89 protein-coding genes and 1 tRNA gene (1 of these 90 cut by a window edge) are annotated in these 94988 nt (G+C 63.6%); 49 read left to right on the forward strand and 41 right to left on the reverse strand.

What is annotated here, in order from left to right:
- Positions 1–102: 102 nt before the first annotated feature.
- A complete protein-coding gene (locus A3AI_RS0125960; RefSeq protein WP_024518392.1) occupies positions 103–1101 on the reverse strand; it encodes an SPFH domain-containing protein in 999 nt (332 codons plus the stop codon).
- 574 nt (positions 1102–1675) lie between these two features.
- Between A3AI_RS0125960 and A3AI_RS0125970 the strand changes: the two genes are divergently transcribed.
- The 5 genes from A3AI_RS0125970 (at position 1676) to A3AI_RS0125985 (ending at position 5353) form a co-directional block, all read left to right on the forward strand.
- Positions 1676–2647, forward strand: coding sequence for a CobW family GTP-binding protein (locus tag A3AI_RS0125970; protein WP_024518394.1), 972 nt, complete (start codon positions 1676–1678; stop codon positions 2645–2647).
- A 10-nt stretch (positions 2648–2657) separates the two neighbouring features.
- Positions 2658–2864, forward strand: a complete 207-nt coding sequence (locus A3AI_RS49405; protein ID WP_084801023.1) for a hypothetical protein — start codon at positions 2658–2660, stop codon at positions 2862–2864.
- 123 nt (positions 2865–2987) lie between these two features.
- Entirely contained in the window at positions 2988–3392 is a 405-nt protein-coding gene (locus A3AI_RS0125975; RefSeq protein ID WP_156927948.1) for a hypothetical protein, read from the forward strand.
- 192 nt (positions 3393–3584) lie between these two features.
- Complete coding sequence (locus A3AI_RS0125980; RefSeq protein ID WP_024518396.1) at positions 3585–4223, forward strand: DUF1007 family protein; 639 nt, start codon at positions 3585–3587, stop codon at positions 4221–4223.
- Positions 4220–5353: a nickel/cobalt transporter gene (locus A3AI_RS0125985; RefSeq protein WP_036049575.1), complete on the forward strand. Its 1134-nt coding sequence runs from the start codon at positions 4220–4222 to the stop codon at positions 5351–5353. The genes A3AI_RS0125980 and A3AI_RS0125985 overlap by 4 nt, the downstream gene beginning before the upstream one ends.
- Positions 5354–5510: 157 nt before the next feature.
- Here the strand turns inward: A3AI_RS0125985 and hemH are convergent, their stop codons facing one another.
- Positions 5511–6548, reverse strand: coding sequence for a ferrochelatase (gene hemH / locus A3AI_RS0125990; RefSeq protein ID WP_024518398.1), 1038 nt, complete (start codon positions 6546–6548; stop codon positions 5511–5513).
- Between the two features lie 91 nt (positions 6549–6639).
- Between hemH and A3AI_RS0125995 the strand changes: the two genes are divergently transcribed.
- Complete coding sequence (locus A3AI_RS0125995; protein WP_024518399.1) at positions 6640–7038, forward strand: MAPEG family protein; 399 nt, start codon at positions 6640–6642, stop codon at positions 7036–7038.
- Positions 7039–7103: 65 nt separating this feature from the next.
- On the opposite strand, the gene A3AI_RS0126000 is transcribed toward A3AI_RS0125995, so the two are convergent.
- A complete protein-coding gene (locus A3AI_RS0126000) occupies positions 7104–9194 on the reverse strand; it encodes a M3 family metallopeptidase (protein WP_024518400.1) in 2091 nt (696 codons plus the stop codon).
- A gap of 129 nt (positions 9195–9323) precedes the next feature.
- On the opposite strand from A3AI_RS0126000, the gene A3AI_RS0126005 reads away from it, so the two are divergent.
- The 6 genes from A3AI_RS0126005 to A3AI_RS0126030 all read left to right on the forward strand — a co-directional run bounded on the left by A3AI_RS0126005 (position 9324) and on the right by A3AI_RS0126030 (position 14273).
- Positions 9324–9584 carry a hypothetical protein gene (locus A3AI_RS0126005; RefSeq protein WP_024518401.1) on the forward strand — a complete coding sequence of 87 codons (261 nt, stop codon included), beginning with the start codon at positions 9324–9326 and terminating at the stop codon, positions 9582–9584.
- Positions 9585–10290: 706 nt separating this feature from the next.
- The gene (locus A3AI_RS0126015; protein ID WP_024518402.1) at positions 10291–11433 is read left to right on the forward strand and encodes a type III PLP-dependent enzyme; all 1143 of its coding nucleotides are present in this window, start codon (positions 10291–10293) and stop codon (positions 11431–11433) included.
- A 126-nt stretch (positions 11434–11559) separates the two neighbouring features.
- Positions 11560–12162 carry a GNAT family N-acetyltransferase gene (locus A3AI_RS0126020; RefSeq protein ID WP_024518403.1) on the forward strand — a complete coding sequence of 201 codons (603 nt, stop codon included), beginning with the start codon at positions 11560–11562 and terminating at the stop codon, positions 12160–12162.
- 10 nt (positions 12163–12172) lie between these two features.
- Entirely contained in the window at positions 12173–12349 is a 177-nt protein-coding gene (locus A3AI_RS47930; RefSeq protein WP_156927950.1) for a hypothetical protein, read from the forward strand.
- A gap of 73 nt (positions 12350–12422) precedes the next feature.
- A complete protein-coding gene (locus A3AI_RS0126025; protein ID WP_024518404.1) occupies positions 12423–12812 on the forward strand; it encodes a RidA family protein in 390 nt (129 codons plus the stop codon).
- Positions 12813–12842: 30 nt separating this feature from the next.
- On the forward strand, positions 12843–14273 hold the full coding sequence (locus tag A3AI_RS0126030) for a homospermidine synthase (protein ID WP_024518405.1): 1431 nt from the start codon (positions 12843–12845) through the stop codon (positions 14271–14273).
- A gap of 178 nt (positions 14274–14451) precedes the next feature.
- On the opposite strand, the gene A3AI_RS0126035 is transcribed toward A3AI_RS0126030, so the two are convergent.
- From A3AI_RS0126035 to A3AI_RS0126075, 9 genes are all read right to left on the reverse strand, one after another.
- Positions 14452–15192, reverse strand: a complete 741-nt coding sequence (locus tag A3AI_RS0126035) for an acetoacetate decarboxylase (protein ID WP_024518406.1) — start codon at positions 15190–15192, stop codon at positions 14452–14454.
- Between the two features lie 191 nt (positions 15193–15383).
- On the reverse strand, positions 15384–15740 hold the full coding sequence (locus A3AI_RS48855; protein ID WP_024518407.1) for a hypothetical protein: 357 nt from the start codon (positions 15738–15740) through the stop codon (positions 15384–15386).
- A 71-nt stretch (positions 15741–15811) separates the two neighbouring features.
- Complete coding sequence (locus tag A3AI_RS0126045) at positions 15812–16816, reverse strand: WD40 repeat domain-containing protein (RefSeq protein WP_024518408.1); 1005 nt, start codon at positions 16814–16816, stop codon at positions 15812–15814.
- Positions 16813–17865, reverse strand: coding sequence for a CobW family GTP-binding protein (locus A3AI_RS0126050; RefSeq protein WP_024518409.1), 1053 nt, complete (start codon positions 17863–17865; stop codon positions 16813–16815). Before A3AI_RS0126050 ends, A3AI_RS0126045 begins: the two co-directional genes overlap by 4 nt.
- Positions 17866–17937: 72 nt before the next feature.
- The gene (locus tag A3AI_RS0126055) at positions 17938–18813 is read right to left on the reverse strand and encodes a metal ABC transporter substrate-binding protein (RefSeq protein WP_024518410.1); all 876 of its coding nucleotides are present in this window, start codon (positions 18811–18813) and stop codon (positions 17938–17940) included.
- Between the two features lie 8 nt (positions 18814–18821).
- Positions 18822–19691, reverse strand: a complete 870-nt coding sequence (locus A3AI_RS0126060; RefSeq protein ID WP_024518411.1) for a metal ABC transporter permease — start codon at positions 19689–19691, stop codon at positions 18822–18824.
- A gap of 6 nt (positions 19692–19697) precedes the next feature.
- Positions 19698–20456 (reverse strand): metal ABC transporter ATP-binding protein, encoded by a 759-nt coding sequence (locus A3AI_RS0126065; protein ID WP_024518412.1) that lies wholly within the window; start codon positions 20454–20456, stop codon positions 19698–19700.
- Between the two features lie 2 nt (positions 20457–20458).
- Positions 20459–20668 (reverse strand): hypothetical protein, encoded by a 210-nt coding sequence (locus tag A3AI_RS0126070; RefSeq protein ID WP_024518413.1) that lies wholly within the window; start codon positions 20666–20668, stop codon positions 20459–20461.
- Positions 20669–20892: 224 nt separating this feature from the next.
- Entirely contained in the window at positions 20893–21489 is a 597-nt protein-coding gene (locus A3AI_RS0126075) for a superoxide dismutase (protein ID WP_024518414.1), read from the reverse strand.
- A 134-nt stretch (positions 21490–21623) separates the two neighbouring features.
- On the opposite strand from A3AI_RS0126075, the gene A3AI_RS0126080 reads away from it, so the two are divergent.
- Both A3AI_RS0126080 and A3AI_RS0126085 read left to right on the forward strand, forming a co-directional pair.
- Entirely contained in the window at positions 21624–22151 is a 528-nt protein-coding gene (locus A3AI_RS0126080) for a GNAT family N-acetyltransferase (RefSeq protein WP_024518415.1), read from the forward strand.
- A gap of 159 nt (positions 22152–22310) precedes the next feature.
- Positions 22311–22751 (forward strand): DUF2147 domain-containing protein, encoded by a 441-nt coding sequence (locus A3AI_RS0126085; RefSeq protein WP_024518416.1) that lies wholly within the window; start codon positions 22311–22313, stop codon positions 22749–22751.
- A 43-nt stretch (positions 22752–22794) separates the two neighbouring features.
- On the opposite strand, the gene A3AI_RS0126090 is transcribed toward A3AI_RS0126085, so the two are convergent.
- Positions 22795–23946, reverse strand: coding sequence for a DUF3095 domain-containing protein (locus A3AI_RS0126090; protein WP_036049579.1), 1152 nt, complete (start codon positions 23944–23946; stop codon positions 22795–22797).
- A gap of 195 nt (positions 23947–24141) precedes the next feature.
- On the opposite strand from A3AI_RS0126090, the gene A3AI_RS0126095 reads away from it, so the two are divergent.
- On the forward strand, positions 24142–24951 hold the full coding sequence (locus tag A3AI_RS0126095; protein ID WP_036049581.1) for an RMD1 family protein: 810 nt from the start codon (positions 24142–24144) through the stop codon (positions 24949–24951).
- Positions 24952–24976: 25 nt separating this feature from the next.
- Here A3AI_RS0126095 and A3AI_RS0126100 read toward each other — a convergent pair whose 3' ends face one another.
- Positions 24977–25693: an MgtC/SapB family protein gene (locus tag A3AI_RS0126100; RefSeq protein ID WP_024518419.1), complete on the reverse strand. Its 717-nt coding sequence runs from the start codon at positions 25691–25693 to the stop codon at positions 24977–24979.
- A gap of 178 nt (positions 25694–25871) precedes the next feature.
- On the opposite strand from A3AI_RS0126100, the gene A3AI_RS0126105 reads away from it, so the two are divergent.
- Positions 25872–26231: a ribbon-helix-helix domain-containing protein gene (locus A3AI_RS0126105; RefSeq protein ID WP_024518420.1), complete on the forward strand. Its 360-nt coding sequence runs from the start codon at positions 25872–25874 to the stop codon at positions 26229–26231.
- A gap of 12 nt (positions 26232–26243) precedes the next feature.
- Here A3AI_RS0126105 and A3AI_RS0126110 read toward each other — a convergent pair whose 3' ends face one another.
- Both A3AI_RS0126110 and A3AI_RS0126115 read right to left on the reverse strand, forming a co-directional pair.
- Positions 26244–26486, reverse strand: coding sequence for a hypothetical protein (locus tag A3AI_RS0126110; RefSeq protein WP_024518421.1), 243 nt, complete (start codon positions 26484–26486; stop codon positions 26244–26246).
- A gap of 161 nt (positions 26487–26647) precedes the next feature.
- Positions 26648–27307: a GntR family transcriptional regulator gene (locus A3AI_RS0126115; protein WP_024518422.1), complete on the reverse strand. Its 660-nt coding sequence runs from the start codon at positions 27305–27307 to the stop codon at positions 26648–26650.
- 125 nt (positions 27308–27432) lie between these two features.
- Between A3AI_RS0126115 and A3AI_RS0126120 the strand changes: the two genes are divergently transcribed.
- Genes A3AI_RS0126120 through A3AI_RS0126135 form a run of 4 tightly spaced genes read left to right on the forward strand, consistent with a single transcriptional unit; the run spans position 27433 to position 31803 of the window.
- Complete coding sequence (locus A3AI_RS0126120) at positions 27433–28704, forward strand: CaiB/BaiF CoA transferase family protein (protein WP_024518423.1); 1272 nt, start codon at positions 27433–27435, stop codon at positions 28702–28704.
- Positions 28705–28753: 49 nt separating this feature from the next.
- Positions 28754–29746 carry a Bug family tripartite tricarboxylate transporter substrate binding protein gene (locus tag A3AI_RS0126125; protein WP_024518424.1) on the forward strand — a complete coding sequence of 331 codons (993 nt, stop codon included), beginning with the start codon at positions 28754–28756 and terminating at the stop codon, positions 29744–29746.
- 54 nt (positions 29747–29800) lie between these two features.
- Positions 29801–30265 (forward strand): tripartite tricarboxylate transporter TctB family protein, encoded by a 465-nt coding sequence (locus tag A3AI_RS0126130; RefSeq protein ID WP_024518425.1) that lies wholly within the window; start codon positions 29801–29803, stop codon positions 30263–30265.
- An 11-nt stretch (positions 30266–30276) separates the two neighbouring features.
- Entirely contained in the window at positions 30277–31803 is a 1527-nt protein-coding gene (locus tag A3AI_RS0126135) for a tripartite tricarboxylate transporter permease (RefSeq protein WP_024518426.1), read from the forward strand.
- An 88-nt stretch (positions 31804–31891) separates the two neighbouring features.
- Here A3AI_RS0126135 and A3AI_RS0126145 read toward each other — a convergent pair whose 3' ends face one another.
- The 6 genes from A3AI_RS0126145 to A3AI_RS43440 all read right to left on the reverse strand — a co-directional run bounded on the left by A3AI_RS0126145 (position 31892) and on the right by A3AI_RS43440 (position 37390).
- Entirely contained in the window at positions 31892–32617 is a 726-nt protein-coding gene (locus A3AI_RS0126145) for an SDR family NAD(P)-dependent oxidoreductase (RefSeq protein ID WP_024518427.1), read from the reverse strand.
- Positions 32610–33995: a class I adenylate-forming enzyme family protein gene (locus tag A3AI_RS0126150; protein ID WP_024518428.1), complete on the reverse strand. Its 1386-nt coding sequence runs from the start codon at positions 33993–33995 to the stop codon at positions 32610–32612. Before A3AI_RS0126150 ends, A3AI_RS0126145 begins: the two co-directional genes overlap by 8 nt.
- Positions 33982–34227: an acyl carrier protein gene (locus A3AI_RS0126155; RefSeq protein ID WP_024518429.1), complete on the reverse strand. Its 246-nt coding sequence runs from the start codon at positions 34225–34227 to the stop codon at positions 33982–33984. Before A3AI_RS0126155 ends, A3AI_RS0126150 begins: the two co-directional genes overlap by 14 nt.
- Positions 34228–34373: 146 nt before the next feature.
- Complete coding sequence (locus tag A3AI_RS0126160; protein WP_024518430.1) at positions 34374–36188, reverse strand: long-chain-acyl-CoA synthetase; 1815 nt, start codon at positions 36186–36188, stop codon at positions 34374–34376.
- A 69-nt stretch (positions 36189–36257) separates the two neighbouring features.
- Positions 36258–36677: a MarR family winged helix-turn-helix transcriptional regulator gene (locus A3AI_RS0126165; RefSeq protein WP_245286955.1), complete on the reverse strand. Its 420-nt coding sequence runs from the start codon at positions 36675–36677 to the stop codon at positions 36258–36260.
- 152 nt (positions 36678–36829) lie between these two features.
- Complete coding sequence (locus tag A3AI_RS43440; RefSeq protein ID WP_024518432.1) at positions 36830–37390, reverse strand: hypothetical protein; 561 nt, start codon at positions 37388–37390, stop codon at positions 36830–36832.
- A 299-nt stretch (positions 37391–37689) separates the two neighbouring features.
- On the opposite strand from A3AI_RS43440, the gene A3AI_RS0126175 reads away from it, so the two are divergent.
- The 6 genes from A3AI_RS0126175 (at position 37690) to A3AI_RS0126200 (ending at position 47251) form a co-directional block, all read left to right on the forward strand.
- Positions 37690–39048, forward strand: a complete 1359-nt coding sequence (locus A3AI_RS0126175; protein ID WP_024518433.1) for a substrate-binding protein — start codon at positions 37690–37692, stop codon at positions 39046–39048.
- A gap of 99 nt (positions 39049–39147) precedes the next feature.
- Entirely contained in the window at positions 39148–40023 is an 876-nt protein-coding gene (locus A3AI_RS0126180; RefSeq protein ID WP_024518434.1) for a branched-chain amino acid ABC transporter permease, read from the forward strand.
- A 13-nt stretch (positions 40024–40036) separates the two neighbouring features.
- A complete protein-coding gene (locus A3AI_RS0126185) occupies positions 40037–41908 on the forward strand; it encodes a branched-chain amino acid ABC transporter ATP-binding protein/permease (RefSeq protein ID WP_024518435.1) in 1872 nt (623 codons plus the stop codon).
- Positions 41905–42603 (forward strand): ABC transporter ATP-binding protein, encoded by a 699-nt coding sequence (locus tag A3AI_RS0126190; RefSeq protein WP_024518436.1) that lies wholly within the window; start codon positions 41905–41907, stop codon positions 42601–42603. Before A3AI_RS0126185 ends, A3AI_RS0126190 begins: the two co-directional genes overlap by 4 nt.
- 216 nt (positions 42604–42819) lie before the next feature.
- Positions 42820–45960 carry a multidrug efflux RND transporter permease subunit gene (locus A3AI_RS0126195; protein WP_024518437.1) on the forward strand — a complete coding sequence of 1047 codons (3141 nt, stop codon included), beginning with the start codon at positions 42820–42822 and terminating at the stop codon, positions 45958–45960.
- 310 nt (positions 45961–46270) lie between these two features.
- The gene (locus tag A3AI_RS0126200) at positions 46271–47251 is read left to right on the forward strand and encodes a Bug family tripartite tricarboxylate transporter substrate binding protein (protein WP_024518438.1); all 981 of its coding nucleotides are present in this window, start codon (positions 46271–46273) and stop codon (positions 47249–47251) included.
- A 152-nt stretch (positions 47252–47403) separates the two neighbouring features.
- On the opposite strand, the gene htpG is transcribed toward A3AI_RS0126200, so the two are convergent.
- The 3 genes from htpG to A3AI_RS0126215 form a co-directional block, all read right to left on the reverse strand.
- The gene (htpG, locus tag A3AI_RS0126205) at positions 47404–49281 is read right to left on the reverse strand and encodes a molecular chaperone HtpG (protein ID WP_024518439.1); all 1878 of its coding nucleotides are present in this window, start codon (positions 49279–49281) and stop codon (positions 47404–47406) included.
- A 234-nt stretch (positions 49282–49515) separates the two neighbouring features.
- On the reverse strand, positions 49516–50229 hold the full coding sequence (locus tag A3AI_RS0126210) for an SGNH/GDSL hydrolase family protein (protein ID WP_024518440.1): 714 nt from the start codon (positions 50227–50229) through the stop codon (positions 49516–49518).
- Between the two features lie 127 nt (positions 50230–50356).
- On the reverse strand, positions 50357–50758 hold the full coding sequence (locus tag A3AI_RS0126215) for a carboxymuconolactone decarboxylase family protein (RefSeq protein WP_036049588.1): 402 nt from the start codon (positions 50756–50758) through the stop codon (positions 50357–50359).
- Between the two features lie 149 nt (positions 50759–50907).
- On the opposite strand from A3AI_RS0126215, the gene A3AI_RS0126220 reads away from it, so the two are divergent.
- The 5 genes from A3AI_RS0126220 (at position 50908) to A3AI_RS0126240 (ending at position 55336) form a co-directional block, all read left to right on the forward strand.
- A complete protein-coding gene (locus A3AI_RS0126220) occupies positions 50908–51231 on the forward strand; it encodes a Bug family tripartite tricarboxylate transporter substrate binding protein (RefSeq protein ID WP_024518442.1) in 324 nt (107 codons plus the stop codon).
- Positions 51232–51242: 11 nt separating this feature from the next.
- Positions 51243–52160 carry an NAD(P)-dependent oxidoreductase gene (locus A3AI_RS0126225; RefSeq protein WP_024518443.1) on the forward strand — a complete coding sequence of 306 codons (918 nt, stop codon included), beginning with the start codon at positions 51243–51245 and terminating at the stop codon, positions 52158–52160.
- The gene (locus A3AI_RS0126230; protein WP_024518444.1) at positions 52157–53128 is read left to right on the forward strand and encodes a Gfo/Idh/MocA family protein; all 972 of its coding nucleotides are present in this window, start codon (positions 52157–52159) and stop codon (positions 53126–53128) included. Before A3AI_RS0126225 ends, A3AI_RS0126230 begins: the two co-directional genes overlap by 4 nt.
- Positions 53121–53876, forward strand: a complete 756-nt coding sequence (locus A3AI_RS0126235) for a GntR family transcriptional regulator (RefSeq protein ID WP_024518445.1) — start codon at positions 53121–53123, stop codon at positions 53874–53876. The genes A3AI_RS0126230 and A3AI_RS0126235 overlap by 8 nt, the downstream gene beginning before the upstream one ends.
- A gap of 209 nt (positions 53877–54085) precedes the next feature.
- Positions 54086–55336: an OpgC domain-containing protein gene (locus A3AI_RS0126240; protein ID WP_024518446.1), complete on the forward strand. Its 1251-nt coding sequence runs from the start codon at positions 54086–54088 to the stop codon at positions 55334–55336.
- Here A3AI_RS0126240 and A3AI_RS0126245 read toward each other — a convergent pair.
- On the reverse strand, positions 55246–56049 hold the full coding sequence (locus A3AI_RS0126245) for an MBL fold metallo-hydrolase (protein WP_024518447.1): 804 nt from the start codon (positions 56047–56049) through the stop codon (positions 55246–55248). The genes A3AI_RS0126240 and A3AI_RS0126245 overlap by 91 nt on opposite strands.
- A 138-nt stretch (positions 56050–56187) precedes the next feature.
- Between A3AI_RS0126245 and A3AI_RS0126250 the strand changes: the two genes are divergently transcribed.
- Positions 56188–56574, forward strand: a complete 387-nt coding sequence (locus A3AI_RS0126250; RefSeq protein ID WP_024518448.1) for an MAPEG family protein — start codon at positions 56188–56190, stop codon at positions 56572–56574.
- 81 nt (positions 56575–56655) lie between these two features.
- Here the strand turns inward: A3AI_RS0126250 and pdxR are convergent, their stop codons facing one another.
- A complete protein-coding gene (gene pdxR / locus A3AI_RS0126255; protein ID WP_024518449.1) occupies positions 56656–58110 on the reverse strand; it encodes a MocR-like pyridoxine biosynthesis transcription factor PdxR in 1455 nt (484 codons plus the stop codon).
- A 74-nt stretch (positions 58111–58184) separates the two neighbouring features.
- Between pdxR and A3AI_RS0126260 the strand changes: the two genes are divergently transcribed.
- Positions 58185–58916, forward strand: coding sequence for a pyridoxamine 5'-phosphate oxidase family protein (locus A3AI_RS0126260; protein ID WP_024518450.1), 732 nt, complete (start codon positions 58185–58187; stop codon positions 58914–58916).
- Between the two features lie 12 nt (positions 58917–58928).
- Here A3AI_RS0126260 and A3AI_RS0126265 read toward each other — a convergent pair whose 3' ends face one another.
- The 4 genes from A3AI_RS0126265 to A3AI_RS0126280 are packed head-to-tail and all read right to left on the reverse strand — an operon-like array spanning position 58929 to position 64062.
- Positions 58929–60128, reverse strand: a complete 1200-nt coding sequence (locus tag A3AI_RS0126265; RefSeq protein WP_024518451.1) for a M24 family metallopeptidase — start codon at positions 60126–60128, stop codon at positions 58929–58931.
- Positions 60129–60168: 40 nt separating this feature from the next.
- Positions 60169–61629 (reverse strand): MFS transporter, encoded by a 1461-nt coding sequence (locus A3AI_RS0126270; RefSeq protein ID WP_024518452.1) that lies wholly within the window; start codon positions 61627–61629, stop codon positions 60169–60171.
- Positions 61630–61657: 28 nt separating this feature from the next.
- Entirely contained in the window at positions 61658–62437 is a 780-nt protein-coding gene (locus A3AI_RS43445) for an alpha/beta fold hydrolase (RefSeq protein WP_024518453.1), read from the reverse strand.
- Positions 62438–62439: 2 nt separating this feature from the next.
- Entirely contained in the window at positions 62440–64062 is a 1623-nt protein-coding gene (locus A3AI_RS0126280; protein ID WP_024518454.1) for an FAD-dependent monooxygenase, read from the reverse strand.
- 112 nt (positions 64063–64174) lie between these two features.
- Between A3AI_RS0126280 and A3AI_RS45445 the strand changes: the two genes are divergently transcribed.
- Positions 64175–65086 (forward strand): LysR family transcriptional regulator, encoded by a 912-nt coding sequence (locus A3AI_RS45445; protein WP_051382495.1) that lies wholly within the window; start codon positions 64175–64177, stop codon positions 65084–65086.
- A gap of 32 nt (positions 65087–65118) precedes the next feature.
- Here the strand turns inward: A3AI_RS45445 and A3AI_RS0126290 are convergent, their stop codons facing one another.
- The 3 genes from A3AI_RS0126290 to A3AI_RS0126300 all read right to left on the reverse strand — a co-directional run bounded on the left by A3AI_RS0126290 (position 65119) and on the right by A3AI_RS0126300 (position 72822).
- Positions 65119–65844: a 4'-phosphopantetheinyl transferase family protein gene (locus tag A3AI_RS0126290; RefSeq protein ID WP_024518456.1), complete on the reverse strand. Its 726-nt coding sequence runs from the start codon at positions 65842–65844 to the stop codon at positions 65119–65121.
- 216 nt (positions 65845–66060) lie between these two features.
- Positions 66061–66249: a hypothetical protein gene (locus A3AI_RS47945; RefSeq protein ID WP_198030210.1), complete on the reverse strand. Its 189-nt coding sequence runs from the start codon at positions 66247–66249 to the stop codon at positions 66061–66063.
- A gap of 114 nt (positions 66250–66363) precedes the next feature.
- A complete protein-coding gene (locus tag A3AI_RS0126300) occupies positions 66364–72822 on the reverse strand; it encodes a non-ribosomal peptide synthetase (protein WP_024518457.1) in 6459 nt (2152 codons plus the stop codon).
- Between the two features lie 161 nt (positions 72823–72983).
- Here A3AI_RS0126300 and A3AI_RS0126310 point away from each other — a divergent pair, with 161 nt between their 5' ends.
- Together A3AI_RS0126310 and A3AI_RS0126315 are read left to right on the forward strand one after the other, a co-directional pair.
- On the forward strand, positions 72984–76436 hold the full coding sequence (locus A3AI_RS0126310; protein ID WP_024518458.1) for an ATP-binding protein: 3453 nt from the start codon (positions 72984–72986) through the stop codon (positions 76434–76436).
- A complete protein-coding gene (locus tag A3AI_RS0126315) occupies positions 76429–77244 on the forward strand; it encodes a protein-L-isoaspartate O-methyltransferase family protein (protein ID WP_024518459.1) in 816 nt (271 codons plus the stop codon). Before A3AI_RS0126310 ends, A3AI_RS0126315 begins: the two co-directional genes overlap by 8 nt.
- A 6-nt stretch (positions 77245–77250) precedes the next feature.
- On the opposite strand, the gene A3AI_RS0126320 is transcribed toward A3AI_RS0126315, so the two are convergent.
- Positions 77251–78282: an alpha/beta fold hydrolase gene (locus A3AI_RS0126320; RefSeq protein WP_502685767.1), complete on the reverse strand. Its 1032-nt coding sequence runs from the start codon at positions 78280–78282 to the stop codon at positions 77251–77253.
- A gap of 392 nt (positions 78283–78674) precedes the next feature.
- Positions 78675–78971, reverse strand: a complete 297-nt coding sequence (locus tag A3AI_RS0126325) for a hypothetical protein (RefSeq protein ID WP_349509698.1) — start codon at positions 78969–78971, stop codon at positions 78675–78677.
- 62 nt (positions 78972–79033) lie between these two features.
- On the opposite strand from A3AI_RS0126325, the gene A3AI_RS50295 reads away from it, so the two are divergent.
- Positions 79034–79459 carry a hypothetical protein gene (locus tag A3AI_RS50295; protein WP_156927954.1) on the forward strand — a complete coding sequence of 142 codons (426 nt, stop codon included), beginning with the start codon at positions 79034–79036 and terminating at the stop codon, positions 79457–79459.
- A gap of 79 nt (positions 79460–79538) precedes the next feature.
- Here the strand turns inward: A3AI_RS50295 and A3AI_RS0126335 are convergent, their stop codons facing one another.
- Both A3AI_RS0126335 and A3AI_RS0126340 read right to left on the reverse strand, forming a co-directional pair.
- The gene (locus A3AI_RS0126335) at positions 79539–79748 is read right to left on the reverse strand and encodes a cold-shock protein (protein WP_024518463.1); all 210 of its coding nucleotides are present in this window, start codon (positions 79746–79748) and stop codon (positions 79539–79541) included.
- A 257-nt stretch (positions 79749–80005) separates the two neighbouring features.
- A tRNA-Met gene (locus A3AI_RS0126340) sits at positions 80006–80082 on the reverse strand.
- A 306-nt stretch (positions 80083–80388) separates the two neighbouring features.
- Here A3AI_RS0126340 and A3AI_RS0126345 point away from each other — a divergent pair.
- Positions 80389–81822: a coniferyl aldehyde dehydrogenase gene (locus A3AI_RS0126345; RefSeq protein ID WP_024518464.1), complete on the forward strand. Its 1434-nt coding sequence runs from the start codon at positions 80389–80391 to the stop codon at positions 81820–81822.
- Positions 81823–81953: 131 nt separating this feature from the next.
- Positions 81954–83558: a GMC family oxidoreductase gene (locus A3AI_RS0126350; RefSeq protein ID WP_024518465.1), complete on the forward strand. Its 1605-nt coding sequence runs from the start codon at positions 81954–81956 to the stop codon at positions 83556–83558.
- Positions 83559–83565: 7 nt separating this feature from the next.
- Here the strand turns inward: A3AI_RS0126350 and A3AI_RS0126355 are convergent, their stop codons facing one another.
- Positions 83566–84327, reverse strand: a complete 762-nt coding sequence (locus A3AI_RS0126355) for an SDR family NAD(P)-dependent oxidoreductase (RefSeq protein ID WP_024518466.1) — start codon at positions 84325–84327, stop codon at positions 83566–83568.
- Between the two features lie 146 nt (positions 84328–84473).
- Here A3AI_RS0126355 and A3AI_RS0126360 point away from each other — a divergent pair, with 146 nt between their 5' ends.
- Positions 84474–85256 (forward strand): SDR family oxidoreductase, encoded by a 783-nt coding sequence (locus tag A3AI_RS0126360; protein ID WP_024518467.1) that lies wholly within the window; start codon positions 84474–84476, stop codon positions 85254–85256.
- 87 nt (positions 85257–85343) lie between these two features.
- Here the strand turns inward: A3AI_RS0126360 and A3AI_RS0126365 are convergent, their stop codons facing one another.
- Positions 85344–85811, reverse strand: coding sequence for a DUF3775 domain-containing protein (locus A3AI_RS0126365; RefSeq protein ID WP_024518468.1), 468 nt, complete (start codon positions 85809–85811; stop codon positions 85344–85346).
- Between the two features lie 122 nt (positions 85812–85933).
- Between A3AI_RS0126365 and A3AI_RS0126370 the strand changes: the two genes are divergently transcribed.
- The 4 genes from A3AI_RS0126370 (at position 85934) to A3AI_RS0126385 (ending at position 89638) form a co-directional block, all read left to right on the forward strand.
- Positions 85934–86782 (forward strand): MBL fold metallo-hydrolase, encoded by an 849-nt coding sequence (locus tag A3AI_RS0126370; RefSeq protein ID WP_024518469.1) that lies wholly within the window; start codon positions 85934–85936, stop codon positions 86780–86782.
- 223 nt (positions 86783–87005) lie between these two features.
- Complete coding sequence (locus A3AI_RS0126375) at positions 87006–87848, forward strand: fumarylacetoacetate hydrolase family protein (RefSeq protein ID WP_024518470.1); 843 nt, start codon at positions 87006–87008, stop codon at positions 87846–87848.
- 281 nt (positions 87849–88129) lie between these two features.
- Positions 88130–88747 carry a glutathione S-transferase family protein gene (locus A3AI_RS0126380; RefSeq protein WP_024518471.1) on the forward strand — a complete coding sequence of 206 codons (618 nt, stop codon included), beginning with the start codon at positions 88130–88132 and terminating at the stop codon, positions 88745–88747.
- Between the two features lie 21 nt (positions 88748–88768).
- Positions 88769–89638, forward strand: a complete 870-nt coding sequence (locus A3AI_RS0126385) for an MBL fold metallo-hydrolase (RefSeq protein WP_024518472.1) — start codon at positions 88769–88771, stop codon at positions 89636–89638.
- Positions 89639–89808: 170 nt separating this feature from the next.
- Here the strand turns inward: A3AI_RS0126385 and A3AI_RS0126390 are convergent, their stop codons facing one another.
- Positions 89809–90351 (reverse strand): methylated-DNA--[protein]-cysteine S-methyltransferase, encoded by a 543-nt coding sequence (locus A3AI_RS0126390; protein WP_024518473.1) that lies wholly within the window; start codon positions 90349–90351, stop codon positions 89809–89811.
- Positions 90352–90536: 185 nt separating this feature from the next.
- On the opposite strand from A3AI_RS0126390, the gene A3AI_RS0126395 reads away from it, so the two are divergent.
- From A3AI_RS0126395 to A3AI_RS0126415, 5 genes are all read left to right on the forward strand, one after another.
- Positions 90537–91340: an alpha/beta fold hydrolase gene (locus A3AI_RS0126395; RefSeq protein ID WP_024518474.1), complete on the forward strand. Its 804-nt coding sequence runs from the start codon at positions 90537–90539 to the stop codon at positions 91338–91340.
- A gap of 29 nt (positions 91341–91369) precedes the next feature.
- Positions 91370–92617, forward strand: coding sequence for a M20/M25/M40 family metallo-hydrolase (locus A3AI_RS0126400; protein ID WP_024518475.1), 1248 nt, complete (start codon positions 91370–91372; stop codon positions 92615–92617).
- Between the two features lie 170 nt (positions 92618–92787).
- Positions 92788–93462 carry a GntR family transcriptional regulator gene (locus tag A3AI_RS0126405; protein ID WP_024518476.1) on the forward strand — a complete coding sequence of 225 codons (675 nt, stop codon included), beginning with the start codon at positions 92788–92790 and terminating at the stop codon, positions 93460–93462.
- A gap of 157 nt (positions 93463–93619) precedes the next feature.
- Entirely contained in the window at positions 93620–94420 is an 801-nt protein-coding gene (locus A3AI_RS0126410; RefSeq protein ID WP_024518477.1) for a phytanoyl-CoA dioxygenase family protein, read from the forward strand.
- Positions 94421–94529: 109 nt separating this feature from the next.
- Positions 94530–94988: the start of an NAD(P)H-dependent oxidoreductase gene (locus A3AI_RS0126415; RefSeq protein WP_024518478.1), read on the forward strand. It continues 852 nt past the right edge of the window; the window shows 459 of its 1311 coding nt (coding positions 1–459); its start codon is at positions 94530–94532; its stop codon lies beyond the right edge, outside the window.

Raw genomic sequence — 94988 nt, forward strand, 5'->3', positions numbered from 1 at the left:
CGAAAAGATCATGCTCAATCAAAGACCTAAAGCGCGATGACGATTCAACCAAATCTCATCGCGCTTTAGCCTCTCCCCGACGGGAGAGGTGACAAAACTCTGTTATGCCCGCGGCGGTACCGCCGGCGGCGTCGTGCCGGCCGATGGCACCGACCCTCGGCGGGCCGCCGCCGCAGCGGAAGCCGCGCTTTCGCCGAACGTTGCCTTCGCGATCTCGCCGATCCCGGCAAGCGAGGACAGCAGGCTCATCGCCTCCACAGGCAGCATGATCACCTTCTGGTTCGGCGCGTCGGCAAGCTGGCCGAACGCCTTGATGTATTTGTCGGCGATGAAATAGTTCAGCGCCGCGACATCGCCCTTGGCGATGGCCTCGCTGACCATCTGTGTCGCCTTGGCTTCGGCCTCTGCCGCGCGCTCGCGCGCCTCGGCGTCGCGAAAGGCGGCCTCGCGACGGCCCTCGGCCTGCAGGATCTGGCTTTGCTTGGCCCCCTCGGCGCGCAGGATTTCCGACTGCCGCTGACCTTCGGCCTGCAGAATGTCGGCGCGCTTGACGCGCTCGGCCTTCATCTGCCGCCCCATCGCTTCCACAAGGTCCGCCGGCGGCACGATGTCCTTGATCTCGATGCGGTTGACCTTGACGCCCCAGGGCGAGACCGCAGCATCGACTACGCGCAACAAGCGCTCGTTGATCTCGTCGCGATGCGACAGCACCTGGTCGAGATCCATCGAGCCCATCACCGAGCGGATGTTGGTCATGGTCAGCACCGTGATCGCGTTCTCCAGATTGGCGACCTCGTAGCTCGCGCGCGCCGCCTCGAACACCTGGAAAAAGGCGACGCCGTCGGCCGTCACGGTGGCATTGTCCTTGGTGATCACCTCCTGCTCGGGAATGGAGATCACCTGCTCCATCATGTTCATCTTGCGGCCGACGCGGTCGAAATAGGGCACGATCAGATTGAGCCCGGGCTTGAGCGTACGGGTGTATTTGCCGAAACGCTCGATGGTCCAGCCATAGCCCTGCGGCACCGTCTTGATGCCGGCAAACAGCGTGACGATGACGAGCAGCACAAGGACGATCGCGAAAACATCGAAACCGGACAGCATAAAACCTCCAAGGCGGGCGACGACTTGACCCGCGCAGATTCACTGACCGGACGTATATAGCTCACGGCCATGCCGTTTGTCTGACAACCATCAGCGCCGGTTCACAGGCTATTCTTGTCGCGGACCAGGCCGTGTATTGATAAATCCGCTGCCGTAACGGCCGAAATTCATATCCGCCTATGTCCACCTCGGTTCTGAACGCGACCGAATCGCTGCGCAGCGAAGTGCCGACGGCGTTAGCGCCTTCGTCTCGAAGCTCACACGGGCCGCGCCGGCCGTCAGTCGCGAAACCATCGGATTGCCGAGGTTCTTCACGCACCGTCTTTCGTTTGCGAAATCCACGATGCCTTTCACGTCGCGACCGCCGCCGTGGGCCGCCGAAATCGCGAGACGATCGGTCGGCTTCGCAGATGACGTTGAACCGACGCCCCAATTTGCCATCGCTTAGATCGTCGGGTCGCGCAGCATCCATTGCGAAGTAGCACGCATCTGCTTCTTCCCTTGCATCCCTTCTTATTTTATGTAATGTTATAACATTACATATGGCGTGCAAAAAAAGGGGAATAACGCCATGCCCGATGCTGCACTCCAGATTCCGGTCACGGTTCTGACCGGCTATCTCGGCTCCGGGAAGACAACGCTGCTAAACCGCATTCTCTCCGAGACGCATGGCAAGCGGTTTGCCGTGATCGTGAACGAATTCGGAGAGGTCGGTATCGACAGCGATCTCATCGTCGATGCGGACGAAGAGATTTTCGAGATGAACAACGGTTGCATCTGCTGCACGGTTCGGGGCGACCTTCTTCGTATCATCGGAGGCCTGATGCGGCGCAGCGGAGCCTTCGACGGCATCGTCGTCGAGACGACAGGGCTCGCGGATCCTGCGCCGGTGGCGCAGACGTTCTTTGTCGATGAGGACGTCCGCCGCAAGACGAAGCTCGACGCCATCATCACCGTCGCGGATGCCAAGCATCTCCTCGAACAGATCGAACGGACGCACGAAGCACAGGAACAACTCGCATTCGCCGACGTCGTTCTCGTCAACAAGGTCGATCTCGTCGATGCGGGCAGCCTCGCAACAATCGAACGTCGTGTCCGAAACATCAACCCATATGCGAAGATTCACAGAACGGAGCGCTGTGACATCGATCTCGCCCAGGTATTGGGGCGAGACGCCTTCAGTCTCGAGCGCATCCTCGAGGTCGAGCCGGGCTTCCTCACGGAAGAACACGAGCACGAACACGACGACAGGATCGGCAGCCTGTCCTTGGTCGCGGATCGACCGCTGAAGCCCAACAGGTTCGTGTCATGGATTCAGGATGTCACCCAACGCTACGGGACGGACATCCTGCGCATGAAGGGTATCGCGTCCATAGAGGATGACGATCGGCAGTTCGTCGTCCAGAGCGTACACATGCTCATTGAAGGTGGAAGTCGACGTCCCTGGAAGGAGCGGGAGCCGCGCCAGACACGGCTCGTCTTCATAGGGCGTGACCTGCCAAGGGACCTGCTAAGGCGAGGGTTTGAGGCTTGCTGCGCCTGAGGGAGTTCAGATGGGCGAGATCGTAGGATTCGTTTCAAAATCGGAGCTCGAACGGACTCGCTTAATTCGCGAGGCTCGCGCGATATATGACAGCATCTTTCCATCGGCCGATGCGGTCGGCGCACGACCCGATGACCGAACCGACAGGGGCGCCGCAACCGGATTGAAAGGGTCCGCTCCCTCGAAAGGAAACGTCCCGATGGCGGGGCATTTATAGCCCCTCGATCGCCATATTTTCTTCGTCCATTGCGGGTGATCGCCAACGCGAGGCGGCCATTGCGCGCCTTCGCGCAGGTGACGGAAGTTTCGAGGGTTCCGACGTCAGAAGGGGAATGGCTCCTTGGCAGGGGCGAAAATGATGTTGGCACGGGCGTTCGCCCGGCGATGCGGCGCCTATCTTGCGCTGGCGGCGCTGACGCTGCAGCTCGCGCTGTCGTTCGCGCATGTCCACAGGCATGACCTCGCCTTCGCAAGCTTCGACCGCACCGACATTGTGAGCGTCGGGCATGTCCGGTCGGGACTACAAGTCGCCGAGCGACTGCCGGCACGGCTGGCTGACGACGACGAAAATTGCCCGATCTGCTTCTCGGGCTTCCTGCTGTCGAACTCGTCGTTGCCGGATGCGTCGGCAAAGCTGCATTCGCTGGAATTTGCCGCGGCTGATCGTCCGCTCAGTCCGGTTTCCGATCGGGTACTTCTGTCGCGTCACATGGCATTCTTGTCGCGTGGGCCTCCTGCCGCCTGACGCCTTGCTGGCGCTTCTTGCTCGCCGGAGACAACTTACCCGCGGCGCGCGATCCCGATGAGATCGTCCTCTCATTGCTGATCCAAGGCTAAACGCCGTGGCGGCGAGGAAATTGCCGGGCGCTCCGAGCCATCCGAGATCGCAGCTCCCGCCGTTTGCGGGCGCTCATCTTCCTCAATTGGCAGATACACCATGATCAAACGCACCCGTTGCTGTTGCGCGATCCTTCTCCTGTTGTTGTGCGTCAACCGCGCACAGGCGCATCCCCATGTGTGGGTAACCTTCCACAGCGAAGTGCTCTACGCCGCCGACGGCACCATGACGGGTGTCCGTCACGCCTGGACCTTCGATGACATGTTTTCAGCCTATGCGCTTCAGGGCATCTCCCATGCAAAAAAGGGCCAGTACACGCGCGAAGAATTGGCCTCGCTCGCCCTGACCAACGTGGATTCGCTCAAGGAATATGACTACTTCACCTACGCGCGTGCCGACGGCAAGAAGCTGAAGTTTGCGGACCCGGTCGATTATTGGCTCGAATACAAGAACGCCGCCCTCACCCTGCATTTCACCTTGCCATTGAAAGCGGCCACCCCCGCCAAGGCCATGCAGATCGAGATCTACGACCCATCGATCTTCGTGGATTTCGAATTCGCAAAGGACAAGCCGGTTTCCCTGAGCGGCGCGCCGCAATGCCTCGCGAGCTACGATCTGCCCCACCAGCCGACGCCGGCCGAGCAAGCGCGGCTCAGCCAGCTTGACGCCGTGCCGCTGGATCCCTCCAGCACCTACGGGGAAATCTTCGCCAACAAGATTCTGGTGAAGTGCCCATGAGCAGATCGCGTAAAGTCACGTTGACTGCACTAGCGGCGATCCTGATTGCCTGTGCGACAGGTATCGCGTCGGCGTGGAGCGCGCCGTTCGGCGTACCGCACCCTGCAACTGCCACGTCAGCATCCAGCCTAACGGGCTGGATTTTTGCCGAGCAAGCCGCTTTCTACCGTTCGCTGTCGGGCTTCATCCGCGCTAGCAAGCAGGATGGCGCCGCGATGCGGGAATTGTTCGGCATCTCCTTTGTCTACGGCGTCTTTCATGCCGTAGGCCCGGGGCATGGCAAGGCCGTGATCTCGTCCTATCTCGTCGCCAATGAAGAGACCTGGCGCCGCGGCATTGTGCTGTCATTCGTGTCCGCAGCGATCCAATCGGTCGTTGCCATTGTCGTCGTGGCCATTGCTGCCGTCCTGCTTGGCGCGACCGCGAAGGCGATCGGACTGACCGTCCATCTGGTCGAGGTCGCAAGCTATGCTCTCGTCATCCTGATCGGCCTCAGGCTTCTCCATGTCAAAGGCCGCGGCTTCCTGATCACCTGCCGCGAACTGACCGGGCGTCAGGCGGCCGACCTCGTTTTCGCGTCAGCTTCAGTTGCGAAAGGCCTGAATGCCACGACCTTCCGGTTGTCGGAGGGGAGGCCAGCCGCGATGGCCATGCGTGGTGCGCAATGCCAGATTGACGGATGCGCCGCTCACGCGCACGGCTTCCAGTGCCACCACGATCATGAGCACCATGAATCGGCCTGGGGCCACGCCCATGGGCCGGAGCCGGCGGTGCTCGCCGGCCCAGGCGGCTGGCGGCGAGGGCTCGCCGCAGTCGTCGCGGTCGGGTTGCGGCCCTGCTCCGGTGCGATCATCGTCCTCATCTTCGCGCTGGCCCAGGACCTGTTCTGGACCGGTGTCGGGGCGACTTTGATCATGGGACTGGGCACGGCTGCGACGGTAGCGGCAATTGCAACGGTCGCGGTCAGCGCACGCGGGCTCGCAAGTCGCATCGCCCGGACCCGGGCCGGGCTAGGCATGCTCACGATGCGAGCGATCGAGGTCGGCGCCGCAGCGCTTATCGTTGCGTTCGGCACTCTGCTGCTGGCGGGCTACATGGCGAGCGAGCAACTCTGGATGTTCACCGGATAGGTGTGATGCCATCGACCGGCGCGCGCGGCTGCGGCCAAGGATGCACACGATCTGGCTCGGCTCGATGCTCGCCTTGTGCCCGCACCGCTAACGGAGCGGCAGCGGTGGCGCCGAGATAAAACAGCAACGCCCGCGTCGCATGCTCCCGCTCCGCCCCTTAAATCCAGCCCTGCAGCTCGCGCAGCACCAATTGGCGGATGACGTCCATGCCGGGCTCGCTGTCGTTGAGACAGGGGATCGCGGAAAACGCCTCGCCGCCATTGTGCTTGAAGATCTCGGCGTTCTCGCCGGCGATCTCCTCCAGCGTCTCCAGACAATCGGCGGCAAAGCCCGGCATCACCACGGCCAGGCGCTTGACGCCCTCCTTCGCCAGCCGCTCCACCGTCTTGTCGGTGTAAGGCTGCAGCCACTCTTCATTGCCGAAGCGCGACTGAAAGGTCATCAGGAGTTTGTCCGGCGCCAGCCCAAGTTGCTTGCGCAAGGCCTCCGTCGTCGCCGCGCATTGCACGGGATAGGGATCGCCGGCATCGACATAGGACTTCGGCATGCCGTGATAGGAGGCCAGCATCAAGTCCGGCTTGAACGGCAGCGTCGACAGATGCGCGTTGATCGAGACGGCGAGGGCCTCGATATAATCGGGATCGTCGTAATATGGCGGCGTCACCCGCAGCGTCGGCTGCGCGCGCAAGCTCGTCAGCACGCGGAACGCCTCGTCGCAGACGGTGGCGGACGTCGCAGCCGAATATTGCGGATAGAGCGGCACCACCAGCAGGCGGTCGCAGCCTTGCTCAGTGAGCGCCTCGATGCGGCTGCGCATGGACGGATTGCCGTAGCGCATCGCCCAATCGACCACGACATGGCCGTGGTCGGCGATCCCTGCAGCAAGCTTCTCGGCTTGCGCGCGGGTGATCGTCTTCAGCGGAGATTCGTTCTTTGCGGTGTTCCAGATCTTCTGGTAGTCGAGCGCCTTGGTCTTGGGCCGCCTGCGCAGGATGATGCCGTTGAGGATGAACTTCCAGACCAGGCCCTGGTTCTCGATCACGCGCGGATCGGACAGAAACTCCTTCAGATAGACCCGCACACCCGGCGCATCCGCCGTATCCGGCGTGCCGAGATTGACCAGCAGCACGCCGACGCGCGGCACGCCTGGCTCGGCCGCAGGTCTTGCGCTATCGGTTGGGAGCACGGCTGTCATGGCAATTCCACCCCGGATTCGCGCGTTGCACCGTCCTTGTCAAGCCGACGCCCGGTTCGATAGTCTCCGCGCGACCTTAAAGGGATGGCAAATGACGATCGCGGAATTCTGCGTTTTCGGGGCCGTGGCGCTTTATCTGCTGACGATCGTTCCGATCAAATGGCTGGCCTTTCGCGAGTATGACAACGCCAAGCCGCGCGATCCGGCCTTTTACGAGGATGCAATCCGCGCCCGGGCGCTCGGCGCGCACCAGAACGGCATCGAGACGTTCCCGTTCTTTGCGGTTGCCGTGCTGCTTGCTGAATTCCGCGAAGCGCCGCAGAATTTGATCAACGAGCTCGCCATCCTGTTTTTGATCGTGCGGGTCGCCTACGTCCTGACCTATATCGGCAACCGCCCGCGGCTGCGCTCGATCCTCTGGAACGTCGGCTTTGCCATCAACATCGCGATCTTCTTCCTGCCGCTGATCAGGAAGCTGTGGATGGCGTGAGGCGGCTGCATGAGCGCAACCGCGCAGGGTGGGTTGCGCAACAAATCCACCCTGCGGCCGCATCGTCACGCCGCCTTCGCATCATCCAACAGCCCGCGGCGGCGGAGCAGGGCATCGGGCTCGGGCTCGCGGCCACGGAAGGCGATGTAGGCGGCTTCGGGATCGACCGAGCCGCCCGTCGAATAGATGTCGTCGTGCAGGCGCTTGGCGACATCTGGATCGAAGATGTCGCCGGCCTCCTCGAAGGCGCCGAACGCGTCCGCATCCATCACTTCCGACCACATGTAGCTGTAATAGCCGGCCGCATAATAGCCGCCGGAGAAAACATGACCGAACTGCTGCGGCCGGTGCCGCATGGCGATCTCCTCGGGCATGCCGATCTTTTCCAGCTCCTGGCGCTCGAATGCCCGCACATCCCTGATGCCGGCGGCCGGCTGGGTGTGGAATTCGAGATCGACCAGCGCCGAGGAAACGAACTCCACGGTGGCAAAACCCTGGTTGAATTTTCGCGCGGCGAGGAAGCGCTTGAGGAGGTCCTCGGGCAGCGGCTCGCCGGTCTGATAGTGCCGGGCGAACTTCTGCAGCACCTCCGGGCGCTCCTGCCAGTGCTCGTAGAGCTGGGACGGCAGCTCGACAAAGTCGGTGAAGACGCTGGTGCCCGACAACGAGGGATAGACCACGTTCGACAGCATGCCGTGCAGGCCGTGGCCGAACTCGTGGAACAGGGTCCGCGCTTCATCCGGCGAGAGCAGCGAGGGCTGACCTTCGGCGCCCTTGGCGAAATTGCAGACATTGATGATCAAGGGCGCCACCTCGCCGTCCAGCCGCTGCTGGTCGCGCAGCGAGGTCATCCAGGCGCCGGAGCGCTTGGAGGAGCGGGCAAAGTAGTCGCCGTAGAACAGCGCCTTGTGGGCGCCCGAGGCGTCGCGGACCTCCCAGACCCGGACATCAGGATGCCAGACCGGGATATCCTTGCGCTCGGTGAAGGTGATGCCGAACAGGCGGGTGGCGCAGTCGAAGGCCGCTTCGATCATGTTGTCGAGCGGCAGATAGGGCTTGATCGCCGCATCGTCGAAATTGGCTTTGGCCTGCCGCATCTTCTCGGCGTAGTAGCGCCAGTCCCAGGCGGCGAGCTTGAAATTGGTGCCCTCCTCCGCGATCAGCGCCTGCATCTCGTCGCGGTCGGCAAGCGCCCGCGCCCGGGCCGGCTGCCAGACCCGCTCCAGGAGCCCGCGCACCGCCTCTGGCGTCTTGGCCATGGAGTCCTCAAGGCGATAGGCGGCGAAGGTTGGATAGCCGAGCAGCTTGGCGCTGGCCTCGCGCAGCTCCAGGATCTCGCCGATGACGGCGTTGTTGTCATTGTCATTGCCATTGTCGCCGCGGGCGATGAAGGCCTTGTAGACCTTCTCCCGCAGGTCCCGTCGCTCTGAGCTCTGCAGGAACGGCTCCACGGAGGAACGCGACAGGGTGACGATCGCCTTGCCGGCCATGCCGCGCTCGTCGGCCGCGGCCTTGGCAGCGGCGATGAAGGTGTCGGAGAGGCCGGCATGGTCGGTCTCGGCGAGCTCCAGGAACCAGTCCTGCTCGTCGGCAAGCAGATGGTGGCTGAAGGTGGTGCCGAGCTGCGCCAGCCGCTCATTGATCTCGGCCATCCGCTTCTTGTCGTCCTCGCTCAAGCCCGCACCTGAGCGGTGGAAGCGGGTGTAGGTACGGTCGAGCAGCCGCAACTGCTCAGGGGACAACGTCAGGCTCGTGCGGTTGTCGTGCAGGAGCGCGATGCGGCCAAACAGCACACCATTCATCATGATCGGATTCCAGTGCCGGGCCATCCGCAAGGATACGTCCTTGTCGATCTCCAGGATCTCGGGGTTGGAGTTCGCCGACACCAGGTCATAGAACACGGCCGAGACCTTGTTGAGCAGCTTGCCCGAGCGCTCCAGCGCGGTGATGGTGTTGTCGAAGTCGGGCGTCGCCGGATCATGCGTGATGGCGGTGATCTCCGCGACGTGATCGGTGAAGGCCTGCTCGAAGGCCGGGAGGAAGTCCTCCGGCTTGATCTCGTCAAAGGGCGGGGTCTGGTGCGGCGTCTCCCAGGGCCTGAGCAGCGGGTTGGTGTGGGTCTGGGGAAGCACCTTGGTTTGCGCAATCTCTGACATCAGGATCGTCCATTTGCTGCTGAAATGTGAAACCCCAGCTATAGCACGCGATGGACCTTTTTTGGGCCTTTTAGGCTTGATAGTGCAGCACTTTTCGGAGAGATTGCGGCCCTCAAAACAGGACTGACCATGAGCTCGCAACCCTCCTCACCCGCCTCCCGCCAGATAGTCTGGCAGAGCGTCGTCACCGTGATCTCCGCCGCGATCCTGATCGGCGCGGAAGTGTTCGGCGCAGCCTTCGCCGGCGGCTGGGCGCTCGCGATCCTGTTCGATCTCGGCGACACCGGCGCACACATCCTGCAGGCGCTGTTGTTCGTCGTCGGCGTCTTCGTGATGATCGCCTTCATCCGCAACGCCTCGCGCGTCGAGCCCTTCACGCGCCGCGCGTGACTTTGGCGATTGCAAGAAAGCCCTGCAGCACAGGCGCAACTTGCAACGTCGCGGGCGCGCTAGGCACGCCGCATCGTCCGCAAATGCTTAACGTACGTTCATCTTCGAGCGCTCGGTTGTGCGAGATCGCAAGCTCGCGTTAGGCAAATTTGTCCTCAGCCTAAAAAATTTCTTGCGCAGCAGATTCAAAAAGCTTATTTCCACTCTTGCCCAATTTCGCACGTGCCTGTGGTCGTGTGTCAGTCGGTAGGTATCCGGACAAGAGGCCGGACAGCCGCCAAGGGATGGTAGAACCGAGGGGCACTTGAAGTTGTCGGGACGCTCGCGTCGGCGACAGCGGAAAGAGCCCAGCATCTCTCTCAAGGGATGCCGTTGAAGGTCTCACCACTCCTTGCAACCGTGACTGGCAGCCGGAGGCGAACCGGCGCACCCCGCTCTCAACGGGGGACGCGACTTAAAGCAACGACGGAGCGGGCTTTTTTGGTCTCTACCGGCATTCCAACGCCGGCGCGGGCTACTGAAAAGGCTTGTCCTTCATTGCCAGGTGAGCGGGCGGGAAAATTCCCAACCAATCCAACGGCAGCACAAATTCGGTCTGGGGTTTTAGGCCCTGTCGCGCCTCCATCGCGCCGGCAGCGCCGAAGCACCCTCGTCCGAGAACATTTTGAACTGGCTCGCCGTCGCTGGCGGCCGTTTGGAGGGTGCTATGACCGAACGCATCAGGGAATTCCTGCGCGATCGCCGCAACAATGGTCTCGACACCGAGCCCTGCCTCGTCGTCGACCTCGAGGTCGTGCGCGAGAACTATCAGAGCTTCGCCAAGGCGCTGCCGGACAGCCGCGTGTTCTACGCGGTGAAGGCCAATCCTGCGCCCGAAGTGCTGTCGCTGCTCGCCTCCATGGGCTCTTGCTTCGACACCGCGACGGTTGCCGAGATCGAGATGGCGCTGGCCGCCGGAGCGACGCCGGAGCGCGTCTCCTTTGGCAACACCATCAAGAAGGAGCGCGACATCGCGCGCGCCTTTGCGCTGGGCATTCGCCTGTTCGCAGTCGACTGCGCCGCCGAGGTCGAGAAGGTCGCCCGCGCCGCCCCCGGCGCGAAGGTGTTCTGCCGCATTCTCTATGACTGCGCCGGCGCCGAATGGCCGCTGTCGCGCAAGTTCGGCTGCGACCCGGAGATGGCGGTCGAGGTGCTCGACCTCGCCAAGCGTCTGGGCCTGGAGCCATGCGGCATCTCCTTCCATGTCGGCTCGCAGCAGCGCAAGGTGAAGGCGTGGGATCGGGCGCTGGCCATGGCCTCGACCGTATTCCGCGACTGCGCCGAGCGCGGCATCAACCTGACCATGGTCAACATGGGCGGCGGCTTCCCGACCAAGTACCTGAAGGACGTGCCGCCGGTCGTGCAGTACGGCCGCTCGATCTTCCGCGCGCTGCGCAAGCATTTCGGCAACCAGATCCCGGAAACCATCATCGAGCCGGGACGCGGTATGGTCGGCAATGCCGGGATCATCGAGTCCGAGGTCGTCCTGATCTCGCGCAAGAGCGACGAAGACGAGGTGCGCTGGGTGTACCTGGATATCGGCAAGTTCGGCGGTCTCGCCGAGACCATGGACGAGTCGATCCGCTACGCCATCCGCACCCCGCATGACGGCGCGGACATGACGCCGTGCGTGCTTGCGGGTCCCACCTGCGACTCCGCGGATGTGATGTACGAGAAGATGCCGTATCCGCTCCCCGTCACACTCGAGATCGGCGACAAGGTGCTGATCGAGGGGACCGGGGCCTATACGTCGACCTACTCGTCGGTGGCCTTCAACGGCATCCCGCCGCTCAGGACCTACCACATCTGAGCCCTCACTCAGGGACTGACGAACCGGGAGTCGGCCCGCCGGCTCCTCCCCCTCGTATTGGAATTGACTAACGATGCTTCGGTCCCGCGGGTTCGCCCTGCGAGGCCAAGCGGGGACTGACGTGCCATGACCGACTTGCGGAACACTCCGGTTGCCCTCCCCTCGCAAGGCGCTCCGTTCGCGATCCGTGCGGAGCGTGCTTCCGACGTCGCTGCGCGTGAAGCGCTGCTGGATGCCTGCTTTGGCGATAATCGCCATGAACGCACCTGCCAGCGCCTGCGCGACGGACGCGCGCCTGCCGAAGGCCTTGCGCTTTCGGCCGTCCGCAGGGGCCGGCTGATCGGAACCGTGCGGTTGTGGCACGTCAGCGCCGGGGGTGTCCCGGCGCTCATCCTCGGCCCGCTGGCGGTGGAGCAATCCTGCCGCAAGCTCGGGGTCGGGGCCGCGTTGATGGCTCGCGCTCTTGCGGCGGCAATTGAGCGCGGCCATCGCGCGGTCATCCTTCTGGGCGACGCGCCCTACTACGCCCGCTTCGGCTTCTCGACCGCGAAGACCGCCGACCTGATCCTGCCAGGCAGCTTCGAGCGCGAGCGGCTGCTCGGCCTTGAATTGCAGGACGGCGCGCTCGACGGCGCCTGGGGCATGATCGTACCGACCGGCGCGAGCGCGTCGAAGGCGAGGGGCGTTCGCGGGAGGAAATCCGCCCGCCTCGTCCCGCACGCCGCCTGAGATACCGGCCATGCCGTCGTCTTCAGCCCGGCCAGAGCGGCGCCGGAACGACCCGTCATTTGCACGCGGCATCATCACCACCATCCTGATGGTGATGCTGGCTGCGATGATTGTCAGGGACATCCTGACGCGTCGATGGGGTTCCGAGAGGCAGCCCTCCGCCGACGTGACACAGCGTTCGCACTGAGATAGCCAAGTTTTCAGCCGCCGGGCGCAGGCCCGGCATCACACGGGAACCGCGGGGAAAGCGGAGGTATTCGATGTCACGCCGTCTGATCTCAACCGGCTCGCCATTTGAAAAGACGGCGGGCTACAGCCGCGCCGTCGTGGAGGGCGATTTCTGCTTCGTCGCCGGCACCACCGGTTACGACTACGCCACCATGACCATGCCGGCCGATGTCACAAGCCAGTCACGCAACTGCTTCAAGACCATCGAAGGCGCGCTGAAAGAAGGCGGCTTCGCGATGGCCGACATCGTCCGAGCGACCTACTATCTGACCGACGTCAAGGACGCCGATGCGCATTTTGCCGTCTGCGGCGAGGTTCTCGGCGAGATCCGCCCGGCCGCAACCCTCCTCGTCGTCGCTGCGCTTCTCAAACCCGAGATGAAGGTCGAGATCGAAGTCACGGCCAAGCGCCGTTCCACCTGACACCCCCGCCAAGCACATTCCGGAGAAATCATGAGCCCTGCCTCGCAGATCCACGCGAAAATCACCGGCCCCATTGTCATGATCGGCTTCGGCTCGATCGGCAAGGGCACGCTGCCCCTGATCGAGCGCCATTTCGACTTTGACAAGTCGCGCTTTGTTATCGTCGATCCGCACGAGGACGGCGAACTCGCCAAGAAGCACGGCGTGCGCTTCATCAAGCAGGGCGTGACCCGCGACAATTATCGCGAGTTCCTGACGCCGCTGCTCACCGAGGGCGGCGGCCAAGGCTTCTGCGTCAACCTCTCGGTCGACACCTCCTCCGTCGACATCATGACGCTGTGCCGGGAGATCGGCGCGCTCTACATCGACACCGTGGTCGAGCCGTGGGCCGGCTTCTATTTCGACAGGAAGATCGGGCCCGAGAACCGCTCCAACTACGCGCTGCGCGAGACCCTGCTCGCCGCCAAGCGCAAGAACCCGGGCGGCCCGACCGCCGTTTCCACCTGCGGCGCCAACCCGGGCATGGTGTCCTGGTTCGTCAAGCAGGCGCTGCTCGACATCGCGCGCGACACCAACACGCCGGTCGAGGAGCCGAAGACCCGTGAAGGCTGGGGCAAGCTCGCGCAAAAGCTCGGCGTGAAGGGCGTCCATGTCGCCGAGCGCGACACCCAGCGCTCGAAGAACCCGAAGCCGATGGACGTGTTCGTCAACACCTGGTCGGTCGAGGGCTTCGTGTCCGAGGGCATGCAGCCGGCCGAGCTCGGCTGGGGCACCCATGAGACGTGGATGCCGGAGAACGGCCGCACCCACGCTTCCGGATGCGGTGCTGCCATCTATCTCATGCAACCCGGCGCCAACACCCGCGTGCGCTCCTGGTGCCCGACGCCCGGCTCACAATATGGCTTCCTGGTCACCCACAACGAGGCGATCTCGATCGCCGATTATTTCACCGTGCGCAACGGCGAGAAGGTGGTGTACCGGCCGACCTGCCATTATGCCTATCACCCCGCCAACGACGCGGTGCTGTCGCTGCATGAGATTTTCGGGGCCACCGGCAAGATGCAGGAGAAGTGGCACATTCTCGACGAGCACGAGATCGTCGACGGCATCGACGAGCTCGGCGTGCTCGTCTACGGCCATGCCAAGAACGCCTATTGGTATGGCTCGCAGCTCTCGATCGAGGAAACCCGCCGCATCGCGCCCTACCAGAACGCGACTGGACTTCAGGTTTCCTCCGCCGTGCTCGCCGGCATGGTGTGGGCGCTGGAAAACCCGACCGCCGGCATTGTCGAGGCCGACGAGATGGACTTCCACCGCTGCCTCGAGATCCAGCGGCCGTATCTCGGTCCGGTCAAAGGCTACTACACCGACTGGACCCCGCTGACCGACCGCCCCGGCCTGTTCCCGGAGGACATCGACACCAACGACCCCTGGCAGTTCCGGAACGTGCTGGTGAGGTAAAGGCTGCGTGGCAGCTCATTCGATTCGCGGATGTCGCTCCGCACTCACCCGTCATCACCCGCGAAAGCGGGTGATCCAGTATTCCAGAAGCCAGAGTGAAATGCGGTGAGGACGCAGCGTACTGGATGCCCCGGTCAAGCCGGGGCATGACGGCCGATTGTGTTGCGGCGACCCCGCGCTACTTCGCGAGATAATCGAACGCTACCGTTCCAAGCCCGAGTGTCAGGTCTGCCTTGAAATGCAGCGCCGAGACGACCTCGCGCACCGGCAGGCGGGCGACGTCGGCGAGCGCGTGCGGGAACAGGCCGAGCGCGGCAGGACCGGTCCAGGCTTCCTTCAGGGTGATGTCCTCGAGATGATAACGCACGAGTTCGCAGACCCGCGCGCTGCCGTCGACATGGGGAATGATCTTCAAGATGAAATTCGGCACCTTCATCGACTTCAGCACGGTGTCGTGATCGACCGCGCGATGCTTGTAGCCCATGGTGCCGGAGACACAGAGCACAGAGCCATAATGCATGGTGCCGACCAGCACATCGCTCTCGACCTCGATCTTCGGGCGCGCCAGCTTCTTCGGAAATCCCCAGAGCTCGCGCCCGCCCGCGATCGGACCCTCGTCATCGAGATACATCGAGTGGACGTAGACGCCGTCCTCGCCCTTGAAGCGCACCGGGATCACCTGCCCGGTCTCGGTGTAATCACCGAAGCCCGTGGAATCGGGCATGCGGATGAACTCGTAATTGACGACGGGCTTTGTGACCTCCAGCGGCTCCGGCACCACGGCCTGCAGCACCTCCGGATCGGTGCGGTAGCTGATGACGAAATATTCGCGGTTGAAGTAGCGGTAGGGCCCCGGCGGGAACGACGGGTTGGTGAGCGGCATGGAATAGGCGGTGCGCCTGACATCTTCGATCTTCATGAGCTTACCCCTGACGGTCGCGAGGCACCGATTATGGATCGATTGCACGCGACTGGCGAGGTCGTAAAAGCGGCAGGACGGCCGCAATTGTTCGCGAGGTGTCGTGACCGTGTCACAGGCGAAGTGCCAGTGCAGGCCCCGAATGTTCCGCCGTCATCGCCCGCGAAGGTATGAATCCGCAGCGCCGGTCCCTATTTCTCCTTCGCCGACGGATTGATCGGCGGCGCGATCTTCTCGGCCGGCGCGGGTGGTAGCGCAGGCTTGACGCCTTCACTCTGAGCCTTCGGATCCGGCTGCGCGGGCTCCGGGGCGGGCGTGGTGGGGCGCGTGCCGCCGGGCTTCGACTCCGCCGGCTTGTTGCTGGTCTCGGCTGCGGGCGTGCCCTGCAGCGGCGGCGTGCCGGGCGTTGTTCCCTGAGCCTGCGCCATCCGCTGCGGGTCATGCGCAATCAGTGTGGCGAGCGAAATGCCCGCCACCAGCGTACCGGCTGCAATCAGTATCGCGGCCAGTCCCCAATCACGTCCGATTTTCCGCTCGTCTATTGGCATCGCTCTCAACCTGCAAAACTGTCGAGCGAAGCCAACGAATGGTGCCGGCCAATGTTCCGGGCCTGCCGCCCCTACAGTTCCAGCAGGCCGGCGTTGCCCTCTTCATCAGCAAAGGCGAGCCACGTCCCCTTGGCGTTCCAGGCGAGCGCCGAGACCGCCGGCGTGCCGTTGCGGCGAACCAGAATCTCCGCGCCATCCTCCAGCCGCACCATCAGGATGGTGCCGTCGCTATAGCCGGCCGCGAGCACACCCTGCCTGGGATGGCAGGCAACCGCGGCGACGCGCGCCTGCATGGGCGCGAGCATCGCAGGCTCCTTGCCCATCGGGCCGTCCTTGCTGGCAAACGGCCACATGATCACGGTATCGGCCCCCGAGGTCGCCAGGAACTTGCCGTCGGCACTCCACGACATCGATTTGACCCGGCCGGGGTAGCCAGTCATGCGCATATGGCGGCTGTCAGCGAGGCGCCAGCCGTGCAGCGCCGCCTCGTGCATCGCGGTGACCAGGAACTTGTTGTCGGGGCTGAACATCACCCCAAGATGCGAGCCCGCCCAGGGCAGGAATTCCGCTGTCGCCGCCATGTTGGGAAACCACAGCGTCGCACCGTTGTAATGGGCGATGGCGAGCCGCAGCCCCTTCGGCGCAAAGGCGAGCCCGCCGACGGTCGAGGGCACTTCGAGCGATTTCTCCTCGCCCTTTGGCGCCTTCACATAGGCGATCTTGCCGGCCGACCAGGCGATGGTGCCATCGCTGTGCGCGGCCACATTATCGATCCAGCGCCGCTTCGCATCAGTCGCGAGCACCGCGACCTCGCCCTTGGCGTCAAGCGCGACCACCTTGCCGTCATCGCCGCCCATGACGATACGCTGGCCGTCGGAGACCGCGCAAAGGATGCCGCCGCCATGGACCTCGACATTGGTGATCTCGCCCTCCGTGGTCACCAACGCGACCTTCTCCTCGCCGCACACGAAGGCTGCGCGGTCTTTCAGGAAATAGGCCGAGGTCACGGGCGCGCCGATTTCGACCGGGCGTACCCGGTCGGTGACGGACGCAATGGAGGACTGCTCCGCGCTCATTTGGAGACGATGCAGGCTTCAAAGCCGGCGCGAATTTTCTCTTCCGGCAATTCGCGGCCGATGAAGACCACGCGGCTTTCCCGCTTCTCGCCGTCCTTCCATTTCCGCTGATGGTCGCCTTCCAGCATCATGTGCACGCCCTGGAAGACGTAGCGGTCGTCATCGCCGGCGAAGGCCAGGATGCCCTTCGAGCGCAGGATCTTCTGGCCTTCGGCCTGCACCAGGTTCTGCAGCCAGGGCATGAACAGCATGGGATCGAGCGGCTTGTCGCTGCGCAGCGACAGCGACTGCATCTCCTCGTCATGATAATGCTTCAGGCCATGACCGTGGTCGTGATGATGATGGTGATCATGGTCATGATGGTGGTGATGATCGTGATCATGCTCGTCACCGGGCTCGAGGAAATCCGGCTCGATGTCGAGGATGCGGTCGAGATCGAAAGCGCCGCGCTCCAGCACATCCGACAGCGCCACCTTGCAGCGCTCGGTGTGATGCAGCTTGGCATAAGGGTTGATGCCGCGGATGCGCGCCTCGACCTCGGACAGTTCGCCCTTGGAAACGAGATCGGTCTTGTTGAGGACGATGACGTCGGCAAAGGCGATCTGGTTCTTGGCTTCCGGCGCGTCCTTCAGGCGGTCGGACAGCCATTTGGCGTCGGCTACGGTGACGACGGCGTCCAACCGCGCGTTCTTCTGCACGTCTTCGTCGACAAAGAAGGTCTGCGCCACCGGCGCCGGATCGGCGAGCCCCGTGGTCTCGACGATGATGGCGTCGAACTTGCCCTTGCGCTTCATCAACCCTTCCATGATGCGCACGAGGTCGCCGCGCACGGTGCAGCAGATGCAGCCATTGTTCATCTCGAACACTTCCTCATCGGCGCCGATGATGAGGTCGTTGTCGATGCCGATCTCGCCGAATTCGTTGACGATGACGGCGTATTTCTTGCCGTGGTTCTCCGACAGGATGCGGTTGAGCAGCGTGGTCTTGCCGGCGCCGAGATAGCCGGTCAGCACGGTCACGGGTATTTTTTCCGACGTCGTTTCAGCCATAACTTCGAAAACCTCTAGGCTTGCAAAAACGGGGTGTTACGCTGCGGCCGGCGGCAGGGAGGCCCCTGCCCCTCAGCGGCCAAGCGCGCTGGTCAGGGCCTTTATATTGTGCCTGACCAGGGCAATGTAAGTGGCGACTGGGCCCTTTTCGTCGGTCAGACTGTCCGAATAGAGGGTCCCGCCGACCTTCACCCCGGTCTCCTCGGCGATCCGGCGCATCAGACGGTCGTCCGTGATATTCTCGAGGAAGACGGCGGGGATCTTGTCCTTTTTGACCTGCGCAATGATGGCAGCAACGTCGCGGGCGCTCGGCTCGGTTTCGGTGGAGACGCCGAGCGGCGCGATGAAGGCGATGCCGTAGGCTTTCGCAAAATAGCCGAACGCCCTATGAGAAGAGATCACCTTGCGCCGCTCGGCCGGGATCTGGTCGACGCCATTGCGTACCTCGCGGTCGAGTGCATCGAGTTCGGCCAGGTAGCGCGCCGCATTCTGCCGGAAATAGTCGGCATCCCCCACGTCCGCCTGCGCCAAGGCATCGCGGATGTTCTTGACATAAATCTGCGCATTCCCAACCGACTGCCAGGCATGCGGGTCGGCCTGCGAGCCGAGTTTGAGCGGGCTGACACCTTCGCTCGCGGTAACGACCACCGCCTTGCTGCCGGAGGACTGCAGCAGCCGCGGCAGCCAACCGTCGAGGCCAAGACCGTTGATCACCACGAGCTGCGCGTCCGCGATGGTCTTCGCGTCCTGTGGCGCCGGCGTATAGACATGAACGTCGCCGTTGGGCCCGACCAGCGACGTCACTTTGACGCGCTCACCTCCGACATTTTTCACGAAATCGGCGATGATGGAAAAGCTCGCCACTACGTTGAGCCTCCCCTCCGCATGCAGCGGCGTTGCACCGAACATGATCGCCACGACCAGCAGAAGAGCACGCGAGCCTCGCATCCAGCGCCTCATGCCTCAAGATGGCGCGCGGGAAAGAGCTGCCGCACCAGCCCGCCGACACTGCCGAACAACACGGAGGCCATATAGAGGCCCGCCGCCACCAGGATGATCGCCGGTCCCGACGGCAGGCGGGTCTGGAACGACAGCACCAGACCCGCATAGCCCGACATCAGCGCACTCAGAACCGCGACGCAGATCAGGCCGGTGATGTCACGGGACCAGAACCGCGCAATGCCGGCCGGCAGGATCATCAGGCCGACCGCAAGCAGCGTGCCGAGCGCCTGGAAGCCGTTGACGAGGTTGATGACGACCAGTGCCAGAAAGATCAGATGCGCCGGTGCACCGGCCCGGCTCACCGTGCGCAAGAACAAGGGGTCGACGCTCTCGATCACCAGCGGGCGGTAGATCACGGCAAGCACAATCAGCGTGATGGTCGCATTGACCGCGATCACCAGCAGCGTCTGGTCGTCCATGGCGAGGATGTTGCCGAACAAAACGTGCAGCAAATCGATGTTGGAGCCCCTTAGCGAGACGATGCTGACGCCCAGCGCGAGCGAGGCGAGATAGAAGGTCGCAAGCGAGGCGTCCTCCTTCAGCCCGGTGGAGCGCGAGACGAGGCCGGCGAGGATTGCAACCGTAAAGCCCGCGATCAGGCCACCCGTGGTCATCGCGAACAGGTTGAGGCCGGACAGCAGGAAGCCGATCGCAGCCCCCGGCAGGATCGCATGCGCCATGGCATCGCCGACGAGGCTCATCCGCCGCAGCATCAGGAACACGCCGATCGGCGCACCGGCCAGCGACAGCGCGATGATGGCTGCGAGCGCCCGGCGCATGAACTCGAACTCGAGGAAAGGCGCGACCAGCGCATCGTAGATCAACACGGGTCAGGCCGCCTGCGATGGTCGGACCGTGTCGGCGCAAGCCGCCGCACGGTCGTCGAAGGCCTCGCACATCCGCCGCGCCTCGGCGAGATTTTCACTTGTCAATACGTCGGCAGTTGTGTCCCAGGCTACCGGCTCCCGTGCCAGGAGGAGCGTTTCCGGGAAATTGGCGCGGACGAGATCCATGTCATGAAGCGCGGCGATCACCGTGCGTCCCTCGCCATGCCAGCGTTTGCAGAGCGCGAGCAAGTCGTCGATGGTCCGGGCGTCGATGGCGTTGAACGGCTCGTCCAGCACGATCAACGGCGCATCCTGCAGTAACACGCGGGCAAACAGCATGCGCTGCATCTGCCCGCCGGAGAGCGTGCCGATGCCGCGGTTCTCAAAGCCGGTGAGGCCGACGGAGCCGAGCGCTTGCGCAATCTTGTCGCGCGAGCCCTTACCGATGCCTCCGAAAATCCCCGTGGTGCGCCACAGCCCGGTGCCGACCAAATCGAACACCGAAATCGGAAAGCTGCGGTCGATCTCCGCGGTCTGCGGCAAATAGGCAATGTCGCGTGCGTTGAGGCCCGTGAACGCAATCGTGCCCGACAGCAGCTTGATGATACCGACCAGCCCGCGAAACAGCGTCGACTTGCCGGCGCCATTGGGGCCGACCACCGCAAGCAGCGCGCCAGGCGCCACCTCGCCGGACAGATGATGCACCGCCGGGTGGCGGTCATAACCGAGCGTGACGTCGCGGAATGTGAGCTGCGCCGGCATCCTCACCTCATCGCGACCCAGACCACAGCCCACAGCGCCGCAATGACGACGAAAGCCGCCGCAAGGCGGGAGAGCGCCGCCATGCGCAGGATCGACCAGGGCGCAGCTTGCGCCGGATGCGGCGAAGACGGCCCGTGGGCATGATGATGGTGCACATGTCCGTGATCGTGCACGTGGACATGGCTGTGGCCGTGGGAGGCAGGAGAAACCATCCCAACACGTTATATTATAACATTACAGATGTCCATCGCCGCAGTCGTCCCACGGCAGCGCTTGGGGTGCGCGCCGATCACTCTTGCGAGGGAAGCGAGGTGGTCTTCGCCATTCGCGGGCGACGCGACAGCGTCGAGCTGCGATGTGCGATTGCACATCGGAGCATCTCAAGGTTCCGGGTCCGGCGCGGACGCACCAGGCCCGGAAATGACGTCACGAATGATCAGGCCTTCTCGAACATCTGCTCGACGTGTTCCCAGTTCACGAGGTGATCCAGGAAGGCCTTCAGATAGTCCGGACGGCGGTTGCGATAGTCGATGTAATAGGAGTGCTCCCACACGTCGCAGCCCAGGATCGGGGTCGCGCCGTGCACCAGCGGGTTCTCGCCGTTCGGGGTCTTGGAAATGGCGAGCTTGCCATTCTTGACCTCGAGCCAGCACCAGCCGGAGCCGAACTGGCCGACGCCCGCGGCGGCGAAATCGGTCTTGAACTTCTCGAAGCCGCCGAGGTCCTCGTTGATCTTCTTTTCCAGCTTTCCGGGCAGTTTGCTGCCGCCACCATTCGGCTTCATCCATTGCCAGAAATGGATGTGGTTGTAGTGCTGGCCAGCATTGTTGAAGACGGCAGGATTCTTGCCGAACGAGCCCTTCACGATCTCCTCAAGGGACTTGCCTTCGAATTCGGTCCCCTTGATCGCGTTGTTTCCGTTGGTGACATAGGCCTGATGATGCTTGTCGTGGTGAAACTCCAGCGTTTCCTTCGACATATGGGGCCCGAGGGCGTCATAGGCATAAGGAAGAGGGGGAAGCGTAAAGGTCATGGGTGATGTCCAAGAGTGGTGGGGGACTGGTTTAACGGGACTTCTTATAGAAGGTTCCAATGGGGTAAAACACCGGGAAATTGGAAAACCTTGGCCTTGCAGAGCTGGCCAGACCTGACGAGCTTGCGCACGAGATGAGCATTGAAATCGATATTTTGAACGGCGACGCCGCATGGAGCGAGGTCGAGCCGCTCTACCAGGCGATCTGGCCGCCGGAGGTTGTCGCAAAATTGCCGTGGGCAGACATCGTATCAGCCCATGCGGATATGCGTGTGCTGCTGCGCGACGATATGGACGATGTGGTGTGCCATGTCGGCATCTACAGGCGCGAGGCAAAGTGGAATGGGCGCAAAGTGAACATCGGCGGCATCGGCGGGGTGCTGACACGCGAAGACAGCAGGCGCCGCGGTTACGCGACGATCGCGCTCGACGCCGCGGTCCGGACCTTGAAGGATGAAGGCTCAGTCGATCTCGGGCTCCTGTTCTGCGAACCGCGTCATGCCCCGTTCTATATCGCGCGCGGCTGGACGCCGTTCGAGGGCGACATCTATGCCGAGCAGCCCGGCGGCCGGATACGATTCACCGCAACCCTGCCGCATGTTTTCGACCTCCGCCGCAAGCTTCATCGAGGGACGATTGATCTCTGCGGGCTGCCCTGGTGAGGTGAGAACAGCGCGCATGCCTGATCTGCTGGGGCGAATGAGCGCAGCCGCGAAAAGCTTGAAAATACGGTGGTGGCATGTCCTGCCGTGAAAGTTCGCGGCGTTGCACAAATCCGATTTGCTGCTATTGAGACCTTCCTTTTTGGAGGGCGATTCGTCATGGCTCGCAGACCAGCTGTCATCGGCGTGCTGTTCGCGGCAGTGTTCGCCGCAGGCTCCGCCCGCGCGCAGGAGGCGCTCGAGCCAACCGGTGTCTGGCTGACCCAAGCCGGCGATGCCAAGGTGCGCGTCAGCAAGTGCAGCGGCGGCATCTGCGGCGTGATCGTCTGGCTGCGCGAGCCGACCGATTCCGGGACAGGCAGGCCCGCGACCGACAACAAGAATCCGAATCCTGCGCTCGCCACCCGGCCGATGATCGGACTGCCGCTGTTCTCCGGCATGCAGCCGTCCGGCCCCAGTCGCTGGTCGGGCCAGATCTACAATGCCGATGACGGCAACATGTATGCCAGCCACATCTCGTTGGTGGACGCGGCCTCGCTCAAGGTCGAAGGCTGCGTCGGTGCCATTTGCGGCGGCGAGACCTGGACCCGCGCGCGCTAGCGCTTCGGTTCTGATTGAATCAGAACAGAAGCGCCAGGCCGACCTACACCGCCATCGCCTTCAACGCGGTCGCAGCCGAGGCATAACCGCCCCGTGCGCCGTCGATGAAATGCACGTGATCGCTGCGCGTCGCCTGCCGCGTGAAGCAGGTCATCATCGCGGCATCCTGCCGGTGCAGGCCGTAGCGCACGATGCCCTTCGCGGCCGCGGCCTCGAGGCGCTGCTGCAGGGCGCCCTCCAGCTCGGCCGAGCAATCCAGGATCATGCGCAGGCCGTCGTCATATTTGCGGAAGTCGGAATTCTCCACCACCTGCTGCACGTAGACTTCAGGCACGAAGCCGCCGAGCCTGATGCCGAAGCGCATGATGAGATAGGCAAACAGCGTATAGCCGAGCACCGCAGCGCGGCGCCAGGCGAGCGATCCGCCACGCCAGGCCCGCGCCTCATACTCGACCCCGGCCGGCGGCCAGCGCAGCGGTGGACCGCCCGTTGGCACCGGCCGCGCAGCGTCGGGGCTGCGTTCGACAAGGCCGATGATGTCCTCAATCAGTTTGCGGAAGGCGGCCGGATCGGCGCCGCGGGTGGGCAGCACCAGCACCGAGAGGATGAGACCGCGCGCCGACGGGATTTCCTCAAAGCGGCACGACAGGCCGGTCAGGTCCGGCTGCGAGCCAGGTGGCGCCGGCGCCACCACAAACTCGCCGCGCTTCATTGCGGCGTCCGCAAAGGCAAGCCCGCCGCCGGAGAACATCGCATAGGAGAGGTTGGCTGATGGCCCGAAGCGGGCGACCCGCACGTCCAGCCCATGGCTGCGGATCGCCGCAGCCGGCACCAGCGCCACCCGCATCTCGAGGTCCAGGTCCTCCCTGACCCAGGTCGCCGTCGCCGCCAGCGCCTCGCGTGCCGCCGCAAGGTCGGCAGGCGCAACCGCAAAGCTCGCACCGTCGCCCCCGAACACAAAGGGAAACTCGCGGCCGGAAAGCGCATTCGTCACCGACGCGATCACCGCCGCGCCGGCCATGTTCACCGCCTTGTAGCGCCTCTCCGCAATCGCCCTGGTCGAGTTGACAATATCGGCGACGCCGACGGTCCAGTCGTCAGGCAGCGGCGAATAGAGGGAGGGCTCCATCAGCCGCGCAAAGCCGCGGAACACCGCGATGCCACCGTAAAAATTGTCGCTGCCGGAGGAGATCATGAGACGAGCCCAAATGCCGATGCCGGACCTTTTACCAGATACGCACAGCGTTGGAATTTGGTTCGGCGTGTCGCATTGACCCTTCGCTGGGCCACGCCATCGTTTCCGGCCGCCTCTTGTGCTAGTGGGAGCGGATAGCGGCCACGGCCGGTGCAATGCGGGCCGGCCGGCGGTTCCGCTCGACGAGACCGACACATGCCCGATTCCGCCTCTACATCCGGCCAAGTGATCGGCCAAGTCACGGCGCACGCGCTGCAGATCGGCGATCGCATCAATACCGCAGGCTTCGAGGGCCAGCTGTTGTCCAATGCGCCGCTTTCGCTGCGGGTGGGATCGCAGGGCCTTGCCGTGGTGTTTCGCTACGGCGTCGTGGTGTTCGTTGGCCTCACGGCGGATGACGAAGCCCAATTCCTGGAACGGCTGCAGAGCCGCACCTTCGGCAAGATCAGCCCCTATGAGGACGAATGGGCAAAGATCCAGGTCGCCAAGGAGGGCGAGGAGCCGATTCCCGTGGGCGGGCCGATCCTGGTGCGTGAGTTGTCGGTGGAGCGGCTGCTGGTGGTCGCGGACGCGCTCGCCAAGAGCGTGGTGCTCGCGCGCGACGAGCGGCAGGTTGCCAATGTTTTCGACACCATCGAGCCCTTCGCCCGCGAACTCGGCAGCGAGGGCCGCACCTCACGCAACCGCACCGACTTGCTCAAGTTGCTCGGCAACGCGCTTCTGGTCCAGCATCGCCTCTCCGGCCGCGTCGCCGTCAGCGACAAGCCCGATGTGCTGTGGGACCGGCCCGACCTCGAACGGCTCTATGCGCGGCTGGAGGACGAATACGAGCTCAGCGAGCGCGCCGAGACCTTGAACCGGAAACTATCCGTCATTGCCGACACAGCGACCACGCTCTCCGACATCGTCGACACCAAACGTGCGTTGCGGCTGGAGCTGATTGTCATATACCTGATCGCGTTCGAGATCCTGGTCACATTCTACGAGATTTACACGCGGCATTGAATGGCAGGCGTCATTGCGAGGCCATTCACTCCAGCGCGCTGACGTTCCAGGTGGCGTGGCTGACATCGGGCAGCTTCGAAAGCCCGGCAACCACGGCGTCCAGCTCGTCCGGCGCGGCCGAGAACGGCACGAGTTCGGCGGCGACTTCGACATTGTCATCGGAGTGGTACATCACCTTGGTTTCGCGGATCGGGTAGCTCGCATCCTCCAGCTTTTCGATAAGGCTTTCCCGGATTTCCGCGGCACGGTCAGCGATGGTCGTCACAATGATTTCATAATTGGCCTCGGACGCCCCCTCGTTCAGCGGGATGCGATCGATCGCATTCACCAGCGGGCGCAGCAACGTGTTGCCTGCCAGCACAAACACCGTGACCGCCGCGGACTGCGCTACCATATCGGCGCCTGCGCAGGCGCCGACCGCGGCGCAGGACCACAGCGTGGCGGCGGTGTTGAGGCCGCGCACATTCATGCCCTCCTTCATGATCGCGCCGGCGCCGAGGAAGCCGATGCCGGACACGACATAGGCGATCACCCGCACGGCACCGTCGGCGCCGGAGAGGTGATCGGCAAGATCGACGAAAGCGGCTGCCCCGACGCAGACCAGGACATTGGTGCGCAGCCCCGCGCTGCGCTGGCGGTACTGCCGCTCGGCGCCGATCAACGTGCCGAACACAAAGGCGACGAACAGGCTGACCAGCGTGTCGAGGAAGTCATAAAGCTGAAACGTCTTGATGAACTGCACCCGCCACCTCGCTTCTCAGCGATTCCCATCTGCCAGCGCATAATATGGATGGCGGCTCCGGACAAGATCGCGGGGCATGACAGATCATCGTCATCCTCTTTGATCGGCATCAAACCGGCCACGGCGAAATGCGCATAGCCTCTGTGCAGAAGGACCGGCCAAAGGCCCGGACGTCGACATGTCCAAATCAGACAAGACCATTTCAAGCCACTCCGTTCGCGCCGGACGCGACGCGGTCAGCTCGGTCAAATTTCCGCAAACGCTAATGGCCGCGATCGATGCCTGGGCGGAGGCGCACCAGGCCACGCGTTCCGACGCCATCCGCCAGCTGGTGGAGCTCGGGCTGGGCGCAGCCCCACATCGTGCGGCCGGCCATCACGACTCCCTGGCGATCGAGGCTTTGGCCGTGCAACAGATCGCTGCGCTGTTGGACCCGTCGCTTGCGCCGAACGAACGCGAGCGCCGCATCCGAAGACTCATCGACGGTCCGCCGGAATTTTGCGACGAACGTATCGACCTGCCAAAGCACCAGATGTAACCGCGAAATCGCCTACACGTGCAGCCGCCGCGCGGCGTCTTCCTTCTGCCGGATGGTTTCGTGGCAGCCGATCAGGCGCAGGAATCCTTGCGGATGCATTTCATGGCCGTGGGCTCCCATCGTGCCCTGCTGCGTCATCGGTCCGCAATTGGCGTGGGACGGCTTCTTGAGCAATTCGGCAGGCGCCGCGTCGATGCGATCAGGGCCCAAGGCGGCCCCGCTTGAGTTCTGCGCGCCCCTGTAAGAAGCGACCATCAGCAACTCCCTTCGTCGAAAAAGGGGCAGATCGATTGACTTAACTCGGAACCGATCTGATCGAGCGAACCTAGCACTTATGGGGCGTTGACTGAATTGATTCCGCGCAAACGAAAATTTCACAGCCACGGAACTTTTAACCGCCGCACAAGCGAGGCGCCTCAACCAGCGGCCCGGGTCGTCTGCTCATCCTCGGCGAAGCCCGCCCGGATCACCTCCTCGCGCTTGTGGCGCAGATGCGTGCGCAGGATATGAGCGAGGCCAAAGCCATCGCGCCGCTTCAGCATGTTGAGGATCGCTTCGTGCTCCTGCATCGCCAGCGCCCAGCGCTGCTCCGTCATCGGCGTCAGATAACGCGCCCGGCGAATGCGTGCCGTGACCGTTTCATAAAGTCCGTTGAGCACCGGATTGTCGGCGGCTGTGACGATCGCCTCATGGATGAATCGGTTGCAGCGATAATAACGGGCGAGATCGCGATCGCGGTGATGCCGCGCCATGTCGGCATGGGCCGCTTCGATCGCAGCCAACTGCGTTTCGCTGATGCGCTCGCAGGCGAGCTCACCGGCCAGCGCCTCCAGGCCCTGGCAGACTTCGAAGAGAGCGCGCATGTCCTGGTCGGTCAGCCGTGCCGCGCGCGCGCCGCGATTGGGCAACAGCTGCACCAGGCCCTCGGCCGCCAGCACCTTCAGCGCCTCGCGCAACGGCGTGCGCGAGATCTGCAATCTCTCGCACAGCTCGCGCTCGGGGATGCGAGCTCCCGGCGGAATATCCCCCTCCAGCAGCATGGCGCGGATGCCGACGACGACCTCAGTATGCAGCATGATGGCGAAAGCCCATTTTGCATGCAAACTACCCGAACTTAGCCTAAAGATCGAGGGTTCCGGCTTGCCAACTGACGATTTTGCATTCAAAATTTCCTAAAACGACAAGAAAGGCGCCCAAGGATATGAACAGGCCGTTTCCTCCCGCCGCTGGCGAATCGGCGGCGCCCGGTCCGCTTGCCGGCCTCAAGGTGGTGGATCTCACCCATGTAATGGCAGGTCCGACCTGCACGCTGATGCTGGCCGACATGGGCGCCGACGTCATCAAGATCGAGAAGTGGCCGAACGGCGACGATACGCGTCACTCCGTGCCGCCCAAGATCGGTGACGAAGCCGCCTCCTTTCTGATGATGAACCGCAACAAGCGCGGCATCGTGCTCGACCTCAAAACGGCCGGCGGCAAGGAGATCCTGCGGCGGCTGATCGCCAGCGCCGACGTGCTGGTCGAGAATTTCGCGCCGGGCGCGATGGAGCGGCTCGGCTTCGGGTACGAGGCGCTGCACAAGGACTTTCCAGCGCTGATCTATGGCTCGCTGTCCGGCTTCGGACGCACCGGCCCCTACAAGCACCGGCGCGGCTTCGATCTCGTTGCGCAGGCAATGAGCGGCATCATGAGCTTCACCGGCGAGCGGCCGGACGGCCCGCCGGTGAAATGCGGCCCGCCGCTGTCGGACATTACGGCTGGTCTGTTGGCTGCGATGGGCATCCTTGCCGCCTATACGCACCGGCTGAAGACCGGCGAGGGACAATGGGTGGAAACCTCGCTGTTCGAGGCGGCGCTGGTGCAGACCTATTGGCAGTCGACGATTGCGCTCGCAGCCAACACCGCGCCACGCGCGATGGGCTCGGCGCATCCCTTGAATGCGCCCTACCAGGCGTTCGAAGCTTCCGACGGCTGGCTCGTGGTCGGCGGCGCCAACAGGAAGCACTGGCTGTTGATGCTGGAGGTGCTCGGCGCGACGGAGCTCGCTTCCGACCCGCGTTTTGTCAACGGCTCGGACCGGATGGCGCATCTGAAAGAGCTTGAGGACGAACTCAGCCAGCGCTTCGGCACGCAAACCCGCGATCATTGGCTCGCTGCGCTTGATGCGAAAGGCGTGCCCTGCGGGCCCGTCAATGACATGCTGCAGGCGCTGTCCGACCCGCAGACGCTGGCGCGCGACATGGTGGTGGAGGTCGAGCATTCGACGCTGGGCGCCGTGAAGACCATCGGGCTGCCGGTCAAGTTCTCGGAGACGCCGGGCAAGGTGCGGTCGGGCGCGCCGGTCTACGGCGAGCACTCGCGCGATGTCCTCAGCGAATACGGCTTTGACGAGGCGCAGATCGAGGCGCTCGAGCGGGAGGGCGCCGTGTTCTCCGCAGCGGCCGTGCCCAGGACAGGAAAGCAGATCGCATGACGTAACGATCACGCGATTCAAAACAACAAAAATAATCCGGGAGGAAACCATGAAGACGACGCCAGCTTTTTTGCTGCCCGCTGCCATGCTCGCGCTAGCCGGCGCGATGCCAGCGCAGGCGGCCTGGCAGCCGCAAAAGCCGATCGAGTTTGTCGCAACCGCCGGCCCCGGCGGCGGCACCGACAATCTCGCCCGCGCGGTGCAGAACATTATCACCAAATACAAGCTGACCGATCAGCCGGTCGTCGTCGTCAACAAGGCCGGGGGCAGCGGCGCTGAAGGCTATGTCTATGGCAAGGCCTCCGCGGGCGATCCCTACAAGGTGATCTTCGGCACGTCGAATGCCTGGCAGCAGCCGCTGGTCTCGAAAGTTGCCTTCAACTACACCGACCTCACGCCGATCGCGGCGATGGCGCAGGACGAGTTCCTGCTCTGGGTGAAACAGGACGCGCCCTACAAGACCGCGGGCGACTATCTGAAGGCGGCCGCATCCGGCGATTTCAAGATGGGCGGCGCGCAGTCGAAGGACACTGACGAAGTGCTGACGCGGATGATCGAGAAGGCCGGCCACGTCAAGATCACGTACATTCCCTTCAAGAGCGGCGCGGAAGCAGCCGTGCAGCTCGCCGGCGGCCATATCGATTCCCATGTCAACAACCCCAGCGAAAGCGCGGGCCAATGGCGCGGCGGCACGCAGCGCCCGCTCTGCGCCTTCAGCCCGAAGCGGCTGCCCGAAGGACCGAAGGTCACCGCAACAGAAGGCTGGAGCGATGTGCCGACCTGTATCGAGCAGGGGATCAACATTCCGCAATATGAGCAGCCGCGCACGGTGTGGCTGCCTGGCAAGGTCACGAGCGAGCAAGCCGGCTACTATGTCGACCTCATGAAGAAGGTGCAGGCGACGGCGGAGTGGAAGGACTACATCGAGAAAAGCTCGCAGGTGGATACGTTCCTGACCGGCGAAGCCTTTGATGCCTTTATCAAGCAGGACCTTGAACATGTGAGGCAGGTCGCGGCCGAACAAGGCTGGCTGGTAAAGTGAACGCGCGAGGCGCGGCATCAGGCCCGCGCCTGCCACAACGAGCTCGGGGACATCATGATATCGCGGCGCGCCCTTGAAACAGCGACGGCGGTCCTGACCGGAAGCTTTGGGCTCGCGGTCATCGTCTCCAGCCTCGACAACGGTATCGGCTGGGGAAGCGATGGTGTCGATGCCGGGACCTTTCCCTTCATCACAGGCGTGATCATCCTCGCCGGAAGCCTCTATAATCTTCTAAGGGGCTTGAGCGGAATCGGCGTTGCGATATCGCGCACGGATCTGCGCCGCATCGCCGGGCTGTTCGTGCCTGCGGCGATGTTTGTCGGCGCCATTCCTTTTGCGGGGATGTATCTCGCCTCGGCCGGCTACATCTTCGGCGTGCTGGCGCTGCCGAAGCATCGATCGCTGCCCCGCGCGCTGATCATCGCGCTGGCGACGCCGCTTGCGCTGTATATCGTGTTCGAACGCATGTTCCAGGTGAGCCTGCCGCATGGCGGGCTTGCCGCCGCGCTAGGCTACTAAAGGGGGCGCGGATGGAAAATTTCCAGTCGCTGCTGCACGGCTTCACCATTGCCCTCTCTCTGCAGCATCTCGCGCTGATGGTGGTCGGCGTGCTGCTCGGCATCCTCGTCGGCGTGCTGCCGGGGCTCGGCGCGCCGAACGGCGTGTCGCTGTTGCTGCCGCTGACCTTCGGTATGCAGCCGGTCTCGGCCATCATCCTGCTCTCTAGCATGTACTGGGGCGCGCTATTCGGCGGCTCCGTCACCTCGATCCTGTTCAACATTCCGGGCGAGCCGTCCTCGGTCGCGACCACCTTCGATGGCTATCCGATGGCGCGCGAAGGCAAGTCCACGACGGCGCTGGCCACCGCCTTCGGGTCGGCGGCGTTCGGCGCGCTGGTCGGCGTCATCCTGATCACCTTCCTCGCGTCCTGGGTGGCGCAGGTCGCGCTTGCCTTTGGCCCTGCTGAATATTTCGCGGTCTATTTCCTCGCCTTTGCGAGCTTCGTCGGCATGGGCGGTGCCGCGCCAATGAAGACAGTGGTCGCGCTCGCCATCGGCTTTGCCATTGCCGCGATCGGCATCGACACCGTGTCAGGCAGCGTCCGCCTGACCATGGGGGTCGACGAACTGGTCAAGGGCGTGAGCTTCGTGGTCGCCGTGATGGGCCTGTTCGGCATCGGCGAACTGCTGATCGCGGTCGAGGAGGACATCCACGCCCGCGCGGTCTCTTCCAGGATCGACTGGCGCGAGGTGTTTCGCGCGGTGGCGCGGCTGCCCAAGCACGGCACCGCGCTGCTGCGCAGCGCCGCCATCGGCTGCTGGATGGGCATCACGCCCGGCGGTCCGACGGCGGCGTCCTTCATGAGCTATGGCATCGCAAAGCGCTTCTCGCGCCGGGGGCGGTACTTCGGCAGCGGCGAGGTCGAGGGCATCATCGCGCCCGAGACCGCCGACCACGCCGCCGGCACCAGCGCGCTGCTGCCGATGCTCTCGCTCGGTATTCCCGGCTCCGCCACCGCGGCTGTCATGATGGGCGGGCTGATGATCTGGGGCCTCAATCCCGGGCCGATGCTGTTCATCGACCAGAAAGACTTTGTCTGGGGCCTGATCGCCTCAATGTATGTCGGCAATATCGTCGCCGTCGTGCTGGTGCTGCTGACGGTGCCGGTGTTCGCCGCCCTGATGCGAATTCCCTTCGTCGTCATCGCGCCGCTGATCGTCATCGTCTGCGCGGTCGGGGCCTATTCGGTCTCGAACTCCTATCTCGATGTCGTACTGATGCTGGGCTTCGGCGTGGTCGGCTATCTCTTCAAAAAATTATCCTATCCGCTCGCTCCTCTGGTGCTGGCGATCGTGATCGGCGACAAGGCAGAGGACGCGTTCCGGCAGTCCATGCTGATGTCCAAGGGCTCACTGGCCATCTTCTTCGACAACCGCCTGGTGACGAGCCTCGTGGTCGCAGGCTTTGCGCTATTGCTGCTGCCGCTCGCGCTGCAGGTGCTGCGGCTATTGCGCGGCGACGCCGACACGAGCGGTGAAAAAGTGAGGATCATATGACTTCCGAACAGACGCGCCCAATCGTCGCGCTCGCGATGGGCGATCCCGCCGGCATCAGCGCCGAGCTCAGGACAGGCGCCGCCACCGGCTAGGCTGTATTGCCCGCATCCACGGTCAGCACTGTGCCGGTGATGTTGCGGCCGCCGTCGCCGAGCAGGTATTCCACCATCGATGCAACATCGTCGGCCTCCGGCAGCCGCCGCAGCGCGCTGCGGCCAGCGATGCGCTGGCGACCCTCTTCCGATAAGTCCTGCGTCAATTCGGTATCGATAAAGCCCGGCGCGATCGCGTTCACGGTGATCCCGAGCCTTCCAACCTCGCGCGCCAGCGAGCGGGTAAAGCCGGTCGCCGCCGCCTTGGTCGCGCCATACACGGAGAGGCCATTGTAGCCGGTCGAGGCGATGATGGAGGAGATGTTGACAACGCGTCCCGCGCCGCCGGCCATCATCTGGCGCACGACATATTTGGTCAGAACGACCGGCGAGAGCACGTTAAGCCGGATCAGCGCCTCGATCTCGGAATTGTGCATGGTTGCGAGCAACCCTTCGGCGCTCACTCCGGCATTGTTGACAAGACCGTAGATGGCGCCGAACTCGTCCCGCACCGATTTCACAAAGGCGGGAATCGCGTCGACCTTGCTGAGATCAAACGGCTTGAAGTGGAGGCGGTCGCCGCCCGCCGCGTGCATTGCCTGACGCAGCTCCTCGCTCTCGCGACGCGCCACGGCGGTCACGTGATAGCCCGCGGCGGCGAGCCGCCGCGCGATCGCGAGCCCAATACCGCGGCTGCCGCCGGTGACGAGGACATTACGCATCGGCGCGCGCCAGCTTTCCGGCCGGCGTCACATCGAGCTGCTCGACGAAACGGATCACTGCCGGCACCTTGTGCGCGGCAAGCGACGCCTTGCACTGATCGAGAATTTCCTTACGGATCGCGTCAACGCGGCTCGCCTCGGTGCCGTCGGCGAGAACGACGTCGGCGACCACGATAGCGCCGGTGATCGGGCTCTTGCGCGAGCGCGCACGCGACATGCGCACGCTCGCATGCCGGTTGATCGCGGCCTCGATCTCTTCAGGATGAACCTTCAACCCGCCGATATTGATGATGCCGCCGCGTCGGCCGACAAAATAATAGCGGTCGGCGCGCAACTCGACCATATCGCCGGTGTCGACGAAGCCCTCACTATCGGCGAGCGGCGCAGCATCGCCGCCGACGTAGGCATGCGCGGTACGACCGGAGCGGATGCGGAGCGAGCCATCGACGACCTTCATCTCGACGCCGTCGCGGCTCGGCCCGACCAGGCTCGCCGGAAAGCCCTCGCGCCCGTCATTCACCGCAAAGCCGACGCCCGCTTCGGTCGAAGCGTAAGCATGGCCGACGGATGCGCCGGGAAACGCCTGGGCGAGGCCGTCGAGCACGGCCTGGTCGGCGATTTCGCCGGAGAGGCGGACATAACGCGGCGAAAACTGCGCAGCCGCGCCGCTCATCAACAGCTTGCGCCAGTGCGAGGGTGTACCGGAGATATGGGTGACGCCGCGCGCGGAGAGTCGTGCCACGTGATCGACGAGCGCTTCGCCGGGCTCGGACAGCACCATGGATCCGCCGCCGATCACGGCGCGGAGAAATATCTGCAGGCCGCCGTAGCGGCGAATATCATAGAAGGTCGCCCACACCGCGCTGGCGCTGCGCGCAGGTCCATCGGCGATGATGGCACCGGTCAGGCCCTCCAGCGTATGGCTCACTATCTTGGGGACGCCCGATGTGCCCGAGGTCAGCATCAGCCAATCGGTAGCGCGTTCAGTGGTGATCTCGGGAGCACCATGTTCAGGCAGGTGAGCGCCGACGATGAGATAGACGCCGGAATCCGACCAGCGCAGCGGCTGGTCTGTGACAATGGCATCGATCTCGGCATCGCTGACCAGCGCCTGGACGTGATCCGGATTGAGATCCGGTGGGCAAAGCAGCATGCGACGGGCGATGCCGTCGAGTTCGATCATCGCAATCGCCGACAGCAACTGGCCCGATAGAGCAAGCAGCACCGAACGGCCGGACAATTCGCGCGCGGGGGTTGCAAGGCAGCTATGCGTGAGAACGTCAGTCAGCGACACGCTGTGTCGCGCGTCGGAAATCGTGCGGTCCTTCAGCTCCGGGCCGAGATATTCCCGGAGCGCGGAGATCTCACGCGGAGACATTTTCGTAGGCCCTGACGAAGTCGCCGACGGTCAGGGGGAAGGTGATGTCTTCCGCTATGGTAAACGGATCGACACCAAGATCGTCCTCGAGCCGCGCCACCAGGATGGCGAAGGCCAGGGAATCGAAGCCGGTTTCATGCAGCGACAGACCGTCTTCAAGCGGCGGAAGCGTAATCTTCTGCTCCCCCGCGATCTGCTGCATCGCCGAAAAAATCCTGGACTTCACCGACATTGATCCCTCGTCTTTGGTTCTCATTGGCTGGCCCGGACCCTAGAGCGGAAGCGTAAATTAACTGACTCCTGTCGTATCGTTTCGTGCCCATTGGGTAAACGGCATAGTTGCCGAACTAGATAAAATGCGTCCTGATTGAAGCGATGTCAAAGCCGGATCGCGCCCTCCACAAGCCGCGCGTAAAAGGCGGCATCGAGCCGACGGTAGTCCCCGCTCGCCGCATCCCTCATAAACATCGGATCGCTCACGATAGCGGGATCGAGACCGTCGCGGATCAGCTGCTGCTTTTTCTGCTTGAAGGTTTCGGTGGCATCCAGCGTTTCGCAGAGCCTGACGAAGACCGGGATTGCGTAGATCGGTAGCCTGCGCGACAGATGCTCGGTGAAGGTTTCGAAGTTGAAGTCGTCGTCAACCACGATCGCGGCCATACCTGCACGTCCGTCGGCACCCGGCACGGCAACACCATAAGTCGAGGCATCGCGGACACCCGGACATTCGCGGATCGCATCGTTCACCTCGCTGGTCGAGACATTCTCGCCCTTCCAGCGGAAAGTGTCGCCGGCGCGGTCGACAAAATGGAAATAGCCCTGCGCGTCGAGTCGCATCAGATCGCCGGTGCGAAACCAGGCATCGCCTTTCGCAAACACATCGCGCAGGATCTTCTTCTCGGACTCCGCCGCATCCGTATAGCCCTCGAAACGGCCGCCGCCCTGATCAGCCGTGCCGATGCGGCCGATCGCTTCGCCAGCCTCCCCGCGCGGGCAAGCGACACAGAGGCCATCCTCGCCACGAACGGGCGTGCCGCTGTCGGTATCGAGCCGGACGATGGCAGCTGGAAAGCGATGCGCCAGCAACGACGGAATCCGGCCGATCGCACCGGGTTTGCCCTCGACGTTGAACAGCGAAAAATTGCCTTCGGTGGCGGCATAGAACTCGAGGATGTGCGGGATCGCGAAGCGCGCGGCAAAGGCGTCCCAGATATCGCCGCGCAAGCCGTTACCGACCGCGAGCCTCAGCCTGTGCGACGCTTCACGCTCCGTGACCTCTGCTTTCAGCAGGTAGCGGCAGAGTTCGCCGATATATTGAAACACCGTGCAATCAAATCGTGCGATATCGTCCCAGAATTGCTTTGCGGAAAATTTCTCCGCGAGCACCACCGATCCGCCGGCGCTCAGCATGCTGCAGGGCGCGACGACGCCGCCGACGGAATGACAGAGCGGCAGGCAATCATAGAGACGATCGTCGATGGATGCGTCCATCAGGCCTGCGAACCAGCCGCCCCAATTCAGGATGCGGCGATGGCTGATATTGGCCGCCTTCGGCAGCCCCGTGGTGCCGGAGGTGTAGATCAAGAGCGCGCGATGGTCGATTCCGACATCGCCGCGTTCGATAGCCGACAATGGACGGGCATCCATCCCGGCCAATGCCGCATCCAGATCGCCACTGGCGCCGGCCTCCCCCGAAATCCAGATCTTTGCTGGGCGCGCCAGATGGGGTCGCGCCGTCTCGAACATGTCGACGTGACTGGAGGCCACGATGACATCGTGAGCCTGCGCGACATTGATGCAATGAGCCAGCGACTGGCCCACCAGCCTGGTGTTGATCAACGCCACCGCACCGCCGACCCTGCTGATGCCGAGCCAGCAGGCGATATAGTCCGGCCGGTTCGACATGATCAGGCAGACGGTGCGGCCGTGGCCAATGCCATGGCGTCGCGCCCAGCGGGCATACTGGTTGATCCGTGCGGCAAGCTCACCGTAGGTGAAGCTCTCGCCGCCCGACAACAGCGCCGGGCGGTCAGGCTGCCGCCTCGCCCAGGCCTCGACCACATCCGCAAACAGGCAATGCGGCTCGGCCTCGATGCGCGAGGTCAGCTCGATCGCCTTCAGCCAGGCCTTGGCCGCCGACGGCTTGCGGCGAGGCGCGATTTCCGCCGATCGTTCGATGACGTCTTCGTTCATGATCGGATCATGTGTTGAACCCGGCCAAGATATAGACCGATCGCGCTGACGAGATGTTAACCGGGACGGTTAAGGGCGACCGGTACGGCTACCCTGTCCGGGTCGCCGCAACGGTCGCAAGAGCCTGGTGAGGGTAGGACCAATCGCGCGCAGCTCTTCCAGATGAATCCGGGAGAGTTGCTGCAACCGCCTCTCCCCTTCCCTTGTCAGGCTGACCAGTACGCGCCGGCTGTCGGCACCATCGACGCTGCGGCTCAATATCTTCAATCGGGTCATCCGATTGACCAGCTCGACGGCGGTGTGATGGCGGATCAGCAGGCGCTCTGCGACTTCTCCGACCGAGATCGGCCCCTTGCCGGAGAAACCTCGCACAACCAGCAACGCCTGATGCTGCTGCGGGGTGAGCCCGGCCCGCTTGGCTGCCGTCTGGCTGAATGCCTGGAACTTCCGCAGCTCGTAGCGAAAGCGCGCCAGCGCCTCGTAATCCACCGCTGCCGTGCCACCGGCGCGGGTTCTTGCGCGCTTAACCTTTCGCAACTAGCCCATCCTCGGTTCCACGTGGTCCCCGCGCATCTTCGCATCATGGGCCCTCCCGAGACCATCGGGCGGTGGGCAATATCTGTGGACCACGGAGCCACGCGCTAGCTGCGGTGGGCACCCCCGTCTCCTTCCTCCAGCAGTTTCAGGAGCATACGTTGCACCGCGATGGGTATCCTCGTGCTCTTGCGCCGCACCGACCTGTCGAGGGCTTCGAGGATGGCCGCCTGCACCGGTTCACCCGCCGCGAATCTGACCTCCAGGTAACGCCACATTTCCGAGAAGGATTTGCCCGCCCACGATGGCCGCGCGATCGTGACCCCGCGCGATTTGGCCCAGCGGACGATTTCCGCTGCGGTCAGCGGGCCGCAGTTGCGCGCCCGGACGAGCCGCTCGAACGTCACCTCCCGGAGAAAAGAGCTTGACGGCAACCAATCCTTCCGCGGCGGGTCTTCGCCAGTCATTTCGGCCGCAAGCAACTTGAGAACGTTGAGCGCGCGAACGCTGAGTTCGCAAGGGGCAGGAGCCTCCGCGCCGGCCTCGCCGCCTGCCCGCGCGTCGATCGCGCCGAAGCAGGTGTTGATTGTGGCCAGGGAGATGGTCTCGTCCGGGGCCATCTGCCTGTCGTCCGGGCTGGCTGACGCGACGCCATCATGCGCAATCATTTTCAGTCCGTACCTCATTGCCAGAGGACATCTCTGTCCGCATCCCGCCGCTGGAAACACCGCAGCGCACAACGTACCATGACAGTTACCAGACATATATCGTGATACGATACTTTAAGCCAATTGAGGCCGTCCTCGACGAAAGGTGAATTTGACGAGACGATATATCGTGGAACGATATATCGCCCATGCCGGCACCAGCCCGGCGACCGGCGATCCTGCGTTGGCATCGGGTGCCTGCCATTTCCCGTGCGCCACGTCGCAATCAGAACAGAAATATATTGGGAGGAGGTTCGGCGATGAAAAGATTGATGATCGAGCAGCCGTCACGGTTGGCAGTCTCCCGCCGGCAATTGTTGCAGACGGCCGCGGGACTGGCGGGCGCGAGCATGCTTCCCGCAGGGCTGATGCCGCGGGCTTTTGCAGAAGATCGTCCTGCCGTCGGCACCTTTCCCGCCGGCGCGTCCGGCTCGTCGGTGTTCATCGGCATCACGGTGCCCCGGACCGGCACCTATGCACTGCAAGGCGAGGACGAGCTCAAGGGTTACGAACTCGCAGTCGAGCACATCAACAGCGGCAACGACCTGATCAAGCAGATCTCGCCCAAGACCACGAAGGGCGTGCTCGGCAAGGAGGTCAAATTCGGCGTCGCCGATTCCGCGGCCAAGCCCAACGAGGCGGTTCAGGCGGAGCAGCGCTTCATCACCGAGAACAAGGCCATCCTGATGACCGGCTCGACCTCGAGCGCAGTTGCGGTCGCGCTCAACAAGCTCGCGCAGCGCGAGAAGGTCCTCTACGTCACTGGGATCTCGGGTTCAAACGACACCACCGGCAAGGATTGCGTGCGTTACGGCTTCCGGCAATGCTTCTACGGCCAGACCGCCGCGGCTGCGATCGGCCCCATCATCGTCAAGACATTCGGCAAGAACAAGAAAGCGGCCTACCTGACGCCGGACTACACCTATGGCCACACCGTCACCAAATCGATGACGGACTATCTCGCGACCGCGGGGTGGACCACCGCCACCGATCAGGTCGCCCCGCTGGGCGCGCCGGACTACTCCTCATACCTGCTCAACATCGCCAACTCCGGCGCCGACGTCCTGCTCAACGTCAACTGGGGCCACGATGCGGTCCTGTCGACCCAGCAGGCCAAGCAATTCGGCATCTTCGACAAGATGAAGCTGGTGGTGCCGTACCAGACGCCGTTCCTGGCCCGCGAGGCTGGTGGCGATCTGATGTCAGGCGTCTACGCGGCTACTGACTTCTGGTGGACGCTTGAAGACAAATACCCACTCGCCAAGATGTTCGTCGCGGCGTTCGAAAAGAAGTACGGCTACAAGCCGGAGTGGGGCGCCAACAACGCCTACATGCAGTTCGCGCTCTGGGCCGAGGCTGTCGAGCACGCCGGCAGTTTCTTTCCGCCTGATGTGATCAAGTCCTACGAGGAGGGCCGCAAGGTCCAGTCCACGGTCGGCGAGGTGTATTTCCGCAAAGAAGACCATCAGCTCGTCCGCCCGGTCATCATTGTCAAGGGCAAGGCGCCAAAGGACATGAAGAACAAGGAAGACTACTACGACGTGGTCGAGATCGTTCCGGGCGAGGGCCTCATGCAGAAGCCCGATGCGTTTGGCTGCAGCCTCGGCGCATACACGTGAGCCGACTCCCGACGCCGCACGCGATCGCAGACTTGCGGCGGCGTCGGGGCTCTCTCGAGCGTGCAACGCGTCGTCGCAGCAAATCATGACCGGCGATCGATGATCAGTTGGCCCAATTTTGTTTCTCAATTGTTTAACGGCCTGGCACTGGGCGCGCTGCTTGCGTTGATCAGTTCCGGGCTGACGATCATTTACGGCACGCTGGGCGTTCTCAACCTTGCCCATGGCGCGATGTTCATGCTCGGCGGTTACGCCGGATATGTCGGCTACCAATATTCCGGTTCGTTCGTCGCGGCCGTCGCAGCCGGCGCCATCTTCGTCATGATCCTAGGCGTTGTGATGGAGCGTGTGGTCATCCGGCACTTTTATCACCGCCCCAACGAAGATCAGCTCCTGGTCACTTTCGGTCTGGGAATCTGTTTCGTCGAGATCGTCCGCCTGTTCTTCTCCAGCCAGTCGCTGTCGGTGCCTCCTCCGCCGCTATTCCAGGGCATCACGAATCTGGGGTTCATGTACTACCCGACCTATCGGCTCGCTGTGGTCGGCATCGTCGCGATCGCGCTCGGCGTTCTGTTTCTGCTGCTCTACCGCACGCGGCTCGGCATGATCGTACGTGCCGGCATTGAAGACTCGGTGATGGTGGATTCGCTCGGCATCAACGTCGACCGCGTCTTCATGGTCGTGTTCGGCATCGGCGCGATGGCCGCGGGCTTTGCCGGGATCGTCAATGCCCCGGTGGTCTCGCTCACGCCGGGGGTCGGCGACGACATCCTGGTCGAAACCTTCGTCGTCGTCGTGATCGGTGGGGTCGGATCCTTTCCGGGGGCGATTCTCGGCGGTCTGATCGCCGGCGAAATCATCAGCATCACCTCCATGTTCAACCCAAGCTACGCCTACGTGATGCTGTTTGCGGCAATGACGCTCGTGCTCGTGGTGCGACCGCATGGCCTGCTCGGCGCCGCAGGCCGCGAGTAAGCGCAAACGAGTGATGTTCAAGCAACGTCCCTTCCTGATCGAGACGCTGACGGCGATCGGCCTGATCATCGCTCCCTTCGTCCTGCCGTATCTCGGATTTGCGCCTAATACCGTGAACCGGATCCTGGTTTGGGGCCTGTTCGGCCTCGGCTTCGACATCCTCTTCGGTTTCACCGGCCTGTTGTCGTTCGGTCAATCGGCGTTTTACGGCACCGGTGGCTTCGTCGCCGCCTACCTGCTGACCCAGACCGGTTTCAGTAATGTACTGGGCGCGCTCGTCATCGGCATGATCGCGGCGGCCGTAACCGGCTATCTGGTCGGGCTGATCGCGCTGCGCCGCACCGGCATCTACTTCGCGATGATAACCGTCGCCATCGCGGAGGTGTTCTTTTTCGTGGAGTTCAACCCGCTCTCGGCCTGGACCGGCGGTGAGAACGGCCTCCCCGGCGTACCAATGCCGAGTTTCAATCTCGGCTTCACCACCCTGGAATTTACCGACGGATGGTCGCTCTACCAGTTTCTGGCACTCTGCTACTTCGTCGGTGTCGTCATTGCCCTGCGCATTGTTCGGTCGCCAGTTGGCGCGATATTCAGTGCGATCCGTGACAACCCGGTCAGGGCGGCGGCTGTCGGTCACAACGTCCATGGCTACAAGCTCACCGCCTTCGTGATCGCCGCCGCCTACGCGGGATTTGCCGGCGGATTGCTTGGTGTCCTGCAGGCCTTCATGCCGCCCGACGCCTTCACTTTCGACACCTCCGGCCAGCTTGTGATGCAGACGGCAATCGGCGGCAGGGGCACATTGTTCGGGCCGCTGGTCGGCGCCGCGGTCTGGCTCTTTTTGCAGGACTTCCTGCAGGCAGCCCTGGGCCTTGGCGCCGCCTGGAAGCTGGTGCTGGGCGTAGTCTTCGTGCTGCTGGTCTGCTTTCTGCGCCGCGGCATCGTCGGCGGCCTTGCGGATCTTCATCATCGCCTCGCCGGCAAACGAACGAGGCCACCGCAGCGACAGCTCGCCGAGCCGGTCGTCGCCGGGCAGACGGCTGCAGGGGACGAGCCCATGCGTGCGTCAGCCTCCGTGCCTCCGCCGATGCATCGCCCTGCGGTCACGGACAGCTCATCGCCCCCGCTTCTGCAGGCCAGCGGATTGACGAAGCGCTATGGCGGCCTGGTTGCCAACAACAACATCGAATTCTCGGTCAGGCGCGGCGAATTGCTCGGCATCATCGGACCGAACGGCGCCGGCAAGTCCACCTTCTTCAAGATGCTGACTTGCGAGATCGGGCCGAGCTCCGGGCGCATTCTATTCGATGGGCGCGACATTACCGGCATGCACGTCACCGATGTCAGCCAGCTCGGCCTCACCAAGAGCTACCAAGTCAACCAGTTGTTCACCGGCCTGACGGTGCGCGAAAACATCGTCATCGCCGCACTCGCGCGATTGCGCGGCAAGTTCCGGCTCGATCTGCTTCGCAAGCTCGACAAGGTCGAAGGGCTCGAGAAGAGGGTTCGTCAGACGCTGGAACTTGTCAATCTGACCGCGCGCGCGGACACGCCAGTATCCGAACTCGCCTATGGCGAGAAGCGCCGCCTGGAAATCGGTCTCGCGCTCGCGACCTCGCCGAGCCTTTTGTTGCTGGACGAGCCGCTCGCCGGCATGAGCCCGCGGGAACGCACCGAGACGGTGAAGCTGCTCAAATCGATCGGGCAAAACCGGACGATGATTGTCATTGATCATGACATGGATGCCCTGTTTGAACTGGCCGAGCGCGTCACTGTCCTGCAGGAGGGCCGCGTTCTGGTCGAAGGCACGCCGGAGGAAATCAGGAAAAGCGCGGCGGTGCAGGAAGCCTATCTCGGCGGAATCCACGGAGTGCTCGACGCATGAACCTGCTCGAGGTCCAGGGCCTTAACTCATTCTATGGCGATTCTCACATTCTGTTCGATCTCTCGCTCCGCGTCGAACGCAACGAGGTCGTGGCCCTGCTCGGCCGCAACGGCGCCGGCAAAAGCACGACGCTCAAGAGTCTGATGGGCGTGGTGAGGCCCCGAACGGGCACGGTGATACTTGATGGCATCGATATCGCCGGGCGCAAGAGCCACACCATCGCGCGGGCCGGCATACAGCTTGTGCATGAGGAACGCCGGATCTTTGGCAGCCTCGATGTCGAGGAGAATCTCGTCCTTGCCGGCCTGACCGCCGCCGGAAGCTGGCCGCTTGGACGCATCTACGAGATGTTTCCGCGCTTGAAGGAACGACGGGGCAGCCGCGGGACCGATTTGTCCGGCGGCGAACAACAGATGCTGGCCATCGCGCGGGCATTGGTGCGCGATCCAAAAATCCTCCTGCTGGACGAGCCGTTCGAAGGCCTCGCACCGATCATCGTGCGCGACCTGATCAAGGTTTGCCGCGATCTGGCCGCCGCCGGCCAGACCATCGTCCTGGTCGAGCAGAACCTCGCCGCAACGCTGGAACTCGCACAGCGGATCTACGTCATCAACAATGGGCACATCGTTCACGAGGGTCCGGCCCAGGAGATCAGGTCGAACAGCGGTATCCTGCAGCGCTACCTGGGTGTCTAGCGCCTGATCCGGAGCGCGAGTCAGGATCGGCGATAGGACCAAGGTCGAATGTGCATGGCGAGCTTTCTGTTCGCACAAGCCGTTTGGGAGTGATTAGCTGCTGGTAAAAGGGCCGGGCACCGCCCGGCTTGATGGAGGAAACGCACGTCCGTGGCGGGCTCCCCGCCACGGCTCCCGGCTGTCGGGAGAAGATGCGCCAGCCACTCGGACTTGCGCATGAACGAAAGCATCTCCTCGCCGTTTATCCGCTATCCGATCGGAACGTCGCTTTTGATGGCGGGCATCCTCTTTGTCGGGCTCGTCGCCTATCCGCTCCTGCCGGTCGCGCCGCTGCCGCAGGTCGATTTCCCGACCATCCAGGTGTCGGCGAGCCTCCCGGGCGGCAGCCCGGAAACCATGGCGTCGTCGGTCGCGCAGCCGCTGGAGCGCCAGCTCGCGCAGATCCCGGGCATCGCGCAGATGACGTCGACGAGTTCGCTCGGCTCGACTTCCGTGACGATCCAGTTCGATCTCAACCGCAACATCGACGGTGCCGCCAATGACGTGCAGGGCGCGATCAATGCGGCAAGCGGGCAATTGCCCAAGAACCTCCCCTCGCCGCCGACCTATCGCAAGGTCAATCCCGCAGATTCGCCAATATTGTTGCTGTCAGCGACCTCTGAGACCCTGCCGTTGATCAGGGTCAGCGATGCCGTGGACGCCCAACTCGGGCAGCAGATCAGTCAGATCTCAGGCGTCGCCCAGGTCTTCATCGGCGGCCAGCAGAAGCCCGCTATCCGCGTGCAGATCGATCCTGCGAAGCTGGTGGCCAAGGGCCTGTCGCTCGAGGACGTCCGCAGCCAGATCGCCATCACCACAGTCGACAGCCCGAAAGGCAATATCGACGGTACCAAGCGCGCCTACACGATCTATGCCAACGACCAGCTCCTGGAAGCTCAAGACTGGAACGATGTCGTCATCGCTTATCGCAACGGCGGGCCGCTGCGCATCCGCGACATTGGCGAGGCCATAGCCGGACCCGAGGACATGAAGACGGCCGCCTGGGCCGACGGCAAGCGCGGCGTGTTCCTGGTCATTTTCAAGCAGCCGGGCGCCAACGTCATCAACACGGTCGATCGTATCAAGGCACAATTGCCGCGGCTGATCGCGGCGATTCCGCCTGCGATCAAGATCAAGATCATGAGCAACCAGACGCTCACCATCCGCGCCGCCGTCGAGGATGTACAGATCACGCTTCTGATCACCATCGCGCTGGTAATCATGGTCATCTTCGTCTTCCTGCGCAGCTTCTGGGCGACCTTCATCCCGGCGGTGACTGTGCCGCTCGCGCTGCTCGGTGCGTGCGCGCTGCTCTGGGCGTTTGGCTATACGCTCGACAATCTATCGCTGATGGCGCTGACAATAGCGGTGGGCTTCGTGGTCGACGACGCGATCGTGATGCTGGAGAACATCACCCGCTATATCGAGCACGGCGAGAGGCCGCTTGACGCGGCGTTCAAGGGCGCCAGCGAGATCGGCTTCACCATCGTATCGATCAGCATCTCACTGGTCGCGGTGCTGATCCCGCTGCTGCTGATGGGCGGGGTCATCGGCCGGCTGTTCCGCGAATTCGCGGTGGCGCTGGCGATGGCAATCTTTGTCTCCATGGCGGTCTCGCTGAGCCTGACCCCGATGATGGCCTCGCGCTTCCTGCGCGCGCACAGCGAGACGCGGCACGGGCGCTTCTACCAATGGAGCGAACGCGCTTTCGGACGGTTGCTGCAAGCCTACGAGCGAGGTCTCGACCTCGCACTGCGCTGGAGCTTCACCACGCTCTGCATCTTCTTCGCGACGGTGGCGCTGTCGGTCTATCTGTTCGTGCTGATCCCCAAGGGATTTTTCCCGCAACAGGACAATGGCTTCCTGACCGCGGTATCGGAAATGCCCCAGGATATCTCCTTTGCCGAGATGAAGCGGCGCCAGGAGGAACTGAACCAGATCGTGCAGGCGGACCCGGCCGTCGACAGCATCGCCATGTTCATCGGCGGCGGTGGCACGGCACTCAATTCGGGACGCATGTACATCACGCTCAAGCCGCGAGAAGAGCGCCGCGTAGATGCGCAACAGGTGATCGCCCGGCTGCGGCCGAAGCTTGCGAAAGTCGAGGGCGCCAAGCTCTACATGCAGGCCTCGCAGGACCTCCGTCTCGGTGGTCGCGCTACGCGGACGCAATTCGAATTCACCCTGCAGGATGCCAATCTCGACGAGCTGAACAATTGGGCGCCAAAGATCCTCGCACGCATGCAGAAGCTCCCGGAATTGCGCGATGTGGCCACCGATCAGCAGACCGAAGGCACTACACTGCAAATGAGGATCGATCGCGACGCGGCGGCGCGCTACGGCATCCAGCCCCAGCTCATCGACGACACGCTTTACGATGCCTTCGGACAGCGCCAGGTCACGCAATATTTCACGCAGATCAACAGCTATCACGTGATCCTGGAAATTATTCCCGAACTGCAGGGCAAGGTCGACACGCTGGACAAGATCTTCATCAGGTCCCCGACCACGGGCCAGGAAGTCCCGCTGTCGGTGTTCTGTAAATGGAACACCGAGCCGGTCCGGCCGCTCGCCATCGCCCATCAGGGCCAGTTCCCGGCTGTGACCATCAGCTTCAATCTCGCCGAGGGAGTTGCGCTCGGACAGGCCACGGACGCCGTGCAGCAGGCGATGGCCACAATGGGCGCGCCCGCGACGCTGAGCTCGAGCTTCCAGGGCACGGCACAGGCCTTCCAGCAATCGCTCAGCACGGTGCCCTTGCTCATCCTTGCCGCGCTCGTCGTCGTCTATCTCATCCTCGGCATTCTCTACGAGAGCTACATCCATCCGTTGACGATTCTGTCGACCCTGCCATCGGCAGGCGTCGGTGCGCTTGCGATCCTGATGGCCTTCGGCTTCGACTTCAGCCTGATCGCGCTGATCGGCGTCATTCTCCTGATCGGCATCGTCAAGAAGAACGGTATCATGATGGTCGATTTCGCCATCGTAGCGGAACGCGAGGAGCATCTGTCGACACGCGACGCGATCCGCAAGGCCGCGCTGTTGCGCTTTCGTCCGATCATGATGACGACCATGGCAGCGCTGCTCGGCGGCGTGCCGTTGATGCTGGGCACCGGCACGGGCTCGGAAATCCGCCAGCCGCTCGGCTACGCGATGGTCGGCGGGCTTCTCGTCAGCCAGGCGCTGACCTTATTCACAACGCCTGTGGTCTACCTCTATCTCGATACGCTTTCGAACACATTCGCACGCTGGACGGAGCCGCGGAAGCGCGACGAACAGGCCCAGGCGCGCGAAAAGCTCAAGGACGCTGCAGAGTAGGCAGTAAACTATAGGATTTGCTGGCTGCATCGCCGATCAGCAAGGATATTCCTTAAAGCATGATCCGGAAAAGTGTGTAGCGGTTTTCCGAAAAGATCATGCTCAATCAAAGACTAAAGCGCGATGACGATTCAACCAAATCTCATCGCGCTTTAGCCGCGAAAACCGGCGCCCACTCGATTTTTACCACGATCTCAGGAAGGTCGTGCGGGCTGGCCCGATTCCTGCAAGATCTGTGGTGGGCTGTAACAGACGCAGGCGGTATGCGCGTGGCCCGCATTTCATCCACGCCGAAGATTGATTTATCATCATGATCACCAAACGAACCTTTCTCGTGTCTGCCGGCCTCTCCGGTCTCACGCTTTGTGCAGGCCGCCCCGTTTTCGCGGCTCTCGCCGATTATCCGTCGCATCCGGTGCGATGGATCGTGCCCTACACCGCGGGCGGCGCGACGGACGTGCTGTCGCGGCTAATTTGCCAACGGCTGTCCGAGCGGCTCGGCCAGAGTTTCGTGGTCGAGAATAAGCCGGGCGCCGGCAGCAATATCGGCACGCAGGCGGTGATCGCCTCGCCGCCGGACGGCTACACGCTGCTGCTCACCTCGACGGCGAACGCGATCAACGCGTCCTTCGATCCGACTTTGCCATTCGATTTCGCCAGGGACATCGCGCCGGTCGCGGGCGTTGCCCGCATCCCGCTGGTGCTGGTGGTCAACAACGATCTGCCGGTAAAGAGCGTGGCCGACTTCATTGCCTACGCCAAGGCAAATCCGGGCAAGCTCTCCATCGCATCTTCCGGCATCGGCACCTCTCTGCATCTATCAGGCGAATTGTTCAAGGCGCAGGCCGGCGTGCAATTCATCCACGTGCCCTATCGCGGCTCCGCGCCAGGGCTCACGGACGTGATGTCGGGACAGATCCAGGGCATGTTCGACAACGTCACCTCGTCCTTCGAGCTGGTAAAAGCCGGCAAGCTCCGCGCACTCGGCGTTACCACGCGCGAGCGCTCGGACATCCTCCCCGACGTGCCGCCGATCGCCGACACGCTGCCGGGTTACGAGACCAGCTCCTTCTACGGCGTCGGTGCGCCGCACGACACGCCGCGCCCCGTCGTCGACCTCCTCAACAAGGAGATCAACACAGCGCTCGCTGATCCCACCATCAAACCGCGCATTGTCGAGCTCGGTGCGATTCCGCTTCTCGGCAACGCCACCGAGTTCGGCACCATGCTGACCACTGAGACCGAGCGCTGGCGCAAGGTGGTCGAGCTGTCAGGGGTGAAGAAGGAGTGAGGCGGATACGTCATTCCGGAGCGACGCGCAGCATCGAACCATGATGCGCAATTGCGCATCTGAGAATCTCGAGATTCCCCGATGCGCAATTGCGCATCTGCGGTCTGGTCCATCGGACCATCCCGGAATGGCCACCCACCGAGCTGAGCTAATCAGCTCGCCCCAACGCCCAGCAGCACCATCCGGTTCAGCCGCGCCGCGAAGGCCGCCGGGTCCTCCGGCAATTCGCCGTCGAGTATCTGCGCCTGCTCCAGGAGCAGCAGCGAGAGATCATCCACCTTGCTTGATCCGGCCTCGGTCTTGGCGATCGCAGTCACCAGTGGATGGCGCAAATTGATCTCCAGGATCGGCTTGGTGCGGGCCCCGCGCGCCTGCTGTGACAATATCCGCTCCAGCGCGCGGTCGGGCCCCTGGTTGCCGGCGACGAGACACGACGCACTGGTGGTGAGGCGAGTCGAGGCTTTCACGTCGTCGACGCGATCGCCGAGGCTCGCCTTGATCAGCGCGATGGTCGCCGCCTCATCCGCCGCAGGCTCGGTCTTGTCCTTGGTATGCTCATCGAGGAGCGGGATAAGATCGAAATTGAGGTCACCCTGGCTCAGCGACTTCAAAGGCTTGCCTTCATAGTTGAGCTGCATCGAGGCCCAGAACGCGTCGACCGGATCGGTCAGGAGCAACACCTCGATGCCGCGTGCACGCGCCGCCTCCAGCCGCGGATTCGACTTCAGCCGCTCGATGCTGTCGCCGACCAGGACATAGATTTCGGTCTGGTTGGGCTTGAGGTCCGCCACGTATTGCTTGAGCGAACGCCGCTCGCCCGTTGTCGTTGTGAAGCGCGACAGCGCCAGCAATTTCTCGCGCCGCTCGAAATCCTCGTAGATGCCTTCCTTGATCACCGCGCCATAGGCGTCCCAGATCTTGTCGAAATTCTCCGGCTCCTTCTCGGCGAGCTGCTCCAGCTCGGTGATGACGCGGGTCGTCACGGCTTTCCTGATCTGCACGAGCTGCGGATTGTTCTGCAGCATCTCGCGGGAAATGTTCAGCGGCAGGTCCTCGCTGTCGATCACGCCGCGGACAAAGCGCAAATACGCCGGCAACAGGTCGGCATCATCAGTGATGAAGACCCGCCGGACATAGAGCTTGACCTTGCCCTTGCGCGCCGGCTCGAACAGGTCGAACGGTTTGGTGGATGGTGCAAACAGCAGCACAGCGTAGGAGTAACGTCCTTCCGCGCGGTAATGCAGCGTCATCGCGGGCTCGTCGAAGGCATTGGCGATCGACTTGTAGGCCTGCGCATAGTCTTCCGGTTTCAATTCGGATTTCGGCCGCTGCCACAGCGCGCTCGCCGAATTGATCTGCCGCGTCTCGCCCTCTTCCGGCACGAGCTCGATCGGAAACTGGATATTGTCGGAATAGGCGCCGACGATGCGCTCGATCTCGTAGGTCTCAAGATATTTGGCGGCATCGGATTTCAGGTGCAGCACGATCTCGGTGCCGCGGGCCACCCGTCGGGCATCTGCTTCCGACGCCGGGGCGACCTCGAAGCCGGAGCCGCCTGAGGACGACCAGGTCCACGCCTCGCTCGATCCGGCCCGGCGGCTGGTGACGACGATGCGCTCGGCCACCATGAATGCGGAATAGAAGCCGACACCGAACTGGCCGATCAGGCCCGCGCCATCCTTGGCCTCGGAAAGCCTGGCCACAAAGGCCTTGGTGCCGGAACGGGCGATGGTGCCGAGATTGTCGATCAGTTCCTTTTGGTCCATTCCGATGCCGGTATCGGCCACGGTCAGCGTATTGGCCTTCTTGTCCGGGACGATGCTGATTTTCGGCGGCGCACCATCGCCGATCAGCTCGGGCCTCGCGATCGCCTCATAGCGCAGTTTGTCGCAGGCGTCCGATGCATTGGAAATCAGCTCGCGCAGGAAGATATCGGTCTCGGAATAGACCGAGTGGACCATGAGGTTCAAAAGTTCGGAAACCTCGGCCTGGAACGGCTGGGTGGTGGCAGCGGTATCGGTCGTCGTCATGCGTTCTACCTGGGAATGAAGCGGCAAAACGTCGATATAGCGCGACCGGTTTTGGGATCAAGCCTCTATGAGGCAGGAAGTGGCGGATCGCGCCGCCTCGGCGAACCACGACCAGACCTCACCCGCACGCCACAATCACCCAACGATGGGAGCACGTCGCCGCTCTCCCCTGGCTGTTCGATGGGCATAAGACGAACGGGGCCCAACGCGTCCGACAGGCCGGCCCAGGAATTTCTATGCGTTGGGCGGCGCCGCGGCTGGCGACGCCAAGGCGGCGGCAACGGTAATCACTTGGCAGAGCTCGTAGCTGACCCGTCCCGTGGCGAAGTCGCTCATATGCAGCCGGGTTTCATCCGTGGGATCGATGATCGTATCGAAGGAATGCCGCTCGACTTCGATGAATTTCCGCATCATGTCGAACCTGTGGAATACGCTCACACCAGCTTCAGCAGCCGCCTGAGCAATGAGGGATTGCATGCTGCGGGTCGCCCCGATCATGTCGTCGGTGAGTATGGCCGGCGCATATTGGAGATCCATGAGGATGACGTCCATCGGCTCGTTCTGGAGCAGAAGCAGACCCGCTTTGATGGCCATGCCGACCGCATCAAGGTTCTCCTTTTTCCAGACTGCATTGGTGCCGACCTGCCAGATCGTCAGTGCCGGCTTCTGATCAATGACGTCCTGCATGCGCGCCTTTTCCTCCGGCGCTTCCTGTCCGCCGATGCCGAGGTCGATGACCTCGATCAAGTTGTTCTTGTATGTCTTGCGCAGATCATCTTGGAGGCGATAAGGGTATGGCACGATGTTGCCTTCACCCGCTGTCGAGGACGAGCCGATCGCCACGATCTTGACGGCGCCTTTTTGGGCGAGCCGTTCGGCGAGACGGTAAAGTGGATGCTGCAGAGGATCGGCATGGACCGGGATCAGGGGATTTTTCGGATCAGCCATTTGACAATCCTTTGAAAAGCACCGGGCGATGACTGTATTCAAGCAACACGCCCGGCGTCACACGTTATAATTGTAGCACATCGCATGCGCGTGGTCTGCGCAATCCTGTTCGGCTCTATGGCGCCGCTCAAGGGGCCACCGGACCTGCCGACGCGTCCCTGCCAAAGATCTCGGCAGCAATCTGGTTCGGCTCGATCGCCGCCGGAATGCCGCAATACATCGCGATCAACAGCAGCACGTCCTGCACCTGCTCCCGCGTGCACCCATTCTCGAGAGCACCCTTGGCATGGACGCGAAATTCGGTCGGCCGGCCGCTTGCCGCAGTAATCGCCAGCATCACCAGGCTACGGACGTCGTCGGACAGCCCCGTGCGCTCCCAGACGTCGCCATAGACATAGCCATTGATGACAGCCTGCAGCGGTGCGCCGAAATCGCCGGCGGCCGCCATCCGCTTCTCGACATCGGCTTCGCCGAACATCTTCTTGCGGCGCGATAGTCCCCGCGCATTCAACTCGCCGGTGTCCACCATGGTCGCCTCCTGTTTTGTTTTTACCAGTTTATACGGATAAATAATCACACCTCAATCTGAACAGCAGCAAATAACAAAACCCTTGGCTTGCGCAGCCGGTGACTTTGTCCGTATAAATAAGGCAACGATAATAACCTTGGGGGAACGCCATGCGATGGCGGCCGGCTCTGCTCGCAAGCTTGCTTGTTTATGCCTTTGCGCCGCAAATCCGTGCGGAGCTCGATTATCCCCGGCATCAGATCAGGATCATCGTGCCCTTTCCTCCCGGCGCAGGACCCGACCAGGTCGCGCGACTGGTCGGCCAGCATCTGCAGGACGCATTCGGCCAGACCGTGCTGATCGAAAACCGCGCCGGCGCGCTCGGCAGCATCGCAGCGCAGGAGGTCGCGCGCAGTGCGCCCGACGGCTACACCCTGCTCATGGGCACCAACACCACCCACGCCGGCAATGTGGCGATAAGGCCGCCGGAATAGAGCCGCAGTAGATGGACGCGACGCCAGGCTTCCCGATATCCGGCAACCCAAGCGTTGGCCTTATAGGGCTCGGCCTGATGGGCTCGGCGCTGGCAGGGCGGTTGTTTGCGGCCGGCTTCGAAGTGACCGGCTTTGATATCGATGCCGTCAAACGTGCAGAGCTGGAGCGCAACGGCGGGGGCACGACGGTTTCCGCATCGGACGTTTTCGCACGATGTCGGGCCATCGTGCTGGCATTGTTCGATGCATCCCAGATCGAGGCCATCTTTGCAGAGCTGGCGCCGGATGTGGCAGACCCCGGCACGATCCTGATCTGCATCACGACCTGCGCGCCGGAGCGGATGGTAGGCCTTGCGCACCGGGCCGCCGATCATCGCTGCTTCCTGATCGAGGCGCCGATTTCGGGAACCAGCGAACAAGCGCGCGACGGATCCGCGGCCGCACTGATTGCGGGCGATCCCCGTGCCGTCCAGGCTGTCCAGCCGGTTTTGGACGCGCTGTGTCCTCAACAAATGTTCATCGGCCGGATCGGCGACGCCAGCCGGACCAAGCTTGCCATTAACCTGATCCTGCAGAACAACCGTGCCGCGCTCGCCGAAGGCATCGCCTTTGCCGAGAGCATGGGTCTCGACGCAACAGCCTTCCTCGCCGCGGCGCGGCAGTCGGCGGCTTATTCCAGCGTCATGGACACCAAGGGCGCGAAGATGCTGGCCCGCGATTTCACGCCGCAGTCGCATATTGCACAGACCCTGAAGGACGCGGAGCTGATCCTTGATGAGGCGCGGCGGCAGAGCCAGACCTTGCCGGTGACGACGGTTCAAGCTGCATTGCTTCGCACCACCATTGCACTGTTGGGCGGCGAGGTCGACAGTGCCGCGATCGTCGAGGCTATCCGTCCTTCGCCAGGCAAGCGTGGGAGCAGCAGATGATCAATTGCGCCATCGCAGGCCTCGGCCGTTGGGGCCGCGCCCTGGTCGAGGCCGCGCGCCACGTGCCGCGGCTCAGGATCACGCGCGCGGTCGAGACCGATCTCGACGGCGCCCGCGACTTCTGCGGCGAGCGACGGATCGCGCTCACGAACCATTTCGCTTCCGTGCTGGAGGACACCAGCATCGACGCGATCCTGCTGGCTACCCCGCATTCGCTGCACAAGGAGCAAGTGATCGCCGCAGCTGCAGCCGGCAAGCAGGTGTTCTGCGAGAAGCCGCTGGCGCTCCGCCGCGACGATGCGCGGGCGATGTTCGCCGCCTGCACGGAAGCGGGCCTCGTGCTCGCGGTCGGGCACAACCGCCGCTTCTGGCCGTCACTCGCCGCCTTGCGCGAGATTGCCGCAAGCGGCGAGCTTGGAATAATCCTGCATGTTGAGGGTCATAACTCCAACGAGAATTCGAACGCGATCGTCAAAGGCTGGCGGCTCTCCCCGGAGGAATCTCCTGGCGGCGGCCTGACCGGCGCCGGCATGCATGTGCTCGATGCCTTTACGAACCTTGTGGGACCTGCGCGGCGCGTCTATGCGAGCTTCGCGGCGCGCGAAGCGGGCCCGCCGCCACTCGACACGGTGATGCTCGCGATCGATTTCGCAGGCGGCGTCACCGGCACGCTTTCGACAGTGCGGGCGACCCCGTTCTATTGGCGCATTCATCTGTTCGGTTCCAGAGGTTCGGCCGAAGTGCTCGACGAAGTCACGATGATCACGCGCAAATCCGGCGAGAAGCCGCAAACGGTGACATATGCCGCCATCGACACGCTCGCCGCCGAGCTCGACGCCTTTGCCGACGCGGTCGCGGGCACACATCCTTTCCCGGTGCCCGAGATGGAAGTGCTGGCGACGCTTGCCGCATTCGAGGCCGCGCTGGCCTCGATATCCTCAGGCCAAGCGGTGAGCTGTGATGCTTGACAGGCCTCAGAAGCGGCGGTCGTCGCGCTACCGCGACATCGCCAGCAACCTGCAGCGCGACATCCGCCTCGGAACCTATGCCATCGGTGGCCTCTTGCCGACCGAGACCGAGCTGATGGCGCGCCATTCGGCCAGCCGCCAGACCGTGCGTGAGGCCTTGCGCATCCTGATGGACCAGGGCCTGATCGTGCGGCGTGCCGGCCTCGGTTCCGTGGTGATCGCCGCAGAACCGCCGGTTCTCTTTACCCACAGCGTCAAATCGCTCGGCGAGTGGCTGCGCTATTCCAACGAAACCTATCGCGAGGTGGTGGGAGCCCGCGAGATCACGGCCGACCGCAAGCTTGCAGCGCTCCTGAAGTGCGAGCCCGGCAAGCACTGGTTCCTGATCGAGGCGGTCAGGCGCGCCGACCAATTCGCCGCACCCCTCGCTTGGACCGAGATCTACGTGCTTCGCCAGTTCGCCGACGTGATCAAGCGCAGCGACCACGGCCGCACGCCGGTGCATGAACAGATTGCAAGGCAGTACGGGCAAATTACGGAACACGCCCAGATGGAGATCTTCGCCCGCGGCCTGCCCGCGGCGTATGCGAGCGCCCTGCAGGCAAAAGCCGGCTTGCCCGCACTCACGGTCGTGCGGCGTTACTACGGCGCCAGGGAAGAGCTGTTCGAGGTGACCGTCACCACCCATCCCGAGGGACGGTACACCTACACCATGGACATGCAGCGTTCGCTGCGGCCGCGGGTCTGAAGCAGGGAAGCGCCGGTGCACAATCACGCGCCATTTGTGCGAACGTGATCGCTGGATGGGTCAAGCGTCCAAACAGCTGTCGCAAAACAAGTGAATCTTCACGAAAACTCTATTCACTGGCACTTGGACAGCCACTTGGACTGCCGCTTCGCACTGCTTAAATCGCAAGTTCCTCAGCTCAATTTTGATTCCCGGGGCGAAGCGTCTCGATGCAGGCGACGATCAAGGCGAACATTGCCGCGCGTACCCGCGATTTGCGGATCGATTTCGCGCGTGGTCTCGCCAACTGGTTCATGCTGATCGACCATATTCCGAACAATGTGGTTAATCTGCTGACGATGAAGAACTTCGGCTTCAGCGGCGCCGTCGATCTGTTCGCCTTCGCCTCCGGCTATGGCGCGGCGCTGATGTTCGGCAGAATGATGGCGGAGCGCGGCTTCGTGATTGCGGCAAGCCGCATCCTCAAGCGGGCCTGGCAGCTCTATGCGGCCCATCTCGTGCTGTTCGTCGTCTATATCAACGCGATCAGCTGGGTGGCCGCGCATTACGCCGCACCCGACCTGTTCGAGGAATATCACGTGATCGGCATCCTCAACGATCCGGTGCGCGTATTGATGCATGGGCTGATGCTGGAGGCGCGGCCGCTCAATCTCGATGTGCTGCAGATGGCAATCGTGCTGTTGGCGCTGTTTCCGCTGGTGCTGGCCGCTCTGTTGCGCTGGCCGAACATCACCATGCTCGGGTCCGTGGCACTCTATGTCGCCGCACGCCGGTTTGATCTCGGCCTGCCGGCCTATCCCGCTGGCAGCGCCGTCTACCTCAACCCGTTCTGCTGGCAGGTGCTGTTCGTGTTCGGGGCCTATCTCGCGCTCCATGGCGGCAAGCTCATCGGCATGCTGCAGGAGTTGCGGACGCTCCGCATCCTGGCAATGGCCTATCTCGTGCTGTCGCTCCTCGTCATGGTCGGCGCGACCATGCCTGCGATCGGCAACCTGCTGCCGGACGGACTGGTCAACTCCTTCATCCCGACCGACCGCGAAAATCTGGGGCCCGCCCGCATTCTGCATCTGCTTTGCGCGGCCCTGCTGTTCAGCTATTTCGTGCCAGCGGATTGGAAGGGATTTGATTCGAAATTCCTGCAGCCGATCATCAAATGCGGCGACGAATGGCTGGCCTGCTTCTGCGTCGGCATCTTCCTTGCACTCGCCGCCCACATGGTCCTGATCACGAGCCAGAACACGATTCTGCTTCAGGTGCTGGTCAGCATGACCGCACTTACGCTGATGACGGCGGTCGCCTATTACATCTCCTGGTCGCGGCGGCAGGATCACGCGCCGCTCCCCCGGCCGGCGGTGCGGACGAAGGAGGATCACGCGATTGCCGAAAGATACCGCGCGACCGAGGCGTCGAAGGCGCCTTTCGCGCCGCCTGCGATGTTGCGGCCCCACCAGCCGCCGTAGATGCGGTCGAACTGCAGCGGCGCGACCGCCGCAGCAATGCCCTTCACGGCCGCGGCATTGAGCGGGATGTAGTTCGGAAAGCTGCACATGAAGCTGACGAATCGGCGGTCCATCACCACGGTCGCGATATCGCCAGTGAGGAGCGCACCGCGGCCTTCGGCGCCGGCACGCCAGTGCAGCACGGTCCCGCCGGGAAAATGCCCGCCGGCGCGCACCAGCAAAATATCGTCTGAGAGTTTCAGGCAGTCGCCCGACCAGGCGACGATCGCCGGATGCGGGCGCGTAACCCACGCTGAATCCGCCTCGTGCAAATAGACCGGCGCATTGTCGAAGGCAGCGCTCCAATCGGCGAGCGCGCCGTAGAAGTGCGGATGCGAGACCGCAATCGCCTTCAGCCCGCCGAGCGAGCGGACATAGGTGATCGCCGCCTCCGTCGCCATCGGAATGCAATCCCACATCACGCAGCCGTCCCTCTCGCGCACCAAGAGAGCGCGCTGGCCGATGGCAAATTGCGGCTCGACGGCGATGCCGGGCACGCCGAGATCGTCACGCCAGACCACGCGATGCGTTGCGGCGAACTCCTCACGGCTCAGCCACTTTTGTCCGTCCCAGCCGACGAACTGCCGCTCGTCTTCGCAGATGGGGCAGTGCTGTGGCGGCGCAGGACTGTCCGGAAATTGCGCGCCGCACTGGACGCAGGAGAACAGAGACATCGGGCAAAACTCCTCCGGCCACCAATCCGATCCACAAGATCTTGGGAACAGTCAGGAGGCGGCACAAGTGGGCGGCCGCGCAATTCCGGCCCGTCGTTCCTCTGCTATGCTCGTCCGGAACCACACAGGGGGAAGACTATGAATGTCGGCATCACCTGCACCGCCGTGCTTGGGCTTCTGTTGTTCGGGCTCGGGCTCTATGTCTCGATTTTGCGCGGGAGTACCGGCCGCTCCATAGGGTGCGACACCGGCCCCACTGATCTGCTGCATCGCGCAGTGCGCGCGCACGGCAACACGGCCGAATATGCGCCTTTCTTCGCGGTGATGTTCCTGTGGTTTGCCGTGCATCCCGGGCCGACATGGGTTTCCGTCGCCATTGTTCTTGCGACGCTCGCCCGGCTCGCGCTGGTCGCCGGCCTTTTGTGGGGCCCCTCGCTCGACAAGCCGACGCCGGCGCGATTCATCGGTGCGCTCCTGACTTATGTCACCGGCATCGCGCTGGCGGTGAGGCTTGCACTGGCGTGATTGCGCAGGCGTGCCTGCAGCGCGGTATCGTGAGGCTGCGATCAAGGTACTTCCAGACGGTGTCGAGGCTCGAGCGGCCTCTCACCGCCGCGCATCGACATAACGCTTCGCCGCATGCCCCAGCGCTGTCGCTGCGGCGATCAGTTCGGCGGTATCGTGGCCGCCGAATCCCAAAATGAATCCGTCGGCGCCGGTTGCCTTCAGGCGCGTTTCCGACAACAGCCAGGTCTCGACCCCGGCCTGTGCGCGAATCGCTGCGGCCGCGTCGGCCGGCAGGCCGTCCGGCAGCAGTGCGAGCAGATGCAGTCCCTGTTGCGGGCTGACGATTGTCAGCGACTTTCCGGCGGCGCGTTCCAGCGCGGCGACAGCGGCGTCGCGACCAGCGCGGTAGCGGCGGCGCATGCGGCGGATGTGATCGGCGAGAAAGCCGTCGGCCATCAGGTCGGCGATCGCGCCCGCCATGAAGCTCGGTGGAAAGCGGTCATGGCCTTCGCGCACCGCGATCACTTGTTCGAGTGCGGCCGGTGGCAGCACCATGTAGGCGAGCCTCAGGCCTGCGCCGAGAAGCTTGGAGAAAGTGCCGAGATAGATGACGCGGTCGCCGCCGCCGATGCCCGCGAGCGCGGTGAGCGGCGGACCGCCGTAACGAAACTCGCTGTCATAGTCGTCTTCCAGCAGCCAGGCCTTGGCCGCCCGCGCCCATTCGACCAACGCAATCCGCCGCGCCATGGTCATGGTGACGCCGGTCGGAAACTGGTGCGAGGGCGTGACATAGGCGGCCTTGGCGGCCGGGCGGCGCTTCTCGCCGGCGCGCACGTCGAGACCTTCAGCATCGACCGGGACCGGCACTACCTTCAAGCCCGCCCGCGTCAGCGTCCGGCCCGCGACCGGATAGCCGGGATCCTCCATCCAGACCGCATCGCCTGGCTGCAGCAGGGCTTCGATGCAGAGCCGAAGGCCATGCTGGATGCCGCCCACGATGACGACGCAATCGGGATCGCAAACGAAGCCGCGGCTCGCGGCGAGATAGCGCGCGATCTCGTTCCGCAACGTGGCATCGCCGCGGGGATCGCCGTAGCCGAACGCGGCATCATCGGTCCTCATGATGCGGCGGCGCGTCGCCGCGGCCAGCCGGCGCAGCAGTTGCGGATCGGCGTAAGTCTTGCCCAGCGCGAACGGTCTTGTTGCCGGCAGCTTGATGCTGCGCGGCGCCGCGGGTAAGGGCTTTGTCTTGCGCACGGGCGCCGGCAGCGTTGCGACGAAGGTGCCGGAGCCGGTGCGTGCGTCGGCGAGGCCATCGCTTTGCAGATGTTCATAGGCGATGACCACGGCATTGCGCTTGACGCCGAATTGCTGGGCGAGCACGCGGGTCGATGGCAGCCTCAAGCCTGCGGCGAGCCGGCCGTCGAGAATGGCGCCGCGCAACCCGCCATAGACCTGCAGCGCCTGGTTGCCGGCGGTGCGGTCGAGCCGCAGCGGCAGGTCGAGCGGCGCGCCCTGACGTGGTGCGGATTGGCGTTTTGAAGTGGTCGGCATGATCGGCTCGAAATTGGACCTCGCACCGACCACTTTACCTGTGGCTCTGATGCAGCTCAACTTCGGAGAATGCCATGTCTGCCGAGACTTCAGCGAGCTACCCCGTCGACGAAATCAACCGCGTGCGGCGGCTGCATGAGCGCGGCCGCTATGACGTCGAGACCGTGCACCGGCTGCTCGACTCGGCCGCGCTCTGCCACGTCTCCTACGTGATCGACGGCCAGCCCTATTGCACGCCGACGCTTTACTGGCGCGAGGGATCGCGGCTCTATTGGCACGGCTCCAGCGCGAGCCGGATGCTGCGCAACCTGTCCGAGGGCGAGCCGGCCTGTCTCACCGTGACCCAACTCGACAGCCTGGTGCTCGCCCGCTGCGGCTTCAACCATTCGGCCGATTACCGCGCAGTGATGGCGTTCGGCCATGCGAGGCAGGTCGAGAACCAGGAGGAGAAGGCGCGTGCGCTTGTGATGATGGTCGACCGCTTCTTCCCCGGCCGCACCGCGCAGCTGCGCCAGAGCACGGAGCAGGAGATTAAGGCGACCGCCGTGATCTCCATGAAGATCGAGCGCGCGTCGGCAAAAATCCGCAGCAAGGGCGTCGGTGACGACGAGGAAGACTACGCGTTGCCGATCTATGCCGAGCGCGTGCCGGTGAACATGGTGCTGGGCGCGGCCGAGCCCTGCAAGCGGCTGTTGCCGGGCGTCGAAAGGCCGGCGAACCTTGCGCCCTATCGCGAGGGGCGGAAGTTGGAAGATGCAGTAAGAGAAGCCTACTGCATCGCGTATGCTGAGGTCGTAGGCGGCTAAGTGCCGCCCTGCTCAACGCAGCGCCGTGCCGCCAACATTCCACCCGCGACCGCCTTCGCCGAAAATCTCGTGGCCGGTTGCGGTCACCGCGACCGTGTCCTCGAGCTTGATGAAGCCGCGCTTGGGATGCTTCATCGTGGTCTCGACCGAGATCACCATGCCGGGCTCCAGTGGGCGGTCGGCATCGGCTGCGTCGTAGCGCACAGGGCCAGAGGCGGTCAGCCGCGGCGCCTCGTGGCTGACAAGGCCCATGCCATGGGCGAGGAACTCGGTGTTGTCGCGCTGGCTGGTCTCCTTCAGCGCGCGTTCGGCGGCGGTGTAGATCACCCCGCCCATGGCGCCCGGCTTGATCACCGCAAAGGCCGCGCGCTGCACGGCTTCGATCTCGGCGAGCAGATCCTTCAACTCCGCATCCGGCTCGCCCAGCACCGCCATGCGGGCGAGGTCGCCGATATAGCCGTGGTAGTTGCCGCCGGAATCGAGCGAGAGCACGTCGCCCTTTTCCCAGCGCTGCTCCGATGGCGCACGATTGTGGCTCGCGCCTGATGCCAGCAGACAATATTCGAAGGTGAGCCCGCGCTTCACCTCCGCCACCCGCAGTGCATCGAACAGCTGTCGCTTGGTGGTGCCGGGGCCGTGATGGGCAATCACGTCGAGCATGGATTCGATCACGAGATCGGAGGCGGTGCGCAGCTTTGCCAATTCGGCCGGCGTCTTCACCGCGCGCAGCCGCTCCAGCGCGAACAGCGCATCCTTGATCTCGCTATTCGGGAAAGCGTCCTGCAACGCCTTGGCCGCATCCATCGGCAGGAAGGCCATCTCGACGCCGATGCGTTTTGCGGGAACGCCGCTTGCACGGATCATCTGCGCGGCGGTCGTGATCGCATCGACAGAGCCATGGCCGGAGGTGCGAAGCTCCGGCACCCAGGGCCGCACCACCTCGCGCTGATGCGTTTCCAGCCGGTGGCCGATATAGCCCGCCTTGTCGGGCGCGCCCTTGGCATAAACCACGACCGGCAGATAGCGGCTGATGCCGAGCGCATCCATGTAATCGAAGAAAATCGCGCGCTCGACGTCGAGCATGTATTGGACATTGTGCTTAGAGGTGACGAGCAGCACGTCGAGACCGGCCTCCTCCATCAGCCTGTCCAGCTTGTTGGTGTCGAAAGGGATGGCACGGGAGGCCGCTCGAGTCTGGACGCTGTCCTGCATGATGCACTTCCTTGTTTGTTGTGTGCGCTTGAGGCGAAGCCTAAGACGGCGTCGGGCGCGCCGCAACGCCCTCCGCGTCGCGGCCAAGATGAACGGCAACTGTCCCCGCGTTTTCAGCGGGTTGCGGAACCTCCAACGCGAGTGGCCGGCCATGGGTTTCGACGCCAAGGAAGGTGAAGGCGAGCCCGATCGCGAGCCCGCAGCCCGCAAGGAACAGGAAGGCCGGCGTCACGGCGTCGATGGTGGCCTTGGGCGTGATCAGGTTCGAGGTGCCGGCGATCAGTGCGAGACACAGCGGCCCGGCGATCTTGCCGACGCCATTGGCAGCCTGAGCGAGCCCCACACCGCGCGCGCTCAGGCGAACCGGGAAGATTTCAGCCGAATAAGGCGCGATGTTGGAGAAGCCGCCGTCGAAGAACAGCGCCGCCGGGACCAGCAGCACCACGAAAGCAGGATAGCCGAACAACGTCCGATCGAAGAACAGTCCCGCAGCCCCGAGCGATAGCGCGATGCCATAGCCCATGATCTCGCCACAACGCCGCCGCCCGATCCGCTGGGCCAGCACAGAGAAAACGGCGCGCCCGATCATGCCGGTGAGCGAGACGATAACGAACAAATGAGCGACATCGACCGGCGAGACGCCCATCAGCAGCGCGACGATGGTGGGGCCCCAGAGGAACACGCCATAATTCGCCGTGCTGGCACCGAACCAGACGATCAGCGTCAGCCAGACCCTCCGGGGCTCCTGCAGCAGTTCGGAGAACCCCGCGCCTTGCGGCCTGGCGAGGGCCTCAACCGAAGGCGGCCGCGGCAGTGTCTCGGGCGCGACGCGCAGGGCTCGCGCGACGATGCGGCGGGCATCCGCGTCGCGCCCCCGCGAAACCAGCCAGCGCACGGATTCGGGCATGATCAATGCGATCAACAGCGCCGGCACCAGTGGCAGGAAGCCGAGCGCAGCAAGCCCACGCCAACCGATAGAGTGGAGCATGGTCGCGGCCGACAATGATGCGGCGAGGATGCCGAGTGAGACCGGAATCACGGTGGCACTGGTGACGAGGGTGCGATGCCGCGTCGGCGTATATTCGACGATCAGAGGCACCGCGACGGAGGCGGCGGCGCCAACGCCAAAGCCGACAAAGAAGCGAAGCGTCGCGAAGATGATCCAGCCGCCGTCGGGAATGAACGAGACGGAGCCGGCACTCAGCGCGCACAGCGTGACGCCCGCAACCAAGAGCGCCTTGCGGCCGAAGCGGTCGGCCAGCGCACCCCATGCCAACGATCCCAGGATCGCGCCGACGCCGGCGCTGAGCAGAATCAGCGAGGTCTGCCCGAAGGTCAGCTGCCATTGCGGCGCCAGCACCGCGACGAGGAAGCCGACGACATAATAGTCGAAATAGTCGAAGACACTGGTCGAGATGGCGAGCGCGATGCTGGTCCAGTAACGGGCATCGAGCCGCGCGCCATCATAGGCTGTGACGAGATCCTCCCTCACCTCCGCCATGGTCGTTCTCCTCCATGATATGTTTTCGTTATTTGCTTTGCAGAAAGGCGATCACTTCGGCCGCCACCGCGGCCGGATCCTGAATCGTGCCGACATGGGCGACGCCGTGGATGACAGCGGCGCGGGAGCCTGGAATCTCGCTTGCTAGCGACAGTGTATGCGCGGGCGGAATCAGGCGATCCTCGCTTCCCGCCAGCACCAGCGTGGGCGCCTTGATGGCGCCGAGCGAAACCTCGATCGGCTGCGCCAATACCGCGCCGCGGCGCTCCCGTTGTCCGGCATCGCGCGTGTTGCGGGTGAAGATCGACAGCGCTTCAGGATGGGCCGCGATATAGCTCGGCGTGAAAAAATATTCGGCAAAGGCCGGCAAGGTTTCCGGCAGGCCGGCACGCAGTGCGGCAAACCTCGGAAAGCCTTCCGGATTGATCGAGGCTACCGACATGCCGACGCGGAAAGTCGAGGCGAGCACCAGACGATCGATACGTGCAGGATGGCGAACCGCAGCCACTTGCGCGATCGCGCCGCCGAACGAGGTGCCGAACAGATGGGCGCGCGCAAAGCCAAGCGCTGCGATCAGCGCGGCGGCATCGTCGGCGAGCTCGCCGAAGCCGTAAGGAACATGCGGATTGCGCGTGCCGCCGGAATCGCGCTGGTCGCAGGCAATCACGGTGAAATGCTTCGCGAGCAAAGTACCGAAAGCATGGAACATCGAATGATCGGCTTCCGCACCATGCAGCAGGAACAGCGGCGGGCCCTCGCCGCTGCGCTTGAGGCTGACCGAGGTGCCGTTGGCTTCGATTCTCTCCATGGCTAGTGCAACACGGCTTGCAAGGCGCCGGCGAGTTCGCGCGCGGGATCCTGCGGGATATAGGGCATGCGCCAGGCGACATGGCCGTCGGGACGAACCAGCACGGCGCCGCGCAACCCCATCTGGATGCCGTCGAATGGATTCGCGTTGGGCAGTTGCTGCAGGCCGAGCGGGATGCCGAGCTTTACGGACACGCCGCGGCCGGCCTCCAGCCATTCGCCGCCGAGCGGCCCGGTCACGACCGTGAACTCCTTGTCGAACCAGTCCAGCGTCGAGCGCTTGCGCGCCATGTCGAGCCAGACATGCGGGAAGCGTCCACCCGGGCGGTCGGAGGGGAAATAGGTCCGCGTCAAATGCCCGCCGCGCGGCGTGCCGTCGGGGATCACCGCGCCCTCCTCATAGGAGAAGCCGAGGGCCTGGCCGATCGAATGCAGATGGTTGTCGAGGTCGTTGACCCAGAAGCGGATGCGGTCCTCATTGCCCGAGCGCACGGCATCGTCGAGGCGGCGGAAGCGGATCATGTTGCCGTAGCTGAAATCCGCGTTGGATTGCGCGACAGGACGGCGCTCGACGTCGTAGCTCTCGAGCAGCTTTTCCGAGGCAAGCCCGCGCAGCACATAGACCAGCTTCCAGGCGAGGTTGTGCGCGTCCTGCACGCCGGAGTTCAGGCCGAAGCCGCCGGTGGGCGGAAAGCGATGCGCGGCATCGCCGACCACGAACACGCGGTTCTTGCGGAATTGCGCGGCCACCTGCTTGCTCATCCGCCAGATCGAGCGGTTGAGCAGTGTCACCTCGAGGTCAGGCACGCCGGCATGGGTGCGGATGATCTCCACCGTCTCAGCATCCGTCCACGGCCGCGGCCGGTCGTCCTTCTCCTCGCCGATCTGCATCACCGACAGCCAGCGATCGCGGCCATTGGTATTGAGAATGCCCGCCCTTCGCGGCATGCCCGGCTTGTCGCTGTAGACCTGATAGCCCGCGGCTTCGCGCGTGATCGGAAAGCGCGAGAGATCGCCGCGCCAATATTCGTTCAGCATCACCGCGAGCGTCGAAGGCCCCACCATCTCGATGCCGGCATTGCGTCGGGTCTGGCTGCCAGCGCCGTCGCAGGCGAGCAGATACTTAGCGTGCCAGTGCTCACTGCGGCCACTTTCCACAGACCGGATCTCGCAGACGACACCGTCCTCGACCTCCTCGAAGCCCATGAATTCGGTCGAGAAGTGCACCTGCACCAGGTTGGAATGCTCGATGACCTTGTAGATCTCCTCCTCGACCGCATCCTGTGCGACCAGCGATTTCCAGGCCGGCGTCTGGCCGAGGTTGGGCTCGGGACGAGAACGGCTGATCTCACGGCCGGCGATACTCTCCACCTGAACGAACATGTCGGAGGAATCCTGCAGGCCGCGGTCGCGGATCGCCTGCTCGATGCCCCATTGGCGAAAGATCTCCATGGTACGGACCCAGCAGCCGCGCGATTTCGGATGGTCCGTCGTGGTCGGGCTCTTCTCGACAATGATGGCGTCGATGCCGAAGCGGTCGAGCAAGAGCCCCATCGCGAGGCCAACCGGACCGCCGCCGACAATCATGATGGATGTCCGGCGCGGTGCCTCCGCAGGCGTACCCATGGGCGTCTCCTTCCCCGTATGATCTTGATTGGCGGCAAGGATGCGCTCTTTTTGACATCTCACAAGAATATGTTTGATATGCTTCCGATCTCGTTCCGAGATGGAGGCGAAGATGGACTTGCGTCAGCTTCGTTATTTCATCGGCGTGGCCGAGCGCGGCGGCTTCGGCGCGGCGGCCAGCGCACTGAACATCGCGCAGTCCGCGCTCAGCCGTCACATCAAGGAGCTGGAATATGAGCTCGGCGGCGCGCTTCTCACGCGGACCGCGCGCGGCGTCGCGGTGACGGAGTCGGGCAAGGTGCTGCTCGAGCGTGGGCGCTGGTTGCTCGGTATGGTCGACGACATCAAGGCCGAAGTGCGCACGGAGAACCGCGAGCCGAGCGGCACGGTGCGGCTGGGTGCGCCATCGAGTCTCGCCGAGATTTTCTATCCGCCGCTTGCCCGGCTTGTCGTCGAGCGTTTCCCGCGCGTAAACCTCGAACTCAGCGAGGGGTTGACGGAATCGGCCAGTGACCGGTTGCTGCGGGGCCAGCTCGATCTCGCGATGATCACGGCGCCGCAACCGAACGATCACCTCGACTATGAAACGCTGGTGGTCGAGCAGGTCTTCCTGATCGGTCCGGCGCGAGATCCCCGGCTGGAGCGCGGCAGGCTCACGCTTGCCCAGTTCAAAGCGTTGCCGCGCGCCGTGCTGCCCCTCAGCCGCACCCCGTTTCCGCCGGAAGTTCCCAGTCGACTACGTGTCGACAGTTCGACCTCCATGAAACGCATGGTGGCTTCGGGACTCGGCTATGCGCTATTGCCCTTTTCCGCGATCTATCATGAAGTCGAGGCTGGGCAGCTTTCGGCCGTGCCGCTGTCATGGATGCAGGCCGAGCGCGTACTGGCCTTGCCGCGCGGACGCCCCATCAGTCGAGCCACGCGCGAGACGGTAGCGCTGTTGAAGGAGATTTGCGGCAACCTGATCCGCGACGGAGTTGTTCGGACCGCGCAACGCACACGCGCGCGCAGGACGACGGGCTGATCGGTGCCGGCGTGCAACCGGGCCTGAAGATATCACGGTGTCGGCACCGGCCATGGCCGCATCACGATCGGCAATCCACCGGGAATTCCGCTGCCGTCGGCGATTGCAAGGCGATGCCGGGTCGATGGCGAGAGCCTGGTAAAGTGCCAGCGCTGCGGATCGTCATCGATTTCGTCCGTGAAGCTGATGGCGATTTTGTTGTCTGCAAGACTGATCGCAAACTGGTCGAGCGGGAGCTGCAAGCCGATGCCCATCGCCTTGATATAAGCTTCCTTCAGGGTCCAGTAATCGAAGAAGCGCTCGAACAGCTGATCCGGCGCAAGCCCGCGCAAAGCTTCGACCTCATCGGGAGCAAATGCGTGCTCCGCGATCTCCGGGATCGAGCCGCGCGGTTCCATTCGCTCGACGTCCAGGCCAACCGCCTCGACACGCGAGATCGCACAAGCCACACAGCCCTCGGTGTGGGACAGGCTGAAATAGATCGGCCTCGCGATACCGGGCGCGGCAACGAAGGGCCTGCCATGCGGCCCGACCACAAAGGACCAATCAGCGGGCGCGACCGCAGGCTCTGAATTCGACAGCGCAACGCGTAACAGCCCGTGCGCGAACGTGTAGAGGCGCTGGTGGCGCTCATGCACAAAACACCCGGCGCGATGTCGTTCTTCAGCGGAGAGGAGCATCCGGCAGGATTCAAGAGCCTGTTCGGTGTCGATGGCCGCGATCAGGCCGACATAGAGCTCGATGCCTTCGCCTGCCATGCAGCTCTTGCCCAACACACCGCCAGAAGACATTGCAGCGAGACATTTGAGGAACATTGCCGACCTGCGGCAGTCTACCTGCACGCGATAACCGGCAATGCCGGCTGGTCCGTTCGGGCGAACCGCCGGCATTGTCCCGTTGGCATCGATTCCGGCGCACGATTCAAATGCATACGCGCGTAACCGACAAGCGTTCGCAAGTAAGCTCGCGATAGCTTACTTCTTCTTGCTCTTCTTCTTTTTCGGCTTCTTCTTCAGGGCAGAAAGAGCCTTGTTGGCATCGCGCAACGCGTCCTGCAGCTCCTTCTTTTGCTTCCGCAGCAATTCCGTCAGCGCTTTCCTCTCGTCGTCGGACAGACCGCTGAAATCGATATACTTGGCATAGCCCATAGTATGACCCCGCATTTAAATGCGCGTGTGGACGAAAGTGGCAATTATGTTGCTCGTTATGAGCGAAGAATCAAGTCCGCAAGCGGTGTTCAAACAACCGATGTGGTCCACCACCCTTACGCGAGACAATCAGGCCGCTTTGCGGCCGAGCAGCCGCGCCAGGGGCATGTCGGGATGCGCGGCCGCGCTTGAAAGGATCGCAGCATAACTTTCCATCCATTGCATGATGGCTCGCTCGCCAAACGACTCGCTCTTATAGACGCATGAGCCAGTTATGCCGGACCGCCGCTCCTTCAACATCAGCGACAGCCAGGTCTGGTCGATCGGCAGCACCGGCTGTCCTTCCCGATGAACACGACCGAACGACCGTACCGTAACATCGGACAGCTTGAGCGGCTGACGCAACGGATTTTGCAGCGTGAAATAGACCTGGATCAGGAATGCGGGATCGATACTCTCCTCCTCGGCCAAGCGTGCAACAAGGATGTTGAAGGGAAGCTGCTGCCGCGCATGCGCTTCCAGCACGCTCCTTCGTACGCGGGCAAAGGCCTCCACGAAGGAGAGCTCCGGTTTCAATTCGGTGCGAACGATCACCGTGTTCTCGAACGGTCCGATCACGCGTTCCATGTCGGTGGGGGTGCGGTTGGCCATGGCAGTGGCAACGCAAAGATCGGTGCGGCCGGTGCGCAGCAACAACAGCACTTTCAGGCCGGTCAGAAGGCCCATGAACAGCGTGCCGTTCTGTCCTGCGCTGAACCTGGTCAACCGGGTGACCAGGCCATTTTGCAGCTCAAGCGGCTGATGCGCGGTCGGCGTGCCCAGACCGGGCCTGCGACGGCTAGCCGTCTCGCCAAAAACTGGCGCAACGCCGCGCAGATTCTCTCGCCAATAGGCAAGCTGCAACGCTGCCTCGTCCGTGCCGCACCACTGGCGCTGCCAGCGCGCAAAATCCGAGAAGGGGCGCGCCGCCACGACCGGCGGCCGTGACCGGCGCCCTCTCAAAGAGGAATAGGCTTTCGCTATCTCCTCGAACAACAGGCCGATCGACCAGCCGTCGGCAACGGCATGATGGAAGGTCAGGAGCAGCAGATGGTCGGCCGATGAGAGGCGCAGCAAGCGGGCGCGAAGCAACGGCGCGCGCGAGGGATCGATCGGCTCCCACGCCTCCTGCTCAGCGAAAAGCTTCGCCCGCTTCAGGTTCAGCCGCCTGACACGCTCGTCCGCGCCCGCATCCATGTCGATCACTTCGAGCAAGGGACCGACGGCGCCACGCGCCGCGACGCGGGCAACCACTGCCTCACCCTCCAAATCGAACGCCGTGCGCAGCGCCTCATGCCGCCGGACGACCTGGACCAGAGCCTTTTTCAATGCCGCGAGGTCGAGCGGCCCCTCCAGCCGCAGGGCAAAGGGCAGGTTGAACTGCGGCAGGCCGGGAAGTTCGCGCTCGGCGCCCATCATCTGGTCCTGAGTGAAGGACGGCAGGCCGGGCCCGGCTTCCGTTAGGCCTCTGATGTCCAGCGACGGCGCGAGCGTGCGCATCGCGAGCGCCGCATCGATGCGCCTTGCCAGCCGCTCCACCGTCGGCGCCTCGAAGATGGTCTTGATCGGGAGCGACACGCCGAACGCACGCGCGATGCGGCCCATGACCTGGCCGGCAAGCAGCGAATGTCCCCCGAGATCGAAGAAATTGTCGCTGGGACCGACGCGCCGAAGGCTGAGCAGATCGCTCCAGATCCGGGACAACGTCTGCTCGGTCGCATGCCGCGCCAGTACGCTCGTGGCCACTCCGCTCTCTTCAGCCGCCGGCCGCGATGGCGCCTGCAGCGCCGACCGGTCGACTTTGCCATGGGCGTTGAGCGGCAGCCGATCAAGGAACAGGAAGGCGGCAGGAATCGCATGCACCGGCAGCCGGATCTTAAGGAAATCGCGCAAGCCGGCGGCATTGGGAGATCTCGCGGCGTTGGCCACGACATAGGCAACAAGCCGTGCCTCGCCGCTTGCATCGCGGCGCAACTCCGCAATGGCCTCGCGCACATCCGGATGATCGAGCAGGACGTGCTCGATCTCCTTGAGCTCGATCCGGTAGCCGCGGATCTTCACCTGCTGGTCGGCGCGGCCCAGGCATTCCAGTATCCCGTCCGCACGCCAGCGCGCGAGATCGCCGGTGCGGTATAGCCGCGCCTCGGCGCGGGCCGAGAACGGATCGGGCAGAAAGCGCGCCCTGGTCAGCGCGGGATCATTGAGATAGCAGCGGGCCACACCGGCGCCGCCGATATAGAGTTCGCCGATTGCCCCGGTCGGTACCGGCTGGAGATGTTGATCGAGGACATAGGCATTAGTGTTGGGCAGAGGGCGGCCGACGGGCACTGTGGCGGTCGCGAGCGATGCAGCGGTGATGCGGTGCAGCGACACATCGTCCGAGCACTCCGAGGCGCCATAGGCGTTGATCAGCGGCACGGACGGGAAACGCCCGAACCAGGCACGGCAGAGATCAGCGGTAAGCGGTTCGCCGGTCGAGATCAGCAGCCTGAGCCGCGAGAACGCCTGCTGTATCGGCTTCTCATCGGCGCGCTCAACAACGACACGCAACAGGGACGGAACGATCTGCAGCACCGTCACGCCTTCGCGCATGATTTCGCGCGCCAGCAGCAGCGGGTCCCGCACGATGGCATCCGCGCAGATATGAACACGGGCGCCGACCATGGGTCCGGCGAGGAACTGCCACATCGAGATGACAAAACTCTGCGGCGCGGTCTGTGCGATGACGTCGTGCCGCGACAGATCGAGCTCGGCAATCATGGATGCAAGATGGTTGGCGAGCCCACGCTGCTCGATCATCACGCCTTTCGGAGTGCCCGATGAGCCCGAGGTATGGATGACGTAGGCCAAGCTGGATGGAGCGCGGCGTACCGGCGCGGTTCGCTTTGGCGGCACCTTTGCGGCGACATCCTCGAGCTTGACGGTCAGCATGCGCGGTGCGGCGGCGGGGGCCGCGGATCGAACCTCTCGCAGTTTCCTCGCGCAGCTTCTCGCCACCACGATCACGCACGGATCGCTTGACTCCAGCATGCTTGCAAGCCGCGCCGAGGCTTGAGCGGGATCGAGCGAGACAAAGGCCGCGCCGATACGTTGCACGGCAATCATCGCAGCAAGCAGGTCGGCGCTCCGCTCCACGAGCAGGGCGACGACCATCTCCGCGCCGACGCCAAGGCGCGATAGCACGTGCGCAATGGCGCGGCTGCGGCGGTCGAGCCTGCTGTAGCTTAGCCGCTGCCGTGCTCCGGAGACCGCGACCGCCCTCGGCGCGCGCTTCACCTGTCGCGTGAAGCTGCCCGAAAAATTGCCGCGCCTCGCGGTATCGGTCGCAGCACCGTTCCAACCGGTAACAAGCCGGTGCCGCTCCGCCGCCGGCAGCATGGCCAGGCGCGAAATCCGCTCTTGCGGGTCCGCCGTGATGCTCCTCAGGAGCACCTCGAACTGCGCCGCCATCCGCACGATGGTGGAAGCCTCGAACAGGTCGGTTGCGTACTCGAAGAAGCCGTGGAATTCGCCGTCGATCTCCGTAAGCTCCAGCGTGATATCGAAGCGTGAAATCCGCTGATCGATCTCCATTCGCGCAACCGACAATCCCGGAAAATCGGCCGCCTCGATCGAGGCGTTCTGCAGGACGAACATCACCTGGAACAGCGGCGTGGCATTGCGGCTGCGCGCGACCTGCAGCGAACGCAAAATCTCCTCGATCGGCAGATCCTGGTTGCGATACGCTTCCAGCGTGACCTGACGCACCCGCCGCAAGACTTCCGCGAAGCCGGGCTCGCCTGACAGCTCGGTGCGTAACACGATGGTGTTGGCGAACAACCCGATCAGCCGCTCGGCCTCGATCCGGTTGCGGTTCGCGATCAGCGAGCCCACGGCGAGATCTTCATGCCCGGTCAGGCGGTACAACAGGCACTGAAACGCTGCGAGCAGCGTCATGAACGGGGTGACGCTCTGCGATTGGCTGAGGGACCGGATAGCGGCCGACAGCGCGCGCGAAATCCTGAGGTCGTGCCGTGCACCGCGGCCGCTCCAGACGTCAGGGCGCGGCCGGTCGCTGCGCAGCGGCAAGGTGGTGACGCCGTCGAGCTTCCAGCGCCAGTAGCTCAGCTGCTCCTTTGCGGCTTCCGTTTGCGCCCAGCCATGCTGCCAGGCTGCAAAGTCGCGATACTGGTAAGGCGACTGCGGCAACGCCGCAGGTTGTCCCGCGCGGATCGCCGTATAATGCGCCGCGAGCTCCTGCCAGAACAGGCGCTGCGACCAGCCATCGGTCGCAAGATGATGAATGACGACGATCAGGGCATGGTCGGTTTTGCCGAAATCGAGCAGTACGACGCGAAGCGGCGGCTCGCTCTCGAGCCTGAAGGCGTGGTGCGCAAGCCGCATCGCCTCGCGCCGGATCAGGCCTGCACGGCTGACGCGCGCGCAGGACCTTGCGTCCACGCGTTCGAGCTGCGGCGCCGTCGGGTGTGCGGTCTGGACCAGCTCGCCCTGCGCTTCTGCGAATGTCGCACGCAAAATATCATGCCGCGCGCACACTGCGTCGAGACTCGCCTGCAGGGCAACAACATCGAGTGGGCCGGACAGGCGCGCCACTTCGAGAATATTGTAGTTGTATTCGGTCGGATCGAGCGCGGAGAGGAGATACATGCGCTGCTGCTGGAACGACAGCGGCGCATGGGCCTCGCGCGCTTCCGCACTCCGCCAGAGCGGTGCGCCCTCGCCGCGGCGCTGGGCTGCGGATTGCAGCCGGTCGGCAAGGGCAGCGACTGTCGGCGCGTCGAACACGTCGCCGAACGACAGATGAACGCCAAGCTGGCCGCGCAGTCGCGACAGCATCTGGGTCACAACAAGGGAATCCGCGCCGAGCGCAAAGACGTCCTGGTCGACACCGATCCGCGGAATCTCCAGCAGCTTCGCCCACAGGCCGGTGAGAAACGACTCCAGCTCCGAGCGCGGCCGGCGGAGTTGCGCGTCATCATCGCCGCCTGCGATCAGGCCGGCCAGCTCGCCACGCTTGATCTTGCCGCTGGCACCTTTCGGGATCTCCGGCACGATGCGGATCAGGCTCGGCACCTTGTAGGCGGCCAGACGCTGGCGCACGAATTGCCGAAGCTCGGACGCGCTCGCCGCACGGTTCGGGCGCAAGGTGACGACGGCGGCAACGTTTTCGCCGAGCTTCTTGTGCGGGATTGCAAAGGCACCAGCCTCCAGCACATCGGCGTGGCTCAGCAGCACCTCTTCCACTTCCGACGGCGAGACCTTCTGACCGCCGCGGTTGATGACATCCTTGATGCGGCCGACGATGAAGAGATAGCCGTCGGCGTCGAGATAGCCGAGGTCGCCGGTCCGGAACCAGCCGTCACCGAACGCCGCATTCGTCGCTTCGGGGTCGTTGTAATAGCCCCTGGTCATCGTGGGGCCGCGCAGCACGATCTCGCCGTGCTCGCCGATCGGCACCATCTGTCCTTCGCCGTCATGGATCGCGATCTCGGGACCTGCGGCACGGCCGACTGAACCTGTCTTGCGTAGCTCGCGCGGATTGGCCGCGATCTGCGAGGCGCCTTCGGTCATGCCGTAGGTCTCGATGACGGGAACGCCGAACAGTCTTTCCAACCCTTCGAGCGTGGCCGGCGCGAGAGATGCGGAGGCCGAGCGGATCAGGCGCAAGCTGGTTTGGGGCGCAGGGCCGTCTTTCGCGGCCGACAAAAGCGCACGGTGGATGGTCGGCACCGCGGTGTACCAGGTCGGGCCAAACTCCTTCAGCCAGCCGAAGAAAGACACGGCATCGAAGCCGGAGGTGAGGATCACGCTCGATCCGGCGGCAAGCGCGGTGAGCAGTCCCGAGATCAGGCCGTGGGCATGGAACAGCGGAAGAACGTTGAGCAGACGGTCTTCCGCTACCAGCGACAGCACCGCACCGGCGTTGTAGGCCGAAAGGCAGACGCTCGCCTGCGTCAGTGGCACCATCTTCGGGCGCGCCGCCGTGCCCGAAGTCAACAGAATGAAGGCGTCGTCGTCCCGCCCCGACGGGCCCTGCGTGACCCCAGGCCCAACGGCTGGGCCAACCAGCTCGAAGGCGCCAAGGCCTTCGCTCGCGCGCGGCAGGAGGTCTATGACCGCGATGCCGAGTTCGCGCGCCACCTCGCGGCTTGCCGATTTCATGTCGGCACGGATGACCAGCGCGGCGAGCTTGAGATCGGCGAAGTACCGCTTCAGCTCGTCAGCCGTATAGTCGGGATTGACCGGTACACAGGTCGCGGCCGCTGCCACCGCAAGCAGCGCGAGCCCGTGTTCCGCTCCGCGGGGCATCACCACTGCGACCCGATCGGCCGCGGCAATACCGAACCGGCGCAGCTGCGCAACCGTTCCGAAGGTCCGCTGAGCCAGCTCGGCATAGGCCAGGGGCGCATGGCCGGGCGCCAGCACTGCAACCTTACCGGGAGCCGTGGTGGCATGGAAATCCACAAGATTTGCGATGCAGGAATAGATTTGGCTGCCGGCGCCCTTGCCAGACGACCCCAGCAGCGATGAAGTTGCAACGTCCGACAATCGCTTGCCTTTTTTGCTTGGGGTTTGATTGGGGTAGACTATTCTTCTAGAACTTGACGAAGGCGTCCAGTGCGAGGTGAGGCGAGGTCCCCATATCCATGGCCAATGTTTCTTGGCCCGGGCCTTGCAGCCTCCGATGGCAGACAGTCGGACGGATCACCATGCTGGAGAATGAGCCTCGCGCTCAGACGGAAAGCGGCTTGAAACAGTGGCTCGAGGACAATGGTCTCGGCCAATATGCTGATCTTTTCCAGCAACATCGCATCGATCTCGACGTCATCCCTGACCTGACCGAGCAGGATCTTGCCGAGCTTGGGCTGGTGCTCGGCGACCGCAAGCGCCTGCAGCGCGCCATCGCAACGCTGCCGCGATCGACGGCCGCCGAGCAGCCGGAAGCCGGCGGCGCCGAGCGCAGCGGGACCGGCGCCGAACGGCGCCAGATCACCGCGATGTTTTGCGACATGGTCGGCTCGACTTCGCTGTCGGAGAAGTTCGACCCCGAAGACGTGCGCGACATGATCGCGAGCTTCAGGGAGAACTGCGTTCGCGTGGTGCGGCATTACGAGGGCTTTGCCGCCCGTTATGTCGGTGACGGCATTTTGATTTATTTCGGCTATCCAATCGCGCATGAGGACGATGCGGAGCGCGCGGTGCGCGCCGGCCTCGACATCGCCCAGGTCCTGTCGACCGCCACGACCAGCGAGAGCGGCGGCAACCATGCAGCGGCCGTCCGCATCGGCATCGCCACAGGTCTCGCGGTGGTCGGCGATCTCATTGGGCAGGGCACGGAGGAGCGCGATTCCGCGGTCGGCGAGACGCTGAACCTCGCCGCGCGGCTGCAGGGGCTCGCCGCGCCCAACGGCGTCGTCATTGCCGCCTCGACGCAATCCCTGCTGCGCGGAAAGTTCGATTACCTCGATCTCGGCGCGCAGGCTCTGAAGGGAATCACCGGCAAGGTCCCGGCCTGGCAGGTGGTACGGCCCTCACGGGCGGAAACGCGCTTTGCCGCTGTCACCGGCTCCCGGCTGACGCCGCTCGTCAACCGCACCGAGGAGATGGCGCTGCTGCTGGGACGCTGGCTGCAGGCCAAGGACGGCAGGGGCCAGGTCGTGGTGCTCTCGGGAGAACCGGGCATCGGCAAATCCCGTATCGTCCAGGAGCTGCGCGAGCGAATGAATGGCGGCCCGCACCGCCGGGTCTCGTTCCAGTGCTCGCCCTACTACACCTCGACCGCCTTTCATCCTTTCATCGAGCAGCTCAAGCTCGCGCTGGAGCTCGACCGCGAAAACTCGCCGGCGCACGCGCTTGCCAGTCTTGAAGCTGCGATTGCGGCGGCGGGCGGCGACGTGCAGGAGGCAACACCGGTTCTCGCCGCGCTGCTGTCGATCCCGACCGGCGACCGTCACAAGCCGATCGAGCTGTCGCCGCAGCAGCAGAAGGACGCAACCGTTGCCGCACTCGTCAACCACCTCGTCGGATTGGCGCGCGAGCAGCCGCTCCTGATCGCGTTCGAGGATGCGCACTGGATTGATCCGAGCTCGCGCGAGGTGCTGGATCTGCTGGTGGAGAAGATCCAGGACGCACCCGTCTTGGTCATCGCCACCGGCCGCGCGGAGTTTCAGCCGAGCTGGAAGGCGCATTCGCACATCACCATCCTGGTGCTGAACCGCTTGAGCCCGCATCTGCGCACGACCCTGGTCGAGCGCGTCGCTGGCAGCCGTGAGCTGCCGAAGGAGGTGGTGGACGACATCATCGTCAAGACCGACGGCGTGCCGCTGTTCGTCGAGGAATTGACCAAGGCCGTGCTGGAATCTGACGTGCTGAAGGAGAGTCATGGCCGCTACGTGCTGTCCGGCCCGTGGCGGCAGCTCGCGATCCCGGCAACGCTGACCGATTCACTGATGGCTCGCCTCGACCGGATGGGCCCGTTCAAGCGGATCGCGCAGATCGGCGCCACTATCGGCCGCGAATTCTCCTACGAAATTCTTTGCGCGGTGGCGAACCTGCCGGAGACACAGATCGAGGCGGCGCTCAGCCATCTCGAGGATGCCGGCCTGATCGTCCGGTTTGGTTTCCCGCCGGACGCACTCTACTCCTTCAGGCATGTCATGATCCAGAACGCGGCGCATGACAGCCTGCTCAACAGCGAAAGACGCAGGCTGCACGCGCAGATCGCGCAGGTGCTGGCCGAGATGTATCCGGAAAAAGCCGAGCGCGAGCCGGAGCTTCTCGCCTATCACCTGACCGAATCGGGCCACGGCGAGCCGGCCGCCCGGCTCTGGCTCAAGGCCGGCAAGCAGGCCGGCATCGCCGGCGCCAATCTGGAGGCGATCGGCCATCTACGCCGCGGCCTCGACGTGGTGCAGGGGCATACCCGCATGCAGGATCGCGAGCAGATGGAGCTTGAGCTGCGCATCTCGCTCGGCACCGCGCTGATTGCGGCCAAGGGCTATCCCGCGCAGGAGGTCGACGAGAATTACACGCGGGCTGTCGAGCTTGGCCGCCAGAGTGGCGACGAGCAAAGGGTGTTTACGGCGACCCGCGGCCTATGGGTCAGCCACTTCATTCGCGGCGACCTTACCCGCGCCCATGATCTGAGCGTCGACCTCATGAAGTTCGCAAGGCGCGTGCGCGGGATCAGCACCGAGCAGACGGTCTATCTCACCGAGGCCCATCGCTCCATTGCCATGACGACGCTATATCGCGGCCGCTTCCTGGTCGCTCATCATCATCTGCAGCGCTGCGTCGGCCTCTACAAGCCTGAGCTGCACAGCGGGCTGATGGAACGCACTGGCATCGATCCCAGCGTCGTCTCGCTCTCCTATCTCGGCTATGTGCTGTGGTTCCTCGGCTGCCCCGATACCGCGCGGCAGCACAGCGAGCAGGCGATCGCCAATGCCGGGCAGATCCGGCACCCGTTCACGCGCGCCTTTGCGCTCGTCTTCGGCGCCTATCTTTGCCAGCATCTGCGCGACGTCGAGGGCACGCGGGATTATGCCAACGAGGCCATGATCATCGCGTCCGAGCATGGCTTTCTCCACTGGAAGCACCAGGCGACAATCCTGCACGGCTGGGCGCTCGCCGAACTCGGCGCGATCGACGAGGGGCTGAGCCAGATGCGCGCCGGGCTGGAAGGCTACGAGGCGATGGATTCCTGGCTCGCCTGCTGCTGGTTCAGGAGCCTGCTCGCCAGCGCCTATGCCAAGGCCGGCTTGCCGGACGCAGCGCTGCGCGCGCTGGACGGTGCCGCAGCGGTCGCAAGACGGACCGGCGATCATTTCTTCCTGGCCGAGCTCACCCGCATGCAGGGCGAGATCATCTTCAGCGAGGGGGGACGGACATCGGCGACCGAAGCCGAGAACCTGTTCCTGAAATCGCTTGATATCGCGCAGGAGCAGAATGCGCTGTCATGGGAATTGCGCACAGCCACAAGCCTCGCACGGCTCTGGCAGGCCGTCGGCCGGCGCGCGCAGGCGGCCGACCTGCTGCTGCCGACGCTGCACCAGTTCAGCGAAGGCCTATCCACACCGGATATGCGCGAAGCGATCCAACTCGCGCACAAGCTGGACTCGACGCTGCCTGAGACCGCCGGCGGACTGCTTAGGCATGACTGATCTTGACGCCGCGCGGCGGCGCTATGTCGAAACGATAAAGAAGCGAGAACGCATTACATCCGCGCCGCTGTTGCAGGCGCTCGCCGCCGTTCCACGTGAGCGCTTCCTTGGGCCCGGCCCCTGGCGCATCAGGAAGGGCGGCGGACAGGCCTACCGGCTGACGGCAAGTGCGGATCCGATCCGTCTCTATGACGACGTACTGGTCGCGATCGACGCGCGCCGCAGGCTCGACACCGGACTGCCGAGTCTGTGGGCGCATCTCATCGACGTTCTCGATGTTGCAGAAGGCGCGCGTGTCGTGCAGATCGGTTGCGGGCTCGGCTATTTCACGGCGATCCTGGCAGAGATCGCGGGTCCGAAGGGGGCGGTGCTGGCGCTGGAATGCGACAAAGAGCTTGCCGCGCGTGCAAGAGCGAACCTGCGCGACTACAAGAATGTCGACGTCGTCCGCGCCGACGCAACCCGCAAGATCGAAAGCCGGGCCGACTTCATCATCGCCCACGCCGGCTTCTCTTCCCCTGCCCCGCTTTGGATCAAGTCGCTCCGCCCCAATGGCCGCCTGCTGCTGCCGCTGACGGGCAAGGACCGCGAAGGCACCGTCATCAGGATTACACGACACGGCAGTGTTTTCGAGGCTGACGCGATCAGGCGCATCAAGATCTTCCCGGGCCAGGGCCGCGGCACCAGCGCGCTGGAGGCCCGTGTCACCGACTGGTGGGAGCGCGCGCTTGCACTCGGCCCGCTGACGTTCCGCACCATTGAGAACGGGCTGCCGTCGGACCGGGCACCGGGTGGCGGCAGCCGCTGAACTGCCTCAGGCGGACGCTGCGCGAGGTGCCATTTTTGCAAGCTCCTCGCTTGACAGCCACTTGGCGATACGCGGCCAGGCCGTGGAGAGTGTCCTGGCACCCATGAAAAGGCCGAGATGCGTCGATTCGACAATCTCGCGCGCGATCAATGCGGGTGGCGTCCCAAGCAGGGACGCCGTCGCCAGGGCTTGGGCCTGCGGCACGATCTCGTCGCTACTGCCGGCGAGCAGGAACACCGGGGCGGTCAGCCTTGCAAGCCGCAGCTCCCGGCCAAGCGCAACAAATCTCCCGTTCGCCAGCCGGTTTTCTCGAAAAATTTTCTCGACCGTCTCGAGATAGAACTCGCCGGGCAGATCGAGCGTGTCAGCATGCCAGCGCGCGAAGCGTTCGCGCAGGCCTTGCGCGTCGGCATCGTCGCCGAGGCTCCGCTGCAGCGCGATCTCCATATCCGGGTTCGAGCGCCAGAGGCCTATGAGATCGGCGCCGCGCGCCAAGCCGCCGCCACTCGTCACCACCGCCTCGAACGCACCTGTCGCAGCACGCGCGACCATATCCGACAACTCGGACTCGACGGAGACATCAACCGGCGCGCCGACCAGCACCAGCCGCCGCACCTTCTCGGGAAAGCGCGTGGCATAAAGCAGCGACATCCAGCCGCCCTGGCAGAGACCGATCAGGTCGAGCGGCGGCCCGATCTCGTCAATCGCGACGTTGAGATCGGCCAGATAATTGTCGATCGCAAGATAGCGCATGTCGGATGACGCCGAACGCCAGTCAGTGAGGAAAAGCCGATCCACGCCGCCGCGCTGCAACGCCTCGACAACGCTGTGGTTGCGTGCGAAATCGGCGATCAGCGCACGATGCAGCGCGTAGGGCGCACAGATGAGCGCCGGAGTTCCGTCCTCCTCGCGCGAAAAATCACGCAGGGAGAAGGTCGCAAGTTCCAGGGCGACCCTGTTGGACGTGGTCCAGGCCAGGTGCGATGCATCGCGCTGTGCCAGCGGATCGCGATCCATCCACCAGAGGCAAGCATTCATCGTCATCCGCGTCGCCGCAAACGGCCACAGCAAGGGATCATCGGGCCAGGAAAAGGGCCCGGCCGACGCGTCTCCTGGTCTGCTCTGCTCCGAAGGAAAATCCCGCTCTCGTGCCACGCGCAACTCCATGGCCGTCGCCCAGCATGCGGAACCTTAACCCGCTTCGGCGCCTGATTGCTCCCGCAATCACTATCACAAATGAAAAGCCCGCCATATGGCGGGCTCTCCAGAATTAGGTCCCCCTGCTCAACGGTTTTCGATCTTCGCGGCGACGATGATCAAAGAGCTGGTCAAAACACGGCAAAGGCGGCCCACCATCGCTCCTCGGCCTGCTTTGAGGCGGGTCGCGACTTCCGGCAAAGGAACCGTGCTTGCAAGCCGAGCCATATCTATCAGTGTAGAATCTTCTTCCAGACGATGACCACACCGGTCGGTTCGGGCGCATGCGTGGTCAGATGGGTGAGCGCTTCATCGCTCCAGTCCGCAAGGCTTATCACCTCTCCGGCCTGAACTTCCATCTTGGGCCGCTCGATTGCCTCCAATACATTGAGACCCTTGGCATCGAGAAAGAACGTGTGGTCTCCGAATAGACTGCTGAACTCGTCAACTGCCGGATGATCGTCGGGAAGAACTTTGGCGTCCATTTGCTGCAAGGTTTGTTCTATCTGCGATGAATTCAGTCTCATCATCTTCTCCTGCTCTGATCGACAGAGTCTGAACCCGCTTTTCCTCCGAACGCTAGATTCACATAGTGCCTGATCTCGCCCTCTTCAACCGAGGCCACAAAGATAGGCCAAGCGATGCATCAAAGCGCATTCGTGGCAATTGTCAGATCAAGCGACGGCACGAAAGCGACAGGCAGATGATCGGCACCTCGGCCGTCACCGCAGCCATGAACAAAGCGGCAAGGATTTTCGCCCTATCTCGAAACCTTCTTTTTTCGGCCGGTCCTGAACGCAGTCGCGCCCATTGCTCCAGCTCTCGCTTCGCCGGCCTCTTTGGCTTCCCTCAGTGCGCGGAGACGTTCCATGTTCTTACGAGCCGCAACGGCGTCTCGCTCGATATCTGCCATCGCTCGCGCACCTTCTTCCAAGGCGACACGTCGCCGCTCGGCCCGCGCGATACTTTCGGGAGAGGGTTCAGCAGATTTTTTGTCGGCCATCACTTGTCCCAATAAAAAAGCAAAACCCGCTCGATCTCGGGATCGAGCGGGCCGTGCCATCATTTCATTACAGCCGTGAAACGGCGCGACAGGCTCAAGCCAGCGACAGATTTTCCGCGCTCACTTTGCCGCGCATCTTGTCGGCCTTGATTTCATAGTTGACCTTCTGGCCCTCGGCGAGGCCGGAGAGCCCAGCCCTCTCAACGGCGCTGATGTGCACGAACACATCGTTTCCACCGTCGTTAGGCTGGATAAAGCCAAAACCCTTCTGGCCATTGAACCACTTCACTGTGCCTGTTGGCATTCATTTCTCCAAAGAGCAAACGGCGTGACCATTCACGCGATTAATTCAACCGGACGAAATGTCTTTTGGGAAATAGCCCGCAGGCGCATTCAAAAAGGCACGGCGGCTAATCGAACAACACTTACATATAGGCCCGCACCGGGGAATACAAGTGAGGCGGCGTGCTGTGTAGCCTTAAGGATTCCTCTAGCGTGCGCCAAAAAAAGCCGCCCGGAAGGGGCGGCTTTCTAAAAACCTCTTGAAACCAGAGGACCGTTTGGTTGCGGGGATAGGATTTGAACCTATGACCTTCAGGTTATGAGCCTGACGAGCTACCGGGCTGCTCCACCCCGCGATAAACTGCTGCAATTGCCTTTTGTCGGGAAGCCGGGGACGAGAGCGGCCACGCGATAGCCGCGCCGATCGATCCCATGAGCTTCCTGAGAAGGCGACCCCATCAGGCCTTGCCCGTGGGGTGCGGCCGGTATGTATCAACGAGGAACTGGTTTGGAAAGGGTTTTGGCCGGTCTTTTTTCGATTTTATGACAGGCTAAATGTCCCAAAACGAGGCGAAGAAGGCCTGCCCTTGCCAGAAGTTCCGCAAAAGAGGAGGCTCGCGCAATAAACTTTGGCGTCCATTGGAGACCGGGAGGGAAACGCCATGGATCAGACCCTGAACGGCCCGGCGCTGCGCGCGCTGGACGATGCCTTCCATGCCATGCTCGACAAGTCGCGCATTGAGCCAACGGCCCCGCTGGAAGTCCGCTGCGACCGGCTGGCGCGGCTGCGCAGGGTCATTTCCGACAACGAGGCCCGGCTCACCCAGGCGATCTCGGCCGATTTCGGCAACCGCTCGGCGACCGAGACCCTGTTCGCCGAGATCCTGTTCGTGCTGAACGAGATCAAGCACGCCACAAAACACCTGAAGAGATGGATGGCGCCGCAGCGCGTCGTCACTGCGCTGCAATTCCTGCCGGCCAAGAACCGGCTGATCCCGCAGCCGCTCGGCGTAGTCGGCGTGATCGCACCATGGAACTATCCGTTGCAGCTGACACTGGCACCCGCCATCGGCGCGATCGCGGCGGGCAATCGCGTGATGGTCAAGCCGAGCGAACTGACCCCGCATTTCGCTGCGCTCCTCAAGGAATTGATTGCCGCGAAATTCGCGGCCGACGAACTGATCGTCACCGGCATCGAGGAGGAGGTGGCAAAAGCCTTTGCCGGGCTACCCTTCGACCATCTCGTTTTCACCGGTTCGACCCGGGTCGGCCGACTGGTCGCGGAAGCCGCGGGACGCAATCTCACGCCCGTCACGCTCGAACTCGGCGGCAAGTCGCCGGCGATCGTCGACCGCACCGCCGACATCGATGAAGCCGCCGAGCGTATCGCCTATGGCAAGCTGCTCAATGCGGGGCAGACCTGCATCGCACCGGACTATGCGCTGGTGCCGGAGGACTCTTTGCAGGGTTTCGCGGAAAAAGTGCGCGGCCATATGCGCCGTATGTTCGGCACCGAGCCCGCCAACAATGACTACACGTCCATCATCTCCGACCGCCATTACGCGCGACTCGAGGGGCTGATGAGCGACGCCGCCGCCAAGGGCGCGAAAATCCTGCAGGCGGCGAAGGCCGACGACCCGAACTGGAAGGCCGCGCGCAAATTCCCGCCGACGCTTGTCATTGGCGCCGGCCCGGATATGACCATCATGCAGGAGGAGATCTTCGGTCCCCTGTTGCCGGTGCTGCCCTATCGCGATCGCAGCGAGCCGATCGCCTATGTCAACGCGCATGACCGGCCGCTCGCCCTCTACTGGTTCGGCCGCGACCGCGCCGCGCGCGACGAGGTGCTTGCACGCACCATTTCCGGCGGCGTCACCGTCAACGACTGCCTGTTCCACTTCACGCAGATCAATCAGCCGATGGGTGGCGTCGGCCCGTCGGGAAGCGGCGCCTATCATGGCGAGTGGGGCTTTCGCACCTTCAGCAAGCTCAAGCCGGTGTTCTATCGCTCGGCGCTGAACCGGCTCGCCGATCTCTATCCGCCCTATGGCGCCAGGATCGCGCGGCTGGAGAAGCTGATGCGGTTCATGTCATAGTTGAAAGAGCACAGTCATTCCGGGGCGATGCGCCAGCATCGAGCCCGGAGTCTCGAGATTTCCGGGTTCGCCTCTTCGAGGCGCCCCGGAATGACGTGCCAAGACAAATAATAACCCAGGGGGAAACACAGGTGACGGACACATTTGACTTTGTGGTGGTGGGCGCGGGCTCCGGCGGCTGCGCCGTGGCCGGGCGGCTGTCGGAAGATGCCGGCACGTCGGTGGCATTGCTCGATGCCGGCGGCGCTTGCGACAATTGGGTGGTCACCACGCCCGGCGCGCTGGTGCTGATGGTCGCGGGCAAGGTCAACAACTGGGCCTTTGAGACAGTGCCGCAGAAGGGTCTGAACGGCCGCATCGGCTACCAGCCGCGCGGCAAAGGCCTGGGCGGCTCGTCCGCCATCAACGCCATGGTCTATATCCGCGGCCATCGCGCGGACTATGACCAATGGGCCTCGCTCGGCAATGCCGGCTGGTCGTATGCGGATGTGCTGCCCTATTTCAAGCGCTCCGAGGACAATGCCGAGTTCGACGGCGCCTACCATGCCAAGGGCGGGCCACTCCGCGTCAACAAACTTCGCACCGATAATCCGGTGCAGCAGATGTTCCTGACCGGGGCACAGGAAGCGCAATTTCGCCTACGCGACGATTTCAATGCCGAGGAGCAGGAAGGGCTCGGCATCTACCAGGTGACGCAGCATAACGGCGAGCGCTGGAGTGCGGCGCGCGCCTATGTGCATCCACACAAGGGCAAGCGAAGCAATCTCTGCGTGGAGACAGCAGCGCACGCGACCCGCATTCTGTTTGAGGGCAAGCGCGCGGTCGGCGTCGAATACCGGCAGCGCGATGCAACGAAGCAGTTGCGGGCACGCCGCGAAGTGATTCTCGCTGCCGGCGCCTTCCAGTCGCCGCAGCTTCTGATGCTGTCAGGTATCGGCGACGCACAGGCGCTCGCCAAACACGGGATCGCATCGCTGCATCATCTGCCCGGCGTCGGGCAGAATTTGCAGGACCATCCCGATTTCATCTTCAGCTATCTGTCGGATGCGCCCTATTTCACCGGCCTCTCGTTCTCCGGGATCGTGCATCAGCTGCGCGCGATTTCCCAATATCGCCGCGAGCGGCGCGGACCGATGACCTCGAACTTCGCCGAGTGCGGCGGCTTTCTGAAAAGCCAGCCCGACCTCGATATTCCCGACATCCAGCTGCATTTCGGCATGGCCATGGTCAACGACCACGGCCGCAAGCGCGGCTGGGGCCGCGGCTTTTCCTGCCATGTCTGCCTGCTCAGGCCCAAGAGCCGCGGCAGCGTCGCGTTGAAGAACGCAGATCCGCTTGCCGCGCCGCTGATCGATCCGAATTTCCTGGGCGAGGCCGATGATCTCGAAGCGATGGTCGCAGGCTACAAGACCACGCGGCGACTGATGGAGACGCCGGCGCTGCGGTCCCTGCAGAAGAAGGACATGGTTACATCAAAGGTGAAGACTGACGACGACATCCGCAACATTTTGCGCGCGCGGGTCGACACCGTCTATCACCCCGTCGGGAGCTGCAAGATGGGGGTAGATGCCATGGCCGTGGTCGACCCGAAGCTGAAAGTCTATGGCCTCGAAGGCCTGCGAGTGGTCGACGCATCGATCATGCCGACGCTGATCGGCGGCAATACCAATGCGCCGACGATTATGATCGGGGAGAAGGCGGCGGACATGATCAAGGCGGAGATGCGGGCGGGTTAAATGGTAGCTATGTCAGCAAGAACCCGCCGTCCACCGTGATCACGCTGCCCGTCATGTACCGTGACGCCTGGGACGCGAGCAGCAGGATCGCGCCGTCGAGATCGGACTCGGCGCCGACGCGGCGCTGCGGGATGCGCTTGATCAGGCGCTCGCCGCCGGGGGTTGCCCAGAACTCGTGGTTCATCTCGGTATCGATATAGCCGGGCGCGAGCGCGTTGACGCGGATGTTGTTGCCGGCAAGCTCCAGCGCCATCGCTTTGGTCGCCTGCACGATGCCCGCCTTGGAGATGGTGTAGGGCGAGAGGAACTTCATCACGCTGACGCCAAGCACCGAGGCGATGTTGACGATGTTGCCCTCCTGCTTGCGCGCGATCATGCGACGCGCGACTTCGGTCGCGGCAAAATAGGCGCCCTTGAGATTGGCGCCGATCACGGCGTCCCAGTCGGCCTCGGTCTGCTCGACCGCAAGCTTCTCGACCGCGATGCCGGCATTGTTGATCAGCACCGTGACAGGCCCGAGCGCGGCTTCCGCAGCATCGATCGCCTTCGCAATCGATGCGGTATCGGTGACGTCCATCTGCACCGCGGCAGCCCGTCCACCCTTGCCCCTGATCTCATCCTCCAGGCTTTTCAGCTTCACGACCTGCCGCGCCGCCAGCACGACCGCCGCGCCATGGCCTGCCAGCACGCGTGCGAATTGCCGGCCAAGACCCTGCGAGGCGCCGGTGATCAAAATGGTTTCCTTGGCAACATCGAACAGGGCAGACATGACGAAATCTCCGGAAGACAGCCGCTGATACCCTTGATACAGACCCTTCAGGGCCGCTGCCAAGCGCTACCTGCCGGCTTATCGCGGCTGGCGGGCTTGGCTAGAGTGGCAGCCGCCAAATCGATCGAGCCAACGGGAGTGAAACAGTGGATCTCGGTATCAAGGGCCGTCGCGCCATCGTCTGTGCATCGTCGAAGGGACTGGGACGCGCCTGCGCGATCGCGCTGGCCAATGAAGGCGTGCATGTCACCCTGACTGCGCGGGGCGCGGAGGCGCTGGCAAAGACGGCGGCTGACATCCGAAAGGCCAATCCCGGCGTCACCGTCACCGAGGTGGTCGGCGACATCACCACGCCGGCCGGCCGCGAAGCCGTGCTGAAAGCCTGCCCCGAGCCCGACATCCTCGTCAACAACGCCGGCGGGCCGCCGCCCGGCGATTTCCGCAACTGGACCCGCGACGACTGGATCAAGGCAATCGACGCCAACATGCTCACGCCCATCGAGCTGATCAAGGCGACGGTGGACGGCATGATGGCGCGCAAATTCGGCCGCATCGTCAATATCACCTCCGCCGCGGTGAAGGCACCGATCGATATTCTCGGCCTCTCCAACGGCGCCCGCGCCGGCCTGACCGGCTTCATCGCCGGCCTGTCGCGCAAGACCGTGATCAACAACGTGACCATCAACGGGCTTTTGCCGGGGCCGTTCGAGACTGATCGCTTGCGCGGCACTGCGAAAGCAGAAGCCGACAAGCGCGGTGTCGCGCCGGATCAGATCCTGGCGGAGCGCGCGAAGCTCAATCCTGCCGGCCGCTTCGGCGACGCCGAGGAATTCGGCCTGTTCTGCGCCTTCCTGTGCGGTGCGAAGGCAGGCTTCATCACCGGCCAGAACATCCTGCTCGACGGCGGCGCCTTCCCGGGGACGCTGTAATCGCGCGGGCAGTTGCCGCGTTCTTACCTCTCCCCATCGGGGAGAGGTAAATTGAGTGCGCGGACGCGGCTCGCCGCAATCTGCCCGCTACCTCCGCTCGTCCTCGTCGTGTTCACTCTGGCTCGATGAATCCGGGGTGATACGCTCGTCGGTCCAGTCGACGCCGAACTCGTCGAGGCCGTCGGCGAGGAGATCGCCGAGCATCGGTTCGCCCAGCAGATATTGTGCGGTCTCGCGGCGCGGGTGGTCGTATTCGGTCCGCGCCTCCGCCGCGCTTGCGCGCAGCTCACCCCATTCCTCGATCGTGCCGTCGCCGCGGCCGAGCCACATCAGTGCGACGAGGTCGATCTGCTCGTCCTCGTTCAATGCGCCGATGAAGCTTGTGAGTTCACGCACCACCGGATCCTGACCATTGTCCTCAAGCACGTCGATCATGTCATCATCGGCCGCATTCGAGCCGGAGTCGATATCTGAGCTCGCGTCCTTGACGTCGAATTCGCGGGCCTTCTCGATGATGAAAGCAAGCTTTTCGGGCGAAATCGCAAGCTCAGGCATCGTGGCGCACTCCTCTGCAGGCAGACCCGACAACGCAATATAGCCAAAAGTGATCCATTGCACCCGACGGCCGAAAGCCGCATCTTGCCGGTCAACCATGACAATTGCGGGAAACGCTTGAGATGCAATGGAAGGTAGGCCAGGTCAAAATCACCAAAGTGGTCGAACTGGAAACGACCGGCTCGACGCGCTTCATCCTGCCGCTCGCGAGCAATGAGGAAATCCAGAAGCTGCCCTGGTTGATCCCGCATTTCGCGACCGAGGAGGGGCGACTGAAAATGTCGATCCATTCGCTCATCGTGGAGACGCCGAAACGCCGCATCGTGGTCGACACCGGGCTCGGCAACGACAAGGAGGGCCGCGGAGTTCCCACCTGGAACAATCGCAAGGGGCCGTTTCTCGAGACTATGGCGGCGGCCGGCTTTCCGCCTGACAGCATCGACACCGTGCTCTGCACCCATCTCCATGTCGACCATGTCGGCTGGAACACCAAGCTCGTCGACGGGACATGGGTTCCGACCTTCCCCAACGCCCGCTACGTGTTCGGCCGTACCGAATACGAGCATTGGCGCGACCATAGCGAGACCGAGGACAAGATCGCTGTGTTCAAGGATTCGGTCGCGCCGATCGTCGCGGCCGGCCGCGCCGAGCTTATCCCGAGCGATGCCAGGCTGACCGAGGAGATCACCCTGATCCCGACCCCCGGCCACAGCCCGGGCCATATGAGCATCCTGATCAACTCCGGAGGCGAACAGGCGCTGCTGACCGGCGACGTCGCCCATCACCCCTGCCAGATGGCGCATCTTGACTGGTCGTCGACAGCGGACTCCAACCCCGCCCAATCGGCCACCACGCGCCGGGACCTGTTCTCCCGCTTTGCTGATACCCCGACCCTGGTTATCGGCGGCCATTTCAACGCCGGTCATATCAAGCGGGATGGAGACGCCTTCAAATTCATCGCCTTGGGGTGATGGATTTTCACATCGTGAGAGGCTTGCAGTCCGTAAGATGGGTGGAGCACGGCGAAACCCATCTTTGTGCCAGATTGCACCAAAGATGGTGGGTTTCGCTGCGCTCCACCTACCCGACACTTCATGGCTAACGACCCAGCAATGCGCGGGCGGAGTTGAATTTCCCGCCGCGCTGTTCCATGAAGCTATTTAACCAAGCGGTCTATCCTAGGGAGTGATGTCAATGAAGCTGGTTCGTTATGGCGCAAGGGATGCGGAAAAGCCCGGTCTGATCGACAAATCCGGTCAGTTGCGCGACCTGTCCGCGCATGTCCGGGACCTCGACGGGGAGGCCTACTCACCCGCCTCGCTCAAGAAGCTCGCCGCGATCGACCCGGCCTCGCTGCCTGCCGTCAGCGGCAATCCGCGTTTGGGGGCGCCCGTGACCGGCATCTCCAAATTTGTCGCAATCGGTCTGAACTACGTCGACCACGCCAAGGAGACGGGATCGCCGATCCCCACCGAGCCGATCTTCTTCATCAAGGCCAACACTGCGCTCTCGGGTCCGAGCGATCCGGTCGAGAAGCCGCGCGGCTCGACCAAGCTCGACTGGGAGGTTGAGATTGCCGTCATCATCGGCACACGCGCCAAGTATGTGTCGGAAGCCGATGCGCTCAACCATGTCGCGGGCTACTGCGTCTGCAACGACGTCTCCGAGCGCAACTTCCAGATCGAGCGGCTTGGACAGTGGACCAAGGGCAAATCGCACGACACCTTCGGTCCGCTCGGGCCGTGGCTCGTGACCAAGGACGAGATTCCGAACCCGCAGAGCCTCTCGATGTGGCTCGACGTCAACGGCAAGCGGAAGCAGACCGGCTCGACCTCTACCATGATCTTCTCCATCGCCAAATGCGTCTCCTATGTCTCGCAGTTCATGACACTGCTGCCCGGCGATGTGCTCACGACCGGGACGCCTCCCGGCGTCGGCACCGGCATGAAGCCGCCACAATATCTCAATGTCGGCGACGTCGTGACGCTCGGCATCGAGGGCCTCGGCGAGCAGCGCCAGGAGATCGTCGCAGCGTGAGGCTTGGGCTAGCGTGAGGCTTGGGCTGAAGGCCAAAACCTCCGCCGTCATTCCGGGATGGTGCGCAAGCACCAGAGCCGGAATCTCGAGATTCCGGGCTCGATGCTTACGCATCGCCCCGCAATGACGCCCTCTAAAGCGCGATGAGATTTGGTTGAATCGTCATCGCGCTTTAGGTCTTTGATTGAGCATGATCTTTTCGGAAAACCGCTACACACTTTTCCGGATCATGCTTTAGATCACCAGCTCGCCATGACGAGCAGCGCGCGAGGACCATTTCCATGAAGCTCACTTTTTCCGCCGCCTCGCCGTTTGCCCGCAAGGTACGCATTGCCGCAATCGAGCTTGGGCTGATCGACAAGATCGAGTTCTCGCCGGTAACGGTCGCGCCGGCGACGCAGAACGAGGAATACTCCCGCATCACACCGCTGAAAAAGCTGCCGGTCCTGATCCTCGACAATGGCGAGGTCATTCTGGATTCCTACGTCATTGTTGAATATCTCGACGAGCTCGCGGGCGGCGGCAAGCTGATCCCGTCTTCCGGCACCCTGAAATGGAGGGTCAAGAGTGACCACTCGCTGCTGCAGGGCATGCTGGATTCCATGCTGCTCTGCCGGTACGAGGGCATTGTGCGCCCGGAAGGCTTGCGCTGGAAGGCGTGGTCCGATGACCACTGGAATCGCGCCTGGACCGGGATGGCCCGCTTCGAGCACCATGTCGAGGCGATGCAGGCGCGCCCCTTCGACATCGCGCAAATCGGCCTCGTCTGCGTGCTCGGCTATGCCGACTTCCGCTTTCCCGATTGTGGCTGGCGCAAGGCCTATCCCAGGCTGGACGCGTTTCACCAAAAGATGCTGGAGCGGCCGTCGGTGAAAATCTCGGTGCCGCCGGCGGCGTAATCGTCAGGATGGAGAAGAGTGATGAGTCTCAAATTCAACGTCGGCGATCTCACCATTCATCGTGCGATCGAGCAGGAGACCAGCTTCTTTCCTGCCCTGGAGCTGTTACCGCAGCTGACACCGGAGCTGCTCGGCGAGAACCGAAGCTGGCTGCGGCAGGCCGGCGCGCTGGATGAAGAGGATGTGCTGATCCTGTGCTTTCAGTCCTACATCGTCCGCACGCCGCATCACACCATCCTGATCGACAGCTGCATCGGTAACGACAAGCAGCGCCCGGCGCGGCCGAAATGGCACATGAAGACCGACGACACCTATATGCGCGCGCTGACCGCCGCGGGCATCAAGCCTGGCGACATCGACTATGTGATGTGCACGCATCTGCATGTCGACCATGTTGGCTGGAACACGAAGCTTGAGAACGGCCGCTGGGTGCCGACCTTCCCGAAGGCGCGCTACGTATTCGGCAAGTCCGAGTACGACTATTGGAGCGAGCAGAACAAGAAGGCTGAAGTGCCGCCCTTCGCCGACAGCGTGCTCCCGGTGGTCGAAGCCGACAAGGCGGATATCGTCGGCAATGATTTCGCCATCGGCGATCATTTGCGCATTGTTCCGACCCCCGGCCACACCCCGGGCCACGTCGCCTTTGCCTTCGGCAAGGGCAAGGACAGCGCGGTGTTCTGCGGCGATCTCATGCACACGCCACTGCAGACGCTCCATCCCGAGCTGTCACCGAAGTTCGACGTCGATCCCGCGCAGGCCGCGGTCACCCGGCGCAATTTCCTGGAGCGCTATTGCGACACCGATACGCTGTGCTGCACCGCACATTTCCCCTCGCCGTCGGTCGGAAAGATCAAGCGCAAGGGAAATGCGTTTACGTGCGAGGCGGCCTAACTGACCATGCCCCTTGCCTCGCCCCGCCTGCGCGGAGAGGTCGCATCACATCGAAAGGTGCGACGCGGGTGAGGGGGACTCTTTGCGCATTTCTCTGCTTTCCGAATATGCGGAGAAGGCCCCTCACCCCAGCCCTCTTCCCGCAAGAGCGGGGCGAGGGAGAGCCGCCCTCAATCAAACAGGCTCGGCGTGTGGTTGACGATGGCGCCTTCGATACGGAGCATTTTTAGTTTGGTCGACACGCCGCCGTTTGCCGAGAAGCCGCCAGGCTTGTTGCCAGCCGCAAGCACGCGGTGGCAGGGCACCACGATCGGACACGGATTGCGGCCGAGTGCCTGACCGACGTCGCGCGACAGCTCCACGCCGCCGAGGCGTTTCGCAATGTCGCCATAGGTCAGGGTCTTGCCCGGCGGGATCGTGCGCGCGATCTCGTAGACGCTGCGGTTGAAGGCCGGCACGCCCTCGAGGTCGAGCGCGATATCGGTGAGGTCGTCCGCCTTGCCTTCGAGCAATTCGACGATGCGCTCGATCGCGTGCTGCACGGCCGCGGTCGGCTCCGCTTCGCTGATCTCACCATGGCGCTGATGGATGCGGTTGACGGTTTTCTCCTCGCTGCCCATCGGCAGTTGCACACCGTTGATGCCGCGCGGTCCCCATTCGATGCCGCAGATTCCGATCGGGGTGTCGAACAGGGTATAATGCTGGTTGGTCATAGCCAGGCTCCAACAAATCTCATCGTTCATGTCTTAGCTTCTGGCGGGAAATCTAGGCTTGGAAAATGTTGCGATCCACCCGGATTCCGGCAATCTAGCGGCTTGTTCCCGGCCTTTTACGCTGGAACACCCCGCCCTTGCCCTGCAGAGGGCTCAAAACCAACTCGTCCTGGTCACGGCTTCGCATGCAAACTCTTCGCGTCAATGGATACGACATGGCCTATCTCGAGATCGGGACTGGCCGCCCCCTGGTTTGCGTGCACGGCTCGCTCTGCGATTTTCGCAACTGGTCGGCGGTGCTGGGGCCGCTGAGCGCGCGGCACCGCGTGATCGCGGTCAGCTTGCGGCATTTTTTTCCCGAACGGTGGGACGGCTCGGGCAACACCTATTCGCTCGCGCAGCACATCGACGACGTGATCGCCTTTATCGAAGCGCTCAACGCGGGGCCGGTCGACCTGATGGGCCACTCCCGCGGGGGTCATGTCTCCTTTCGGGTCGCGCAGCGGCGCCCGGATCTGCTGCGCAGGCTGATCCTGGCCGAACCAGGTGGCGAGATCGACGCAAGCCTCGATCCCGACTACAAGCCCGGCCCCTGGCCGATGGCCCACCCGATCGCCGCGGCCGCAGATGCCATCGGCAAGCGCGACATCGACGGCGGGCTGGAGATCTTCCTCGCCGCACTGAACGTGCCCTGGAAGCGGCTGCCCGCTGTCACCAAACAGCTGCTGCGCGACAATGCCGCGACCCTGATCGGCGATGCACGTGATGTGCGGATGCCGTTCTCAAGAGCGGACGCCGCAGCGATTCAGGCTCCGACACTCTTCATCGGGGGCGCCGCGACCCGCGGACTGCTGCCAAAGGTGCTGCATGCGTTGGCCGCCCATGTGCCTGATGCACGGACCGAGATGATCGCCGGCGCGACACACGCCATGTTCGAGCAGGCACCGCAGGCCTATAGTGAGATCGTGCTCAAATTCCTCGCGAGCTGACACGGACAACAAGAAACAAGGGAGGCTCCATGAAACGCCTGGCAACATCGTGGCTTGCGATCGGCCTTTGCTGCCTCACCTCATCGGTGCTCGCCGCGCCGGACGAAAAGCTCAAGGCCGCGGCCGAAGCCGCAAAGCCGGCGCTGATCGACACCTTGCGCGACATGGTGATGATTGAATCCGGCAGCAGCGACGTCGAAGGTGTGAAGAAAATGGCCGACTTCACCGAGGCGCGGCTGAAGGCGCTCGGTGCCAAGACCGAGCGGCGCAAAGTCACGCACGGTCCCGGCGGCGACATCGTGATCGGCACATTCGAGGGCACGGGCACCAGAAAGTTGATGTTGATTGCGCATATGGACACCGTCTACGAGCGCGGCATCTCGGCGAGCGAGCCCTACAAGGTTGATGGCAACCGCATCTATGGACCCGGGATCGCCGACGACAAGGGCGGCATCGCGGTTGTGCTGCATTCCCTGCAAATTTTGAAGGATGCCGGCTGGCGCGACTACGCAAAGCTCACCGTGTCCTTCAACCCGGACGAGGAGATCGGCTCGATCGGCTCCGGCGAGTTCATCTCCGAACTCGCCGACCAGCATGACGTCGTGCTGTCCTGCGAGCCGACGGCGGCGAAGCCCGCCGCGCCCCATGAATCGCTGCTGCTTGGCGCCAGCGGCACCGCGACCGGCACACTGGAGGTGAAGGGGCTGGCCTCGCATGCCGGTGCTGCGCCTGACCGCGGCCGCAATGCGCTGATCGAGCTCGCGCATCAATTGCTGCAGACGATGGATGTAGCGAAAGCCATTCCGGGTACGCAGCTGAACTGGACCACGGCCAAGGCCGGCACCGTGCGCAACCAGATTCCGGAGGACGCGGTCGCGGGCGCCGACATCCGCCTCACGGTACCAGACGGCGTTGCGAAGCTGCAGGCCGCGCTCGACGAGAAGGTGAAGGACAAGCTCATTCCCGGCACCGAGGTGAAGGTGACGATCACGCCGGGCCGCCCGCCCTTTGTCGCCAACGAACGCGGCCGCGCGATCGCTCAAGCCGGACAGGCGATCTATGCCGAGATCGACCGCAAGCTGCTCATCGCTGAGATGACCGGCGGCGCCACCGATGCCGGCTACGCCAACCGCAGCGGCAAGGCCGCCGTGGTCGAAAGCTTCGGGCTCGCCGGCTTCGGCTATCACGCGCGCGACGAATATATCGACACCGACTCGATCGTGCCCCGGCTCTATCTGATGACGCGGATGCTGATCGAGCTGGGTAAACACACATAGCGCCGCCGCTCGATCGAGCCTCGGCATCACCAGGGCCCGCGGTCCTGACGGGGCCGCCCCCCATCAAGCTTCTGGAATGCGCGCAGGGCCTGCGATCGGCCTTGACCTTGCTTGAAGTCAGGACTAGCCTTTTCGAATACGGAATTCCGTATTCGAAAATGGATGGCGCCATGATACCGTTGGAGCCGCTGCCAAATCTGGCTGACCAGGTCTATGAGCGGATTCTCGAGGCCATCACCGACCGCATTCTACCGCCGGGCCAACGGGTGCGGCAGAACGAGCTTGCCGACAAGCTCGGCGTATCGCGCCAGCCAGTCTCTCATGCGCTGCATATCCTGCACCGGCAGGGCCTGCTCGCCGAGAGCGGACGCCGCGGCTTTGAGGTGACCCAGCTCGATCCGCAGCGGATCCGCCAGCTCTATGAGGTTCGCGGAGCCATGGATGCGCTTGCGGCGAAGCTCGCAGCCGAACGCAGCAGGCTCGACGCGGCGGGACGCGAGTGCCTCGAGGCAGCGCTGCGCGAAGGGCGCGCAGCGGATAGCAAAACACCGCTGGGCCGGCTGATTGCGCGTGATGTCGACTTCCACAGCGCCATCTACCGCCTCGCCGGCAATCCCGTGATCGAGGAAATGATCGCGCCACAATGGCCGCACATGCGCCGCTCCATGGCGACCGTGCTGGCCGAGCTTGATTACCGCGAAAGCGCGTGGACGGAACACGCGGAGATCGCGGCGCACATTCTCTCGGGTCATGCGGAAGCGGCGGAAGCGAGTGCAATGGCGCATGCTCTCAATGCGGGGAGAATGACGGAAGAAAGGTTGAAAGCGACGCTGGAAGCGGCGTGATTGAGACTGTCGTTCCGCGGCGCTGGGAAGCGTCGAACCCGGAAGCTCGAGATTCTCGGATGTACAACAGCACATCAGGTTCGCACCGAGGCACGCCCCCAGGTTACGTCTTCGGCAATGACAACAACAACGATAATGACAGCAAGGAGGAAGTGACATGAAACTGACCAACGAGCAGCTCGAGTTTTTCAAGCGCGAAGGCTGGTTGTTCCTTCCCGAACTGTTCAGCCCCGAGGAAACCGCCTTTCTCGCGCGCGAGGCGGAGGGGATCTACGACGCCAACCGGCCCGAGGTCTGGCGCGAGAAGAGCGGCGCGCCGCGCACCGCTTTTGCCGCACATCTCTACAACGAAGCCTTCGGCGTGTTGGGAGCGCATCCACGCATGATCGAGCCTGTGGAGCAGCTCTTCGGCGAGAAGCTCTACATGCACCAGTTCAAGATCAACGCCAAATCGGCTTTCACCGGTGACGTCTGGCAATGGCACCAGGATTACGGCACTTGGAAGCGCGATGACGGCATGCCCGAGCCGCGCGCTATGAACATCGCGATCTTCCTCGACGAGGTGATGCCGATCAACGGGCCGCTGATGCTGGTGCCGCGGAGCCAGAATGCCGGCGACCTCGAAGCGTCACATGATTTGCAGACAACGTCCTATCCGCTCTGGACACTGGACGAGGCGACCGTGACGCGGCTGGTCAAGCAGGGTGGCATCGTGGCGCCGACCGGCAAGGCCGGCGGCATGCTGATGTTCCACGGCAATCTGGTGCACGGTTCGGCGGGCAACATCACGCCCTACCCGCGCAAGATCGTCTATCTGACGCTGAATGCGGTCTCCAACTACATCCGCACGCCGACGCGGCCGGACTATATCGCGCACCGCGACTTCACGCCGATCCAGGCGGTCGATGACGACGCGCTGCTGCGGCTTGCGCGTGCGCAGCGGCAAGCGGCGGAATAGGCTTCTCCACCGTCATTTCCGGGGCGCGCGGAAGGTGCGCCCCGGGTCTCGCGATTCCGGGTTGGACGCCAACGCGTCGCGCGGAATGACCTCGACCGATGGAAACACCATGAACCTCTTTTCGCTCCTCAATGCACGCCGCGCCGCCGGAAAGCCTGTCCGCGTCGCGCTGATCGGCGCCGGCAAATTCGGCTCGATGTTCCTGTCCCAGGTGCCCCATGTGCCCGGCCTGGAGGTCTCCGTCATCGTCGACCTCGATCCGGAACGCGCGCGTGAGGCCTGCCGCACCGTCGGCTGGGACAGCGCACAGATCGAGTCCACGAATTTCACCGCTGACAGCACCAAGGCGACATCGGACGGGATCGAAGTGATGGTGGAAGCAACCGGCAATCCCGCCGCTGGCATTCGCCATGCGCGCGCGGCGATCAAGGCCGGCAAGCACATCGTCATGGTCAATGTCGAGGCCGACGTGCTGGCCGGACCTCTGCTTGCGGAAGAGGCGCGCAAGGCAGGCGTGGTCTATTCGCTCGCCTATGGCGACCAGCCCGCGCTAACCGCGGAGATGGTG

This window comes from Bradyrhizobium sp. Tv2a-2, from assembly GCF_000472425.1.
Classification (GTDB): Bacteria; Pseudomonadota; Alphaproteobacteria; order Rhizobiales; family Xanthobacteraceae; genus Bradyrhizobium.

Excerpts from the sequence above, each read along its gene's own strand:
- A3AI_RS0126145 (WP_024518427.1), bottom strand. The coding sequence starts at position 32,617 with ATGCGTAATGTCCTCGTCACCGGCGGCAGCCGCGGTATTGGGCTCGCG.
- A3AI_RS0126160 (WP_024518430.1), bottom strand. The coding sequence starts at position 36,188 with ATGAACGAAGACGTCATCGAACGATCGGCGGAAATCGCGCCTCGCCGC.
- A3AI_RS0126025 (WP_024518404.1), top strand. The coding sequence starts at position 12,423 with ATGTCACGCCGTCTGATCTCAACCGGCTCGCCATTTGAAAAGACGGCG.
- hemH (WP_024518398.1), bottom strand. The coding sequence starts at position 6,548 with ATGACAGCCGTGCTCCCAACCGATAGCGCAAGACCTGCGGCCGAGCCA.
- A3AI_RS0126380 (WP_024518471.1), top strand. The coding sequence starts at position 88,130 with ATGAAGCTCACTTTTTCCGCCGCCTCGCCGTTTGCCCGCAAGGTACGC.
- A3AI_RS45445 (WP_051382495.1), top strand. The coding sequence starts at position 64,175 with ATGGACTTGCGTCAGCTTCGTTATTTCATCGGCGTGGCCGAGCGCGGC.
- A3AI_RS0126190 (WP_024518436.1), top strand. The coding sequence starts at position 41,905 with ATGAACCTGCTCGAGGTCCAGGGCCTTAACTCATTCTATGGCGATTCT.
- A3AI_RS0126065 (WP_024518412.1), bottom strand. The coding sequence starts at position 20,456 with ATGCCGGCGCAGCTCACATTCCGCGACGTCACGCTCGGTTATGACCGC.
- A3AI_RS0125970 (WP_024518394.1), top strand. The coding sequence starts at position 1,676 with ATGCCCGATGCTGCACTCCAGATTCCGGTCACGGTTCTGACCGGCTAT.
- A3AI_RS0126110 (WP_024518421.1), bottom strand. The coding sequence starts at position 26,486 with ATGGTCGCTTCTTACAGGGGCGCGCAGAACTCAAGCGGGGCCGCCTTG.
- A3AI_RS43440 (WP_024518432.1), bottom strand. The coding sequence starts at position 37,390 with ATGATTGCGCATGATGGCGTCGCGTCAGCCAGCCCGGACGACAGGCAG.
- A3AI_RS0126240 (WP_024518446.1), top strand. The coding sequence starts at position 54,086 with ATGCAGGCGACGATCAAGGCGAACATTGCCGCGCGTACCCGCGATTTG.
- A3AI_RS0126050 (WP_024518409.1), bottom strand. The coding sequence starts at position 17,865 with ATGGCTGAAACGACGTCGGAAAAAATACCCGTGACCGTGCTGACCGGC.
- A3AI_RS0126185 (WP_024518435.1), top strand. The coding sequence starts at position 40,037 with ATGTTCAAGCAACGTCCCTTCCTGATCGAGACGCTGACGGCGATCGGC.
- A3AI_RS0126390 (WP_024518473.1), bottom strand. The coding sequence starts at position 90,351 with ATGACCAACCAGCATTATACCCTGTTCGACACCCCGATCGGAATCTGC.
- A3AI_RS0126135 (WP_024518426.1), top strand. The coding sequence starts at position 30,277 with ATGGAAAATTTCCAGTCGCTGCTGCACGGCTTCACCATTGCCCTCTCT.
- A3AI_RS0126320 (WP_502685767.1), bottom strand. The coding sequence starts at position 78,282 with ATGAATGCTTGCCTCTGGTGGATGGATCGCGATCCGCTGGCACAGCGC.
- A3AI_RS0126130 (WP_024518425.1), top strand. The coding sequence starts at position 29,801 with ATGATATCGCGGCGCGCCCTTGAAACAGCGACGGCGGTCCTGACCGGA.
- A3AI_RS0126015 (WP_024518402.1), top strand. The coding sequence starts at position 10,291 with ATGACCGAACGCATCAGGGAATTCCTGCGCGATCGCCGCAACAATGGT.
- A3AI_RS0126405 (WP_024518476.1), top strand. The coding sequence starts at position 92,788 with ATGATACCGTTGGAGCCGCTGCCAAATCTGGCTGACCAGGTCTATGAG.
- A3AI_RS0126410 (WP_024518477.1), top strand. The coding sequence starts at position 93,620 with ATGAAACTGACCAACGAGCAGCTCGAGTTTTTCAAGCGCGAAGGCTGG.
- A3AI_RS0126400 (WP_024518475.1), top strand. The coding sequence starts at position 91,370 with ATGAAACGCCTGGCAACATCGTGGCTTGCGATCGGCCTTTGCTGCCTC.
- A3AI_RS0126055 (WP_024518410.1), bottom strand. The coding sequence starts at position 18,813 with ATGCGAGGCTCGCGTGCTCTTCTGCTGGTCGTGGCGATCATGTTCGGT.
- A3AI_RS0126235 (WP_024518445.1), top strand. The coding sequence starts at position 53,121 with ATGCTTGACAGGCCTCAGAAGCGGCGGTCGTCGCGCTACCGCGACATC.
- A3AI_RS0126365 (WP_024518468.1), bottom strand. The coding sequence starts at position 85,811 with ATGCCTGAGCTTGCGATTTCGCCCGAAAAGCTTGCTTTCATCATCGAG.
- A3AI_RS0126355 (WP_024518466.1), bottom strand. The coding sequence starts at position 84,327 with ATGTCTGCCCTGTTCGATGTTGCCAAGGAAACCATTTTGATCACCGGC.
- A3AI_RS0126195 (WP_024518437.1), top strand. The coding sequence starts at position 42,820 with ATGAACGAAAGCATCTCCTCGCCGTTTATCCGCTATCCGATCGGAACG.
- A3AI_RS0126105 (WP_024518420.1), top strand. The coding sequence starts at position 25,872 with ATGTCCAAATCAGACAAGACCATTTCAAGCCACTCCGTTCGCGCCGGA.
- A3AI_RS0126325 (WP_349509698.1), bottom strand. The coding sequence starts at position 78,971 with ATGATGAGACTGAATTCATCGCAGATAGAACAAACCTTGCAGCAAATG.
- A3AI_RS49405 (WP_084801023.1), top strand. The coding sequence starts at position 2,658 with ATGGGCGAGATCGTAGGATTCGTTTCAAAATCGGAGCTCGAACGGACT.
- A3AI_RS0126080 (WP_024518415.1), top strand. The coding sequence starts at position 21,624 with ATGAGCATTGAAATCGATATTTTGAACGGCGACGCCGCATGGAGCGAG.
- A3AI_RS0126395 (WP_024518474.1), top strand. The coding sequence starts at position 90,537 with ATGCAAACTCTTCGCGTCAATGGATACGACATGGCCTATCTCGAGATC.
- A3AI_RS0126215 (WP_036049588.1), bottom strand. The coding sequence starts at position 50,758 with ATGGTGGACACCGGCGAGTTGAATGCGCGGGGACTATCGCGCCGCAAG.
- A3AI_RS0125995 (WP_024518399.1), top strand. The coding sequence starts at position 6,640 with ATGACGATCGCGGAATTCTGCGTTTTCGGGGCCGTGGCGCTTTATCTG.
- A3AI_RS0126220 (WP_024518442.1), top strand. The coding sequence starts at position 50,908 with ATGCGATGGCGGCCGGCTCTGCTCGCAAGCTTGCTTGTTTATGCCTTT.
- A3AI_RS0126280 (WP_024518454.1), bottom strand. The coding sequence starts at position 64,062 with ATGGGTACGCCTGCGGAGGCACCGCGCCGGACATCCATCATGATTGTC.
- A3AI_RS48855 (WP_024518407.1), bottom strand. The coding sequence starts at position 15,740 with ATGCCAATAGACGAGCGGAAAATCGGACGTGATTGGGGACTGGCCGCG.
- A3AI_RS0126115 (WP_024518422.1), bottom strand. The coding sequence starts at position 27,307 with ATGCTGCATACTGAGGTCGTCGTCGGCATCCGCGCCATGCTGCTGGAG.
- A3AI_RS0126150 (WP_024518428.1), bottom strand. The coding sequence starts at position 33,995 with ATGTCTCCGCGTGAGATCTCCGCGCTCCGGGAATATCTCGGCCCGGAG.
- A3AI_RS0126075 (WP_024518414.1), bottom strand. The coding sequence starts at position 21,489 with ATGACCTTTACGCTTCCCCCTCTTCCTTATGCCTATGACGCCCTCGGG.
- A3AI_RS0126370 (WP_024518469.1), top strand. The coding sequence starts at position 85,934 with ATGCAATGGAAGGTAGGCCAGGTCAAAATCACCAAAGTGGTCGAACTG.
- A3AI_RS0126210 (WP_024518440.1), bottom strand. The coding sequence starts at position 50,229 with ATGGCTGATCCGAAAAATCCCCTGATCCCGGTCCATGCCGATCCTCTG.
- A3AI_RS0126020 (WP_024518403.1), top strand. The coding sequence starts at position 11,560 with ATGACCGACTTGCGGAACACTCCGGTTGCCCTCCCCTCGCAAGGCGCT.
- A3AI_RS0126375 (WP_024518470.1), top strand. The coding sequence starts at position 87,006 with ATGAAGCTGGTTCGTTATGGCGCAAGGGATGCGGAAAAGCCCGGTCTG.
- A3AI_RS0126085 (WP_024518416.1), top strand. The coding sequence starts at position 22,311 with ATGGCTCGCAGACCAGCTGTCATCGGCGTGCTGTTCGCGGCAGTGTTC.
- A3AI_RS0126120 (WP_024518423.1), top strand. The coding sequence starts at position 27,433 with ATGAACAGGCCGTTTCCTCCCGCCGCTGGCGAATCGGCGGCGCCCGGT.
- A3AI_RS0126045 (WP_024518408.1), bottom strand. The coding sequence starts at position 16,816 with ATGAGCGCGGAGCAGTCCTCCATTGCGTCCGTCACCGACCGGGTACGC.
- A3AI_RS0126035 (WP_024518406.1), bottom strand. The coding sequence starts at position 15,192 with ATGAAGATCGAAGATGTCAGGCGCACCGCCTATTCCATGCCGCTCACC.
- A3AI_RS0126385 (WP_024518472.1), top strand. The coding sequence starts at position 88,769 with ATGAGTCTCAAATTCAACGTCGGCGATCTCACCATTCATCGTGCGATC.
- A3AI_RS43445 (WP_024518453.1), bottom strand. The coding sequence starts at position 62,437 with ATGGAGAGAATCGAAGCCAACGGCACCTCGGTCAGCCTCAAGCGCAGC.
- A3AI_RS0126310 (WP_024518458.1), top strand. The coding sequence starts at position 72,984 with ATGCTGGAGAATGAGCCTCGCGCTCAGACGGAAAGCGGCTTGAAACAG.
- A3AI_RS0126030 (WP_024518405.1), top strand. The coding sequence starts at position 12,843 with ATGAGCCCTGCCTCGCAGATCCACGCGAAAATCACCGGCCCCATTGTC.
- A3AI_RS47945 (WP_198030210.1), bottom strand. The coding sequence starts at position 66,249 with ATGCGGGGTCATACTATGGGCTATGCCAAGTATATCGATTTCAGCGGT.
- A3AI_RS0126245 (WP_024518447.1), bottom strand. The coding sequence starts at position 56,049 with ATGTCTCTGTTCTCCTGCGTCCAGTGCGGCGCGCAATTTCCGGACAGT.
- A3AI_RS0125980 (WP_024518396.1), top strand. The coding sequence starts at position 3,585 with ATGATCAAACGCACCCGTTGCTGTTGCGCGATCCTTCTCCTGTTGTTG.
- A3AI_RS0126180 (WP_024518434.1), top strand. The coding sequence starts at position 39,148 with ATGATCAGTTGGCCCAATTTTGTTTCTCAATTGTTTAACGGCCTGGCA.
- A3AI_RS0126265 (WP_024518451.1), bottom strand. The coding sequence starts at position 60,128 with ATGCAGGACAGCGTCCAGACTCGAGCGGCCTCCCGTGCCATCCCTTTC.
- A3AI_RS0126125 (WP_024518424.1), top strand. The coding sequence starts at position 28,754 with ATGAAGACGACGCCAGCTTTTTTGCTGCCCGCTGCCATGCTCGCGCTA.
- A3AI_RS0126225 (WP_024518443.1), top strand. The coding sequence starts at position 51,243 with ATGGACGCGACGCCAGGCTTCCCGATATCCGGCAACCCAAGCGTTGGC.
- A3AI_RS47930 (WP_156927950.1), top strand. The coding sequence starts at position 12,173 with ATGCCGTCGTCTTCAGCCCGGCCAGAGCGGCGCCGGAACGACCCGTCA.
- A3AI_RS0126090 (WP_036049579.1), bottom strand. The coding sequence starts at position 23,946 with ATGATCTCCTCCGGCAGCGACAATTTTTACGGTGGCATCGCGGTGTTC.
- A3AI_RS0126200 (WP_024518438.1), top strand. The coding sequence starts at position 46,271 with ATGATCACCAAACGAACCTTTCTCGTGTCTGCCGGCCTCTCCGGTCTC.
- A3AI_RS0126260 (WP_024518450.1), top strand. The coding sequence starts at position 58,185 with ATGTCTGCCGAGACTTCAGCGAGCTACCCCGTCGACGAAATCAACCGC.
- htpG (WP_024518439.1), bottom strand. The coding sequence starts at position 49,281 with ATGACGACGACCGATACCGCTGCCACCACCCAGCCGTTCCAGGCCGAG.
- A3AI_RS0126175 (WP_024518433.1), top strand. The coding sequence starts at position 37,690 with ATGAAAAGATTGATGATCGAGCAGCCGTCACGGTTGGCAGTCTCCCGC.
- A3AI_RS0126270 (WP_024518452.1), bottom strand. The coding sequence starts at position 61,629 with ATGGCGGAGGTGAGGGAGGATCTCGTCACAGCCTATGATGGCGCGCGG.
- A3AI_RS0126070 (WP_024518413.1), bottom strand. The coding sequence starts at position 20,668 with ATGGTTTCTCCTGCCTCCCACGGCCACAGCCATGTCCACGTGCACGAT.
- A3AI_RS0126250 (WP_024518448.1), top strand. The coding sequence starts at position 56,188 with ATGAATGTCGGCATCACCTGCACCGCCGTGCTTGGGCTTCTGTTGTTC.
- A3AI_RS0126335 (WP_024518463.1), bottom strand. The coding sequence starts at position 79,748 with ATGCCAACAGGCACAGTGAAGTGGTTCAATGGCCAGAAGGGTTTTGGC.
- A3AI_RS0126000 (WP_024518400.1), bottom strand. The coding sequence starts at position 9,194 with ATGTCAGAGATTGCGCAAACCAAGGTGCTTCCCCAGACCCACACCAAC.
- A3AI_RS0126005 (WP_024518401.1), top strand. The coding sequence starts at position 9,324 with ATGAGCTCGCAACCCTCCTCACCCGCCTCCCGCCAGATAGTCTGGCAG.
- A3AI_RS0126155 (WP_024518429.1), bottom strand. The coding sequence starts at position 34,227 with ATGTCGGTGAAGTCCAGGATTTTTTCGGCGATGCAGCAGATCGCGGGG.
- A3AI_RS0126315 (WP_024518459.1), top strand. The coding sequence starts at position 76,429 with ATGACTGATCTTGACGCCGCGCGGCGGCGCTATGTCGAAACGATAAAG.
- A3AI_RS0125985 (WP_036049575.1), top strand. The coding sequence starts at position 4,220 with ATGAGCAGATCGCGTAAAGTCACGTTGACTGCACTAGCGGCGATCCTG.
- A3AI_RS0126095 (WP_036049581.1), top strand. The coding sequence starts at position 24,142 with ATGCCCGATTCCGCCTCTACATCCGGCCAAGTGATCGGCCAAGTCACG.
- A3AI_RS0126290 (WP_024518456.1), bottom strand. The coding sequence starts at position 65,844 with ATGGCAGGCGAAGGCATCGAGCTCTATGTCGGCCTGATCGCGGCCATC.
- A3AI_RS0126230 (WP_024518444.1), top strand. The coding sequence starts at position 52,157 with ATGATCAATTGCGCCATCGCAGGCCTCGGCCGTTGGGGCCGCGCCCTG.
- pdxR (WP_024518449.1), bottom strand. The coding sequence starts at position 58,110 with ATGCCGACCACTTCAAAACGCCAATCCGCACCACGTCAGGGCGCGCCG.
- A3AI_RS0126345 (WP_024518464.1), top strand. The coding sequence starts at position 80,389 with ATGGATCAGACCCTGAACGGCCCGGCGCTGCGCGCGCTGGACGATGCC.